This is a genomic window from Polaromonas sp. YR568 (genome assembly GCF_943369415.1).
Taxonomy (GTDB): domain Bacteria; phylum Pseudomonadota; class Gammaproteobacteria; order Burkholderiales; family Burkholderiaceae_C; genus Polaromonas.
This window is the reverse complement of the sequence record NZ_CALRNF020000017.1, coordinates 1-103,659: the sequence shown is the minus strand read 5'-3', so window position 1 is coordinate 103,659 and position 103,659 is coordinate 1. Positions and strand designations below refer to the sequence as shown.

Annotated in this window: 103 protein-coding genes and 13 tRNA genes; 53 read left to right on the top strand and 63 right to left on the bottom strand. The window is 63.7% G+C overall.

All coding sequences use genetic code 11. From position 1 onward, the window contains the following. The first annotated feature begins 776 nt into the window (after positions 1-776). Positions 777-1,397: a hypothetical protein gene (locus tag ACLV74_RS12800; protein ID WP_411879764.1), complete on the top strand. Its 621-nt coding sequence runs from the start codon at positions 777-779 to the stop codon at positions 1,395-1,397. Between the two features lie 71 nt (positions 1,398-1,468). Here the strand turns inward: ACLV74_RS12800 and ACLV74_RS12795 are convergent, their stop codons facing one another. The 4 genes from ACLV74_RS12795 to ACLV74_RS12780 form a co-directional block, all read right to left on the bottom strand. Further along, positions 1,469-2,530 (bottom strand): hypothetical protein, encoded by a 1,062-nt coding sequence (locus tag ACLV74_RS12795; protein ID WP_411879763.1) that lies wholly within the window; start codon positions 2,528-2,530, stop codon positions 1,469-1,471. A 581-nt stretch (positions 2,531-3,111) separates the two neighbouring features. After that, positions 3,112-4,308, bottom strand: a complete 1,197-nt coding sequence (locus ACLV74_RS12790) for a hypothetical protein (protein ID WP_411879762.1) — start codon at positions 4,306-4,308, stop codon at positions 3,112-3,114. Positions 4,309-4,338: 30 nt separating this feature from the next. Further along, positions 4,339-4,902, bottom strand: coding sequence for an ImmA/IrrE family metallo-endopeptidase (locus tag ACLV74_RS12785; RefSeq protein WP_411879761.1), 564 nt, complete (start codon positions 4,900-4,902; stop codon positions 4,339-4,341). Next, the gene (locus ACLV74_RS12780) at positions 4,880-5,284 is read right to left on the bottom strand and encodes a hypothetical protein (protein ID WP_411879760.1); all 405 of its coding nucleotides are present in this window, start codon (positions 5,282-5,284) and stop codon (positions 4,880-4,882) included. Before ACLV74_RS12780 ends, ACLV74_RS12785 begins: the two co-directional genes overlap by 23 nt. A gap of 113 nt (positions 5,285-5,397) precedes the next feature. On the opposite strand from ACLV74_RS12780, the gene ACLV74_RS12775 reads away from it, so the two are divergent. The 5 genes from ACLV74_RS12775 to ACLV74_RS12755 all read left to right on the top strand — a co-directional run bounded on the left by ACLV74_RS12775 (position 5,398) and on the right by ACLV74_RS12755 (position 7,958). Then, positions 5,398-5,577: a hypothetical protein gene (locus ACLV74_RS12775; RefSeq protein ID WP_411879759.1), complete on the top strand. Its 180-nt coding sequence runs from the start codon at positions 5,398-5,400 to the stop codon at positions 5,575-5,577. Next, positions 5,574-5,972, top strand: coding sequence for a hypothetical protein (locus ACLV74_RS12770; RefSeq protein ID WP_411879758.1), 399 nt, complete (start codon positions 5,574-5,576; stop codon positions 5,970-5,972). Before ACLV74_RS12775 ends, ACLV74_RS12770 begins: the two co-directional genes overlap by 4 nt. A gap of 35 nt (positions 5,973-6,007) precedes the next feature. Then, positions 6,008-6,328 (top strand): hypothetical protein, encoded by a 321-nt coding sequence (locus ACLV74_RS12765; protein ID WP_411879757.1) that lies wholly within the window; start codon positions 6,008-6,010, stop codon positions 6,326-6,328. A 116-nt stretch (positions 6,329-6,444) separates the two neighbouring features. Further along, positions 6,445-7,122: a hypothetical protein gene (locus ACLV74_RS12760; protein ID WP_411879756.1), complete on the top strand. Its 678-nt coding sequence runs from the start codon at positions 6,445-6,447 to the stop codon at positions 7,120-7,122. After that, entirely contained in the window at positions 7,119-7,958 is an 840-nt protein-coding gene (locus ACLV74_RS12755; RefSeq protein WP_411879755.1) for a ComEC/Rec2 family competence protein, read from the top strand. Before ACLV74_RS12760 ends, ACLV74_RS12755 begins: the two co-directional genes overlap by 4 nt. Positions 7,959-8,313: 355 nt before the next feature. Here the strand turns inward: ACLV74_RS12755 and ACLV74_RS12750 are convergent, their stop codons facing one another. From ACLV74_RS12750 to ACLV74_RS12705, 10 genes are all read right to left on the bottom strand, one after another. Then, the gene (locus tag ACLV74_RS12750) at positions 8,314-9,690 is read right to left on the bottom strand and encodes an MmgE/PrpD family protein (protein ID WP_411879754.1); all 1,377 of its coding nucleotides are present in this window, start codon (positions 9,688-9,690) and stop codon (positions 8,314-8,316) included. A 98-nt stretch (positions 9,691-9,788) separates the two neighbouring features. Continuing rightward, positions 9,789-10,760 carry a Bug family tripartite tricarboxylate transporter substrate binding protein gene (locus tag ACLV74_RS12745; RefSeq protein WP_411879753.1) on the bottom strand — a complete coding sequence of 324 codons (972 nt, stop codon included), beginning with the start codon at positions 10,758-10,760 and terminating at the stop codon, positions 9,789-9,791. A gap of 89 nt (positions 10,761-10,849) precedes the next feature. Next, positions 10,850-11,584 carry a GntR family transcriptional regulator gene (locus tag ACLV74_RS12740; RefSeq protein WP_411879752.1) on the bottom strand — a complete coding sequence of 245 codons (735 nt, stop codon included), beginning with the start codon at positions 11,582-11,584 and terminating at the stop codon, positions 10,850-10,852. A 156-nt stretch (positions 11,585-11,740) separates the two neighbouring features. Beyond that, a complete protein-coding gene (locus tag ACLV74_RS12735; RefSeq protein WP_411879751.1) occupies positions 11,741-12,034 on the bottom strand; it encodes a hypothetical protein in 294 nt (97 codons plus the stop codon). Positions 12,035-12,115: 81 nt separating this feature from the next. Further along, positions 12,116-12,598 carry a DUF962 domain-containing protein gene (locus ACLV74_RS12730; RefSeq protein WP_411879768.1) on the bottom strand — a complete coding sequence of 161 codons (483 nt, stop codon included), beginning with the start codon at positions 12,596-12,598 and terminating at the stop codon, positions 12,116-12,118. 130 nt (positions 12,599-12,728) lie between these two features. Then, a complete protein-coding gene (locus ACLV74_RS12725) occupies positions 12,729-13,703 on the bottom strand; it encodes a Bug family tripartite tricarboxylate transporter substrate binding protein (protein ID WP_411879750.1) in 975 nt (324 codons plus the stop codon). 41 nt (positions 13,704-13,744) lie between these two features. After that, positions 13,745-14,773: an Ldh family oxidoreductase gene (locus ACLV74_RS12720; RefSeq protein ID WP_411879749.1), complete on the bottom strand. Its 1,029-nt coding sequence runs from the start codon at positions 14,771-14,773 to the stop codon at positions 13,745-13,747. Further along, positions 14,773-15,699, bottom strand: coding sequence for a hydroxyacid dehydrogenase (locus tag ACLV74_RS12715; protein ID WP_411879748.1), 927 nt, complete (start codon positions 15,697-15,699; stop codon positions 14,773-14,775). Before ACLV74_RS12715 ends, ACLV74_RS12720 begins: the two co-directional genes overlap by 1 nt. Before the next feature lie 12 nt (positions 15,700-15,711). Next, entirely contained in the window at positions 15,712-16,887 is a 1,176-nt protein-coding gene (locus ACLV74_RS12710) for a UxaA family hydrolase (protein WP_411879747.1), read from the bottom strand. Positions 16,888-17,035: 148 nt separating this feature from the next. Continuing rightward, a complete protein-coding gene (locus tag ACLV74_RS12705; protein ID WP_007862870.1) occupies positions 17,036-17,317 on the bottom strand; it encodes a UxaA family hydrolase in 282 nt (93 codons plus the stop codon). A 113-nt stretch (positions 17,318-17,430) separates the two neighbouring features. Between ACLV74_RS12705 and ACLV74_RS12700 the strand changes: the two genes are divergently transcribed. From ACLV74_RS12700 to ACLV74_RS12690, 3 genes are read left to right on the top strand one after another with little or no spacing between them, the layout of a single operon-like run. Next, a complete protein-coding gene (locus ACLV74_RS12700) occupies positions 17,431-18,231 on the top strand; it encodes a GntR family transcriptional regulator (protein ID WP_411879767.1) in 801 nt (266 codons plus the stop codon). A gap of 2 nt (positions 18,232-18,233) precedes the next feature. Then, positions 18,234-19,013 carry an inositol monophosphatase family protein gene (locus tag ACLV74_RS12695; protein WP_411879746.1) on the top strand — a complete coding sequence of 260 codons (780 nt, stop codon included), beginning with the start codon at positions 18,234-18,236 and terminating at the stop codon, positions 19,011-19,013. Between the two features lie 51 nt (positions 19,014-19,064). Further along, entirely contained in the window at positions 19,065-20,078 is a 1,014-nt protein-coding gene (locus tag ACLV74_RS12690) for a YeiH family protein (protein WP_411879745.1), read from the top strand. 10 nt (positions 20,079-20,088) lie between these two features. Here the strand turns inward: ACLV74_RS12690 and ftsY are convergent, their stop codons facing one another. After that, complete coding sequence (gene ftsY / locus ACLV74_RS12685) at positions 20,089-21,177, bottom strand: signal recognition particle-docking protein FtsY (protein WP_411879744.1); 1,089 nt, start codon at positions 21,175-21,177, stop codon at positions 20,089-20,091. A gap of 73 nt (positions 21,178-21,250) precedes the next feature. Between ftsY and ACLV74_RS12680 the strand changes: the two genes are divergently transcribed. The 5 genes from ACLV74_RS12680 to ACLV74_RS12660 all read left to right on the top strand — a co-directional run bounded on the left by ACLV74_RS12680 (position 21,251) and on the right by ACLV74_RS12660 (position 25,669). Beyond that, the gene (locus tag ACLV74_RS12680) at positions 21,251-22,753 is read left to right on the top strand and encodes a M16 family metallopeptidase (protein WP_411879743.1); all 1,503 of its coding nucleotides are present in this window, start codon (positions 21,251-21,253) and stop codon (positions 22,751-22,753) included. 20 nt (positions 22,754-22,773) lie between these two features. Further along, the gene (locus ACLV74_RS12675) at positions 22,774-24,138 is read left to right on the top strand and encodes a M16 family metallopeptidase (protein ID WP_411879742.1); all 1,365 of its coding nucleotides are present in this window, start codon (positions 22,774-22,776) and stop codon (positions 24,136-24,138) included. Next, positions 24,135-24,788, top strand: coding sequence for a 16S rRNA (guanine(966)-N(2))-methyltransferase RsmD (gene rsmD, locus ACLV74_RS12670; RefSeq protein WP_411879741.1), 654 nt, complete (start codon positions 24,135-24,137; stop codon positions 24,786-24,788). The genes ACLV74_RS12675 and rsmD overlap by 4 nt, the downstream gene beginning before the upstream one ends. A gap of 91 nt (positions 24,789-24,879) precedes the next feature. Next, positions 24,880-25,398 (top strand): pantetheine-phosphate adenylyltransferase, encoded by a 519-nt coding sequence (gene coaD / locus ACLV74_RS12665; RefSeq protein WP_411879740.1) that lies wholly within the window; start codon positions 24,880-24,882, stop codon positions 25,396-25,398. A gap of 1 nt (position 25,399) precedes the next feature. Continuing rightward, positions 25,400-25,669 (top strand): YfhL family 4Fe-4S dicluster ferredoxin, encoded by a 270-nt coding sequence (locus tag ACLV74_RS12660; RefSeq protein ID WP_411879739.1) that lies wholly within the window; start codon positions 25,400-25,402, stop codon positions 25,667-25,669. Positions 25,670-25,673: 4 nt separating this feature from the next. On the opposite strand, the gene pth is transcribed toward ACLV74_RS12660, so the two are convergent. The 7 genes from pth to ACLV74_RS12625 all read right to left on the bottom strand — a co-directional run bounded on the left by pth (position 25,674) and on the right by ACLV74_RS12625 (position 31,884). Next, positions 25,674-26,318 (bottom strand): aminoacyl-tRNA hydrolase, encoded by a 645-nt coding sequence (gene pth, locus ACLV74_RS12655; protein ID WP_411879738.1) that lies wholly within the window; start codon positions 26,316-26,318, stop codon positions 25,674-25,676. A 118-nt stretch (positions 26,319-26,436) separates the two neighbouring features. Then, the gene (locus tag ACLV74_RS12650) at positions 26,437-27,132 is read right to left on the bottom strand and encodes a 50S ribosomal protein L25/general stress protein Ctc (protein ID WP_411879737.1); all 696 of its coding nucleotides are present in this window, start codon (positions 27,130-27,132) and stop codon (positions 26,437-26,439) included. Between the two features lie 113 nt (positions 27,133-27,245). Further along, complete coding sequence (locus ACLV74_RS12645) at positions 27,246-28,220, bottom strand: ribose-phosphate pyrophosphokinase (RefSeq protein ID WP_411879736.1); 975 nt, start codon at positions 28,218-28,220, stop codon at positions 27,246-27,248. A gap of 233 nt (positions 28,221-28,453) precedes the next feature. Continuing rightward, positions 28,454-28,530, bottom strand: a tRNA-Gln gene (locus ACLV74_RS12640). 86 nt (positions 28,531-28,616) lie between these two features. Next, the gene (gene ispE, locus ACLV74_RS12635) at positions 28,617-29,534 is read right to left on the bottom strand and encodes a 4-(cytidine 5'-diphospho)-2-C-methyl-D-erythritol kinase (RefSeq protein WP_411879735.1); all 918 of its coding nucleotides are present in this window, start codon (positions 29,532-29,534) and stop codon (positions 28,617-28,619) included. Between the two features lie 31 nt (positions 29,535-29,565). After that, positions 29,566-30,087, bottom strand: coding sequence for a lipoprotein insertase outer membrane protein LolB (locus ACLV74_RS12630; protein ID WP_411879734.1), 522 nt, complete (start codon positions 30,085-30,087; stop codon positions 29,566-29,568). A gap of 15 nt (positions 30,088-30,102) precedes the next feature. Further along, positions 30,103-31,884: a tetratricopeptide repeat protein gene (locus ACLV74_RS12625; RefSeq protein WP_411879733.1), complete on the bottom strand. Its 1,782-nt coding sequence runs from the start codon at positions 31,882-31,884 to the stop codon at positions 30,103-30,105. Positions 31,885-32,017: 133 nt separating this feature from the next. Here ACLV74_RS12625 and mutM point away from each other — a divergent pair, with 133 nt between their 5' ends. The 3 genes from mutM to mutY all read left to right on the top strand — a co-directional run bounded on the left by mutM (position 32,018) and on the right by mutY (position 36,043). Continuing rightward, on the top strand, positions 32,018-32,833 hold the full coding sequence (gene mutM / locus ACLV74_RS12620) for a bifunctional DNA-formamidopyrimidine glycosylase/DNA-(apurinic or apyrimidinic site) lyase (protein WP_411879732.1): 816 nt from the start codon (positions 32,018-32,020) through the stop codon (positions 32,831-32,833). 79 nt (positions 32,834-32,912) lie between these two features. Further along, positions 32,913-34,895 (top strand): dynamin family protein, encoded by a 1,983-nt coding sequence (locus ACLV74_RS12615; RefSeq protein WP_411879731.1) that lies wholly within the window; start codon positions 32,913-32,915, stop codon positions 34,893-34,895. A 68-nt stretch (positions 34,896-34,963) separates the two neighbouring features. Further along, positions 34,964-36,043, top strand: coding sequence for an A/G-specific adenine glycosylase (gene mutY / locus ACLV74_RS12610; protein ID WP_411879730.1), 1,080 nt, complete (start codon positions 34,964-34,966; stop codon positions 36,041-36,043). Positions 36,044-36,046: 3 nt separating this feature from the next. On the opposite strand, the gene rapZ is transcribed toward mutY, so the two are convergent. From rapZ to ACLV74_RS12595, 3 genes are read right to left on the bottom strand one after another with little or no spacing between them, the layout of a single operon-like run. Further along, entirely contained in the window at positions 36,047-36,913 is an 867-nt protein-coding gene (gene rapZ / locus ACLV74_RS12605; RefSeq protein ID WP_411879729.1) for an RNase adapter RapZ, read from the bottom strand. Next, positions 36,913-38,556 carry a DNA repair protein RecN gene (gene recN / locus ACLV74_RS12600; RefSeq protein WP_411879728.1) on the bottom strand — a complete coding sequence of 548 codons (1,644 nt, stop codon included), beginning with the start codon at positions 38,554-38,556 and terminating at the stop codon, positions 36,913-36,915. Before recN ends, rapZ begins: the two co-directional genes overlap by 1 nt. Before the next feature lie 18 nt (positions 38,557-38,574). Further along, positions 38,575-39,450, bottom strand: a complete 876-nt coding sequence (locus ACLV74_RS12595) for an NAD kinase (protein ID WP_411879727.1) — start codon at positions 39,448-39,450, stop codon at positions 38,575-38,577. A 48-nt stretch (positions 39,451-39,498) separates the two neighbouring features. Here ACLV74_RS12595 and hrcA point away from each other — a divergent pair, with 48 nt between their 5' ends. The 5 genes from hrcA to greB all read left to right on the top strand — a co-directional run bounded on the left by hrcA (position 39,499) and on the right by greB (position 41,784). After that, complete coding sequence (hrcA, locus tag ACLV74_RS12590; protein WP_411879726.1) at positions 39,499-40,518, top strand: heat-inducible transcriptional repressor HrcA; 1,020 nt, start codon at positions 39,499-39,501, stop codon at positions 40,516-40,518. Positions 40,519-40,569: 51 nt separating this feature from the next. After that, positions 40,570-40,646: transfer RNA gene (locus ACLV74_RS12585), tRNA-Ile, on the top strand. A gap of 27 nt (positions 40,647-40,673) precedes the next feature. After that, positions 40,674-40,750 (top strand) — tRNA-Arg (locus ACLV74_RS12580). A 170-nt stretch (positions 40,751-40,920) separates the two neighbouring features. Beyond that, entirely contained in the window at positions 40,921-41,175 is a 255-nt protein-coding gene (locus ACLV74_RS12575; protein ID WP_411879725.1) for a hypothetical protein, read from the top strand. A 42-nt stretch (positions 41,176-41,217) separates the two neighbouring features. Continuing rightward, the gene (greB, locus tag ACLV74_RS12570) at positions 41,218-41,784 is read left to right on the top strand and encodes a transcription elongation factor GreB (RefSeq protein ID WP_411879724.1); all 567 of its coding nucleotides are present in this window, start codon (positions 41,218-41,220) and stop codon (positions 41,782-41,784) included. 8 nt (positions 41,785-41,792) lie between these two features. Here the strand turns inward: greB and ACLV74_RS12565 are convergent, their stop codons facing one another. The 4 genes from ACLV74_RS12565 to ACLV74_RS12550 all read right to left on the bottom strand — a co-directional run bounded on the left by ACLV74_RS12565 (position 41,793) and on the right by ACLV74_RS12550 (position 46,004). Then, positions 41,793-44,039, bottom strand: a complete 2,247-nt coding sequence (locus ACLV74_RS12565) for a RelA/SpoT family protein (RefSeq protein WP_411879723.1) — start codon at positions 44,037-44,039, stop codon at positions 41,793-41,795. Between the two features lie 109 nt (positions 44,040-44,148). Beyond that, complete coding sequence (gene rpoZ / locus ACLV74_RS12560; protein ID WP_411879722.1) at positions 44,149-44,352, bottom strand: DNA-directed RNA polymerase subunit omega; 204 nt, start codon at positions 44,350-44,352, stop codon at positions 44,149-44,151. A 41-nt stretch (positions 44,353-44,393) separates the two neighbouring features. Beyond that, entirely contained in the window at positions 44,394-45,014 is a 621-nt protein-coding gene (gmk, locus tag ACLV74_RS12555; RefSeq protein WP_411879721.1) for a guanylate kinase, read from the bottom strand. Positions 45,015-45,086: 72 nt separating this feature from the next. Continuing rightward, the gene (locus tag ACLV74_RS12550) at positions 45,087-46,004 is read right to left on the bottom strand and encodes a YicC/YloC family endoribonuclease (RefSeq protein WP_411879720.1); all 918 of its coding nucleotides are present in this window, start codon (positions 46,002-46,004) and stop codon (positions 45,087-45,089) included. A 78-nt stretch (positions 46,005-46,082) separates the two neighbouring features. Here ACLV74_RS12550 and ACLV74_RS12545 point away from each other — a divergent pair, with 78 nt between their 5' ends. From ACLV74_RS12545 to ACLV74_RS12520, 6 genes are all read left to right on the top strand, one after another. Beyond that, positions 46,083-47,090, top strand: coding sequence for a serine/threonine-protein kinase (locus ACLV74_RS12545; RefSeq protein ID WP_348046394.1), 1,008 nt, complete (start codon positions 46,083-46,085; stop codon positions 47,088-47,090). After that, a complete protein-coding gene (locus tag ACLV74_RS12540; protein ID WP_411879719.1) occupies positions 47,087-47,989 on the top strand; it encodes a PP2C family protein-serine/threonine phosphatase in 903 nt (300 codons plus the stop codon). Before ACLV74_RS12545 ends, ACLV74_RS12540 begins: the two co-directional genes overlap by 4 nt. A gap of 110 nt (positions 47,990-48,099) precedes the next feature. Further along, positions 48,100-48,828: a ribonuclease PH gene (gene rph, locus ACLV74_RS12535; RefSeq protein ID WP_411879718.1), complete on the top strand. Its 729-nt coding sequence runs from the start codon at positions 48,100-48,102 to the stop codon at positions 48,826-48,828. A 13-nt stretch (positions 48,829-48,841) separates the two neighbouring features. Further along, the gene (gene rdgB / locus ACLV74_RS12530) at positions 48,842-49,462 is read left to right on the top strand and encodes an RdgB/HAM1 family non-canonical purine NTP pyrophosphatase (protein ID WP_411879717.1); all 621 of its coding nucleotides are present in this window, start codon (positions 48,842-48,844) and stop codon (positions 49,460-49,462) included. A 16-nt stretch (positions 49,463-49,478) separates the two neighbouring features. After that, positions 49,479-50,672 (top strand): radical SAM family heme chaperone HemW, encoded by a 1,194-nt coding sequence (gene hemW, locus ACLV74_RS12525; RefSeq protein WP_411879716.1) that lies wholly within the window; start codon positions 49,479-49,481, stop codon positions 50,670-50,672. Between the two features lie 20 nt (positions 50,673-50,692). Further along, positions 50,693-50,911, top strand: coding sequence for a hypothetical protein (locus ACLV74_RS12520; protein ID WP_411879715.1), 219 nt, complete (start codon positions 50,693-50,695; stop codon positions 50,909-50,911). Positions 50,912-50,936: 25 nt separating this feature from the next. Here the strand turns inward: ACLV74_RS12520 and ACLV74_RS12515 are convergent, their stop codons facing one another. Together ACLV74_RS12515 and ACLV74_RS12510 are read right to left on the bottom strand one after the other, a co-directional pair. Next, entirely contained in the window at positions 50,937-51,245 is a 309-nt protein-coding gene (locus ACLV74_RS12515) for an I78 family peptidase inhibitor (RefSeq protein ID WP_411879714.1), read from the bottom strand. Positions 51,246-51,447: 202 nt separating this feature from the next. Further along, complete coding sequence (locus ACLV74_RS12510) at positions 51,448-51,798, bottom strand: lysozyme inhibitor LprI family protein (RefSeq protein ID WP_411879713.1); 351 nt, start codon at positions 51,796-51,798, stop codon at positions 51,448-51,450. 268 nt (positions 51,799-52,066) lie between these two features. Between ACLV74_RS12510 and ACLV74_RS12505 the strand changes: the two genes are divergently transcribed. The 3 genes from ACLV74_RS12505 (at position 52,067) to ACLV74_RS12495 (ending at position 52,823) form a co-directional block, all read left to right on the top strand. Continuing rightward, positions 52,067-52,156, top strand: a tRNA-Ser gene (locus ACLV74_RS12505). Next, positions 52,129-52,350 carry a hypothetical protein gene (locus tag ACLV74_RS12500; protein ID WP_411879712.1) on the top strand — a complete coding sequence of 74 codons (222 nt, stop codon included), beginning with the start codon at positions 52,129-52,131 and terminating at the stop codon, positions 52,348-52,350. The genes ACLV74_RS12505 and ACLV74_RS12500 overlap by 28 nt, the downstream gene beginning before the upstream one ends. Positions 52,351-52,445: 95 nt before the next feature. Then, positions 52,446-52,823: a hypothetical protein gene (locus tag ACLV74_RS12495; protein WP_411879711.1), complete on the top strand. Its 378-nt coding sequence runs from the start codon at positions 52,446-52,448 to the stop codon at positions 52,821-52,823. A gap of 63 nt (positions 52,824-52,886) precedes the next feature. Here ACLV74_RS12495 and ureG read toward each other — a convergent pair whose 3' ends face one another. Genes ureG through ACLV74_RS12460 form a run of 7 tightly spaced genes read right to left on the bottom strand, consistent with a single transcriptional unit; the run spans position 52,887 to position 57,999 of the window. Next, positions 52,887-53,558, bottom strand: coding sequence for an urease accessory protein UreG (ureG, locus tag ACLV74_RS12490; protein ID WP_411879710.1), 672 nt, complete (start codon positions 53,556-53,558; stop codon positions 52,887-52,889). Between the two features lie 26 nt (positions 53,559-53,584). Continuing rightward, positions 53,585-54,286: an urease accessory protein UreF gene (locus ACLV74_RS12485; protein ID WP_411879709.1), complete on the bottom strand. Its 702-nt coding sequence runs from the start codon at positions 54,284-54,286 to the stop codon at positions 53,585-53,587. Positions 54,287-54,299: 13 nt separating this feature from the next. Then, positions 54,300-54,962, bottom strand: coding sequence for an urease accessory protein UreE (ureE, locus tag ACLV74_RS12480; protein WP_411879708.1), 663 nt, complete (start codon positions 54,960-54,962; stop codon positions 54,300-54,302). Between the two features lie 24 nt (positions 54,963-54,986). After that, positions 54,987-56,705, bottom strand: coding sequence for an urease subunit alpha (gene ureC, locus ACLV74_RS12475; RefSeq protein WP_411879707.1), 1,719 nt, complete (start codon positions 56,703-56,705; stop codon positions 54,987-54,989). Further along, positions 56,705-57,010 (bottom strand): urease subunit beta, encoded by a 306-nt coding sequence (locus ACLV74_RS12470; protein ID WP_411879706.1) that lies wholly within the window; start codon positions 57,008-57,010, stop codon positions 56,705-56,707. The genes ureC and ACLV74_RS12470 overlap by 1 nt, the downstream gene beginning before the upstream one ends. An 8-nt stretch (positions 57,011-57,018) precedes the next feature. Beyond that, complete coding sequence (locus ACLV74_RS12465) at positions 57,019-57,636, bottom strand: HupE/UreJ family protein (protein ID WP_411879705.1); 618 nt, start codon at positions 57,634-57,636, stop codon at positions 57,019-57,021. A gap of 60 nt (positions 57,637-57,696) precedes the next feature. Next, positions 57,697-57,999: an urease subunit gamma gene (locus ACLV74_RS12460; protein ID WP_007874763.1), complete on the bottom strand. Its 303-nt coding sequence runs from the start codon at positions 57,997-57,999 to the stop codon at positions 57,697-57,699. A 168-nt stretch (positions 58,000-58,167) separates the two neighbouring features. On the opposite strand from ACLV74_RS12460, the gene ACLV74_RS12455 reads away from it, so the two are divergent. The 4 genes from ACLV74_RS12455 to infA all read left to right on the top strand — a co-directional run bounded on the left by ACLV74_RS12455 (position 58,168) and on the right by infA (position 63,653). Next, on the top strand, positions 58,168-61,692 hold the full coding sequence (locus tag ACLV74_RS12455) for an ATP-binding protein (protein ID WP_411879704.1): 3,525 nt from the start codon (positions 58,168-58,170) through the stop codon (positions 61,690-61,692). Next, positions 61,676-62,731 carry a response regulator gene (locus ACLV74_RS12450; RefSeq protein ID WP_411879703.1) on the top strand — a complete coding sequence of 352 codons (1,056 nt, stop codon included), beginning with the start codon at positions 61,676-61,678 and terminating at the stop codon, positions 62,729-62,731. The genes ACLV74_RS12455 and ACLV74_RS12450 overlap by 17 nt, the downstream gene beginning before the upstream one ends. Positions 62,732-63,095: 364 nt before the next feature. After that, positions 63,096-63,332, top strand: coding sequence for a hypothetical protein (locus tag ACLV74_RS12445; RefSeq protein ID WP_411879702.1), 237 nt, complete (start codon positions 63,096-63,098; stop codon positions 63,330-63,332). A gap of 63 nt (positions 63,333-63,395) precedes the next feature. Next, complete coding sequence (gene infA, locus ACLV74_RS12440) at positions 63,396-63,653, top strand: translation initiation factor IF-1 (protein WP_011800392.1); 258 nt, start codon at positions 63,396-63,398, stop codon at positions 63,651-63,653. A 90-nt stretch (positions 63,654-63,743) separates the two neighbouring features. Here infA and ACLV74_RS12435 read toward each other — a convergent pair whose 3' ends face one another. Further along, positions 63,744-65,102 carry a dicarboxylate/amino acid:cation symporter gene (locus tag ACLV74_RS12435; protein WP_411879701.1) on the bottom strand — a complete coding sequence of 453 codons (1,359 nt, stop codon included), beginning with the start codon at positions 65,100-65,102 and terminating at the stop codon, positions 63,744-63,746. Between the two features lie 128 nt (positions 65,103-65,230). Then, positions 65,231-65,842 carry a DUF502 domain-containing protein gene (locus ACLV74_RS12430; RefSeq protein WP_411879700.1) on the bottom strand — a complete coding sequence of 204 codons (612 nt, stop codon included), beginning with the start codon at positions 65,840-65,842 and terminating at the stop codon, positions 65,231-65,233. A 421-nt stretch (positions 65,843-66,263) separates the two neighbouring features. Between ACLV74_RS12430 and ACLV74_RS12425 the strand changes: the two genes are divergently transcribed. From ACLV74_RS12425 to ACLV74_RS12410, 4 genes are all read left to right on the top strand, one after another. Continuing rightward, the gene (locus ACLV74_RS12425) at positions 66,264-66,626 is read left to right on the top strand and encodes a hypothetical protein (protein WP_411879699.1); all 363 of its coding nucleotides are present in this window, start codon (positions 66,264-66,266) and stop codon (positions 66,624-66,626) included. Beyond that, positions 66,623-66,799 carry a hypothetical protein gene (locus tag ACLV74_RS12420; RefSeq protein ID WP_411879698.1) on the top strand — a complete coding sequence of 59 codons (177 nt, stop codon included), beginning with the start codon at positions 66,623-66,625 and terminating at the stop codon, positions 66,797-66,799. The genes ACLV74_RS12425 and ACLV74_RS12420 overlap by 4 nt, the downstream gene beginning before the upstream one ends. A gap of 229 nt (positions 66,800-67,028) precedes the next feature. After that, positions 67,029-67,304 carry a hypothetical protein gene (locus ACLV74_RS12415; RefSeq protein WP_411879697.1) on the top strand — a complete coding sequence of 92 codons (276 nt, stop codon included), beginning with the start codon at positions 67,029-67,031 and terminating at the stop codon, positions 67,302-67,304. Between the two features lie 103 nt (positions 67,305-67,407). After that, complete coding sequence (locus ACLV74_RS12410) at positions 67,408-68,223, top strand: hypothetical protein (protein WP_411879696.1); 816 nt, start codon at positions 67,408-67,410, stop codon at positions 68,221-68,223. 86 nt (positions 68,224-68,309) lie between these two features. Here the strand turns inward: ACLV74_RS12410 and ACLV74_RS12405 are convergent, their stop codons facing one another. The 11 genes from ACLV74_RS12405 to ACLV74_RS12355 all read right to left on the bottom strand — a co-directional run bounded on the left by ACLV74_RS12405 (position 68,310) and on the right by ACLV74_RS12355 (position 70,302). Beyond that, the gene (locus tag ACLV74_RS12405) at positions 68,310-68,870 is read right to left on the bottom strand and encodes an HNH endonuclease (RefSeq protein WP_411879695.1); all 561 of its coding nucleotides are present in this window, start codon (positions 68,868-68,870) and stop codon (positions 68,310-68,312) included. A 34-nt stretch (positions 68,871-68,904) separates the two neighbouring features. Next, positions 68,905-68,980, bottom strand: a tRNA-His gene (locus ACLV74_RS12400). Between the two features lie 77 nt (positions 68,981-69,057). After that, on the bottom strand, positions 69,058-69,243 hold the full coding sequence (locus ACLV74_RS12395; protein WP_411879694.1) for a hypothetical protein: 186 nt from the start codon (positions 69,241-69,243) through the stop codon (positions 69,058-69,060). A 34-nt stretch (positions 69,244-69,277) separates the two neighbouring features. Then, positions 69,278-69,356, bottom strand: a tRNA-Arg gene (locus ACLV74_RS12390). 12 nt (positions 69,357-69,368) lie between these two features. Next, positions 69,369-69,454: transfer RNA gene (locus tag ACLV74_RS12385), tRNA-Cys, on the bottom strand. Positions 69,455-69,463: 9 nt separating this feature from the next. After that, a tRNA-Trp gene (locus ACLV74_RS12380) sits at positions 69,464-69,540 on the bottom strand. 10 nt (positions 69,541-69,550) lie between these two features. Further along, positions 69,551-69,626 (bottom strand) — tRNA-Asp (locus tag ACLV74_RS12375). A gap of 20 nt (positions 69,627-69,646) precedes the next feature. Next, positions 69,647-69,726, bottom strand: a tRNA-Arg gene (locus ACLV74_RS12370). A gap of 22 nt (positions 69,727-69,748) precedes the next feature. Next, a tRNA-Ile gene (locus ACLV74_RS12365) sits at positions 69,749-69,823 on the bottom strand. A 152-nt stretch (positions 69,824-69,975) separates the two neighbouring features. After that, positions 69,976-70,053 (bottom strand) — tRNA-Glu (locus ACLV74_RS12360). A 173-nt stretch (positions 70,054-70,226) separates the two neighbouring features. Next, positions 70,227-70,302 (bottom strand) — tRNA-Arg (locus tag ACLV74_RS12355). Positions 70,303-70,789: 487 nt separating this feature from the next. On the opposite strand from ACLV74_RS12355, the gene ACLV74_RS12350 reads away from it, so the two are divergent. Then, the gene (locus tag ACLV74_RS12350; protein ID WP_411879693.1) at positions 70,790-71,221 is read left to right on the top strand and encodes a hypothetical protein; all 432 of its coding nucleotides are present in this window, start codon (positions 70,790-70,792) and stop codon (positions 71,219-71,221) included. 388 nt (positions 71,222-71,609) lie between these two features. After that, positions 71,610-72,275 (top strand): hypothetical protein, encoded by a 666-nt coding sequence (locus ACLV74_RS12345; protein WP_411879692.1) that lies wholly within the window; start codon positions 71,610-71,612, stop codon positions 72,273-72,275. Between the two features lie 6 nt (positions 72,276-72,281). On the opposite strand, the gene ACLV74_RS12340 is transcribed toward ACLV74_RS12345, so the two are convergent. The 8 genes from ACLV74_RS12340 to ACLV74_RS12305 form a co-directional block, all read right to left on the bottom strand. Beyond that, positions 72,282-73,265 carry a Bug family tripartite tricarboxylate transporter substrate binding protein gene (locus ACLV74_RS12340; protein ID WP_411879691.1) on the bottom strand — a complete coding sequence of 328 codons (984 nt, stop codon included), beginning with the start codon at positions 73,263-73,265 and terminating at the stop codon, positions 72,282-72,284. Positions 73,266-73,305: 40 nt separating this feature from the next. Further along, on the bottom strand, positions 73,306-74,010 hold the full coding sequence (locus ACLV74_RS12335) for a class II aldolase/adducin family protein (protein WP_411879690.1): 705 nt from the start codon (positions 74,008-74,010) through the stop codon (positions 73,306-73,308). After that, a complete protein-coding gene (locus ACLV74_RS12330) occupies positions 74,007-74,399 on the bottom strand; it encodes a DUF4440 domain-containing protein (RefSeq protein WP_411879689.1) in 393 nt (130 codons plus the stop codon). The genes ACLV74_RS12335 and ACLV74_RS12330 overlap by 4 nt, the downstream gene beginning before the upstream one ends. A 1-nt stretch (position 74,400) precedes the next feature. After that, entirely contained in the window at positions 74,401-75,249 is an 849-nt protein-coding gene (locus ACLV74_RS12325) for a fumarylacetoacetate hydrolase family protein (RefSeq protein WP_411879688.1), read from the bottom strand. 61 nt (positions 75,250-75,310) lie between these two features. Then, positions 75,311-76,873, bottom strand: a complete 1,563-nt coding sequence (locus ACLV74_RS12320; RefSeq protein ID WP_411879766.1) for a bifunctional 3-(3-hydroxy-phenyl)propionate/3-hydroxycinnamic acid hydroxylase — start codon at positions 76,871-76,873, stop codon at positions 75,311-75,313. An 89-nt stretch (positions 76,874-76,962) separates the two neighbouring features. Continuing rightward, positions 76,963-77,745 carry an IclR family transcriptional regulator gene (locus tag ACLV74_RS12315; RefSeq protein WP_411879687.1) on the bottom strand — a complete coding sequence of 261 codons (783 nt, stop codon included), beginning with the start codon at positions 77,743-77,745 and terminating at the stop codon, positions 76,963-76,965. Between the two features lie 9 nt (positions 77,746-77,754). Continuing rightward, positions 77,755-78,576 carry a VOC family protein gene (locus ACLV74_RS12310; RefSeq protein ID WP_411879686.1) on the bottom strand — a complete coding sequence of 274 codons (822 nt, stop codon included), beginning with the start codon at positions 78,574-78,576 and terminating at the stop codon, positions 77,755-77,757. 421 nt (positions 78,577-78,997) lie between these two features. Next, positions 78,998-81,334, bottom strand: coding sequence for an ATP-dependent DNA helicase (locus tag ACLV74_RS12305; protein WP_411879685.1), 2,337 nt, complete (start codon positions 81,332-81,334; stop codon positions 78,998-79,000). Between the two features lie 210 nt (positions 81,335-81,544). Here ACLV74_RS12305 and ACLV74_RS12300 point away from each other — a divergent pair, with 210 nt between their 5' ends. The 3 genes from ACLV74_RS12300 (at position 81,545) to ACLV74_RS12290 (ending at position 89,942) form a co-directional block, all read left to right on the top strand. After that, entirely contained in the window at positions 81,545-82,492 is a 948-nt protein-coding gene (locus ACLV74_RS12300; protein WP_411879684.1) for a DedA family protein/thiosulfate sulfurtransferase GlpE, read from the top strand. A 316-nt stretch (positions 82,493-82,808) separates the two neighbouring features. Then, positions 82,809-87,947 (top strand): PAS domain S-box protein, encoded by a 5,139-nt coding sequence (locus ACLV74_RS12295; RefSeq protein WP_411879683.1) that lies wholly within the window; start codon positions 82,809-82,811, stop codon positions 87,945-87,947. Between the two features lie 444 nt (positions 87,948-88,391). Continuing rightward, positions 88,392-89,942 (top strand): ABC transporter substrate-binding protein, encoded by a 1,551-nt coding sequence (locus tag ACLV74_RS12290; protein ID WP_411879682.1) that lies wholly within the window; start codon positions 88,392-88,394, stop codon positions 89,940-89,942. An 85-nt stretch (positions 89,943-90,027) separates the two neighbouring features. Here the strand turns inward: ACLV74_RS12290 and ACLV74_RS12285 are convergent, their stop codons facing one another. Then, entirely contained in the window at positions 90,028-90,414 is a 387-nt protein-coding gene (locus tag ACLV74_RS12285) for a hypothetical protein (protein ID WP_411879681.1), read from the bottom strand. 410 nt (positions 90,415-90,824) lie between these two features. On the opposite strand from ACLV74_RS12285, the gene ACLV74_RS12280 reads away from it, so the two are divergent. Continuing rightward, a complete protein-coding gene (locus tag ACLV74_RS12280) occupies positions 90,825-91,202 on the top strand; it encodes a VOC family protein (RefSeq protein ID WP_411879680.1) in 378 nt (125 codons plus the stop codon). 40 nt (positions 91,203-91,242) lie between these two features. On the opposite strand, the gene ACLV74_RS12275 is transcribed toward ACLV74_RS12280, so the two are convergent. Further along, entirely contained in the window at positions 91,243-92,067 is an 825-nt protein-coding gene (locus ACLV74_RS12275; RefSeq protein ID WP_411879679.1) for a hypothetical protein, read from the bottom strand. Between the two features lie 276 nt (positions 92,068-92,343). Between ACLV74_RS12275 and ACLV74_RS12270 the strand changes: the two genes are divergently transcribed. Beyond that, entirely contained in the window at positions 92,344-93,789 is a 1,446-nt protein-coding gene (locus tag ACLV74_RS12270; RefSeq protein ID WP_411879678.1) for a DHA2 family efflux MFS transporter permease subunit, read from the top strand. 12 nt (positions 93,790-93,801) lie between these two features. On the opposite strand, the gene ACLV74_RS12265 is transcribed toward ACLV74_RS12270, so the two are convergent. Next, a complete protein-coding gene (locus ACLV74_RS12265; RefSeq protein WP_411879677.1) occupies positions 93,802-96,222 on the bottom strand; it encodes a catalase in 2,421 nt (806 codons plus the stop codon). A gap of 368 nt (positions 96,223-96,590) precedes the next feature. On the opposite strand from ACLV74_RS12265, the gene ACLV74_RS12260 reads away from it, so the two are divergent. Genes ACLV74_RS12260 through ACLV74_RS12245 form a run of 4 tightly spaced genes read left to right on the top strand, consistent with a single transcriptional unit; the run spans position 96,591 to position 98,234 of the window. Beyond that, positions 96,591-96,767 (top strand): DUF3606 domain-containing protein, encoded by a 177-nt coding sequence (locus ACLV74_RS12260; RefSeq protein ID WP_411879676.1) that lies wholly within the window; start codon positions 96,591-96,593, stop codon positions 96,765-96,767. A gap of 24 nt (positions 96,768-96,791) precedes the next feature. Then, positions 96,792-97,271, top strand: a complete 480-nt coding sequence (locus tag ACLV74_RS12255) for a DUF421 domain-containing protein (RefSeq protein WP_411879675.1) — start codon at positions 96,792-96,794, stop codon at positions 97,269-97,271. Then, positions 97,261-97,860 (top strand): cysteine hydrolase family protein, encoded by a 600-nt coding sequence (locus tag ACLV74_RS12250; RefSeq protein WP_411879674.1) that lies wholly within the window; start codon positions 97,261-97,263, stop codon positions 97,858-97,860. The genes ACLV74_RS12255 and ACLV74_RS12250 overlap by 11 nt, the downstream gene beginning before the upstream one ends. After that, complete coding sequence (locus ACLV74_RS12245) at positions 97,857-98,234, top strand: GFA family protein (protein ID WP_411879673.1); 378 nt, start codon at positions 97,857-97,859, stop codon at positions 98,232-98,234. The genes ACLV74_RS12250 and ACLV74_RS12245 overlap by 4 nt, the downstream gene beginning before the upstream one ends. 186 nt (positions 98,235-98,420) lie before the next feature. Here ACLV74_RS12245 and ACLV74_RS12240 read toward each other — a convergent pair whose 3' ends face one another. Then, entirely contained in the window at positions 98,421-98,684 is a 264-nt protein-coding gene (locus ACLV74_RS12240; protein ID WP_411879765.1) for a SlyX family protein, read from the bottom strand. 191 nt (positions 98,685-98,875) lie between these two features. Here ACLV74_RS12240 and ACLV74_RS12235 point away from each other — a divergent pair, with 191 nt between their 5' ends. The 3 genes from ACLV74_RS12235 (at position 98,876) to ACLV74_RS12225 (ending at position 103,403) form a co-directional block, all read left to right on the top strand. Beyond that, a complete protein-coding gene (locus ACLV74_RS12235) occupies positions 98,876-101,644 on the top strand; it encodes a hypothetical protein (protein ID WP_411879672.1) in 2,769 nt (922 codons plus the stop codon). Between the two features lie 46 nt (positions 101,645-101,690). After that, the gene (locus tag ACLV74_RS12230; RefSeq protein ID WP_411879671.1) at positions 101,691-102,545 is read left to right on the top strand and encodes a hypothetical protein; all 855 of its coding nucleotides are present in this window, start codon (positions 101,691-101,693) and stop codon (positions 102,543-102,545) included. A 138-nt stretch (positions 102,546-102,683) separates the two neighbouring features. Continuing rightward, on the top strand, positions 102,684-103,403 hold the full coding sequence (locus ACLV74_RS12225) for a glutathione binding-like protein (protein WP_411879670.1): 720 nt from the start codon (positions 102,684-102,686) through the stop codon (positions 103,401-103,403). Positions 103,404-103,659: the final 256 nt, after the last annotated feature.

Here is a 103,659-nt window from a genome sequence, read left to right as displayed (position 1 = left end):
TGCCCAACGTCTGATGACATTCAATGTCGCCACGTCTATCACTCCTAATTTCCCCCTGCTTTTAAAACAAGCAGGGTAGTGCCTACGTGGGTCAGTTTTGGATGGAAATTACTGCGATAAGTGGATCAGATTTCGACGGAATTCAACACGGGAGCGGTTTTCCATGAAAAATTGATCCACTGAAGGTAAAAGTTTTCGCCCGAATTGACCCAGGAAATTAAACAGCTCAACAGTGAAACGCGACCGCGTAGCTGGCCTTAGTTAGGTGGAAAACGTGGCTCAATTTTTGAGGAAATTTATGCGGCCACAATTTCTTTGTGACCGTTACCAATATTCAACCTTCATTGACTAACGGGCTGCGTAGTGAACGGGGCGCTATAGGAACGGCGCTTCCCGTGAGTCGATGAAAATGGAATCGCGCAACTACTCACTTCTCCCTCATTTGTAGGAGGCCTAACGATTGCATTACAGCTAAGCTGTGAAACCTTTCTGGAGGTTATATGGCTGACTACTATGTGAATCGTCAAGCTCAAGCAAATGGGGACCATGAAGTGCATGACAAAGCATCATGTCCGCCTCAATTTTTTCCCTCCGCGCAGAATGCCATCTATCTCGGCAACTTCAGTACTTGTACGCAAGCCGTGCAGACCGCACGTTCATATTTCAGCCAAGTAAATGGCTGTTTCTATTGCGCGCGTGCCTGTCATACGCAGTAACGCTTACTGGCCTGTGCGTGTTAACTGATTTATCGTTGGCGCTAGCCGTTAGGGGATTATTTGCTGGCTGCCCAGTTCGTTGAGAAGTCGAGGGATCCGGAAGCATGGCGGAAGCACGCGCGAGCACTTCGGCGCTCCGCAGATGTGCTCTGGAAAGAGTTCGAAAGGGCGCTTCTCGATGGGGCAGTAAGTTCATTTGAGAGTAAATCTGAGCGTAACTTAGACGAGGCGTTAGAACTTTTTGAAACCACAAAGCTTTTGTACGGTTTGACTCTTGAAACGGCTCTGAAAGCATGGATTGTTGAATACTTCCCGAGCAAAATTGAAATTCGTGTGGCAATGGATGGAAAAGGTGAGGCTACCCAAGCCGAATTAAGAGCCGTTGGCGTTCCAACATCAAGTGGACACAACTTGCTTGCCTTGGCTGAGGCCGCTGGTCTTTTCGGAGAGAAATTCGAATCCATCATGGGCTCCGAGGGCGATCGTCGGGCCATGCGCAATATATGTCGGGACTTAGGAGAGGTGGTTTTATGGCGAGGAAGATATCCAGTACCACTGGCCTCCTTTGAACCTCTCAAATTGGATTCAAATGTGCCTAACGTGGCAGTCGCTCATTACATACGCGACTGGCTTGATCCGGTGTTAGACGCTTTGCTCGAATGCCCGAGAAGTCAAGAGTAGTTGTTGTTATCTGCCGTGCATTGGAGATCCACCTAAGCAGGTGTTCTTCTCCCTTAACCTTCTATATTGCATTAGCGTAGTTTCAGTTTGGACAATATCCGATCCACTACCGACACTTCGAAGTCTTCCGAGAGCATGAGTGACGCTGAGGAGGGGTCAATGTCTACTATTTCTTTGTACTTTCGCTGAAACTCAAAGCCTTCTTCCTTGTATCGGTGCAGAGAGTCACGAAGTTGCGGGAGCTGCGAGGTATCGATAACCATTCTTACCGCCGTTCCATCAAGGCCGCATCCAAAGTATCGCTTGCCTTCCCCTTTCGTCAGAAGCATTCCAGCATCACCGCTAGCAATGAAAAAGTTTCCGCCATTTCTGCAAATTCTATTTGTCATATAGAGGCCAAAACCTGAGTTTGTCCAGTTTCCTCGGCGCCGAACCTTCGAGCCCTTGAATGCTTTTCCCGAAACAGCGGGCATTAAGGCAAAGTTGAGTGCCTTTTTGTCGTCGGAGACGTCGATGTGTGGGTTCCTGCTAAGAGTGTTTCGGATCCCAATTCCCCTATCAAGAATCGCAACCTCCACACGATGTTTGGATGGCCAATGCTGCGCACATATGCCAAACCGCTCAGCTCTACTATGCTCGACGGCGTTTCTCATAATTTCTCGGATAGAGTAGGTCAATGTGTCAAACAACGGGCCTTCCTCACTCCCACACAGCATTGCAGAAAGCCTCTGGCTTGTTGACTCAATTTGATTGCCAACTTCGATACCTTTAAGCGCAGCCTCTCGCTCAACATCTTCGATCTCAAAGACAGTAATAGGGAGGTATCTTGCGCTACCTGGTGCCTCGCCAGGAGCGTTGCCATGTTCGATGCCAAAGGACTTAAAAAAACCCATATGTGCCGCATAAGTCATGTGCTCGAAATTCGAGCAGACGAATGTAGGGGCGTTTTCTCTTCGAGCAAGCTTGCGAAACTCGCTCGATATCAGAAGCATGGGAAAGGGCTCAACCAGGCGGACATTGGAAAAGTCCAGCGCATATTCGTCGGCGTCTGGAGTACCGGCGATTTCGGCCGCAAAAGAGATAGCTGAAGGAAGATCGAATTGCCTTGGTGCAACAATTTTTATTGGTGTCACAAGTGTCCCCTGCATAATTGAATTTAGGTATCGCTATAGTGCGCCGTCGTGGGGCGTCTTGTTGGGACTATAAGTCTAAGCATTCTCTTAGTTACTTCCGGAGACCACCTGGAAAACAAGTATTTGAACACCGGGATCTTCTAATGAAGGTCGTACCGGGAACGAGTAATTTTGACCGCGCGAGATTAGTACGAGGCGCCAAGAGTTGATTCCGCCAGTACAAGCCCTGACATGCTTGACAAAGCCACTGACGACTTGCGAGTCATTGACGGTTATAGAAATGAGGGGATCTGTCCCAAGGTAAAGCTCGTCGTCTCGCTGATTCTGGTCGACTGGGCGAAGTTGCAATCGAAGAGTCGCGGTCTTTCCCGCAATTTCGAACTCAAATAATTCGGCGCCGATGTTATGCCCGGTGAGTTGGTGCTGAAAGTAAATGCTAGTGTGACCCTTCCGGAGGCTGCGATACATTCCAGTTCCTTGTTCGAGCGATTAATTTTGAAATGAGTCAGAGTTGGATGCTTGCTGCATGTGTCGAAGCGGGCGAGGCGTTGCTCTAAATCCAGTGATGCTCAGAGGGTGGGCTACGTATAGAAAGCAAACTGGTCGAGAGTCAAAAGAGCTTGTAGCGCTCTCGTCATCGTATAGCTTTCCTGAGCCGCGGCCCCATGGCCAACTGCATGCCGCGAACCCGCATTTCCCATCTGTGCCACTGGATCAAAATTGGCGAAGGTTTGCGCCGCCAGATAAATACCAAAGGCAGAGGGAAAGAGCAACGTATTTGTTCCTCCGGAACGCTGCTCTGCGGATGCTTGGGCAAAAGCTAGAAGCTCCTTTAACTTTGCGCCGTGCCCGTCATGAGCCGCGCGATAAGCATCGTTTAGAACACCCTCAATTTCAGTGAGAACAATCTTGATCACCGATGCTGGCTTCTTTTCCCCAAAAGCCTGAATGGCTTCCTTCAAGAGCGCACCCTTGTTAGCTAGATGCGGCTTGGAAATCCATCGCTCGAACATGTGCTCTAGTCGTTTTTGATCGAACTTTGCAATGATCGTCTCTTCTATTGCTGCAACTTCAAGTCCCGATTCGTAGTGACCAAGGAGGTCTTTGAATTCGGCTGTGATGATTTCGACGAATGGAAACCAGCCTCCCGCAAGCAGCTTGTCGAATAATTCTGAATTTTCGACGGCATCGTAAAGATGCCGATAGCGCAACTCTCTATGCAGAGTGCCAAGCGTGGTGATAAATGCATCGAGGTCTAATTTCCCCTCAGGATTCATGTCGAATGCAAAACCAAAGCGCCAAGCCTCCCTGAAAATGCATAAGACCTTGTCACGTTCGCCGAACTCTACGCAAGGAAAAGACATTCCTGTCACATCAGCAATATCACTTTCGAAGACCACTGTTCCCGCCGCGATGGCTCGTTTTACTGCGCATCGCAGGCTGACGGCTGCAGTGTCGAGCCATAGCTCGGCTGTGTGGTCAGGCTTCAATACCAGCAGCACCACGGATGCCGATCTCAGACTGACAGCGGTTCCCGCCTGCTGTGCCATATGAGCAACGACGGGCTCAAAGTTCTCAACCAGCCTGTGGAATAAAGGATCCTCGGAGGTGAGTGCTAGCCTGGTCCAGATCTTCGCCGTTGTCCCTTCGTTCGCTGATTCCGCTGCAAATCCCGCGAACTGTTCTACATTGGAAAATCGCAGCGGTTCGCCAAGATTGCTGATGTCGCCAACCCGGGGTGGCCGGCCACTTTCGGCGGGTTGCTGTTTTAAATTCAAGGATGGCTTTCCAGATGAAATAGCAATTTACTACCAGGAACCTGTTCTGGAAACGATTACTTTTGCCCCGCTTTGATTGAGTCGCATAGTCATCATCTGCATGCTGATATTGAAATCGGCTGCCGATTGCTCGGTGGATTTACCGCTCCTCAAAACCCACAGTGCTGCAGCTTGGGGCAATAGCAGCACACCAGACAAGCAGGCTGCTTCATCTTCAAGCTCCTTGTTGTAGTGCCGGCCGCCGGATTCTTGGGTCAATTCGCTCATTGAGTGGCCCAAAATGATGTGGGCAAGCTCGTGGGCCAAATCACTTTGCTGGCGAGTGGGTGCGTGTGAATCGTTGTAGACGATGTGTTTTGCGCTACCAAGGCATAGTGTGACTGCAGAAAACTCGGCGCTTGCCGATGTGGTCAGATGTTTATAAACGGCAGGTTTGAGGTCCTGCGCGAGATCGCGCAGACTGAGGACCGGCACGGCTAGGTGCCTAGCCAGTAGGAACATATCTAGAGGCTGATGCGCACGCAATCCCAGCTTCTCACGGAAGCCGCATGCATAAGCTTCGGCTTCCGCCTTAAAGCCGCGGCGAAGCTTCACGCCCAAGATTTGCTTCCTCCAAAGCGAGTTTCCCGAATCTTTTGTACGCCACGGCCAACACTTCTTGTATGGCTTCTATGGAATCTGGCGACAAGTTCGGGTCGGCGCGCAACAGCGCCATCATCTTGGGCAATGATTCGGCCTCTTTGGCCTTCAAGTCCTCATCAGTGACAAAGTCTGCGGGATTGAGTTGCGCCCAAGCGGACAGCATGGTCAGGCTGTCGGCATCGGGGTGTTTGCCTTGACCCATTCGGGTTAGGGTAGATGCACTTACTTTGCTTTGGTCCGCTACCTTTTTCCAAGATAGCGTCTTGGCTTTTCTGATTTCGTCGAGTGCAATGTAGTAAGCCTCACAGTCGAAATGACCTCGGTTGGCTGCCATCAATAGCTCTCCTGAAGTTGCTAAATAGCAACGATATTGTACCATTGAAACGTTGCTATATAGCAATTAATGCTCTACATTTCGTCTTATCAGCAATTTTCAAGGAGCTCAAAATGGCCAAAAACGATCCCATCGGCGACAACGCTCGCCGCGGAGCAGTCAAAGACCGCTCGCAAGTGCAGAACCCTTTAAACGACAACTGGACCAAGCGAAACTCGGACACCGGGCGCTTCATGGACCAGAAGCAAGACGGCACCCCCTTCAAAGGCGTACGCAGGGAGAAGGGCAAGTGAGCAAACCACAACTTAGTTCGTCCGATGTTCCACGCGGGCGCCTGGCACGCATCTCGCGCCCCAAGCTGCTCGGCTTCGTCAGGCACGAAGGGGTACTTATGCCTGACGGCCGTGTTGTGCACACAAGCCCCGACGGCGGGACCCGCATTTGTTCGTATGCGGAGTTCAGGGCAGGACTTGAAGTCAACGTCGAATACGAATTGCCGATTCATCGCCACGCAGACGCGCTTGCGGTTCTGAATCGTCTGCTCGCGGCCAATGCGCCATACGACCTGATTGCAAACAACTGCGAAATCTTCGCGCGGAAGGTCATGCTTGAGAAGCCAGTCAGCCCTCAGCTTGGTTTCTGGGCGGTTGCCGGGCTTTGCGCTGCGGCTTGGTGCATGACTCGGTAAACCTTGGCAAGTTACTCACACCCATAAATCAGATCATGATTAATTTCATTCCCCTTTTTCTCTTGAACCCGCCGTCTCGTCTCAAGTCCTTGGGTCAAATGCTGGCATGGGTAAGTTCAACATGGATCGTTGTTGGTCTGTCCTTGCGCATTGGCCCGATCATGATAAATGCCTTTTCGAAGACGAATGGCGTCGATGTGGTGCCGGTGACTTTGGCGGCGATGTACCCATCTTTCCCGACCTGGCTTGTGCCGGAAAGCCCGCTCGCTTTCATCTTACTGATATGTATGTGGGCACTGGCCGTCTCGATAGTTGTGTCCGCCAAGAAATTCGAGCGCATGTTCTTGGCGGTTTAGTTTCGGAGCGGGTCAACCCCGGAATATTGACCCTAGTTTCCAATCGAAACTCCGCGACTTAGATAGTCGACCAAGCTAGAGCGCGCAATAGGTACATTTTGTTAAGGGGACAAGAGGTGGAAAAACTGCCCTTCACTAGCTTCGACTTCTGGGGCTACTTGGCCTCAGGCTTCTTGCTACTGTGTGCCATCGACAGCGCGGCCGGTTACGGTTTGCTCGCGCGGAAGGACTGGAGTGTTATCGAGGGCATTCTCGCGGTATCTGTGGCATACGTCGTCGGACACGTGATCGCCGGTTTCTCGTCCCTCATTCTTGAGCGAGGCTTGGTTGGCAAGGTGTTAGGGTGGCCAAGCGCTGGGCTTTTCGGAGCAAGCACGGCTCCGAAATGGATGCAGAAGCTCCTCAGTTACTACTATGGAGAGTTGCCAACTGAAACCCAGAAGGCGATTCTCGACAAGGCTAGTGTGGCCGGGGTATCCGGCCCAGGCGAGGCAATGTTCTGGCTGGCATTTGCCAAGGCGCACGGCTCAGAGAGGACGATGGCGCGGTTGAGTGACTTTCTAAACCAGTACTCTTTTTGCCGAAATGTGGCGTTAGTTTCTCTCGTCGACGCCAGTGTTTTGTGGTGGGCGCACTGGCAGCCAACAGGAACTCTGCAACAGTTGCTGTTCGCGCGCATTGCACTGGTGGTCGGCATTGCTCTGGCAGCGCGGTATTTGAAGTTCCTGCGGCACTACAGCCTTGAACTGTTCACCACCTTCGCTCACGCAGAAGAGAAAGATAAGACATCGTGACAGAACATCACCTCACCATCTTTGACGTTCAGCACGGCGGCTGCGCGTTGCTGAAGACAACGTACAACGGTGTGCTCTGGACGGTGATGATTGACTGCGGACACAAGAACAACGACCGCGGACAGTGGTTCCCGGGTGACTACCTGCGGTCCCAGGGTATCTATACCATCGACCTGCTCATCATTACGAACCTAGATGAGGACCATGTGTCCGGGCTGCCGAATATCCTGAAGCACAACATCAATGTTACGCACATCTTCAGCAACCCCACAGTCCAGCCTTGGGCCATCCGGCTGCTGAAGGCCCAGCACGGCATGGGCTACGGCATCGATGCCGTAGTGAATGAGCTAACCCGACGTGGCGTTGCGCAGCAAATCCCTTGGATTCCTGAGGTGGAGATCAATTGCTTCTGGAACCCCTACCCACATGCGTTCGAGGATGAAAATAACCTGAGCGTCATCACTAGCCTGACGTTCGGCGACGGGCGGGTGATGTTCACGGGGGATATGGAGTGCGCCGGTTTCGACCATCTCCTGCGTACCAATGCGGCCATCCGCAGTGAGGTGAAGGCGGTAGATTTCTTCGTCGCTCCACATCATGGCCGTGCTAATGGCCTCTGCCCAGATTTGTTCGACGTTTACGGCTGTTCACCCAAGCTGACCATCATCAGCGATGACTACAAGCAGTACGACAGCCAAGAAACCGATGACTGGTACCGTGCGCGAACGAGTGGCTACCCTTTTAAGTCTGCCGGCGATCGCCGATGGGTGTTGACCACTCGGACAGACGGAAATATCGATTTGATACCGAGCTATCCTAGTATGTTCGTGTTCTGAACGTGTAAGGGTCGACGCCTTGACTTGCGCACGGCAATGAATATCAACGCATTCAACTGTTCAGGGCTCACTCGTGCACGGAGAATTCAGAGTTAAATGAATTAGATACTGGAAAATTCAGAGTTAAGTGAAACAACAATTCAAAGCCGTGTGAGTTAGTTTGTCCTAAGCTGTTGATCTATATGAACCATGAATACGAAGTTAAATGGAAATCGACACGGGAACACTGGCGTTGAGCCTGCGAAATACCGATTCGCCATCAAAAAACGGGCAATCCGCTATCTTTTGGATAGCAAAGTTGCCCGTCGATGTTGGGCCGAAGCCCAATTTAGCCACCCAAGCAGGGTGGCGGCGTTCAAGCCTTGGGTGTTGCCAGCGCGGTGATGGCCGACACGTTGGCCGCATTACCCACAGCCCAGCAGGCCTTGATCAGCTCGCTGGTTTGCCCGGCACCCAGGATGGCATCGGACAGTCCGTGGAACTTGCCCTCCAGCATGGCGTCGGTCATGGGGTTTTGCAGCGAGCCGATGGCGTGCTCGACGAACACGTGCACGCGGCGGCCGTCTTTCAGGACCGCCGTCACGTCGGCACTGGCCTCGTCGATGGAATCGTCCACCGTGGCGACGACCTTGCGGCGCAGCGCGACCATGTCGGCGCGGTTGACGATCTCGTCGGAGAACTCTTCCTCTGCGGCGCGGCCGAACGTGAGGCCGGCTGCGCAGCCGTGGTAGACGCTGAACTTGGCCTGCAGGCCGTCGGCGGGTTCTTTCTTGCCGGTCAGTTCCAGCACCAGCGAATGCACTTTCAGTTCAATGCGCTCGATCTGTTCCGGCGTCACGCCCTGGCCGCGCAGCTGCGCGCAGGCGTCGATGCTGGGGTGGATCACGATGCCGCAGGCAAAGGGCTTGTAGCTGTTGAAGGAGATCTCGAAACGCTGGCCCAGTTCGCCGGTGATTTCATTCCAGTCATTCTTGGTCGAGACCGTCTGCATCATGCCGCGCGGCGCTTCCAGCGCTTTCGGGCTGGCGGTGTAGCCCTGGCTGGCCAGCAGCGCGGACATCATGCCGGCGCGCGCGGCGCCGCCCGGATGGAAAGGCTTGGTCATGGTGCCGAACTGCTCGCGCATGCCGACCGGCTGCGAAGCGGCAATGCCCAGCGCCATGGCGGTTTTCTGCACGTCGAGCTTGAGCAGGCGCGCGCAGGCCGCGGCCGCGCCCAGCGTGCCGGTGGAGCCGGTGATGTGCCAGCCGCGGTCGTAATGCTCGGGGTACATGGCGTTGCCGACGCGGCATGCTACGTCGATGCCGATCACCAGCGCGTCGATCGCGTCGCGCCCGGACGAGCCGGTGTGCTCGGCCAGCGCCAGCACGGCGGAGGCCACGGGGCCGGCCGGGTGGATGATGGTCTTGAGGTGGGTGTCGTCGAAGTCGAAGGTGTGGGAGGTGATGCCGTTGACCAGCGCCGCGCTCGCCATGTCGACTTTTTCGCGCCGGCCCAGCACGCTGGCCTGGGCGGCGGGCTGCAGCATGTTGACGGCGGCCAGCGCCATGTCGGCCGCCTCATGCTTTGCCGCGCCTACGGCGCAGCCCAGCCAGTTCATGAAGGTGCGATGCGCCTCGTGGTCGACCGCGTCGCTCCAGCCGCGCGACGGATGCGTGGCGACGAACTTCGCGAGGATTTGCGTGACGGGAGGGGCGTTGTGGTCGGCGGCGACCTGGGTATTGCGGGCCATAGAGTTCTTAAGTGGCAGGAGTCCTGCGGATGGGATGAGAGCCGGGATAGTCGGCCCACGCGGCCGGAAGGCAGCGCGGGCGCGGGAAGAATGAGGCGTTAGCTGTCGAGCTGGATGTTCCTTTCCTTGGCGAGTTTGGTCCAGCGGGCGATGTCGATCTGCATGAAGGTGCCGAAAAATTCGGGCGACATCTGCACCAGCTCGATGGCTTCGGTGGAGAGCTTGGTTTTCATGTCGGGTTGCGCCAGCACCTGGGTCAGTGATGCGCTGAGGGTTTTCACGACGGCTTCCGGCATCTTGGCCGGGCCGACCACGCCGTACCACTGGATGGCGTCAAAGCCCTTGAAGCCGGATTCCTCCATGGTGGGAACGTCCTTGAGCAGCGGGTGGCGCTTGCGCCCGGTCACGGCCAGCGCCCGCATGCGGTCGCCCTTGAGGTAGGGCAGCGCGGCGGCCAGCCCCGGGAACATCACCTGCGTCTGCCCGCCCATGAGGTCGGTGAGCGCCGGTGCGATTCCGCGGTAGGGGATGTGCACCATGAAGGAATCGGTGGCCTGCTTGAACAGCTCGGCCGTCAGGTGGGTCAACGATCCGGGCCCGGCCGAGCCGTAGCTCACCTTGCCGGTATTCTTCTTGAGGTAGTCGATGAGTTCCTTGACGTTCCTGGCCGGCACGCTGGAATTGACCACCAGCACGTTGGGCGTGGCGCCTATCATGCCGATGGGCGTGAAGTCCTTGATCGGGTCGTAAGGCAGCTTGCGTGTGGCCGGGCTGGTGCCGTGCGTCGCGACGTAGCCCTGCATCAATGTGTAGCCGTCCGGCGCCGCGCGCGCTGTGGCCTGACAGGCGATCACGCCGCCGCCGCCGCCCTGGTTGTCGACCACGAAAGGCTGGTTGAGTATCTTGCCCCAGCGCTCGGTCACGGTGCGCCCCACCAGGTCGCTGCCGCCGCCGGCCGCGACCGGCACGATGTAGCGGATGGGCTTGCTGGGATAGGCCGGCTGGGCCAGGGCCAGCCCGGGGGCGTAAATAAGGGCAGGTGCTGCTTGGAGCAGGATACGTCGTTTCATGGTTTTGTCTCCAGGGTTGATAAGAAGGGGCATGAAGGCTGTTTGCCGGCTGGGCCGGTCTTGGCGCCTTCGTGTCCGCTATTCGGGTGTCACGGATTCGGTGCCGCTGCCGCGGCGGGTTGGGGAAGGCCGGCTTTGTGCAGGCGCTGGTAGGCGTCGCCCACGTGGTGCGACATCAGGGCTTCGCAGCGTTCGGCGTCGGCATCCCGCAGCGCCTGCACGATTTCCACGTGCTCGGCGATGGAGGCTTTCATGCCGACGTCCTGCGACAGGTTTTTCAGGCGCGACAGATGCAGCTTCTGCACGATGCCTCGGTAGGTCTCGGAGAGCTGCTGGTTGCCCGCGGCTTCGACGATCGCCCAGTGAAAACGCAGGTTCTCCGAGTAATAGCGCTGCACCTCGTGCTGCGCGGCGGCCTGCAGCATGGTGTTGACTGAAGCATCGAGCAGTGTGAGCAGCGTTTCGCGCCGGGCATCCGGCAGGCGTGCCGCGCAGCGCCCGGCAAAACCGTCCAGCAGGCCGCGCATCTGGTAGAGGTCGCGCACTTCCGCGGCGTCCAGCTGGCGCACGAACACGCCCGAGTGCTTGCGCGAGATCACGAGGCCCGAGCTCTCCAGCTCGCGCAGCGCTTCGCGCACCGGCACACGGGAAACCTGCAGGCGGCTGGCCACGTCCGGCTCATTGATGCGCTGGCCCGGCACCAGAACGCCCTTCAGGATCAGCGCCAGCATGTCGTCACGGACCAGCTTGGACAGCGGGACATCGCGCACGGTGTCGAAGTGCCCGGCGGGGGATTCCGTCAGCCAGGGGAGCATGGGGGTCATGGGTGGCATCCGTTATTTCGTATACGAAAACGGATTTTGCCAGCAAAGCGCGCCAAAAACCATGGGCGGCAGGCTTTTGTTCGGGATTTAACCGATCAGCTATTCGGGTTTGGAACCAAGAAGCGCAGGTGGCCAGAACCGGCACCCGCGCGCCGCTCAGGGCAGGCGCTTGTCGTCCCGCACTTCGCGCACTTCAACATCCACAACGTCGGCAACGCGCGCCGCATTGCCGGTGTCACGGCCGGCGCCGCCCGGCCACATGCCTTGGGGGGAATAGCGCTGGAAGCGGCCGAACACCATGGCGGGCGCCGGCTTGCGGCCGGTAACCAGGGACTTCAGCAGGCTCAGCAGTACAACGATCAGCGCCGCGGCCAGCAGGCTGACGGCAAACACCGCCGCAAACAGGCCCAGCACCAGTTTGAGGAAAAAACGCAGAATTTTGCTGATCAAGCGGAGTACCTGTGAGAAGGTTTAAACCTCGCAGGTGGAGGCGGGAGCTGCTTTTTCAAGCTGGCAGCCGGACTGGATGGATTACCAGCGTATGCCCAGTTTGGCAAACGGTTTGCTCAGCACAAACAGCGGGCCGACCCAGAGGTATTGGATGTCTTCAAAAAAGGAAGGCTTCTTGCCTTCTATCTTGTGGCCGATGAATTGCAGGACCCAGGCGCCGACAAAAATGCCCGCGCAGACCGGCAGCACCAGCGGGCCCATGGCGAACACGATGCCCAGAAACAGCACCGACCACAGCGCCATGCTCACAAAAAACACCGCGGACAGGCGGGCGTAATAGACCATGCTGGCTGCGATGAAGGCATAGGCCACAAACGGGTGCAGGGCGAACATCATGCCGACCAGGCTCAGCATGATGAGCGGGATCGCGATGAAGTGGATCACCTCATTGCGCGGGTTCTGGTGGCTTTCGCCGTAGTGCGCCAGCAACTGGTCGACCTTGCGGGGGCTTGCCGCTGCGCCGGAAGCGTCGAGGTGGTCGGGATGGTCTGGGTTGTGCGCCATGTTGTCCATGTCTGTCTCCTGTGGGGGAGGGCGCGGCCAGCGCCTTCTTTGGAAGACTTTAATACAGGCAGGGCATTTTAAAAAGAGGGCTTTCCGCCGGCCCGCCGCCGGTGTGGCGGGCCGGGCGGGTTCAGGTGGCCGTGATCTTCGCGGTCTTGATGATGCGGCTCCAGCGATCGATCTCGTTCTTCAGGAAACGGCCGAACTCGTCGGATCCCTTTTGCGTGACGCGAAAGCCCTGCTGTTTGGCGCGCTCTTCCACGTCGGCGCTGTACATGATCTTGATCATTTCGCGCGAGTATTTTTCGACGATGGCGTCCGGCGTCTTGGCCTGGATCATGGCGGCCGTCCAGTTCTCGACGAACAGTCCCGGCATGCCGGCTTCAAACGCGGTGGGCACGTCCGGCACCGCAGGGTGGCGGCTCAGGCTGCAGATCGCGATGGGGCGCAGCTTGCCGCCCTTGACGTGGGCGATGGATTCCGGGAAGTTGGAAAAGATCACATCCAGCTGCCCGCCTATCAGGTCCGTCATCGACGGCGCGCCACCGCGGTAGGGGATGTGCGTCATCTGCGTCTTGTTCAGGTCGTTGAACAGCGCCATGGTCAGGTGCGGCGGCGTGCCGTTGCCGCTGGAGCCGGCGTTGAGCTGCCGCGTTTTGGACACCGCGATCAGGTCCTTGAAGTCCTTGATGGGGCTGTTGATCGGCACCACCACCAGCATGGGCGAGCCGGCCAGCAGGGCTACCGGGCGCAGGTCTCTGGTCAGGCTGTAAGGCGCGTTCGGGAACAGCGCCACGTTCGCCGCATGTGTCAGCGTGATGGCCAGGATGCTGCTGCCGTCGGGTGTCGACTTGGCCACCTGCTCGGCGCCTATCTGCGCATTGCCGCCGGCCTTGTTCTCCACGATCACCGACACCTTCCAGGCCTCGGTGAGCTTTTGCGCGACGGTGCGCGCCATGATGTCGGTCAGCCCGCCCGGCGCAAAGGGCACGACGTATTTGATGGTGCTTCCCGGCTTGGGGAAGTCCTGCTGGGCCTGGCCCAGCTCCGGGATGCCCGCCAGCGCGGCGCCCGCGGATGCCAACACGATGTCACGACGTTTCATGCTTTGTCTCCTTGTGTTTTTAACCAACCGACTGACTTCAACTAATTCACGACTGATCCTTCTTGTGCTAACTTATCGAGTTGCGATTTGAGTGTATCGGGGATGGTGATCCCTGCCTGTTGTGCCATGGCCTCCAGTGCGATGCGCCGCGCGCCGGCCAGGCGCACGCCGTCATCCTGCAGCATTTCGTCGATCAGCGTTTCCATGCGCTCGAAGTAGACGTCGGCGCCGGCCAGTGCGCCGGGGTCGATCAGGATGAAAGCCTGGCCTATGCGCGGCTGGTTGCCTTCATCGACAAAAAACGTGGTGGCTTCAAAGGAAAAGCGCGCGCCTATCACCGCCGTGACCAGCAGTTCCACCATCAGCGCCAGCATGGAGCCCTTGGGGCTGCTCACCGCGCCCAGCGGCAGCATGGAGCCTTCAAGCGCCGCCTGCGCATTGGTGGTGGGCTGGCCTGCCGTGTCCAGCGCCCAGCCAAGGGGAATCGGCTTGCCTTCCTTGGCCGCCAGCATGACTTTGCCGCGCGCGACTTCACTGAGCGAGAGGTCGATCATCAGCGGGTCGGCGTTTTTGCGCGGAAAAATCGCGGCCAGCGGGTTGGTGCCGAACACCGGGTGCTTGCCGCCGGCGGCCGCCATGGCGGCCGGCGCGTTGGCAAAACCCAGGCCCACCAGGCCGGCATCGGCCGCGGCGCGCAGGTGGTCGATCAGCACGCCGCAATGGTGGCTGTTGGTGATGCCCACAAAACACACGCCCATCTCGCGCGCGGTCGCAATCGCCGTGGCAATCGCCAGCTCGCAGGCCGGGAAGGCCAGGCCTTGCCCGGCATCGACCAGCACCGTCGCGCCTTTGCTGCGTGTGATCACCGGCACGGCCTCGCCGTCGGCGCGGCCGTTGCCCAGGTGCGTGGCATATTGCGGCACGCGGCTCAGGCCGTGCGAGGCGATGCCTTGCGCATCGGCGCGCACCAGGGCCTTCGCGGTGCTCAGCGCCATGGCTTCGGAGGCACCCGCGGCGCGCAAGGCCTGCGCGCCCAGGCGGGTCGCTTCTTCAAGGGATAAATGGGCCATCAGCTCAGACTCTCCAGTATTTTGTCGGCGATCATGAACGATACACGTTCATTCGACTGCGCGCTGACGCCCGAAATATGCGGCGTCAGCAGCAGGTTCGGGCAGTCCCGCAGCGAAGCGCTTGCGGGCAGCGGCTCCACGTCGAACACATCGACGGCCGCGCCGCCCAGCCGTCCGGCCTTGAGCGCGGCGGCCGCGGCCTCGATGTCGACGATGTGGCCGCGCGAGGTGTTGATCAGCACGGCGCCTTTTTTCATTTGCGCGATACGCGCGGTATTGAACAGGCCGCGCGTGCTGTCGACCAGCGGCACATGCAGCGTGATGGCGTCCGCGCCGGCGATGAGTTCATCAAGCCCGGATTGCCGAACGCCGGTTTGCGCGAAGACGGCGGCGCCGGGCGGCAACATGGCGTCGTAAGCGATCACTTGCATGCCCAGGCCTTGCGCCAGGCGCGCCGTCATCTGGCCTATGGAGCCGAAGCCGATGATGCCCAGCACCTGCCCGGCGGTTTCGCGCCCGTTGCCCAGGGCGGCCCGCGGCCATTCACCGCTGGCAACCGCCGCGCTGGAGGCGAAGGCGCCGCGCAGCAGCAGCATGGTGCTGGCGATCACGTATTCGGCCACGCTGAGCGCGTTGGCCCCGGTGGCCGGGATCACCTTCATGCCTTTGGCCTCGCAGGCCGGCACGTCGATGTTGTCCAGCCCCACACCCAGCCGGCCCACCACCTTGCAGCGGGTAAGCGCGGCGAGCAACTCGCCGCGCACCTGCGTCAGGTTGCGCACCACCAGCGCGTCGGCCGTCGCCGCCTCGGCCCGCAGGCGGGCGGCATCGCCGACCAGCTTGGGGTCGTAGAGTACGTCGTGTGCCGCCTCAAGCTGCGCCACGGCGCGCTCGTCCATGAACTCGCTGATGACAATGCGCGCCATGCCTGTGCTGCCTCAGGCCGATTCGAAGAGACGCGTCAGCACGAACTCGCGATGGCCCAAGGCTTCGGCTGCCGTAAGCCGGCCGTTGGCCGTGCGCAGCATGTTCTCCAGCAGCTTGTCGCCGGCTTGGTCCAGCGTGATCTCGCGCTGCAGCAGGCCCGAGGTGTCCACGTCGATGTGTTCGCTCATCAGGCGCACGGTGCGCGGGTTGGAACAAATCTTGATCACCGGGACAATCGCGTTGCCGATCACATTGCCCTGGCCCGTGGGGAAGAAGTGCACGGCGTAACCCGAGGCCGCGCACAGCGTCACCATTTCAGCCGCGGCGCTGGACGAGTCCATGAACCACAGGCCCGGGTGTGTGGGCTTCTCGGCCTTGTCGATCACGCCGTCCACCGTGCAGACCTTGCCGATCTTCTGGATGTTGCCCAGGGCTTTTTCCTCGATGGTCGTGAGGCCGCCGGCGATGTTGCCCTTGGTCGGCTGCGAGTCGGAGAGGTCGCTGGTCTTGTGGCGGTTGATCATGTCCTGGTAGCGGTTGAACATGAACATGAACTGGTCGCGCACCGCATCGTTGGCGCAGCGGTCGGCCACGATTTTTTCGCCGCCGGTGATTTCAGAGGTCTCGCCGAAGCACAGGTAGTTGCCGAGCGGGTGCAGCTTGTCGAAGGCGTTGCCCACCGTGGGGTTGGCGCCGCAGCCCGACGTGGTGTCGGACTCGCCGCACTTGGTGGACACCCAGAGTTCGGAGATGCCGCAGACCTCGCGCTGCTTTTCGCTGGCCCACTGCACGTATTCGCGCGCCGCCTTTGAGGCCTTCATGATGGTCTCGTGGTCGCCGTGGCCTTCGATGCCGAAGCCGACCACCGGCTTGCCGGTGGTCGCGATGCCGTCGACCACTTTTTTGGTCCAGCTGTCTTCAATGCCTATCACCACCACGGCCGCGACGTTGGGGTTGCAGCCCGCGCCTATCAGCGTACGGAAGTGCAAATCCAGGTCGGCGCCGAACTGCAGGCGGCCGTAAGGGTGCGGAATCGCCATGCAGCCCTTGATGTTGTGGGCCACGGCTTCGGCCGCCGCGTTGGACAGGTCGTCCAGCGGCAGGATGATGACGTGGTTGCGCACGCCGACGCGGCCGTTCTCGCGGCGATAGCCCAGGAATGTGGTGTCTTTGTTAATGACTGACATGAGGAATCCTTTTAAAGTTCTTTGAGTTGATGGTTTGGATGGCGTAGCGAGCGGGCGGCAGGCAAGGCGCAAACCGCAGACGGGCTTCTGCCCGGCGAGGATTTGCAACGCAGCATCCCGCCCGCGCAGTAGCCAGACAGGCCATCAACTACCAGCGTTTGGTTTTGATGTTATGTACATGCGCGTGCTGGCCGGCCTTGATGTTGGCGACGACCTTGCCCATGTCGATGCCGTACTTCAGCACGGTGTCGCCGACGGCCATGTCCTTGAGCGCCACCTTGTGGCCGATGGGAATGTCCTGCTGCGCCTGCACGTTGATCATGCGGTCCTCGTCCATGATCCAGCCGGTCATGGCGGTTCCCGCCTTCACACCTTCCACCACCACAACGGCCACGGTGTCTTTGGCGTCATGCAATACAAAATGAATCATGGGGTCTCCATCAAGGGGCCTGAGTTAAATCGAGCCGCCAGTTTTATGGAGGGCCGGAACCTTGTCAACGCACTCATATATATGACTTGTACGACCCGGCCATCGGTGTTTCAATGGCGGCCGTGAACGCGAAAAACACATCCACACCCTTGCGCCCGCTGGCGGGCGGGGACGCCTTGCCGCTGTACCGCCAGGTCAAGCGCGAACTGCAAAAACTCATAGAAGCCGGGCACTACGGTCCGGGTAAACCCCTGCCCAGCGAAGCCGACATCGCCGGGGTTTTGGAAGTGAGCGTGGGAACCTTGCGCCATGCGGTGGACGAGCTGGTGCATGAGCACGTGCTGGTGCGCCGCCAGGGCAAGGGCACCTTCGTGGCGCCGCACACCAACGCGCGTTTCATGTTCCAGTTTTTCCACGTGGAGCCGCGCTGGAATTTCGGCGACGACGACGCGGCGCGCGACCGCGACTACCCCGAGATCGATTGCATCGCCTTCGCGCGCGAACGCGCGACCGAGGTCGAAGCCGCCGCCTTGCGCATCAAGGCCGGCGAGTACGTGTTCAGGATGGAAAACCGGCTCGCCTTGCGCGGCCGCGTGGTGATGCACGACAGGATTTCCATCTCGGCGGCGCTGTTTCGCAACCTCACCGAAAAGCGCTTCGTCGAAAGGCCCAGCACGATTTACGCGCTCTACCAGACCGACTTCGGCATCACCGTGTTGCGCGCGCAGGAGCGCGCCCGCGCCGCGCCGGCCGACAAGGCCACGGCCCGCGTGCTGGGCGTGGCGGCGGGCGTGCCGGTGATGGAAGTGCACCGGCTGGCGCTGACCTTTGGCGACAAGCCGGTGGAATACCGTGTGTCGACCATCAACACCCAGGCGCACGACTACGTCAGTGTGCTGTCCAAGAAGGCGTGAACATGGACCTTGCCCTTTTGCTCGAGAAAGCCCGGCTTGCCGGCGTGGAGGCCGCCGCCCACATCCGGCACGCGCAGGCTGCGCTGCAACCGGCGGATGCCGGCCAGAAAGCGCCCGGCGACTGGGTCACGCGCTTCGACCGCGAAGTGGAAGAAGATTTGCGGGAAGCATTGCGGCATGGCCTGCCGGAGGGCCGTTTTGTCGGCGAGGAAAGCGGCGGTGAGTTGACGGATGAGCCCACCTGGCTGGTCGACCCGATCGACGGCACGGCGAACTTTGCGCGCGGCTATCCGCAGTACGCGGTGTCGATTGCGTTGTGCGTGGGCCGCAAGCCGGTGCTGGGCGTCATCGTTGATGCGTCGCGCGATGAAGTCTTCACCGCGGCGGCGGGTCTGGGCGCCTGGCTGAACGGGCGGCGCATCAGCTGTGCCGGCGCGCGCCTTCCGGTGCAATGCCTGGTGGCCACGGTGTTTCCCAAACCGGACGCGCCCTTCATGGACGACTACCTCGCCGAGTTCGGCCGGGTGCTCAAGACATTCGGCCAGGTCCGCAGAAGCGGCGCGATGGCGCTGGAGCTGGCCTACGTCGCGGCCGGCAGGGTTGACGCCTTCTGGGAGCGCGGCATGGGCGCCTGGGACGCGGCGGCCGGCATCGTGCTGCTGCGCGAGGCGGGCGCCGTGATGCACGCGATGGACGGCCTGCCCCTGCTCGAAAGCCGCATGCTGGTGGCCGGCAGCCCGGCCGGCGCCGCCTTGCTGGAAGGCCTGCTCAAACGCGGCTGAAGCATCACACCTGGCCGTCACATTGTTTCCCTGATTTTTTGCTGGATCCCGATGATTCTCAAATGGCGCTTGCAACTGGCTTCGTATTTCCCGGGTGTGCTGGTGTGCATGGTGATTGCACTGGCGGCCACCTTTGTATCCGAGCATTACGGCGGGCCGCAGCTGCTGTATGCGCTGCTGTTCGGCCTGGCCTTTCATTTCCTGAACAGCCATCCGAAAACGGCCAAGGGCATAGGCTTTTGCGGCCGCGTGGTGCTGCGTGTCGGCGTGGCGCTGCTGGGCGCACGCATCACCTTTTCACAGGTGGCCCATCTGGGCCTGCAGACTGCGCTTGTCATCATGCTGGCGGTGTTGCTGACGATAGGCTTGGGCGTGCTGCTGGCGCGATGGCTGGGTTGCTCGCGCGACGAAGGCCTGCTCTCGGGCGGCGCGGTGGCCATCTGCGGCGCATCGGCGGCGCTGGCGATTTCTTCCGTGCTACCGCAAACCAAAGAGAACGAGCGATTCACCTTGCTGGCTGTTGTCGGCGTCACGGTGCTGTCGACGCTGGCCATGGTGGTCTATCCCTTCAGCCTGCAGGCCATAGGCTTGCTGCCGGGGCAGGCCGGCATCGTGCTGGGCGGCTCCATCCACGACGTGGCGCAGGTGGTGGCGGCCGGCATGATGCTGGGCCCGCAGGCCGGCGACACGGCGACGGTGGTCAAGCTGTTCCGCGTGATGATGCTGATGCCCGTGGTGCTGGTGATTGCCGTGATGTACCGCAAGCATCCGGCCGTGAAGGTGCCTGAAACCGAGGTGCCGCTGGTACCGGGTTTCCTGCTGGCCTTTGTCGTGCTCGTGATGCTGGCCAGCGTGGGCCTGATCAGCCCGCCGATGGTGCAACTGGCCGGCGATGCGTCGCGCTGGATGCTGGTGACGGCGATCGCCGCTGCCGGCGTCAAGACCAGCTTCGAGGACCTGCTCAAGCTGGGCTGGAAGCCGGTGGCGATGCTGGTCACCGAGACCGTGTTTATCGTCGCCTTTGTGGTGGCCGCGGTGCTGCTGCTGCGCCTGGGCGCGGGCTGAGGAATCCGCTTTAGCCGAGCAGGGCCTGCGCGAATTCGCGCGCGTTAAAGGTTTCCAGGTCTTCGAGCTGCTCGCCCACGCCGATGAAATACACGGACACCGGGCGCAGCGCCGGCGAGGCCAGCGCGCGTTCGCGGGCCCACAGCGCGATGGCGGCCAGCACGCCGCCCTTGGCCGTGCCGTCCAGCTTGGTCACGATGAGGCCGGTCAGTTGCAGCGTGTCGTCAAAAGCCTTGACCTGGGCCAGGGCGTTCTGGCCGGTGTTGCCGTCAATCACCAGCAGTATTTCATGAGGAGCGCTTGCGTCGGCCTTTTGCACCACGCGCCTGATCTTGCGCAGCTCTTCCATCAGGTGCAACTGCGTGGGCAGGCGGCCGGCCGTGTCGACCAGCACCACGTCCTTGCCGCGCGCCTTGCCGGCGGTGACGGCGTCAAAACTCACGGCGGCCGGGTCGCCGCCTTCCTGGCTGACGATCTCGACCGTGTTGCGGTCGGCCCAGACGCTGAGCTGCTCGCGCGCCGCCGCGCGAAAGGTGTCGGCCGCCGCCAACAGCACCGAGGCGCCTTCGTTGGCGAGGTGTCGCGTCAGCTTGCCGATGGAGGTGGTCTTGCCGGCGCCGTTCACGCCGGTCACCATGATCACGGTGGGCTGGTACTGGCCTATTACCAGCGGCTGCTCCAGCGGCTTGAGCAGCTGCGCAATCGAGTCGACCAGCGCGTTCTTGACGGCGACCGGGTGTGTCATGCCGCCTTCGCGCACGCGGCGCTTGACGTCCGCCAGCAGGTGTTCGGTGGCCTTGCTGCCGGCATCGGCCATCAGCAACGCGGTTTCAAGGTCTTCGTACAGCGCATCGTCGATGCGGCTGCCGGTGAACACGGTGGAGATGCTGGAGCCGGTCTTGCGCAGGCCGGCCTGCAGCTTGCTGAGCCAGCGCTCGCGCTCCGGCGCGGTCGCGCCCGGAACCGGGATGGCGATGGGGGTGACCAGCGCGCTGCCTATCAATCCACCCCCGGTGGGCGCCGGCGCGGCCGGGGCCAGGGGGGCCGGGGAGGGCGCGGCAGCGGGGGGAGGGGATTTTTTCTTGAAAAAACTGAACATTGGGTATGCTTGTGGAGTCCTAGTGAGCTGTTGCACCGTTGCGGGGCAACGTGCGGCGCCACACAGCTATTCTATGAAACACCCCAGACAAGCCCCTTTGACCTACCCAGTACCCCTTCCCCGCCCCGTTTTTCGCCTTGCCCGCGCCCCTGCCGCCTTGCTGGCCCTGTGCCTGGCCGGCGCCGCCTTTGCGCAGGCAACCGCCCCCGCACCGGTGGTGGAGCAGTTCACGCTGGCCAACGGCCTGACGGTCATCGTCAAACCCGACCACCGCGCGCCCACGGTGGCGCACATGCTGTGGATACGCGTCGGCTCCATGGACGAGGTGGACGGCACCTCGGGCGTGGCCCATGCGCTGGAGCACATGATGTTCAAGGGCACGCCGACGGTCAAACCCGGCGACTTTTCCAAGCGCGTCGCCGCGCTGGGCGGCCAGGACAACGCCTTCACCAGCCGCGACAACACCGGTTTTCACCAGCAGGTGCCCGCCGGCAAGCTTGAGGACGTGATGCGGCTGGAAGCAGACCGCTTTGCCAACATGCAGTGGCCCGACGCGGAGTTCACCCGCGAGATCGAGGTCGTCAAGGAGGAGCGGCGCCTGCGCACCGAAGACTCGCCGCGCGCCATGCTCTACGAGAACGCCACGGCCATGACCTTCATGGCCTCGCCGTACCGGCGTCCCGTCGTCGGCTGGATGAGCGACCTTGACGCCATGACGGCGGCCGACGTGCGCGATTTTTACCGACGCTGGTATGTGCCGGCCAATGCGGCCGTGGTGGTGGCGGGCGATGTGGAAGTCGCCCAGGTCAGGAAACTGGCCGAAAAATACTACGGCGGCATCCCCGCCCGTGCGGTGCCCAGCCGCAAGCCCCGCACCGAGCCCGAACAGGACGGCATGCGCCGCCTGGACTACAAGGCCCCGGCCAGCCAGGCCTACGTAGGCATGTCTTTCAAGATTCCCAAACTGGAGCCGGCCGACCTGCTGGATCCTGTTGCCGGCGCGCCGGCCTCGCCGACGGCCGCGGCCAGCCGTGATGCGCTGGCCCTGACCGTGCTGGCCGCGGTGCTGGACGGCTACAGCGGCGCGCGCCTGGAGCGGGCGCTGGTGCAGGGCGAAGGGCGCCTGGCCGACGGCGCCGGGGCGTCCAGCAGCCTGGTCGGGCGCGGCCCTACGCTGTTCATCCTGGACGGCGTGCCGGCCGAGGGCAAAACCACGCAGCAAGTCGCCGACGCGCTGCGCCGGCAGGTTGCCATCGTGGCGCAAAGCGGCGTCAGCGAGGCCGAGCTCAACCGCGTCAAAACCCAGTGGGTGGCCAGCGAAACCTACAAGCTCGACTCGGTGTTCAGCCAGGCGCGCGAGCTGGGCTCCAACTGGATACAGGGCTTGCCGCTGGACGGCAGCGCACGCGTGATCGCCCGGCTGCGCACCATCACCGCCGCTGAAGTGCAGGCCGTTGCCGCCAGATATTTCGGTGACGACCAGATGACCCAGGCCACGCTGCTGCCGCAACCCGTGGATCCCAAGCGCAAGCCGCGCAAGCCGGCTGCCACCTTGCGCCACGACGCCGGCTCTTGAAACCCATTACCCGAACTCCCATGAAAATCGCTACGAAACACGGGGCCGGGCGCTCCATCCCCACCTGGGCTGCCGGCCTTTTGTGCCTATGCCTGCAGACCACGGCAAGCGCGGCCATCCCGATCCAGCAGTGGACGCAAGCCAGCGGTGCCCAGGTCTACCTGGTCGAGAGCCCGGCCATCGCTATGGTGGACGTGCAGATTGATTTTGATGCCGGCGCGCGCCGCGACCCGGCGGCCCAGGCCGGCCTGGCGAGCGTGACGACCGGCATGCTGGACAAAGGCGTGCTGGCCAGGGACGGTGCGCCCGCGATGGATGAAAACGCCCTCAGCGAAGCCTGGGCCGACCTGGGCGCGCAGTTCGGCGCCGGCGCCACGTCGGACCGCATGGGCTTTTCGCTGCGCTCCCTGACCGAGCCCGACCTGCTGGACAAGGCCGTGGCCCTGGCCGCGCGTGAAATGGCCGAGCCGTCTTTCCCCGACGCCATCTGGCAGCGCGAACGCCAGCGCATCCAGGCCGCGTTGAAAGAGTCCTACACGCGGCCCGCGAGCATCATCGGCCGCGCCTATGCGCAGGCGGTGTACGGCACGCATCCCTACGGCTACGAGACGACCGAAGCCACGCTGGCGCGCATCAGCGTGGCCGACATGCGCGCCCTGCACGCGGCCAGCGTGGTGGCCTGCCGCGCGCGCATCAGCATGGTGGGCGCCGTGACGCGCGCGCAGGCCGATGCCATCGCCGCGCGTTTGCTGTCGCGCTTGCCGCAGCAGCCCTGCGCCAGCCTGCCGCCCTTGCCTGAGGTGGCCGAAGTGGCGCCGCTGGCCCAGGCCGAGGAAAAACGCATTGCCTTTGATTCGGCTCAGGCCCATGTGCTGATCGGCCAGCCCGGTTACAAGCGCGCCGACCCGGACTATTTCCCGTTGACCGTGGGAAATTACATCCTGGGCGGCGGTGGATTTGTGTCGCGCCTGACGCGTGAAGTGCGTGAAAAGCGGGGGCTGACCTACGGCGTCTCCAGCTATTTCTCGCCGGGCCTGCACGCCGGCGCCTTCACCGTCGGCCTGCAGACGCGGCCCGACCAGGCCCCCCAGGCCGTGGCGCTGGTGCGCGATGTGCTGAAAGAGTTTGTGGCCAACGGCCCGACCGAGGCCGAGCTGAAAGCCGCCAAGGACAACCTGATTGGCGGCTTCGCGCTGCGCATGGACAGCAACCGCAAGCTGCTCGACAACGTGTCGAATATCGCCTGGAACCGCCTGCCGCTCGATTACCTCGACACCTGGACGCAGCAGGTCGACAAGGTGACGGCCGCCGACATCAAGGCCGCCTTTGCGCGCAAGCTGCAGCCTGGGAAAATGGTCACTGTCATACTCGGCGCCGCACCATGAAATACACACCCGCATCCACAGAAACCACCGCCGGCAAAAAACCGCGTCCCAAGGCCGGCAAGGTGGTGGGCCGCAAGACCGTGCCGCCCGGTGAAATCCGCATCATCGGCGGGCTGTACAAGCGCACCAAACTACCGGTTCCCAGCAAGCCCGGCCTGCGCCCCACGCCCGACCGCGTGCGCGAGACGCTGTTCAACTGGCTGGGCCAGGACCTGACCGGCTGGCGCTGCATCGACGTGTTCGCCGGCACGGGCGCGTTGGGCTTTGAGGCCGCTTCACGCGGCGCCGCCGACGTCGTGCTGTGCGAGCAGGACCCGGCCTTGGTGGTGCAGCTCAAGGCGGTGCAGGCCAGGCTCAAGGCCGACATGTGCCGCATTGAGCGCGGTGACGGGCTCAGCGTCCTCAAGCGCACCGCGCCCGCCAGCCTGCAGCTGGTGCTGCTGGACCCGCCGTTTGAGTCCACCGCGTTCGAATCCACGCTGCAAGCCGCGGCCAAGGCCATAGGCCCGACCGGCGTGGTCTACCTGGAAGCCCCCAAACCCTGGAGCGACGAGGACTTGCTGCCCTTGGGCCTCAAGGTGCACCGCAGCGGCAAGGCCGGTGCGGTGCATTTCCACCTGCTGGCGGGGCTGCACGCGCCGGTGGCCTGATACCCGTTCACGAGGCCGGCAGCCTTGCCTGCCTCGTGGTTACAAAGGCCGGCCGGCGGGCCCCGGGGGCCGGGCGGGCATAATTCCAGCCATGGCCACCCCGCGCATCGCTGTCTATTCCGGCACTTTTGACCCCTTCACACTGGGCCATGAGGACGTGGTGCGCCGCGCGGCGGGCCTGTTTGACCAGCTCGTCATTGCGGTGGCAGCAGCCCACCACAAGAAAACACTGTTCTCGCTGGAAGCCCGCGTGGCGCAGGTGCGGGCCGAAACGCAGGGCATAAGCGGCGTGACCGTGCTGCCTTTTGATGGCCTGATCATGGATTTCTGCGCGGCGCAAAAGGCTTCGGCCGTAGTGCGCGGCATCCGCAACCTGACCGACTTTGATTACGAAGCGCAAATGGCGGCCATGAACCGCAAGCTGCGTCCGCAGGTGGAAACCGTGTTCCTGCTGCCCGACGCGCCGCTGCAATGCATCAGCAGCACGCTGGTGCGCGAAATCAGCAAGCTGGGCGGCGACGTCGCCCAGATGGTGAGCCCGGCGGTGGCTTCAGCCCTGGCGGGCGCGCACCAGGCTGCCAAAGCGGATAAAACTGGAAGAGGGGGCTGACATGGCCCTGATGATCACCGACGAATGCATCAACTGCGACGTCTGCGAACCTGAATGCCCCAACCAGGCGATTTACCTGGGCCAGGAAATCTACGAGATCGACCCGCACAAGTGCACCGAATGCGCGGGCCATTTCGACGAGCCGCAGTGCGTGCAGGTCTGCCCCGTGGCCTGCATTCCGCTGAACCCGCAGCACATCGAAACGCGGGACACCCTGTGGGAAAAGTACCAGCGCCTGCAGGCCGTCATTCCCATCATTGCTGCCCGCTGAGGGTTTAATCCTCGGTCTTTGGATCCGGTGGCCCGGATTCCGGTTCGATCACCTTGCGCGGCGGCTTGGGCCGCGGCGGCGTGCTGGTGTGAATCATCATCGTAGCCTTTTCCATCTCGCCCTTGAGCAGCTCCGGCACCGCCTTGAGGCAACGCGCGATGCAGTCTTCAATGGCGATGCGGTGCTCGGCCGAAGGCTTTTTCAGCACCCAGTTGACGACTTCGGCCTTGACGCCCGGGTGGCCCACGCCTATGCGCAGGCGCCAGTAGTCGGGCGTGCCCAGTTGGGCATGGATGTCGCGCAGGCCGTTGTGGCCGGCGTGGCTGCCGCCGAACTTGAGCTTGACCTGGCCCGGCACGATGTCCATCTCGTCGTGCGCCACCAGCACTTCCTCAGGCGCGACCTTGAAAAACCGTGCCAGCGCCGCGACTGATTTTCCCGACACGTTCATGAAGGTCAGCGGCTTGAGCAGCCAGACGTTCTGGCCGTTCACCGTGATTCGGGCAACCTGGCCGTGGTAGCTTTTTTCCAGGCTGAGCGGGGCCTTGAGTTCGCGTGACAGCGCGTCTATCCACCAGAAGCCGGCGTTGTGGCGCGTGGCTTCGTATTCAGGGCCTGGATTGCCCAGGCCGACAAATAATTTGATCATTCGGAAATTTCCATCGCCCAATTCTAGGGGGCGCGCCTGCGGCGCCCCAAGAAAAAAGGCCCTTGTCCCGCAAGAGGACAAGGGCCGTGGGCCTTTTCAGGCGCGCGCCTGAAGTGGATTACTTCTTGGCGGCAGGCTTGGCGGCGTCAGCCTTGGCGCCGGCTTTGGCTTCCTTGGCGGCGGCGGCTTTGGCTGCTTTCGGGTCCACCGGAGCGGCTGCTGCAGCGGCTGCTGCGGCATCGGCCTCGGCTTCTTCGGACACGGCGGACACGGACACCAGCACAGGATTTTCCTGGCCCTTGGCGACAAACTTCACGCCCTTTGGCAGCGTGATGTCCTTGACGTGCAGCGGCGAGCCCTTCTTCAGGCCGGTCAGGTCGACGGCGATGAATTCAGGGATGTCGGCCGGGAAGCAGGAGACGGTCAGCTCGGTGATCACGTGGTTGACCAGGCAGTTTTCGGTCTTGACGGCCGGCGACTCTTCTTCACCGCTGTAGTGCAAAGGCACCTTGACGGTCATCTTGGTCTTGGCTTCGACGCGCTGGAAGTCGATGTGCAGGATCTGTTGCTTGTACGGGTGCATCTGCAGATCGCGCAGCAAAACTTTTTGTTCCTTGCCGCCGAGTTCCATCTCAAGGATGGAGGCGTGGAAGGCTTCTTTCTTGATGGCGTGCCACAACGCGTTGTGATCGAGTTCGATCAGCGTGGGTTCACCGGTGCCACCGTAGACGATACCGGGCGTGCGGCCCGTGATGCGGAGACGGCGGCTCGCACCCGTGCCCTGCTTTGCGCGCTCAAAAGCGACGAATTTCATAATTTTCTCCAAAAAGGGCAGGCCGCGACCAGCTCGCCCCGACTTTAAAAAGCTGCCCATATCCCGTGAGGCCGTTTGGCGTCGCGGGCAGTGCAGCCGCTTTTTGTTTCAGATCAGAACAGGTTGTCCTGGTCCGAAAACAAACTCATGACCGACTCTCCCTTGGCGATGCGCTGAATCGTCTCAGCGATCAGCGGCGCCACAGAGAGCTGGCGAATCTTCTTGCAGCCTTCTGCATTGGGGCTAAGCGGGATGGTGTTCGTGATCACCACTTCATCGAGCGCATCGCCCTGGGCGATGCGGTCTATGGCCGGGCCCGAAAAAATCGGGTGCGTGCAATACGCGTAAACCTTCTTGGCGCCGCGCTCCTTGAGCACTTCAGCCGCTTTCACCAGCGTGCCGGCCGTGTCGATCATGTCGTCCATGATCACGCAGTTGCGGCCTTCGATGTCGCCGATCACGTGCATCACTTCCGACACGTTGGCCTTGGGGCGGCGCTTGTCGATGATGGCCATGTCGCAGCCCAGCTGCTTGGCCAGCGCCCGGGCGCGCACCACGCCGCCCACATCGGGCGAGACGACCATCAGGTCGGCGTAATTCTTCTGGCGCAGGTCGCCCAGCAGCACCGGCGACGCGTAAATGTTGTCGACCGGAATGTCGAAAAACCCCTGGATCTGGTCGGCATGCAAATCCATCGTTAAGACACGCGACACGCCCACGGCCTGCAGCATGTTGGCCACCACCTTGGCCGTGATCGGCACACGCGCCGAACGCGGGCGGCGGTCTTGCCGGGCATAACCGAAATACGGGATCACCGCCGCGATGCGCTCGGCCGAAGCGCGCTTCAGCGCATCGACCATGATCAGCAGTTCCATCAGGTTGTCGTTGGTCGGCGCGCAGGTCGACTGCACCACGAACACGTCGCGAGCCCGAACGTTCTGCTGGATCTCGACGGTGACTTCACCATCCGAAAAACGTCCCACATGGGCCGCTCCCAGCGAAATGCCCAGGTGCTGGGAGATTTCAAGGGCCATGCTCGGATTGGCATTGCCGGTAAAAACCATGAAGTCGGGGTGGTGCGTTTGCATGTGGGGCCCAGCTGCTACAAGGACTTGAACGTGGCTGAAATTTTTGGTCGAAGCAAGATACGCACGGGAGTCAACATGCTGCAAGGGGCTTGGCAGTGAGCGCCGCTTGGCCTGTCGTGTTCCCAAAAACACACAGACCCGCTGATACACATCACGCGGGTCTGTCAGGAGTCACGCGGGCCCGCTCCGGGCGGGTCCGCAACACCGGGGGCTGTGGCCCTCAGTCTGAAATTTGGCAGGGGTGGAAGGATTCGAACCTGCGAATGCCGGAATCAAAATCCGGTGCCTTAACCAGCTTGGCGACACCCCTACACAGGACAGTTGTTGTTGCCAACAACAGACCTATAACTTATTCATTTATGGTCGCTTGGAAACTCATTTCGAGAGCGGGTCATTTTACCAACCCGCCAGCGGATGCGCCTCCAAATTACCGCATTTGCGGATTTTCCAGCCCTCAGGCAATCCTGAGACGTCGGGCAAATCTGCTTCATGCAACATTTGCGCAAATACAGCACTTCCGGAGCCGGTCATGCGCCCTTCAAGATGTCTGCTTTTCAGCCAATCGAGCGATTGGCCGATCTGCGGGCACATCTCCTGCGCTACCGGCTGCAAGTCGTTGCGGCCAAATTGGAAATCAACTGATTTCGGCTGGCCTTCAGCATTTGCAGCAAAGCCTTGGATTGTAGCAGTTTCTGTATCGCGTTTGAGGCCGGGCGCGCTGAAAATACCTTGCGTGGGGAGGCCGGCGGCCGGCTTGAGCACCACAAAACGGGCCGGAGGCAGGGCCAGGGGCGTGATTTTCTCGCCTATGCCTTCCACCCAGGCATGGCCGCCCGACAGGAAAAAAGGCACGTCGGCGCCCAGCGACAGGGCGAGGGCGTTCAATTCCTGCGGCGGCAGGCGCACGCCCCAGAGCCGCTGCAGCGCCAGCAGGCAACTGGCCGCATCCGACGAGCCGCCGCCCATGCCGGCCTGCGAGGGAATGCGTTTTTCCAGGCCGATATGCACGCCCAGCAGGGTGCCGCAAGCGGCCTGCAGCGCTTTTGCCGCCCGCACGGCGAGGTCTTCGGCAGGCAGCGGCTCCGCTGCTTCATCCGCCTGCAGGTCCTCCCTGGTGATCCGGCCGTCGGTGCGTAGCTCGAAGTGCAGTGTGTCGCACCAGTCGATCAGCATGAACACGGACTGCAGCAGGTGGTAGCCGTCGGGCCGGCGGCCGGTGATGTGCAGGAACAGGTTGAGTTTGGCGGGCGCCGGTACGTCGTACAAGGCCTTGAGCGGCCGCGCGGAGTGCGAAGCGGAAACGGATGAAGTCATAAACGATTGAACGGCGGCGCGCAGCCGGGATTTACCGGTCGAGCACGACACGCAGGTCGGCCTGCGGCGCGGGCTCTGTTCTCCTGGCTGAAATGCGGCCTTCCTTCTGGCGCGAGAGGTCCGCAGACCAGCCGCTGGCGGCGGCGTTGTCGCCCTGCAGCCAGGCAAACAGCGCGTCCAGCGGCACGGCGGCGCCCGTGGCTTGCGCCATCAGTTCGTCGACGGAAGCAAAGCGCTGGACCTTGCCGTTGCCGGAATCCAGCACCGCTTCGCCGGGCGACCAGCGCAGCACGCCCAGCACATTGCCCAAAGGGCTGATCAGCGAGAGTTCGCCGCGTTCGGCCCGGCCCTTGAGTTCAAAGCTGGCGGAAAAAGACTGCGGCGGCTCGCTTTGCACCTGCAGGCTGATGCGGCCCGTCCAGAGTTCGCTGTTCAGGCCTTCCTGGGCCGCGGCCCTGGGCAACTGCGCGCAGCCTGCGATGAAAAAAGCGGCAAAAAAAGAGGCAAAAACAACGGCCAGCCGGGACAGGCGCGTACGGAAGAAGAGCGGCAAGATGGACGTCCCGAGTTAGAGCTTCACGCGCAGCCGCTTGAGCGTTTCGAGCAGCGTTTCGTTCTCCGGGTTCAGCAGCCGGCCCTCTTTCCAGATGACGATGGCGCGGTCGCGCTGCCCCATGGCCCACAGCACTTCGCCGAAATGCGCCGCGATTTCCGCGTCGGGCTTGGCCTTGTAGGCCGCCTCGAAGATCTGCGCGGCTTCGGCGTTGTTGCCCATGCGAAATTCCACCCAGCCCAGGCTGTCGCGGATAAAAGGGTCGGAAGGGGCGAATTCCAGTGCTTTCTGGATCAGCCCGCGTGCCTCCGGCAGCCGCACGTTGCGCTCGGCCAGCGAGTAGCCCAGCGCGTTGTAAGCGTGGTGGTAGTCGGGCTTGAGCTGGATGACCTTGCGCAGCAGGCTTTCCATCTCATCGAGCTTGCCCAGCTTCTCGGCCATCATGGCCTGGTCGTAGAGCAACTCGGTCTCGTCGGGCGACTTGACCAGGGCCTGCGCCAGCACGTCATGGGCCAGCTGGTATTGCTTGAATTCGCGCAGCAGGGCCACTTCCGCGTTGAGCTTGACCCTGGCATCCGCCGGATTGCGCTCGGGCAGTTTGCGGATCAGCTGGCGGCCTTCTTCCAGCTTGCCCTGGCTGGCCAGGATGGACGCGCGCCGGGTTTGCGCCAGCGCCAGGTCGGAGGAGTTTTCGATCTTGGCCAGCCAGCTTTCCGCAGCGGCGTAGTCCTTGCGTTTTTCCGCCAGTTGCGAGAGCGACAAATAGGCCTGGGCCAGGCCCCGGTTGCGCTCGCCCTCGGAGGCCTGCTGCTGCGCCAGGCCGACGTAGCGCTCCAGCGAGGCTTGCGCCTGTGCCAGCTGGTTGTCCTGCAACTGCAGGGAGCCCAGCACCAGCCAGCCTTCGGGCAGGTCGGGCTTGTCGCGCGTCACGACCTGCAGCTGGGCCGCCGCTTCGTTGTAGCGCTGGGCATCCAGCAGGGCCCGGGCATAGGCCATCCTGATCTCAGGCATGGCCTTGGCGTTGCCTTCGAAGTACTTGCGGACCACGCTTTCGGCTTCGGGCAGCTTGGGATCCATCAGTTCGAGCGCGACGAGCGCCGGGCCTTCGGCGAAGGGGGCGGCGGCCTGGGCGCGCGTGGCGGCTGCCAGCGCGCCATTGGCGTCGCCCGCTGCCAGGCGCATGCGCCCGACGGTGGTCCAGGCGGCGCCGGCGGTGGCGGGGTTGCCGAGGTAGTCGGCCAGCGCCTCTTCAACCGCGGTGGCGGCCAGTTTTTTGTCCGTCACGCGGGCGTAGACACGGGGAATGGTCGCCAGGACGGCCGGCCGCTCCACGTCCGGCGCCAGCTTGATCTCGGTTTGCAGGGGTTCGGCCGTCTCGGCGATGCGGTTGAGCGCCACCAGTATTTGCAGGACGTAGCGATTGGCTTCGCGCGATGTGGGCTGGTCCTGCTTCCAGGCCTTGGCCGCCTGCAGGGCCGCATCGCCCGAACGCGACTGCAGGGCGATGTCGGTCGCGCGCTGGTAGAGCTGGGCATCGCTGGTTTTCCGGGCGGCGTCCAGCATGAGCGCGAAGCCGGCGGCGGGCTCGCCGTCCTGCAAGGTCATTTCGCCGACCAGCAACTGGTAGAACAGGGCGCTGTCCAGGAGGGAAGAGGGGGCGGCTTCCTGTGCCGCCTTGGCCTCGACCAGCGTGGCGGGCGCCGCGGAAACAGGCTCCGGGGTCTGCGCCAGGGCCAGGGGTGTGACAAACCACAAGCCGCTAAGGGCGAGGCCGGCAAGGCCAGATTTTTTCTTCATCGAACCATGATAATTGAAGCTCCCGGGCCGCGCTCCCGCTTTACCCTGCGGTAACCGAAGCCTTTATGGTCGGCATGACGCAGCAAGGCAAGGCCCTTGCGCCGACAGACCGGCGCCCCTACCTGTCATACCTATGCCTGAACTGCCCGAAGTCGAAGTCACCCGCCTGAGTTTTGCGGACCGCATCGCGGGCGCCCGCATCGAGAGCGTCGAAATGGGCAAGCCGCTGCGCTGGCCGCTGGGCTGCCCGCCGCGCCAGCTGGTCGGCCGGCAGGTGCTGGCGGTGCGCCGGCGCGGCAAATACCTGCTGGTGGACCTGAACGACGGCTTGTTGCTGATCCACCTGGGGATGTCCGGCAGCGTCACCTTTGGGTCAGGTTTCCCCGCGCCGGGCAAGCATGACCACTTTGAGATGGTCACCAGCCTGGGAACCCTGCGCCTGAACGACCCGCGCCGTTTTGGTGCGGTGGTGTATGCCGGGGATGAAAGCTCCGCTGCCGCGCAAAAGCTGCTCGGCCGCCTGGGTGTGGAGCCGCTCGGCGACGACTTTGACGCGGCGGGCTTTCACCAGGCGCTCAAATTGCGGCAAACGCCCATCAAGCAGGTCTTGCTGGGCGGCGAGGCCGTGGTCGGCGTCGGCAATATTTACGCATCCGAGGCGCTGTTCCTGGCGGGCATACGGCCCACGACCCGGGCCAGCCGCATCAGCAAGCCGCGCGCGGCGCTGCTTCACGCGGCGATCCGGCAGGTGCTGGCACAGGCTGTTACAAAAGGGGGCAGCACCCTGCGGGATTTCTCGAATGCCTGGGGGGAGTCGGGATACTTCCAGCTGGAGGCCATGGTCTACGACCGGGCCGGGCATCCCTGCCGGGTGTGCGCCACCCCCGTCAAAAGCATTCGCCAGGGCCAGCGCTCCACCTTTTATTGCGCGATTTGCCAGAAACCGTGAGGCCGGGGTCCGTACACCCGCCGATGGTTCTTTCGGGGCTGCGATGCTATATTGACCGACCACACTTAACGGAAGACCGATGTCTTTTAACGAACAATTTGACCAGCATGGCGCTTGGCGGCGTGAATTTGCACTGCGCCTGAAGCTGCTCGCTGAGTGGATGAAAGACCATGACCTGCTCGACGCGGCCGTCGAGGAGCGTCTTCAGCGGCTTGAATCCCAGGTGCGTTCCGACAAGGTCATGGTGGCTTTTGTGGCGGAATTCTCACGCGGCAAGTCCGAGTTGATCAATGCGATTTTCTTTGCCGGCTACGGCCGCCGCATCATGCCGGCCAGCGCCGGCCGCACCACCATGTGCCCGACCGAGCTCGGCTACGACGCGGACGTGCCGCCCTGCCTGCGCCTGCTGCCCATCGAGACGCGCCTGCAGAAGCAGGCGTTGATGGAGTGGCGCTCGGCGCCCGAAAAGTGGACGCGGCTGGACCTGGACGTCAACGATCCGGCGCAACTTGCCCAGGCACTCGAAAAAGTCGCCGAAGTGCGCCACGTCACCAAGGACGAAGCCCGCGCGCTCGGCTTCTGGCACGACGCGAATCCCGACGACAACCCGCTGGCCGGCGCCGACGGCCTGATCGAAGTGCCCAAATGGCGCCACGCGCTCATCAACATCGCCCACCCGTTGCTCAAGCAGGGCCTGGTGATCCTGGACACGCCCGGCCTGAACGCCATAGGCGCGGAGCCCGAACTGACGGTGAGCCTGATTCCGCAGGCGCACGCCGTGGTCTTCATCCTGGCGGCCGATACCGGCGTCACCAAGTCCGACCTGGCGATCTGGCGCGAACACCTGATCACTGAGGGCGACGGCACCGATGCGCGCCTGGTGGTGCTCAACAAGATAGACACGCTCTGGGATGCGCTGAGCACGCCCGAGCAGGTGAAAGCCCAGATAGACCGGCAACGCGCGACCTCGGCCGAAATCCTCGGCCTGCCGGAGTCGCAAGTCATCCCCGTTTCCGCCCAGAAGGGGCTGGTGGCCAAGGTCACCCGCGACAAGGCATTGCTGGAGTCCAGCAACCTGCCGGCGCTTGAATTGGCATTGGGCCAGGGCGTGATGGGGCAGCGCCAGAAAATCCTGCGGACGGCGGTGGCGGCGGGCATCGGCGAACTCAGGACGGAAGCCGGGCGTGCCATGCACATACGCCGGCGCGACCTGGCCGAGCAGATGATCGAACTTCGCGGCCTGCGCGGCAAAAACGTGTCGGTCATCAAGCACATGCGCACACGCATCGAGCAGGAACAGGCCGAGTTCGACACCAGCGGCTCCAAGATCCACGCGGTGCGGTCGGTCCATCTCAAGATGCTGCGCGACCTGTTCAACCTGCTCAGCACGCCGACCCTCAAGGCCGAACTGGCCGAGCTCACGCATGCACTGAAGCAGCCGGGCATCAAGCTGGGCGTCAAAAAAGCCTATGGGCAGACTTTCTCGCGCCTGCGCGAGGGCCTGCAGAAGTCGCAAATCCTGAGCGGTGAAATCCAGTCCATGCTGACGGCGTCCTTCCGCCAACTCAATTCCGAATTCAGTTTTTCGCTGCAGGCGCCCAAAGAGCCCGAACTGATTCGCTACGAGCACGACCTCGAACTGATAGAGCGAAGCCACCTGCAGTACCTCGGGCTGGGCAACGTCATCAAGCTCTCGCAGGCGGATTTTTCCGAGCGCCTGGTGCGCGCGCTGGCCACGCGCCTGCGCGTGGTCTACGAGACCGCGCTGGGCGAGGTGGAACTCTGGAACAAGTCCGCCGCTTCGCAGCTGGACGCCCAGTTGCGCGAGCGGCGCCGCAATTTCGGCCGGAGGCTGGAGGCTATTGAGCGCATCCAGCAGGCCGCGTCAGGCCTGGATGAGCGCATCGCCGAGATCGACGAGCAGGAGGGCGTGCTCAACGAGCTGGACAACAAGCTCACCGAGCTGACCGCGCACCTGATGGGCGGCCCTTCGGCGCAGGACAAGGCGCAGGGCGCCGGCAAGGCCGCCGCCGAAGCCGCAGCCATGCCCGAGGCAGCCTGAGCCTTGCCGGCAGGTCTCCCAGCCTTCCTGCGCGTTTGCCTATCCGAGGCCGAGGCGCGAAGCCGGCGATGAAGCAGGCCGCACCCCCAACCCTGTCCGGTTTCTCCGCGGAGATAGTCCGTTGGCAAGGCACGCACGGGCGCAACAGCCTGCCCTGGCAGAACACGCGTGACCCTTACCGCGTGTGGCTGTCCGAGATCATGCTGCAGCAGACCCAGGTTGCCACCGTCCTCGACTACTACACCCGCTTCCTTGCGCGCTTTCCCACGGTCGCCGAACTGGCCGCCGCGAGCGAAGATGAGGTGCTCGGTTTGTGGAGCGGACTGGGTTACTACAGCCGCGCGCGCAACATGCACCGCTGCGCGAAAGATGTCATGGCCCTGCATGGTGGGCGTTTTCCGGCCACGGCAGAGCAGTTGCAGACCCTGCCCGGCATAGGCCGCTCAACCGCTGCCGCCATCGCCTCTTTCTGCTTCGGCGAGCGCGTGGCCATCCTGGACGGCAACGTCAAGCGGGTGCTCACGCGGGTGCTGGCGTTTTCCGCCGACCTCGCGCAAAGCGCCAATGAAAAAGCGCTGTGGAACCAGGCGACGGAGCTGCTTCCGAAGAAAGATTTGCCGGACGCCATGCCGCGCTACACCCAGGGCTTGATGGACCTGGGCGCTACGATTTGCGCGGGCCGCCAGCCGCAGTGCCTGCTGTGCCCGGTGCAGAAGCTGTGCCGTGGTTTTGCCGAGGGCGATCCCGGGAAATACCCCGTGAAGACTCGCAAGCTCAAGCGCAGCGCCCAGGGCCTGAGCCTGCTGTGGGCGCAGCGCCCCGATGGCTCGGTCTGGCTGGAAAGGCGTCCCGGCCGCGGCGTCTGGGGCGGCTTGTATTGCCTGCCCGTGTTTGACAGCGACGACGAGTTGAAGGCGGTGCTGCCGGCTTCGTTGCAATCGCGGCTTGATCCCTTGCCGCAGTTTGTGCACGTGTTGACTCACAAGGACTTGTACCTGTCGCCGTGGGTCGCGGGTTTTGGCGCCGGCCAGTCCTTGCCCAAGGCGGTGGTGTCAGAGGAGCGGCCGGGTGCGTGGTTCAGCCCGGATGCATGGCCTGCCTTGGGCCTGCCTGCGCCCATACGCAAGCTGCTTGCCGTACAGCGCTAGGGTTTAGCCCGCATCCAGTTCACGGTGCCGCTTCAGCGTGCGCCAATGCGGGCTGAACGTTGCGGCTAGTTCCTCGACCAGGTATACCGAGCGGTGCTGGCCGCCTGTGCAGCCGATGGCGACCGTCACATAGCTGCGATGGTCGCGCACCAGGGCGCCCAGCCAGTGTTTGATGAATTGCTCGATGTGACCGAACATCTCGCCGACCTCGGAATGCCCCTTGAGGTAGTCCACCACGGGCTGGTCGCGTCCCGTCAAATGGCGCAGGCCGGATTCGTAATGCGGGTTGGGCAGCATGCGCACGTCGAAGACGTAGTCGGCATCCAGCGGCACACCGCGCTTGAATGCGAAAGATTCGAACACCAGCGTCAGTTGCGTGATCGGCGAGGAAATCAGCGACTTCACATAACCTTGCAGCTGCGAAGACCGGATCATGCTGGTGTCGAGCACGTGGGCCTGCTCGCGCATTTCACCGAGCAGTTCGCGCTCCAGCTCGATGGCGTCCACCAGCGCGCGGTGCTGGTCGGAGGCATCGATGCGTGAGAGCGGATGCAGCCGGCGTGTCTCGGAGAAACGTCGCACCAGGGTTTCCGTGTTGGCGTCCAGGAACAGCGACTGCACCACCACGCCGGACTCGCGCAGCTGGCGCAACTGCTGGGGAACCAGCGGCAGCGAGGTCGCACTGCGCACGTCCATGGCGATCGCCACCTTCTGCGCGCCGTGCCGCTGCTCCAGCGCGACGAAGGGCGTGAGCAGCTCGGGCGGCAGGTTGTCGACGCAGTAATAGCCGGCATCTTCCAGCGCATGCAGGGCCACGGATTTGCCGGAGCCCGACATGCCGGTGATGAGGACCATTTCCAGCGCCGCCATCACTGACCCAGCATTTCCTTGGCATGGGCCAGCGTGGTGCCCGAGAGGCGTTCGCCACCCAGCATGCGGGCGATTTCAGCCACGCGCTGCTCGCCGTTCACATGGTCGACGGTGCTGATGGTGCTGCCGTTTTCGGAGCGCTTGGCGACCACCAGGTGCTGGTCGGCGCAGGCCGCCACCTGGGGCAGGTGGGTGACGGCCATGACCTGGCGGTCCTTGCCCAGTTGCTTCATGAGGCGGCCCACGGTTTCGGCGACAGCGCCGCCCACACCTGAATCCACCTCATCAAAAATCAATGTTTCAGCCTGCCCGAGCTGGCTGGTGGTGACGGCAATGGCCAGCGCAATGCGCGAGAGTTCGCCGCCCGAGGCCACCTTGCCGACCGGGCGCGGCGTGCTGCCGGCGTGGCCGGCCACCAGGAATTCGGCCTGTTCCAGCCCGTGCTGGGCCGGTTGATCGAGTTTGCCGAGCGCCACGTCGAACTTGCCGCCCTGCATGCCCAGGCCCTGCATGGCCAGGGTGATGGCCTTGGCCAGCTTGGGCGCGGCCTTGCCTCGGGCCTTGGAAACCTGGCCGGCTTCCTCGAGGTAGGCGGCCTTGGCCTGGCTCTCGTTCTTTTCAAGCTGGGCCAGGTCGGCCGCGGCATTGAGTTTTTGCAATTCGGCCTGCCAGGACGCCAGCAGTTCCGGCAATTCGGCCGGCGTGCGCTTGTAGCGGCGCGCCAGGCTGACCCATTGCGACAGGCGCTCGTCCAGTTCGGCGAGCCGCTGCGGCTCCAGCTCGGCATGGCGGGCATAGCCATTGAGCGAGTGCACGGTGTCTTCCATCTGCGCCAGCGCGCCGTTCAGGACCTCCACCATGGCCTTGAACTCGGGCTCTATGTGTTCCTGGCCTTGCAGCGTCGCAATCGCGCGGCCCAGCAGGGCGTTGGCGTTCTCGTCGGACTCCTGCAAGGCATCGACGGCGGTTTGCACCGCGTCGCGCAGCGCCTGGGCGTTCGACAGGCGACCGTGCTGGGCATTGAGGTCTTCCCACTCGTCGGCGCCGGGCGCGAGCTTGTCGACTTCGCCGATCTGCCAGGCCAGGCGCTCGCGTTCGCGCTGCAGGCTGTCCTGGGCGTCGCGCGCTTCGGCCAGTGTTTTCTGTGCCACACGCCATTGCTGCCAGCGGCGCGAGAGTTCGTCGGTGGAAACGTCGGCATAGGAGTCCAGCAGGCCGCGCACCGCGTCGGGCCGCGTCAGGCTTTGCCAGGCGTGCTGGCCGTGGATGTCTACCAGCTGGTCGGCGATTTCCTTGAGCTGCGTGGCGGTGGCCGCGCTGCCGTTGATCCAGGCCCTGCTTTTGCCCTGCACGTCTATCGTGCGGCGCAGCAGCAGGCTGTCGCCGCCGTCGAAGCCGGCCTGCTCCAGCCAGGGGGACAGGCTTTCGGGGCTGTCGAACTCGACGCTGATCTCGCAGCGCGCCGCGCCTTCGCGGATCACGCCGGCGTCGGCGCGCGCGCCCAGGGCCAGTTGCAGCGCGTCGATCAGGATGGATTTGCCGGCGCCGGTTTCACCGGTCAGCACGGTGAACCCGGCGGACAGGTCCAGTTCGAGTTCGTGGACGATGACGAAGTCGCGAAGCGAGATGCTTTTGAGGCTCATGGCTTTATTCCGGGCCGTTCAGGCCACGCCTTCATTCCAGTGAAGTTTCTTGCGCAGGGTGTCAAAGTAGCTCCAGCCCTTAGGGTGCAGGAAGCGCATCTGGTGTTCCGAACGCCTGACGGTGATGCGGTCGCCGTGCAGCAGGCTGGCCAGCGACTGCATGTCGAAATTGGCGCTGGCGTCGCGGCCCGCGACGATCTCGATCGTGATCTCGCCCGAATCGGACAGCACGATGGGCCGGTTCGACAGCGTGTGCGGCGCAATCGGCGCCAGCACCCAGCCGGCAATCGATGGATGCAGCAGGGGGCCGCCGGCGGAAAGGGCATAGGCCGTGGAGCCGGTCGGCGAGGCGATGATCAGGCCGTCCGCGCGCTGGTTGGCCACGAAGCGGCCGTCGACCTCGACGCGAAGCTCCACCATGCCGGCCGTCGCGCCGCGGTTGACCACGACGTCGTTCATCGCAGTGGCGCTGAAGACACAGCGTCCGTCGCGCACGACCTTGGCCTGCATCATCCAGCGGCGGTCTTCCTCGTATTCGCCGCGCAGCATGGGAATCAGCGTGCTCTGGTAGTCCTCGAAGGCGATGTCGGTGATGAAGCCGAGGCGGCCCTGGTTGATGCCGACCAGGGGAATGCCGAACTGCGCCAGCAGCCGGCCTATGCCCAGCATGGTGCCGTCGCCGCCCACCACCAGGGCCAGGTCGCACTGAGCGCCTATGCCGGCGGCATCCAGCGTGGGGAATTGTGTCAGGCCCGTGTTGCTGGCGGTATCCTGCTCGATGGCGACCTCGCAGCCCTGGGTGCCCAGAAAATGCGCGATCTCCTCCAGCGCGGACCGGGAACCTTGTGCGTGGTACTTGCCGATCAGTGCGACATGGCGGAATTGCGACTTCATCGGCAAATTACATCACAACATCCGGTCCAAGCTTCGTAGAATGTCCCCATGCTTGATGATCGTGCGCGGTTGCTACTCAAAGCGCTGGTAGAGCGCTACATTGCCGACGGGCAGCCGGTGGGCTCACGCACGCTGTCCAAGGCCTCCGGCCTCGAGCTGTCGCCCGCCACCATACGCAACGTGATGAGCGACCTCGAGGAGCTCGGCCTCATCGTCAGCCCGCACACCTCGGCCGGCCGCATTCCCACGGCGCGCGGCTACCGCCTCTTCGTCGACACCATGCTGACCACGCAGCGCGACGCGTTTCCCGCCTCCGGCCAGATAGGCGCACCCCGCCTGGCGCCCGACCAGCCGCAGAAGGTGCTCAGCAATGCGGCGCACATGCTGTCCAGCCTTTCCCAATTCGTCGGCGTGGTCATGGCGCCGCGCCGCACCTCGGTGTTCCGCCACATCGAATTTTTGCGCCTGTCGGAAAAACGCTTCCTGGTCATCATCGTCTCGCCCGACGGCGACGTGCAGAACCGGGTCATCTTCACCGAGGCCGACTACACCCAGTCGCAACTGGTGGAGGCCGCCAATTTCCTCAACTCGCACTACGCCGGCATGGCCATCGAGGAAGTGCGCGAGCGCCTGAAAAACGAGGTCGACGCGCTCAGGGGCGAAATCGCCACGCTGATGCAGGCGGCGGTCAAGGTCAGCACCGAAGCCATCGAGTCGCGCGATGAGGTCGTGATCTCGGGCGAGCGCAACCTGCTGGCCGTCAGCGACTTCTCCGGCGACATGGGCAACCTGCGCAAGCTGTTCGACCTGTTCGAACAAAAGGCGCAGCTGATGCGCCTGCTCGACGTGTCCAGCCGCGCCGAAGGCGTTCGCATCTACATAGGCGGCGAAAGCCAGGTCATTCCCTACCAGGAGCTCTCGGTGGTCACCGCGCCCTACGAGGTCGACGGCCAGGTCGTGGGTACGCTGGGCGTCATCGGCCCCATGCGCATGCCCTACGAAAAAATGATCCAGATTGTCGACATCACCTCCAAACTGGTCAGCACGGCGCTCAGCCACAGCAAGTAGGCCCCGGAACCAGACAGGTTCCCGGAGGCCCTTACAATCCCTGTCTTGTGTGGGGCGTTAGCTCAGTTGGTTAGAGCAGAGGACTCATAATCCTTTGGTCGAGTGTTCAAGTCACTCACGCCCTACCATTTAAATAAGCTATAATTTGAGGCTTAGCGGCTGTAGCTCAGTTGGATAGAGTACTTGGCTACGAACCAAGGGGTCGTGGGTTCAATTCCTGCCAGCCGCACCACTTTTATTAGTGATTTCAATAGCCTAGAGGCTCACGCCTCTAGGCTATTTTTCTTTCTGCGGGCGGTTCGCGGGTGGTTTTAGTGGTTTTCCTGGGGCTGTACGGCGCCCGATGGGCTGTACGTCCGGCGGGAGCTCCGTTATTCTGGAAGCTTATTCCGGAGGAGAGACATGGGATCACTGAACGTCGAGGACCACGGCGACTGGCTGAGTTTTGGCCTGTCGCACGCAGGCAGCACCATTCCCGTCAGGATTTCGCGCGAGGCGATGGAGGAGTTTTTCGGTGCCGTCCCGGAGCCGGATTCCCTTAAAAAAGCCTACGAGCGCGATGCTGAAATGATTCACGCCCGGGCCGCCGACATGGTCGTGGCGGGTATGGCCTACACACCCGACAATCCCCTGGTGCTGGGAATGGAAGATTTCTAGGCGTTCGCGGCCGCCGGCCGTGAATGCTATGGTGGCCGGAGCATGAACAAAGCCTTTACCAAAGAAACCGAAGCCGAGGACGACGAGCCGGCACTCGCGCCCCTGCCTGCGGGCGGCAAAAACTACATCACGCCTCAGGGCTACGAGCGCCTGCGCAGCGAGTTGCTGGACCTGATCGACAACGAGCGCCCCAAAATGGTGGAAATCGTCCACTGGGCGGCCAGCAACGGCGACCGCTCGGAAAACGGCGACTACCACTATGGCAAAAAGCGCTTGCGCGAAATCGACAGGCGCATACGCTTCCTGACGCAGCGGCTGGAAATCGCCGAAATCAGCAATCCCTCCCTCCATCACGGCAGCGACCAGGCTTTCTTCGGTGCCACGGTAACCTATGCCGACGACAGCGGCGCCGAGCGCGTTGTGACCATCCTGGGCATAGACGAAGCCAACAGCGCCCTGGGGCAAATCAGCTGGATATCGCCGGTTGCGCGCGCGCTGCTCAAATCACGGGTGGGGGACGAGGTAAGCCTGGTGACGCCGCAGGGCGTGCAGACGCTGGAAGTGCTGAAGGTCGACTACCCGGCGCCCGACGAACGCACGGCCGGCTGACCAGCGGGCTAGGCGGTCGACTTGGCGCGCTGCACCCGCAGCACGGAAGGCGTGCGCTTGACGCTGCGCAGAGCCGAGGCCAGGTGCACACGGTCGCGCACCGCCACGCCAAAGCGCAGGTCCGTCGCGTCATGCGAAGGCTCATGCTCCATGTCGACATGCGTGATGTCGGCCTCGGCGCTGGCCAGCGCGGCCGCCACCCTTGCCAGCACACCCTTCCCATTGGAGACCGTGACCAGCAGGTTGGTCTCAAAGGTGCGCACCGGTTCGTCCGACCAGTCGACGGCGATGAAGCGCTCACTGTCGCGGTGCTGCAGGCGCTTGGCGACGGCGCAGTCGTCGGTATGGATGACCAGGCCTTCGCCGCGGCCCAGGTAGCCCACGATGCCGTCACCCGGGATGGGCCTGCAACAGGGCGCGAACTGCACCGAAGCGCCTTCGCTGCCGTCTATCACCAGCCCGCCTTGCGACACCGATTCATGGGCGGTGTAGCGCTCACGGCTCATCAGCAGCGCATTGGGTTTTTCGCCGGTCTCGGCCAGCAGCGCCACGATGCGCTTGGCCACCATGCTGGCGATGCGTTTGCCCAAGCCGATGTCGGTCAGCAAGTCGGCACGCGTGCGATTGCCGGTAAAACGCAGGATTTTTTCCCAGGTCGCGTGGTGGGCCTCATCGTCCTCGGGCAGGCGCTCGCGCTCTATGCCTTCGGCGCGCAGCGCCTGGGCCAGCATTTTTTCGCCCAGGTCCTGCGATTCCGACAGCGCCATGGTCTTGAGGTGGTGGCGTATCTTGGAGCGCGCCTTGCCGGTGCGCACAAAGCCCAGCCAGCCCGGGTTGGGGCTGGAGACCGAGGCCGTGATGATTTCAATCACGTCGCCGTTGTGCAGTTCGGAGCGCAGCGGAACCTGCTCGCCGTTGACCTTGGCGGCCACGGCGCGGTGGCCCACGTCGCTGTGGATGGCGTAAGCAAAGTCCACGATGGTGGCGCCGCGCGGCATGGCCATGATCTGGCTCTTCGGCGTGAACACGTAAACCGCTTCGGGGAACAGGTCGATCTTGACGTGGTCCCAGAACTCGGCGGCATCGCGTGTTTCCTGCTGGATGTCCAGCAGCGACTGCAGCCACTGCGTGCCCAGGCGCTGCGAGGCATCGCTGTCGGGATCCGTGGCCTTGTAAAGCCAGTGGGCCGCCACGCCGGACTCGGCCACCACGTGCATGGCGTCGGTGCGCATCTGGAATTCGATGTTGGTGCCGAAGGGGCCGACCAGCGTGGTGTGCAGCGACTGGTAGCCGTTGATCTTGGGGATCGCGATGTAGTCCTTGAACTTGCCGGGCAGCGGCTTGTAGAGCTGGTGCAGCACGCCCATGGCCGTGTAGCAGGCGGTCAGGTCTTTGACGATCACCCGGAAGCCATAAAGGTCGGTGACCTGGGCGAAAGACAGGTGCTTTTCCTCCATCTTGCGGTAGATGGAGTACAGCGTCTTCTCGCGCCCCGAGATGACCACCGGCACCTGCGCGTTGACGAAGGCCGACTCGACTTCGCCCTGCACGCGTTTTATCACGTCGCGCCTGCGGCCGCGCGCCCGCTGCAGCGCCTTGGTCAGCGTGGCGTAGCGCCAGGGGTGCAGGTGCTGGAAGGACAGGTCCTGCAGCTCGCGGTAGGTGGTGTTCAGGCCCAGGCGGTGGGCGATGGGCGCGTAGATGTCCAGGGTTTCGCGCGAAATCCGTGTCCACTTGGCGCGCGGCACGTCGCCCAGCGTGCGCATGTTGTGGGTGCGGTCGGCCAGCTTGATCAGGATGACCCGCACGTCGCGCGCCATGGCCAGCAGCATCTTGCGGAAGGACTCGGCCTGGTTTTCCTCGCGGGTGTTGAATTCGAGTTTCTCGAGCTTGGTCAGCCCGTCCACCAGTTCTGCCACCGGCGCGCCGAAGCGTTCAATCAATTCCGGCTTGGTGACGCCGCAGTCTTCGATCGCGTCATGCAGCAGGGCGGCCATGAGCGCCTGCGCGTCCAGCTTCCATTCAGCGCACTGCTGCGCGACGGCGATCGGGTGGGTGATGTAGGGCTCGCCGCTGTTGCGCAACTGGCCCAGGTGGGCCTCATCGGCAAAACGGTAGGCGCGGCGGACATTGTCGATGTCGGCGGCGCTCAGGTAGTCCAGCTTTGCAGTGAGCGCGGCAAAACTCGCGGCCGCTGCATTGGCGGCGGCCGGGGTCGATTTGCTGGCAACTACGGGCGAAAGCATGGCGCTCATGCCTCAAATGTATCGCGGTGCGAAAAAAATTTGAGAAAAATGGCCTTTATAGGTTTGGAAATGAAAAAAGCACCGAATTTCGGTGCTTTTTGCGAAGCAGAGAAGGCTCTCAGCTTGGGACTTTTTTCAGCATTTCGAGGCCGATTTTGCCTTCGGCGATTTCGCGCAAGGCGGTCACGGCGGGCTTGTTCTTGCTTTCGATCTTGGGGGCATGGCCCTGGCTCAGCATGCGCGCGCGGTAGGTGGCGGCCAGAACCAGCTGAAAGCGGTTCGGGATTTTCTCGAGGCAGTCTTCAACGGTAATGCGGGCCATGGTGATCTCCGGTGTGATCGATAAGGTGAAAAGCGGTGAAATCAGGGAATTTGAAGGGCCTGGAAGGTCTCGGCACGGGCACGCCGCTGGGCCGAAAACTTGAGCCGTTGGGCATGCACAATGGTTTTCAGGTCGAAAACTGCCCTCTCAAACAACTCGTTGATTATAACGAAGTCGAATTCCCGGGCCTGGGCCATCTCGGTGGCCGCGTTCTTGAGCCGCAATTCGATGACTTCGGCGCTGTCCTCGCCGCGCCGCTGCAGGCGCGAGCGCAACTCTTCCCAGCTCGGCGGCAGGATGAAAATCAGCACCGCGTTGGCAAAAATCCGTTTGATGTTGATGGCGCCCTGGAAGTCGATCTCCAGGATCACGTCGGCGCCGGTGGCGATGCGCTCCTCGATCGTCTGGCGCGAAGTGCCGTAGCGGTGGCCGTGCACATGGGCCCATTCCAGGAAGGAATCGCGCAGCACCATGCCGTCGAAATCCTCGGGCGACGAGAAAAAGTACTCCCTGCCGTGCTTTTCCTGCCCGCGCGGTGGGCGGGTGGTGTGCGACACCGCCGGCTGGATGCGGGAGTCCAGCTCCATCAGGGCCTTCACCAGGCTGGATTTGCCCGCCCCGCTGGGGGCGGCCACGACAAAAAGATTTCCGGGATAGTCCATGCGTACGGGCGTTGGGTAGGGGGTGGCTGATATTAATTAGAGGGACTCAGGAAGACTGGGAGGGCTTGGGCACTATTCGATGTTCTGGACCTGCTCGCGGATCTGCTCGATCAGCACCTTCATGTCCACGGAAATGCGGGTGAGTTCCAGCGACGCGGATTTGGAACCCAGTGTATTGGCTTCGCGGTGCAGCTCCTGGATCAGGAAATCCAGGCGCTTGCCCAGTTCCCCGCCGCTGGCCAGCAGACGGTCGATTTCGTCGAGATGCGAGGACAGCCGGGTGATTTCCTCCGCCACGTCGATGCGGATGGCAAACGCCGTGGCTTCGGTCAGGGCCCGGTCCTGGGCGATTTCCGGCAGCGTGGCGCTCTCGGAAAGCGCCATGGCCTCTTTCCAGCGTTCGAGGAAGCGGCTTTTCTGCTGTTCCACCAGTTTGGGGACCATGGGCACCGCCAGCGCCGCCAGCGCGCGCAGCTGCGCCGTGCGGTCCAGCAGCATTTCCGCCAGACGCGCGCCTTCCCGCTCGCGGGCCGCCATCAGCTCCTTGAGGGCCTTTTTGGCCAGCTTGAGCAGCTCTTCGCTGTAGTCGTGTGGTTTTTTGTCTTCATTCGTCGCAATTCTGAGAATATCTGCGACGCTCAGTGCCGCGGCCTGCGGCAACCATGATTTGATGCTGTCTTCCAGGGAGCCCAGGCGCTGCAGCGTGGCCGAGGAGGGCGCGCGCAGGTTGCCTGAGCTTGCGCTTTCGAGCGACACCCGGACTTCGACCTTGCCCCGCTTGAGTTTGCCGGTGAGCAGTTCACGCAGCGCCGGTTCGGCCTGGCGCAGCTCGTCGGGCAGGCGGAAGGCCAGGTCCAGGAAGCGGCTGTTGACGGAGCGTATTTCGACCCCCAGGCGCGCGCTGGCGTCCGGGCCCGATTCAGTTTCCGGGCCGGATTGCGCCATGCTCGATTGCACGGTCGCATAACCCGTCATGCTGTAAACTGACATTTGTAGATACGCTTTACTAGACTAGAGAGAGAACCAAAGACCAAGCTGGCCATTGTCATGCTTGGGTAACCCCAAATTATGTCAAAGGTCAAGCCTGCACCATTGCCGCCCGACACCGTCATTGGTGGCTATCGTGTTGTGCGAAAGCTTTCGGCCGGAGGCTTCGGGGTAGTTTACTTGGCTGTCGACAACGAGGGCCAGCAGGTCGCCATCAAGGAATACCTGCCGTCCTCCCTGGCCAGCCGCTCACCCGGCGAGCTGCTTCCCCAGGTCCAGGCGGAAAAACTCTCGCTGTACCGCCTCGGGCTCAAGAGCTTTTTCGAAGAAGGCCGCTCCCTCGCCCAGATTTCCCACGGTTCCGTCGTCAGCGTGCTGAATTTCTTCCGCGAGAACGAAACCGTCTACATGGTGATGAACTACCTGGAAGGCGGCACCCTCCAGGACTTCATCATCACGGCCCGCGAGCTCAAAAAGCAGAAGGTCTTCCGCGAATCCACCATCCGCTCGCTGTTCGACGAAATCCTGCGCGGCCTGCGCATCGTGCACCAGCACAAGATGCTGCACCTGGACATCAAGCCCGCCAACATCTTCATCACCGACGACAACCGCGCGGTCATGATCGACTTCGGCGCCGCCCGCGAAGTGCTGAGCAAGGAAGGCAACTTCATCCGCCCCATGTACACGCCCGGCTTTGCCGCGCCCGAGATGTACCGCCGCGATTCATCCATGGGCCCGTGGACCGATATTTACGCGATAGGCGCCTGCATTTACGCCACCATGCAGGGCTACCCGCCCAACGACGCGCCGCAACGCCTCGAAAAAGACCGTCTGTCGCTGGCCCTGTCGCGCCTGCGCGGCGTCTATTCCGACAACCTGATCGAGGTTGTAGAGTGGTGCATGTCGCTCGATCCCCTGTCGCGCCCCCAGTCGGTGTTCGCCCTGCAAAAAGAGCTGAGCCGGGAGGGCGAGCGCCGCTACACCAAGCTCACCGTCAGCGAAAAGGTTCGCCTGCAGTTTGACAACATGGTGTCCGACACCAAAAAAACCGCGCGCAAGGCCACCGGCTATGCGACGAAATTCAAATGAAATTCTCAGTCTTTCAGGTAAGCCGTAAAGGCGGGCGCGAGAAGAACGAAGACCGCATGGGCTATTGCTACACGCGCGAATCGGGCCTTTTTGTGCTGGCCGACGGCATGGGCGGCCATCCTGAAGGCGAAGTGGCGGCCCAGCTCGCCCTGCAGACCATCTCGGCGCTCTACCAGAAGGAGGCGCGCCCCGTCATTGAAGACACGACCGAATTCCTGTCCACCGCCCTGATGGCGGCGCACCACCAGATCATCCGCTACGCCAGCGAAAAGGGCATGCTTGACACGCCCCGCACCACGCTGGTGGCCGCCATTTTGCAAGGCACTGGCGCGACCTGGGTGCACTGCGGCGATTCGCGCCTGTACGTCGTGCGCGACGGCGAGATGCTCACCCGCACCCGCGACCACTCCTACCTTGAGCAGCAAAGCGCAGGCGTCATCAAGCTCGAGCGCATCAACCGCAACATCCTGTTCACCTGCCTGGGTTCACCCACCAAACCCGTCTTTGACGTCACCGGCCCCGTCACCCTGCAGCAGGGCGACAAGCTGCTGCTGTGCTCCGACGGCCTCTGGGGCAGCCTCAGCGACGCCGAAATCGTGCGCCAGCTGGCCAGCAAGGGTGTTTCCGACGCCGTGCCCGACCTGGTCGAGAACGCCCTGCGCACCGGCGGCGAGCACAGCGACAACGTCACCGTGCTGGCCATGGAGTGGGAAACCCCCGACGCCTTCGAATCCACCCGCGGCGTCTCCACCGACAGCATCATGGACGGCGTCTTCGCCTCCACCATCCAGGCCGGCGTGCTCGACTCGGTGGTCGATGACCTCGACGAAGCCACCATAGAGCGCTCGATCGCCGAGATCAACGAAGCCATACGCCGCTCGGCCGCCAGAAAAGCCTGATCCGGAGGCCGGCGCCGCAAGCGCCTCGTCCTCCTTTCTCCTTTTCCCTGTACTTTTTCACCCGCCACATCCGTCTTTTCCTCCGGCGTTTTTGCCAGAAAGCCATTCCCATGAGCCAGTTTGAACGAAGCGGCGCGCGCGCCGCCGACGCCCTGCGCGGCGTGCGCATCACCCGCCACTACACCGCTTACGCCGAAGGCTCCGTGCTGATCGAGTTCGGCGGCACCAAGGTGCTGTGCACCGCCTCGGTCGAGGAAAAAGTCCCCGGCCACAAAAAAGGCAGCGGCGAAGGCTGGGTCACCGCCGAATACGGCATGCTGCCCCGCGCCACCCACACCCGCAGCGACCGCGAAGCCGCGCGCGGCAAACAAAGCGGCCGCACGCAGGAAATCCAGCGCCTGATAGGCCGCTCCATGCGCTCCGTGTTTGACCTCAAGAAGCTCGGCGAGCGCACCATACACCTCGACTGTGACGTCATCCAGGCCGACGGCGGCACCCGCACCGCCAGCATCACCGGCGCCTTCGTCGCCGCGCAGGACGCCGTCAACACCCTGATCGCCAGCGGCAAGCTCACGCAAAGCCCCATCATCGACCACGTCGCCGCCATCTCCGTCGGCATCGTGCAAGGCACGCCCCTGCTGGACCTCGAATACACCGAAGACTCCGCCTGCGACACCGACATGAACGTCGTCATGACCGGGGCCGGCAATTACGTCGAAGTGCAGGGCACGGCCGAAGGCGCGGCCTTCTCGCGCAAGGAAATGGACGCGCTGCTGGTGCTCGCCGAAAAAGGCATTACCGAACTGGTCGGCCTGCAGAAGCAGGCGCTGGCCGGCTGACCTCCCGCCGCCCATGAAAAAAATCGTTTTAGCCTCCAACAACCAGGGCAAGCTCGCCGAGCTCAAGGCCATGTTCGCGCCCCTGGGGCTGGAGCTCGTGAGCCAGGCCGAACTCGGCCTGCCCGAGGCTGAGGAGCCTTTTCGCACCTTTGTCGAAAACGCCCTCACCAAAGCCCGCCAGGCCTCGCGCCTGAGCGGCCTTCCCGCGCTGGCCGACGATGCGGGCCTGTGCGTCGATGCTTTCGGCGGCCTGCCCGGCGTCGACACCGCCTTCTACGCCACGCGCTTTGGCTACACCAAGGGGGACGACAACAACGTCAAGGCCCTGCTCGAACAGATGGCCCACCTGGCCGATCCCGCCCAGCGCCGCGCCGCACTTGTCAGTACGCTGGTGGCCGTGCGTTCCGACAAGGATCCCGAGCCGCTGATCGCCTCAGGCCGCGTCGCCGGGCAGATCGCGGCTCAGCCCGTGGGCGACAAGGGCTTTGGCTTCGACCCTGTGATGTTCATCCCCGAGTTCGGAAAAACCTTTGCGCAGTTGCCCGTTGAAATCAAGAATGCCAACAGCCATCGCGGCAAGGCCGCGCGCCGGATGATCGAGCTCATGCGCGAACAATGGCTGCCCGCAGCCTGACACCCTGACACCCGCCATGGCCCCGCGGCAAGACATCCAGCACTACATGCGCAGCGGCACGCTGCAACTGGCCGCGCTGCCGCCGCTGTCGCTCTATGTGCACCTGCCTTGGTGCATACGCAAATGCCCATACTGCGACTTCAACTCGCACGAAGCCGTCGGCGAGATGCCCGAGCAACGCTACATCGACGCGCTCATCGCCGACCTGGAAGCCGCGTTGCCCCTGGTCTGGGGCCGCACCGTGCACAGCATCTTCATAGGCGGCGGCACGCCCAGCCTGTTTTCGCCGCAGGCCATAGACCGCCTGCTTGCCGACATACGCGCGCGCCTGAGGCTGGAAGCCGATTGCGAGATCACCCTCGAAGCCAACCCCGGCACCTTTGAAAAAGACCGCTTCAAGGCCTTTCGCAGCGCTGGCGTTACCCGCCTGTCTGTCGGCGTGCAAAGCTTTGACGACAAACACCTCAAGTCCCTGGGCCGCGTGCACGACCGCGCCCAGGCCATCGCCGCGGTCGAAGAGGCCGCGCAAGCGTTTGACACCTTCAACCTCGACATCATGTATGCGCTGCCCGGCCAGACCATGGAAAACCTCGAGCAGGACATGCGCCAGGCCCTCGCGCTGCAGCCGCCTCACATCTCGATTTACCACCTGACCATAGAGCCCAACACCTACTTCGCGAAATTCCCGCCCGTGGTGCCCGAGGAAGACACGGCCTACGCCATGCTGGACACCATCACCGAAATGACCGAGGCCGCCGGACTGCGGCGCTATGAAGTCTCGGCCTACGCCAAAGCCGGCCACCAATGTTTTCATAACCTCAACTACTGGCAGTTCGGCGATTACCTGGGCATAGGCGCCGGCGCCCACAGCAAGCTCAGCTTCGCGCACCGTGTGGTGCGCCAGGTCCGCTACCGCGAACCCAAGCTCTACATGGAAAAAGCGCTGGCCGGCGAAGCCGTCACGCAGGAAACCGAAGTCAGCCGCGCCGACCTGCCGTTTGAATTCATGCTCAATGCCTTGCGCCTGCGCGACGGTTTTAAACTGCAGGACTTCACCGAAAAAACCGGCCTGCCTTTCACCGCCATCCAGCAAGGCCTGGACGAAGCCGAACGCAAGGGTTTGATAGAACGCGATTTCGTGCGCGTCAAACCGACCGAGCGCGGCTTTGATTTTTTGAACGACCTGCAGTCATTGTTCCTGGCCGGCTGAACAAGGAAGGCCCGAATCGCATGGAAACTCCCGCCATTATTTTTCTCGTTGTCAGCTGCGCCATCAGCTTCGGCCTGGGGCGCATCTTTGTGCACTTCCGCGACAAGAAACGCAAAAAAGCCGCTGAAGAGCGCGAGGCCCAAGTGTTGCGCAACCGCCCGGCCGAGCCCGAGTCGCTCAACAAGGCCAAACGCAAGCGGCAGCTTCAGCAACAAGCCGCCAAAAACGGCAAGCGCTGATTCGCAGCGCTCGCTTTACCGGCTGTCAGCCGCAGGCGACCCGCGTCACGCGGCCCGTATCGTCGACCGAGAGGTTGAGCCGCTCTGCATTGAACTCCATGGTCACGATCTGGTTGGGCTTCAGCACCCGAACGGTCTTCGCACCGGCGCGCGTGCGAGCTTCATTTTCCAGCGCGGAATCCGCATTGCGGCCTACGGCGAACTGGGCCGGTGCAGCGCTACAGCGGCCTGATACGGGCGCGGGCTCGGGCGCCTGGCCGGTGGCGGGGGTGCCGCAGGCGGACATCAGCAGGGAAGTCGTTGTGGCAATGGCTGCCAGTGTTGGTAAACGCATGGTGGGCTCCTTTGAAGGGCGGTTGCCGGTTCAGCATCAATTGATCGCTCAGAGCTTAGCGCGCGCCGGTACCATGAACTGGCGCGGCTAACGACACTTGCTGTAGGCGCAGGCCTTGGTGCGGCAATCGTCGACGTGGCCGGCGCGCTGAAGACAGCCGGCAGGAGGGCGTCTGCGAGACGTTAACCGACTTGCCAGATGGTTACTTCACGGGATCAAGGTTTGACATAGGCCACATCACGGGTTCGCCGTCCAGGCCCGCGCGCAAGTTCTTGAGTTGCCCAAGCCTCTGAACGACGTAAGCTGACACGCAGTAATCGAACACTGCATTCGAATTGCCCGCGCCAGCGGCGTCGAGCCAGCAGGTACTGTCAACATGCCGCTTCCATTTGATTTGGGAGTCGGCAAGGTCCTTTGCCTTGAATGCTGTGTGCCCTGACTGGGCTTTCTGTTCGATGGCTTTCACAACGGTGGTCATCTGAGTATTCAACGCGGCCAATTCCCGTGCGAAGCATGCCCGTGCCTCAATAGACCCCGGAGTTCCGAAGAGCATATCTGTGCATGTCTCCACGCCCGCCTGCACAGCCGAACATACACATAAAACAAGCACAGCGACAGAATTTGAGCGCACGGCCATGCGAGCCTTTATGCAGTTAAACATTTTTCGTCCGATGAGGTTATTTGCCAGGGGCTCGACATCAGGATCTGACGCGCCTGAGTGTATGCCGGGACATCGAACGGACGAGCAGCCCGCGATTCATAGCCGAGCGGTGGATCTGACCCATCGTCTGCGCAAACGATGCGGTTAAACTACCCGACTCGGAAGCGTGGCAGAGCGGTTGAATGCAGCAGTCTTGAAAACTGCCGAGGATGCAAGTCCTCCGTGAGTTCGAATCTCACCGCTTCCGCCACTTACTCAAGTGGCACTGGCTTTAACGCCGCTCACACCGCACCCCTCCGCTTCAGCCTCCAGCGCTGCAACCGCATCGGGCCGCCAAAAGCCGGCTTCTTCACCTATCCCATTTCAGTCAATTTCACGCTGCTTCAGCGCGCCAACTGGCAATTACCGTCAAAACCCCCAGTCAAGTTCCATTTCGGCCGCTAAAAGCCCCGAAAACATCAAGCGGTGAACAGACGCCCAAAACCGGAATTATTTCCTGGAACTATTTCCGCTCCTTTCTGAAAACTTATTTCAGACTCGTGACGAAAAGCGCGGGGGAAGCCATCATTGAAACATTCCGTTACAGCGATAAGGCGCCCTCCAAAACCATGACGATTCCTGCTTTTCATCCCGAAGTGGCCGAACAAGTGGCCACTGCCTTTGTCAAGGCAACCGCCGCCCGTTGGTCATTTCCGCGGGTCGATCTCCAGGACAGTGGCACCTTCATGCTGATCAGCGTGGAAGCCCTGGCGCCCGAGGTACGGGAGGTGGAGATGCCGCTGAAGAAGTCGATTGCACAGGCGCTCAGCGAGGTCATCCCCACGCATCCCACGCAGAAATTCGGCAACTGGATGGTGGTCTTCTTCCACGAAGGCAAGATGTTCGAGACCGTGCATCCCAGCGAATTCCAGGGGTAAGCACTCCCTGACTTTCTGCCGGCTGGCCTTTGCGGGCCCGCCCGCCACCGGCCTCAGGCGAAGTTAAGCGGCCTGCGCCTCGGGCTGCAGCAGCATGCCCCGGGTCTCGATAAAGGCAATCACCTCGGCGAGGCCGTCCCTGGTTTTCAGGTTGGTCATCACAAACGGTTTCAAACCCTTGGCCGTGGTGCGCATGCGTATGGTGTCTTCTTTCATGACGTTCAAGTCGGCGCCCACATAAGGCGCCAGGTCGGTCTTGTTGATCACGAACAGATCGCTTTTGGTGATGCCCGGCCCGCCCTTGCGCGGAATTTTCTCGCCGGCTGCAACGTCAATCACATAAATCGTCAGGTCGCTCAGTTCGGGGCTGAAGGTGGCGGCCAGGTTGTCGCCACCGGATTCGACGAACACGACGTCCGCATCAGGGAAATCCACCAGCATGCGGTCAATTGCTTCCAGGTTGATGGAGGCGTCTTCGCGGATCGCCGTGTGCGGGCAGCCGCCGGTTTCCACACCCATGATGCGTTCGGCGTCGAGCGCGCCGCTCACGGTCAGCAGGCGCTGGTCTTCCTTGGTGTAGATGTCGTTGGTGATGGCGACCAGGTCGTACTTCGCTTTCATGCCCTTGCACAGCATTTCAAGCAGCGTGGTCTTGCCGGAGCCGACCGGGCCGCCTATGCCCACGCGCAGCGGTGGGAGTTTTTTGGTGCGATTGGCGATGTGGTGCAGGCTCATGGGGTACCTAAAAGCGATTGGATGGATCAGGAGCGGAACAGCCGCGAATACTGGGTCTCATGCTGCGACGACAGAATCGCCAGCATGGGGGAAAAAGCCTGGCGCTCAGCGTCGGGCAGTTGCATCGCCGTCTCGACGGCGCCGGGGATGTCGCGGCTCAGCTGGGCCAGTATGCGCTGGCCGGCGCTTTGGCCCAGGGGCACGGATTTGAGCGCGGCCTGCATCATGTTTTCGGCCCAGCCGAAGGCATAGGCCAGCAGGCAGTCGCGCACGCCGGCGGCGGTTTGCGAGGCCGCGAGCGCATAGGCCACGGGATAAGTCGGCTGCAGCGCGGCGCAGGCCGCGATGTGCGTTGCGCTGGCGCCTTCATGGTTGCGCAGCCATTCCAGCAGCGATCGGCCCATCTGCTCGGCCTGCGCGCGCAACTCGCTGGTCTCGCGCGTTTGCAGCACCCACGCGTTCAGTTCGGCGATGCGGTCCAGCTCGCCCGTGCGCCAGGCCGGAATGGCCTGCGCGATCACGGCCAGGTCGCCGCGCGTGAGGGCCAGTTGCAACTGGTCGCTGAGCCAGCGCGCGGCCAGTGCTTCGCTCGTGACCTCGCCGCAGTCGACGGCGGCCTCCAGGCCTTCCGAGTACGAAAAACCGCCCACGGGCAAGGCCGGCGAGGCCAGCCAGATCAGCTGGAGCAGGCTGGACGCCGGAAGCTGTCCTGCGGGCGGTGCGGACATGTCCATGGCCGGCCTAGTGGCTGTGCGGCTTGTGTTTGTGGATCTGGATGGCCACGGGCTTGGCTTCATGCGCGTGGTCATGGTGTTCGTGGTCATGGCCGTGGTTGCAGTCGGGGCCGTGCACGTGCGGTGCCGGTGCTGCAGCGACCTCAGTAGCAGGCGCATCGCTGTGTTCATGGTTCCCGTGATCGTGATCATGGTTGTGGCCATGCCCATGCCCGCCCGAACTGTAGGCACCGCCTTCAGGCTCAAACGCCTCCTCGACTGCGTTGACGATCAGGTGCATGGATCGCAGCATGTCGGCCAGCACGTGGTCGGGTTCGATTTTTAAATGATCGGGCTTGAGCTCAATCGGCACATGGCGGTTGCCCAGGTGGTAGGCCGCACGCGTCAGGTCAAAGGGCGAGCCGTGCGACGTGCAGGCGGTGATGCGCAGCACCGCCTGCGGCGCGGCAATCACCTTGACCATGGAGCCGTCTTCAGCCACCAGTACGTCGCCGCCGCGCACCAGCGTGCCGCGCGGCAGGAAGACGCCCAGTTGACGGCCTAGCGAGTCGGTCGCGTCAAAGCGGCTTTTCTGGCGCACGTCCCAGTCGAGCTCGACGGTGGCGGCGCGTTTGACGAGGACGGGGGCCAGGCCCGCGCCCAGCGAAATGACTTTGGAAACCTGGAGCATGAGGCCTTAAAAACTGAAGCAGGACTAGAACAGGAAATAACGCTGCGTCATCGGCAGGCTGGTCGCCGGCTCGCAGGTCAGCAGCTGCCCGTCGGCGCGCACCGCGTAGGTCTGGGCGTCGACTTCCATTTTGGGCAGGTAGGCATTGTGGACCATGTGCTGCTTGCGCACGCCGCGTATGTTTTTCACGGCGCTCAGGGTCTTGGCCAGGCCGAAGCGTTCCTTGACGCCGGCGTTCAGGCCGGCCTGCGAGACAAAGGTCAGCGAGCCCCTGGCGATCGCGCCGCCGAAGCCGCCGAACATGGGCCGGTAGTGCACGGGCTGCGGCGTGGGGATGGAGGCGTTCGGGTCGCCCATGGCGGCCATCGCGATGAAGCCGCCCTTGAGGATGACCGAGGGCTTGATGCCGAAGAAGGCCGGCTTCCAGACCACCAGGTCGGCCCACTTGCCGGGCTCGACCGAGCCGACCTCGTGCGAGATGCCGTGGGCGATCGCCGGGTTGATGGTGTATTTGCTGATGTAGCGTTTGGCGCGGAAGTTGTCGTGGCGCTCGCTGTCGCCGGGCAGTTTGCCGCGCTGCAGCTTCATCTTGTGCGCGGTCTGCCAGGTGCGGATGATGACCTCGCCGACGCGGCCCATGGCCTGGCTGTCGGAGCTGAACATGCTGATCGCGCCCAGGTCGTGCAGCACGTCTTCGGCCGCGATGGTTTCCTTGCGGATGCGGCTTTCGGCAAAGGCCAGGTCTTCGGCGATGCCGGCGTCCAGGTGGTGGCACACCATCAGCATGTCGACGTGCTCGTCCAGCGTGTTGACGGTGTAGGGCATGGTCGGGTTGGTGGAGGAGGGCAGGAAGTTTTCCTCGCCCACCACGCGCAGGATGTCGGGCGCATGGCCGCCGCCCGCGCCTTCGGTGTGAAAGGCGCAGAGGCTGCGGCCTTTGGTGGCGGCAATCGTGTTCTCGACGAATCCGGATTCATTGAGCGTGTCGCTGTGGATGGCGACCTGGGTGTCGGTTTCCTCCGCCACGTCCAGGCAGTTGCTGATGGCGGCGGGCGTGGTGCCCCAGTCTTCGTGCAGCTTCAGGCCTATGACGCCGGCGTTGATCTGCTCGTGCAGCGCCGCGGGCAGGCTGGCATTGCCCTTGCCGAGGAAGCCCAGGTTCATGGGAAACGCGTCGGCCGCTTGCAGCATGCGCTCGATGTTCCAGGGGCCGGGCGTGCAGGTGGTCGCGAAGGTGCCGGTGGCAGGGCCCGTGCCGCCGCCCAGCATGGTGGTGATGCCTGAGGTCAGCGCTTCCTCGATCTGCTGCGGGCAGATGAAGTGGATGTGCGAGTCGATGCCGCCGGCCGTGACGATCATGCCTTCGCAGCTGATGATTTCGGTGCCGGGGCCGATGATCATGTCCACGCCGGGCTGGGTGTCGGGGTTGCCGGCCTTGCCGATGGCGGCGATGCGCCCGCCCTTGAGGCCGATGTCGGCCTTGACGATGCCCCAGTGGTCGATGATGAGCGCATTCGTCATCACGCAATCCATGGCGCCTTCGGCCCGGGTTTTCTGCGATTGGGCCATGCCGTCGCGTATCGTCTTGCCGCCGCCGAACTTGACTTCCTCGCCGTAGCTGCCGGCGCGCAAAGTGTAGTCGGCTTCGACCTCGACCACCAGGTCGGTATCGGCCAGGCGCAGGCGGTCACCGGCCGTGGGGCCGAACATTTCCGCGTAGGCGCGGCGTCCAATCGTTGCCATCAGAGTTTTCCTTGCACGAGTCCGCGAAAACCGTAAACCATGCGGTCCCCGGCGAAATCCACCAGCTCGACGGTGCGCTGTTGCCCCGGCTCAAAGCGCACGGCCGTGCCCGACGCGATGTTCAGCCGCATGCCGCGCGCCGCGTCGCGGTCAAAGCCGAGCGCGCCGTTGGTTTCGGCGAAGTGGTAGTGCGAGCCGACCTGGATGGGCCGGTCGGCCGTGTTCTGCACAACGACGGTCAGCGTGCGCCGGCCCGCGTTGAGCACGTGGTCGGGTCCGTCGGTGATGAGTTCGCCCGGAATCATGGCGCGCCTCAAGCCAGCCTGGCCAGCAGGGCCACGCCGAAAAGGGCAACACCCGCGCCGGCCGCGCGCGGCAACCATACATTGGCGCTGCGCAGCGCCCAGCCGGCGCCCAGGCCCGCCAGGTGCAGCAGCACGGTGGCGGCCAGCATGCCCGACAGGGTCGCCCAGGCGCTGGGCGCTTCAGCGAGTTCATAACCATGGGCCAGGCCGTGGAAGACGGCGAACACGCCGACGATCAACGCGGCCGCGATGCCAGTCACACGCCAGCGCGACACCACCAGCAAGCCCGTGACCAGCAGCGAGGCCGCGATCATGGGCTCGACCGCGGGAATCTGCACACCCTGCAGTCCCAGCAAGGCGCCCGCCAGCAGCATGCCGGCAAAACCCAGCGGGCCCCACAGCAGTTCAGGCCCGGCGCGGCGCGCGGCCAGTGCGCTCCACAGGCCTACGGCCACCATGGCCGCGAGGTGGTCCATGCCGGTCAGCGGGTGCAAAAAGCCGGTCATGAAATTCAGGTGTGCATGGCCGTCCACGCCGGTGTGCGCAAAGGCGGCCGCGGGCAACAAGGCCGCGAGGGCTATCAAGGTACGCAGGCTGCGGGATGAAGGCAGGGTGGAAAAACTCACGGCGATCTCCTGTTGGGCGATGTTGTAGTTTGAGACGAAAAAGGCGCGGCGCTGAACCGCTTAGACGATGGGCTGGTGCACGGTGACCAGCTTGGTGCCGTCGGGAAAGGTCGCTTCGACCTGGATGTCGGGGATCAGCTCGGGGATGCCGTCCATCACGTCGGCGCGGGTCAGCACGGTGCGGCCCTCGCTCATGAGCTGGGCGACGGACTTGCCGTCGCGCGCGCCTTCCATGACGGCGGCGCTGATCAGCGCCACGGACTCGGGGTAGTTGAGCTTGAGGCCGCGGGCGCGGCGCCTTTCGGCCAGCAGGGCAGCCGTAAAAATAAGCAGCTTGTCTTTTTCGCGGGGCGTCAATTCCATGGGGCTCTCTCAGGGCAGGCTGCCGGCTTGGGGATGCTTGCCGGGGTGCAAGAATGGTGCCATAAGAAGCGGGCCCCACCAAGGCTGCGGGGCGGCCGGGGGCGCATGGCACAGAACATGCACCTGAAAGGGGTCAATCACTCCGCGCCCGGCGCATCTGCCCACCCCATGGACGCCCCGCTCACGCCCCTGCCGCCGCCACTGCCGCCCGACGCGGCCGTGGCCGCGCCTTTGGCGGGCGAGGCGCCGCCGGTGCAACGCATCATCAAGGTCAGGCGCGACTACAACAGCTGGGTCGCCAGCGAGACCATGGAAGACTACGCGCTGCGCTTCACGCCGCAGCGCTTTCGCAAGTGGTCGGAATGGCGGGTCGCCAACACCGCCTTCGGCGCGGCATCCTTCCTGATCCTGGAGGCGGTGGGCGCCACGCTGCTGGTCAAGTACGGCTTCACCAATGCCTTCTGGGCCATCGTCGCCACAGGCCTGATCATCTTCCTGGCCGGCCTGCCCATCAGCATCTACGCGGCGCGCTATGGCGTCGACATGGATTTGCTGACGCGCGGCGCGGGCTTCGGCTACATAGGCTCCACGCTGACCTCGCTGATCTACGCCTCCTTCACCTTCATCTTTTTTGCGCTGGAGGCGGCCGTCATGGCCTATGCGCTGGAACTGGCGCTGGGCATTCCGCCGAGCTGGGGCTACCTGATCTGCGCATTGCTGGTGATCCCGCTGGTCACCCACGGCGTGTCCGCCATCTCGCGGCTGCAGGTCTGGACGCAGCCTTTGTGGCTGGTCATGCTGGTCGTGCCCTTTGTGTTTGTGCTGCTGCGCGATCCTGGTGCCTTTTCCGGCGTTCTGCACTACGGCGGGGAGAAAGGCACGGGCGGCGAGTTCAATTTGCACCTATTTGGTGCTGCGCTCACGGTGGGCATCGCGCTGATCACCCAGATGGGCGAGCAGGCCGACTACCTGCGCTTCATGCCGGTGCAGACGCCGGCCAACCGATGGCGCTGGTGGGGCGGGGTGCTGGTGGGCGGGCCGGGCTGGGTGTTTCTGGGTGTGGTCAAGATGCTGGGCGGCGCTTGCCTGGCCTACCTGGCGATTTCCAACATGGTGCCGCTGGACCGCGCGGTGGACCCCAACCAGATGTACCTCGCCGCTTATGAATACGTGTTCCCGCACTACGGCATGGCCGTGGCGGCCACCGCGCTCTTCGTCGTGGTGTCGCAGCTCAAGATCAACGTGACCAATGCCTATGCCGGTTCGCTGGCCTGGTCGAATTTTTTCTCGCGCATCACGCACAGCCACCCGGGCCGTGTGGTGTGGGTGGTGTTCAACACCCTGATCGCCTTCATGCTGATGGAGATGAACGTCTTCCAGGCGCTGGGCGACGTGCTGGGCCTGTATTCCAACATCGCGATCGCCTGGGTGATGGCGGTGGTGGCCGACCTGGTCATCAACAAGCCGCTGGGCCTGAGCCCGCCGGGCATCGAATTCAAGCGCGCGCATCTGTACGACATCAACCCGGTCGGCGTGGGCGCCATGGCGCTGGCCTCGCTGCTGTCCATCACCGCGCACCTGGGGCTTTACGGCGAAATGGCGCAAGCCTTCTCGGCTGTGATCGCCATGGGCACGGCCTTTGTGGCCGCGCCGCTGATCGCCTGGGCCACCAAGGGCAAGTACTACATCGCGCGCAGTTCGGTTCCGGCGGCCGGCGAGGGCGCCTACAAACGTTATGCCACCCAGCAATGCGTGATCTGCGAGCGCGCCTATGAGGGCCCCGACATGGCGCACTGCCCGGCCTACCAGGGGCCCATCTGCTCGCTGTGCTGCACGCTGGACGCGCGCTGCGGCGACCTGTGCAAGCCGCATGCGAGCCTGTCGGCGCAGTGGTCTGCCACCTTGCGCTGGCTGCTGCCGCGCCGCGCCTGGCCCTACCTTGATACGGGCCTGGGCCACTTCCTGCTGCTGATGCTGATCATCGTGCCGCTGCTGGCCAGCGTGTTCGGCCTGCTCTACCACCAGGAGCTCAGCGCGCTGACGGACCTGGCGCCGTCCGAGCCGGCCCTGAAGTCGGGTTTCCTCAAAGCCTATATGGCGCTGCTGGTGATTGCCGGCCTGGTCGCCTGGTGGCTGGTGCTGGCGCACAAGAGCCGGCAGGTCGCGCAGGAGGAGTCCAACCGCCAGACGCACCTGCTGATGCGCGAGATCGAATCGCACCGCCAGACCGACGAGGCGCTGCAGCAGGCCAAGCTCGTGGCCGAAGAGGCGCGCCACCACGCCGACCAGGCCAACCAGGCCAAGAGCCGCTACATCAGCGCCATCAGCCACGAACTGCGCACGCCGCTCAACAGCATCCTGGGCTATGCGCAGCTCATGGGCGAAGACAGCGCGATCCCGCCGCACCGAAAGCAGGCCGTCAGCGTCATCAAGCGCGGCGGCGAACATCTGCTGTCGCTGATCGAAGGCACGCTGGACATCGCGCGCATCGAGGCCGGCAAGCTCACGCTCAACGTCAAGCCCATGCACTTCGCCGATTGTGTGCATGAGATGGCCGGCATGTTCGAGCTGCAGGCCGCGGCCAAGGGCCTGGCTTTCCACTTCGAGGCCAGCGGCAACCTGCCCGAGCTCGTGCGCGCCGACGAAAAGCGCGTGCGGCAAATCCTCATCAACCTGCTGGGCAATGCCATCAAGTTCACGGTGCAGGGGCAAGTGACTTTCCGGTTGCGCCATGCGCGCGAGATGGCCTACATCGACATCGAAGACACCGGCCCCGGCATGCGCGAGGCCGAACTTGCGCGCATCTTCGAGCCCTTCGCGCGCGGCGCCGCGGCGGGCCAGAGCGCCGCGGGCACGCCGGGCGCCGGCCTGGGCCTGACGATCGCCAAGATGCTGACCGACCTCATGGGCGGCGAGATGACGGTGGTCAGCACGCCGGGCGAGGGCTCGATCTTCCGCATCCGCCTGTTTTTGCCCGAGGTGCATCTGCCGGCGGGCGCCGCCAAGGAAGCGATCACGCAGCCGGCGCGGCGCCGGCCGCGCGGCTACGAAGGCCCGCGCCGCAAGCTGCTGGTGGTCGACAACGAAGAGCCCGACCGCGAACTGCTGGTGCAATTGCTGCAACCCATGGGCTTTGAGTTGCGCACCGCCGCCAGCGGCCACGACTGCCTGGACCTGCTGGCCGCCGGCTACCAGCCCGACGTGATCTTCATGGACCTGGCCATGCCGGGCATAGATGGCTGGGAGACGCTGCGCCGCGTGCGCGGCTCCGGCCATGAGGCAATCCACCTGGCCATCGTCTCGGCCAATGCCTTTGACAAGGGCATGGAGAACGACGCCGGCATCCTGCCCGAGGACTTCATCCTCAAGCCCGTGCGCCACACCGAACTGATCGCCTGGCTGGAGCGCCGCCTGGCGCTCACCTGGCGCTATGACGAGGCGGCCGAGGCCTCGCCCGCGCCGGCGCCCGCGCTGCGCGTGTTGCCGGACGCCGCGCAGCTGGCCGCGCTGCAGGAGGTGGTGACGCTGGGCTTTTACCGCGGCATCATGAACACGCTGGCCGACATCGAACGGCACCAGCCCGACACCGCCGCATTCGTCGATGACATGCGCGTGCTGGCGCGGCAGTTCCAGTTCGAGGCCATGGGCCGCCAGCTCGCCAACCAGGAGGGCCGCCATGAGCAGCGTGCTTGAAGATTCCCCCGCCACACTGAATCCGCCAAACCGCAGCCTGGACCACACGCTGGACCGGGCCAACAGCGACGTCGTGCTCATCGTCGACGACGTGCCCGACAACCTCTCGGTGCTGCATGACGCGCTCGATGAATCGGGCTACACCGTGCTGGTGGCCACAAATGGTGAGGCGGCGCTGCAGCGCGCCTTGCAGGCCAGGCCCGACATCGTGCTGCTGGACGCCATGATGCCCGGCATGGACGGCTTTGAAGTCGCCAAGCGCCTGAAAGCCATGGCCGAGACCACCCACATTCCCATCATCTTCATGACCGGCCTCACGGAAACCGAGCACCTTGTGGCCGCCCTGGAGGCCGGCGGCGTCGACTACGTCACCAAACCGATCAAGCCCAAGGAAGTGATGGCGCGCATGGGCGTGCACCTGCAAGGCGCCCGCCGTGCCCGCCAGGAGGCGCGCCAGGCCGGCCAGGCGCGCAATGCGCTGGACGCGTTTGGCTATGCCAGCATCACGGTGCGCATGGGCGGGGCGGCCGACGGCCGGCTGGTCTGGCAGACGCCGCTGGCGCGCGACCTGCTGATGCGCTACTACGGCACCTCCGCGCCGCAGACGCCTGAGCCCGTGCTGGCCTGGCTGCGCCGCCACATGGCGGACGCCGAACGCCAGATCGAGCCGCCGCGCCTGGCGGTGGAGCAGGGGCCGCGCCGGCTGACCTTCCGGCTGCACCAGCAGACCGGTGATGCCGAGGGCGGGGCCGGCGGCAGCGGCGACTGGCTGATCGTGATGCGCGAGATTTCCGACGATGCGGTGGTCGAGGCCATGAGCCTGAGCTTCAAGCTCACGGCCCGCGAGGCCGAGGTGCTCTACTGGGTCGTCAAAGGCAAGACCAACCGCGACATCGGCGACATCCTGGGCTCCAGCCCGGCCACCGTGAAGAAGCACCTGGAGCGCGTCTACGCCAAGCTGGGCGTGGAAACCCGCACCGCTGCTGCGGGTATGGCGATGAACCGGATCCGCCAGCTCCATCCCCAGTTTGAGGGGTGAGCGCCCCCCAGAATCCAGTCCAACCGGGGAAAAGGCGCGGTTTGCGCCGGGCGGTTACAATAGCAGCTTCGGTAAAGCATCAGCTTTTTACATCGAAGCCTTTTCCCAACAGGTTTCCTTCTCAATTGCGGCGCTTCCCAGAGCCCGAATCCACAGTGTTTTCAGTGCCCATACAGCGCTGAACCTCTCAACACTGTTCCGTTTTCCCGGCGAGCACTATTCCCGACAGTGCCCACGCATGGCTCAACCAGCCCAGCCCCTGACAAAGGCCAGGCGGGTGGACACCGAACACCCGCCGGCTTGCTCGCAAGCCGATTACTCCTTATTTATCAAGCCGGGACACATAACCCGGCACGGACTTTTTATGAACGTAGATCACACCAAAATCGCGGTGGGCAAGTACCTTGTCTCACCACTGGCCAAGCAGCAAGGCGAACGCTACGCTGCATCGGTCTCCATCCGCTCCGGACGCGGCAGCGCCACGCACGACCGCGTGATGCGCTTCAGCGGCCTCTTTGACAGCGCGGCCGCGGCCGTGCATTACGCGACGGAACACGCCCTGGGCTGGATCCACGAGCGTTCGACGCCGGCCTGCGCATAAAGCCTTGCCAGCCCTTACAACAGACATCACGGACAATTTTTTCAATTCCCTAGGAGTTACATCATGGCCAAAGAAGAACTGATTGAAATGCATGGGCTGGTCGACGAAGTGTTGCCTGATTCGCGCTTTCGCGTCACGCTCGACAACGGCCACAAGCTTGTGGCTTACACCTCGGGCAAGATGCGCAAGAACCACATCCGCATTCTTGCGGGCGACCAGGTGTCGCTGGAGCTCTCGCCTTACGACCTGAGCAAAGGCCGCATCACCTTCCGCCACATCGCAGGCCGCGGCCCGGGCCCGGCGCCGCGCCAGTCCCGCTAAAACCGGCGTTCGCCGGCGAAAAACACAAAGCCCGGCAGGTGGAGTTTTCTCCGCCTGCCGGGCTTTTTTATTGGCGGCTTGTGATGTGTTTCAGTGGCGGCCGGTTGCCATGTGCTCGGTCTTCTGGTTGACCAGCACCTCGGGTTCCTGGGCCTCCACCCAGGTCTCGTTGTTGAGCCCGGCCTTGAGCCTGTCCGTGTCTAGCTCATCCGTCCATTTGGCGACCACGATGGTGGCCACGCCGTTGCCGATCAGGTTGGTCAGCGCCCGCGCTTCCGACATGAAACGGTCTATGCCCAGGATCAGCGCCAGCCCGGCCACGGGCACCGTGCCCACGGCCGACAGCGTGGCGGCCAGCACGATAAAGCCGCTGCCGGTGATGCCGGCCGCACCCTTGGAGGTGAGCAGCAGCACCGCCAGCAGCGTGATTTCCTGCATCAGCGTCATCGGCGTGTTGGTGGCCTGCGCGATGAACACCGCCGCCATCGTGAGGTAGATCGAGGTGCCGTCCAGGTTGAAGGAGTAACCGGTCGGGATCACCAGGCCCACGGTGGTTTTCTTCGCGCCCAGGTTCTCCATCTTTTCCATCATGCGCGGCAGCACCGACTCGGACGAGGACGTGCCCAGCACGATCAGCAGCTCTTCCTTGATGTACTTGATGAACTTCCAGATGCTGAAGCCGTGCACGCGCGCGATGGTGCCCAGCACCACGAAGATGAAGATCAGGCAGGTCGCGTAAAAAGCCGCCATCAGCTTGCCCAGCGACACCAGGCTGTCCACGCCGTAAGCGCCTATGGTGAAGGCCATCGCGCCGAAAGCGCCTATGGGCGCCACCCGCATGATGAAGCCGACGATGGTGAACAGCACGTGCGAGGTTTTCTCGACGAAGTCGAACACCAGCGTGCCGCGCCCGCCGAAGCGGTGCAGCGCGAAGCCGAACATCACGGCGATCAGCAGCACCTGCAGGATCTCGCCCTTGGCGAAGGCATCGACCACGGTGGTCGGGATGATGTTCATGATGAAGTCGGTGGTGCCAACCATCTTGCCGGGGCCGGTATAGGCCGCGATGGCCTTGGTGTCCAGCGTGGAGACGTCGACGTTCATGCCCTGGCCCGGCTTGAACACGTTGACGAGGACCAGCCCGATGATCAGCGCGAAGGTGCTGACGACTTCAAAGTACAGCAGCGCCAGGCCGCCGGTCTTGCCGACCTTCTTCATGTCCTCCATGCCGGCGATGCCGATCACGACGGTGCAGAAGATGATGGGCGCGATCATCATCTTGATCAGCTTGATGAAGCCGTCGCCCAGCGGCTTCATGAGCTTGCCGGCCTCGGGGTAGAAGTGCCCCAGCAGCACGCCGGCTATCACGGCGCAGATCACCTGGAAGTAGAGCGACCTGTAAAGGGGCGGCTTGCGGCGTGTTGTCTCTGTTGTCGTTGTATTTGTCATGGCCGGGTCGCATCCGCGGATGCGCGTTTGTGAATGACGGCTTCAATATAGCCCTGCCGCACAATTTGTCCATGTGGGAAACCACAGATCACAAACCTTTACGTACCCCGCCGGGGGGGTGAAAAGCCTCAGGAGTGGTTGCCGCCGGCGCCCTGGGCGGGCGGGCGCGCCATCCAGGCGATCAGCGAGGAACGCATGGCTTCCTCCACCGACATGTCTATGGGCTGCACCCAGTCGGCCGGCACGAACACCGTGTAGCCGCCTATCATGTAACCCATGGGCAAATACACCGCTACGCGCTCGCCGGGCAGGAAACCCGCCGGCAGGTCGGCAAAGCTGCGGCGCGTGATCAGGCCGACGATTTCCATGGCATTGCCCGGCATGCGCAGGATCACCACGCTTTGCTCACCCTGCTTGCCCGAAGGGGAAAAGTAGTCGGCAAAACTCTTGAGCGAGGAGTAGATGCTTTTGACGACCGGCAGGTTGGTGAAGGGCAGCTCGGCGAAAGACAGCAGCTTGCGCACGCTTTGTTTGGAGACCAGGTAGCCGATCACCAGGATGCTCAGCACGCCGAACACCAGGCCCAGGCCCGGAATGTAAAAGCTGCCGATGAGCGGCCGCAGTACCCACAGCGCCGCAGTTTCCATCCACGCCAGGAAGATGTAGAGCAGGTAGACCGTCAGCGCCACGGGCAGGATGGTGATGAGGCCGCGAAAGAAGTATTTGTAGAGGCTTTTCATGGGGTTCTTGGGTCGGGCCGCCGCTGTGCACGATGCAAGGCTGGCCATGCCTGCAATATAACCATTTCAGTTGACGGCATTACCCCGGGCACCGCAGCGCCTGTCGGCGTTCTCCTACATTTTTCCGGTACTAATCACCGCAAGTTGTCATATTTCCGTGCGTAAACTGGCGTGACCAAAAAGACCGATATGGAACCCGACGCCCCCGCAAAGATGAAACCGGACACCGGCCCGAGCGGCTCTGTCGACACCGGCTTTTCATGCGTGCCGCCTTTTTCCCCATGCTCTCCGCCGCGACCGGCCGCGTCGCCGAAAGTTACGTTTCACTCCCTTGATATTTTTTGCCGCGCTCAAGCTGCGCTGCAATGCCCACACCCGTCACCACACCCGGCGCGGCCGGATTTTTTGAGGAATTTTTTCCATGACCCAATCCACCCTGGTCAATGCACAACTCAGTGCACCCCTGCGCTCTTTGGCCCTGACCGTCGAGGAAACCGCGCCCGGCGAATTCGTCTGGCGCATTCTTGAAAGCCGCGGCAAGCCTACGGAATTCGAATCGGTGTCCTGCTCCGACATCAGCTTCGCCGCGTACGACACGGCGCTGGCCACGGGTTACGGTGAATTGCAACGCCTGGTCGGCCCCGACCTGCAGTACGGCCCGCGCAGCGTGGATGACCCGCAGGTCGACCTTTTCACCGCCGCGCCCAAGACCGCGGCGGGCAACAGCCCCGACAGGCGCGCGGCGATCAACACCAGCCTCAAGCCCGGCGCGGTGCCTGCATGAAGGCCGCCCGCCTGGAAGCCGATTACGCGCGCCTGCGCGCGCAGCTGGAAGCCCTGCAGGCCGCGCCCGAGAAGGACTTCGCGAAGATAGATGCGCTCATCGACGAGCTTGAAAAACTCCAGCTCGCCATCAAGGCGGCGCATGGCATCAAGGGCAACAACCCCAACGAATGAGCGCCGTGCCCCTTGCGGCGCACCGCCCGATTCACGCGCGTGCGCGCGGCCTTCATGCGTCAACCTGTGTCGCTCGTAGCATTTCGTGACCTCGCTTGTCCTACATGGCGCGCTGTAGGAGGCCGACGAAACGCCACCACTCCTTTTCGTAAATTGAACTTAGCTGGCAATACCGCCAGCGATTTACCAACCCGATTGCCTGTGATGGGCATGACCCAAGGAGTTAAACATGAAAGCATCCAAGACCCTGGCATCCGCCTTCGCCGCAGCAGCTGTTGTAGGCGCCATCGGTATGGCTTACGCCCAGACCCCTGACCCCGCCACCCAGTCCACCACGGCGACCGGCACGAGCGCCCTGCCATCGCAAAACCAGGTCACGAACTCCGACGCCTCCTCACCTGCGACCTCGCCAAGCACGCCCAGCACCATGAGCAACTCGGCCGGCACCACCACGGACACCACGGGCTTCCAGGCCGAGCGTCCCGCCCAGGCTGACCGCAACTAAGCCAGGGACGTCATGCACCTTTGTGTGATCCCGCCCCGGGCGGCCACCGCGTTTCACCATGCGGCGGTTCCCGGGGCGTTTTCATTCTGACGGCGTCCGCGCCATGCAAAGCTTTTTTCACCGCTTCCAGAACCTGTTTCATTTTTCCAGGCGGCCCGCGCGCGAAGGCGCGCCGTCGGAGGACACACGCGCGGACATCCTCGACGGCCTCAAGCAGGGCGTGCTGTGGGGCGCCGCCGTGGCGGTACTGTTCCTGCCGATTTTTCGCGCGCACCAGGTCAGGCCTGTTTACAGCGCGCAAGCCGCACAGGCTGCGATGCAGCAAACGCCGCGCGTCGCCGATTTCGGCGGCGAAAGCGCCTCCGAGGACGCGCGCCAGGTGGCCAACTGGGTCGTCACTTCGGGCGACAACCGCAAACTCTTTTTTGTGATTCTCGACAAGGCCAACACCAAGGTGTTTGTCTTTGAGCCCTCCGGCAAGCTGCGCAGTGCCACGCCGGTGCTGATAGGCGCCGCGCGCGGCGACGACTCGGTGGACGGCATAGGCGGGCGGCCCATCGCCCAGGTGCTGCCCGAGGAGCGCACCACGCCCGCCGGCCGCTTCCTGGGCGAGCCCGGGCGCAACGCCACAGGCGAGGACGTGGTCTGGGTCGATTACGACGCGGCCGTCTCCATGCACCGCGTGCGCACGCTGGAGCCCAAGGAGCGCCGCCTGGAACGCCTGGCCTCGCCCACCACCGAAGACAACCGCATTTCCTACGGCTGCATCAACATGCCCGTCGCATTTTTTGAAAACGTGCTCAAGCCGGCCTTCAACGCCAGCTACGGCGTGGTCTATGTGCTGCCGGAGGTCAAGCCGCTGGCCGAGGTGTTTCCGGCGGCGCATGCGCTGGCGCTCAGGCAGGGCGGCTCCGCGTAATTGGCCCCCTGGTTTTCTGCGTGCTACCGCTTCCAGAATAAAAAAACGGCGCACTGCTTTCGCAATGCGCCGCTTTGGCAGATGGATCAATTCAGCCTGGAGCCCTTCGGCAGCCTTGCGGACAGCCATTCGTGCACGTCGGCTCGAACATTGCGCCCGCGCAGCAGGAAGTCTTCGTAGCGGCTCGGCACATAGGGCAGGTACACCAGCGGCATTCCGGCTTGCTCGGGAGTGCGGTCTTTCTTCCTGCCGTTGCAATGGCGGCAGGCGCTGACCAGGTTGGTCCATGAGTACCGCCCGCCTTTGCTTTGCGGAAGGATGTGCTCGGCTTCGAGATCCTTTTCCAGGAAAACCTGGGCGCAATAGGCGCAGGTACAGCGGTCACGGCGCAGCAGCTTGGGCTTGGTGACAGCAGGTATCACGTTGTGGAGATTGCGGCGGGGCGCGCCGCGCAGCGCGATGATGGGGTGAATCACCGGCGTGGACTGGCGGCCGCGCGCGACATTCCAGCCGCCCCGCAGCGTCACGAGCGGCGTGCCGCCTTGCTCCCAGGCGACGCTGCCGGTGGCGTAGTGCAGGGCCGCCTCTTCAGCCGTGATCCAGGCCTGGGGCGTTCCCTGGATGTCGAGCTGAAGAACGTGGTGCATCAAAGCCTCCTGAGTTGAATTGTTGAATGATGGATGGGGTGCAAGACCGGACTCGAACCGGTGACCCGCGGGGTCACATCCCGCTGCGCTGCCAACTGCGCCACTTGCACCGGAAACGGAAAAACGTGAACGAGGTGATGAACGGCCTTGCGCGACCGGCTGAGCTTGCGCCAGGGAAAGAAACCGCTTACCACTCCCCGCATTCGCGGACGCGCTGATCCAGGTCGCGATCGTCGCGTGCCTGCCTGCGTTTATGCAGGGCGTGGCTGTGCCGCCCGGCGCCGGCGGCAATAATGCCGCCCAGCAAGGCGCGAACAATGCGGTTGCGGGGCTTCACAGACCTCTTGGAGGCCGCTGTGGTTTTGGCTGTCATGACAATCTCCTTGAGGTGGTTGATGTGGGGAAAGTGGCGCGCCTGGGCCGATTCGAACGGCCGACAAGCCGGGGTAGAAATCCGGTGCTCTGTCCGGGCTGAGCTACAGGCGCCGATGAGCTGGCTGGAGGCGGTGGTCAGATTCGAACTGACGTGTGCAGACGCACGCGGATTTGCAATCCGCTCCCTTCGGCCACTTGGGTACACCGCCGGAAAATACTGGCAGGCGCGGGAAGAATCGAGCTTCCAGCCTTCGGTTTTGGAGACCGCTGCTCTGCCTGCTTGAGCTACGCACCCATGAAAATACTGGCGGCCTGTGCGGGAATCGAACCCGCGACCACATCCTCGACAGGGAAGTGCTCTACCAGCTGAGCTAACAGACCCGCAAAATGAAAAAATCAAATGGCCTCGCGTGAAAGATTTGAACTTCCGACCCTCTGCTTCGTAGGCAGATGCTCTGATTCCGGACTGAGCTAACGCGAGAAAAAATGTGCACCTGGTGCTTTGGTGGTTGCAGTTGGGATTGAGCCAACGACCGGCGGGTTATGAGCCCGTTGCTCTGCCACTGAGCTATGCAACCGAAATAATCTGCAGGCCGTGAGCAGGTCTAGAGCTCTCGGCCAATCTTCCAAAAAATCTCCGGTTACGAGTTCCGGTGCCACCCTATCTTTGAGGCCGGTTTCCGCACTACGCCCTTTCGGGCACTGCGCTCCTTTTATTCACAACTGGAATTGGCGTCACGTAGGGGATTCGAACCCCTGTCTACAAGAATGAAAATCTTGTGTCCTGAGCCAGCTAGACGAACGTGACAAAAAATAAAATCCATTTCGGCTGTACCCGCATGCGGGCGGACGGCATGAAAGCCGGCCGGGATCTCCCGCTGCACCGCATCTCCGGGGCCATGAACCCCGGTTGCCGGCACACACGCCACCAAACCGTCTCCCCGGTTTCGCGCAGGTGATGTGAAACAGGCACACCCGAAATGGAGCGGACAGACGGCTTCGAACCGACGACATTGAGCCTCGAAGGCTCACGCTCTGCCTCCTGAGCCATGTCCGCTTTTTCTTGCGGGACTCGCCGCCATCCAGTAGTTGGCTGCTGTCCCGCTGCTGATTTTTAAAGGGCCCCGCGCTTGCAGCGCACAGACGGCACGATCACCGTCAGGGGAAAACAAAAAGGCCCGGTTCCTTGCGGATACCGGGCCTCTGGGTGTCAGAGATTCAGAAGGTACGCTCAGGCGCTGCCTTCTCCCGGTGGTGTGCAATCCTCATCGCGCTCCTGCATGGGCAGGGCTGTCCGCAAAATCGAGGATGCGAATGGACTCTGCCCATCACATGGACCCGCATGAACGTCAAGGCGGCGCACGCCAACACCGCCCCAAGCGGGGGTGTTGTGTCTTGCGATGGCGGCTATCGGTTTCATGATGGGTGCGTGGAAGGCGTTAAAGGGTTGATGTCAAAGTAGCAATGGAAGGTAATGTAAAATCTTTTTACGTCTTCGTCAACGCACCGCCGAAAAATAAACCGGGCTGTTGCAATCAGGTCACATGAATTCACTGGACATCAACCGCACCCGCCGCAACAACCTGCTGATCATCATTCGTGAATACAGCGAAAGGGAACTGGCTGCCGGTGGATCACCGGTCGGCATGCTGGGCAGGCTTGCGATAGAACTCGGCCTGAGCGCCGGCGGCCTGAGCCAGTTCAAGGGAGACGCCCAGGGTTCAGGCCGGAACATCGGCGACGCCGCGGCCGCCCAGATCGAAAGCAAGTCGGGAAAGCCAAAGGGCTGGATGGACGAGGACCATGGCGGCGATGCCATCAACCCGGCCGAGAATGCATTCATCGAACTGGCTCGCGCGGCATGGCGCACGACGGATGCCAAGGGCCGGCGGCAACTGATGCAGCTTGCGAAGCGGGGCTTTGATGTGCAGGCTGGAGGCGTCGCCACGCAAAAGCTCAAACCTGGCGAGAAGTGACGGGACTCCTCTCCCGGGACGTGTAACTTGTAACGGGCGCTGCCGCAGTGTTCGCCGGGTGTTGCGCGCCCGCATCTTTTTACGGGAATAAGTCCGACGAATGCGACTGTTACATGCTTGCCGGCGGCACGCCGTGACGGCCTGAAATACGAGAACCCCTTTGCAGTGAAAGAAGTCGTTGCTATCCAAATGCTAGCGAGCTTCCGAGCGGGTTCAGGGTTTTTCCGTTGAGCACAATTGCTTGCATCGTTAACATGGTGCAACTAACGACCGGGCGCGTTAAGAGATGGCACCCCCGGTTTTTTCATGTGCGTTCGCGCACTCAACGGCGCAAAGGCACAGGATCCGAATGTTGTTCAAAGGCAAGAAGCAAGCACGCACGGCATGCATGGCACTTATCGCGCTTTTTGCCGCCGGCCCGTTGCTCTCCTTCGCCGCGCCGCTCGCACCTTACGCCGATACCGCAGCCCCCGTCACCGCGAATTCCCATGCCGGCATGTCCCAGGTGTCCGTCTCTGTGGATGCAAGCCAGGCCTTGCGCTGGGTCTTGGACGCGCACGACAACCAGGGCCTGCCTTTTGTCATCGTCGATAAAAAAGGCGGGCGTATTTTTGTGTTCGAGGCCGATGGGCAACTGCGCGGCGCATCGCCTGCATTGACGGGCCTGGCGACCGGCGATGAGACCGTGCCCGGCATGGCCCAGCGCAGCGTGGCCAGCCTGCGCGACTTTGAGCGCACCACGCCCGCGGGCCGCTTTGTCTCCGAACCCGGCCACAACCTGCAGGGCGAAGCGATCGTGTGGATAGACTACGCGTCCAAGCTCGCCATCCACCGCCTGCGCCCTGCGCCGGCAGCCGAACGCCGCGCGGAGCGGCTGGCCTCCGACACACCTGACGACAACCGCATTTCCATGGGCTGCGTGGTGGTGCCGGTCAGCTTTTACGAGAACGTCGTCGGCCCCGCTTTGGGCAAAAGCCGCGGCATTGTTTACGTGCTGCCCGAAACCCAGCCGCTGCAGCGCATGCTGGGTGCGCTGCAGCTAAGCCAACGCTAAAGGCGCTTATTCAGGCTTGATGTTGGCTGCCTTGGCCAGCTGTTCGTAGCGGATTTTGTCGGAACGGATCAGCTTCACCACCGCCGCGCCATTGCCCGCATAGGGCTCCACCCCCGCATTCGACAGCCGCGACTGCACGGCAGGGTCGGCCAGCACCTTCTGCACGTCGGCGACGATCTTGCTGACGACGGCCGGCGGCATTTTGGCCGGTCCCATCAGCGCAAACCAGGTGGAAAAATCCAGCGGCTTGAGGCCTTGCTCTTCAAAAGTGAGGGTGTCGGGCAGCAGCGAATAACGCTTCTGGCTGGCCACGCCGATCACGTTGAGCCGGCCCGATTTGGCGTAGGGGGCGGCCAGGTTGGCGCTCAGGATGGCCAGCGGGATCTGGCCGCCCACCACGTCGGGCACCACGGGCGCGCAGCCTTTGTAGCCGGCGTGCACCGCGTCCAGCGCGGTCTTCTGCTTGATGAGCTCCATCACGAAATGCATGGGCGTGCCCACGCCGCAGGAGCCGTAGCTGAGCTTGCCGGGGTTGGCCTTGGCGTAGTCCTGCAGCTCCTTGAGGTTCTTGACGTTGAGGCTGGGGTGGGCCACCAGTGCGATGGGCGTGATGCCCAGCAGCATGATGGGCGTCAGGTCTTTTTCCGGGTCGTAATTGAGTTTCATGCCCAGGCCCATGTTGACCACCATGGTGCTGTTCTGCAGCAGCAGGGTGTAGCCGTCGGCCGGCGAATTCACCACGACTTCGGAGCCTATGTTGCCGGATGCGCCGGTGCGGTTTTCCACCGCCACGCCCTGGCCCCAGGCCTGCTGCAGGCTGGCGCCCAGCTGGCGCGCCAGGATGTCGGCGCCGCCGCCCGTGCCGTAAGGCACGATGATGCGCACCGATTTGGCCGGCCAGGCTTGGGCCAGCGCCGCGGGCGTTGCCAGCGCATGGCAGGCCAGTGCGAGGGCGCAGGTCTTCAGGAGGGATGTCAGCTTCAGTTTCATGCGTTGCTCTCCAGGGGTTGGGTCAAAAAACAGGATTCAATCAAAGTTCATGCTGCCACAGCGCCCAGGCGCGCGGGATCTGCGCGTCATTGGCGGCGGCGGCCAGGCCGGCTTCAGTGTCGGTCAGGTAGGTGACAGTGCCCAGGGCCATGGCGGCGGCCTGCAGGCCCGCGTTGACCTCGGTATACACGGCGCGGTAAACGGCATGCTCCAGCGAGCCGCCCACCACCGTGCTGCCGTGGCCGCGCATCAGCACACAGGCGCAATCGCCCAGCGATGCGGCGAGCGCCTTGCCCAGGGCAGGGCTGCGTATCAGCAGGTCGCTGTCGCCCGCCGTGTCGCGTATCTCGAAATGCGCCGAGCCGCTGCCGAGGAAGCCCGACATGTGGAACACCGGCCGCAAGCGCTGGCCGGTGATGCCGAAGGGAATCACGCGCGGCGAGTGGCTGTGCACCACGGCCATCACCTCGGGTCTCGCGCGGTAGATCTCGCTGTGGATGAAACGCTCCAGGTAAGGCTTGCCGGTAATGGCGCCCAGCGGCTCACCATCCAGGCCGTAGCAGCCGATGTCGGCTTCTTCGACCAGCGCCGGCGCGCGGCTGCGGGACAGCAGAAAAACCGCTTCATTGCCGGGCTGGCGCACACTGACGTGGCCGAAGCCGTCCACCACGCCGCGCGCATACAGGATGCGGTTGGCCAGCACCAGTTGCCGGGCCAGGGCCGGGGCGGGTGTTGTGGCGCTCATGGTGTTTTGGCGGGCAAGGCGGTGGCCTGCACGGCTTGCAGCACCCAGCCTGACGCCGTGTGCTCCCACACCGCCAGGTAGCTGCTGGCAATCTCGCGGCGGACGTCGCCCTTGAGGATCGTGGCCCGCATCACCGCAGTGACCAGGCCCGTTGTTCCCGTCCCCAGCAGCCGCGCTTGCGGCGCCGCGAACTCCAGCGTTTCGTAGCGCAGCGCGCCGCCGGCCAGCAGTTGCAGGTAGCTGGCTTTGCCGTCCGTCACGCCGGTCGAATGCGTGTAGGCCAGCGCATCCGACAGCAACGCATCCAGCGCAGCCGTGTCCGCGGCCAGCATCGCCAGCCGCCTTGCCTCTTCGGCGGCCAGCAGGCTCAGTTCAAGGGCGGCCGCCATCTCAGAAGCGCGTGGCGTCGGCCGCGATGGTGTTGAAAAGCACGCCCACCTTGCTGACCTCGATCTCCACCTCGTCGCCCGGTTTCATCCACACCGGCGGCGTGCGCTTGACGCCGACGCCGCCCGGCGTGCCGGTCACGATCACGTCGCCCGGTTGCAGCGAAGTGAAGCTGGAGATGTATTCGATCAGCACCGGGATGCTGAAGATCATCGACGCCGTGGTGGTGTGCTGCATGACCTGGCCGTTCAGACGGGTTTCCAGCGTGAGTTCCTCGCCGTCGGCGATCTCGCCGCGCGTGACCATCCAGGGGCCGAAGCTGCCGGTGCCGCTGAAGTTTTTGCCGGCGGTGAACTGCAGCGTGTGTTTTTGCCAGTCGCGCACCGAGCCGTCGTTGTAGGCGCTGTAGCCGGCCACGTAATTCCAGGCGTCGGCTTCGCGGATGCGCCGGCCGGCCTTGCCGATGACGACGGCGATCTCGCCTTCGTAGTCCAGCTGCGTCGATTCGGCCGGCATCAGGATGGGCTGGCGGTGCGCCGTCTGCGATTCGGCCACGCGCATGAAGAGCAGCGGGTGCTGGGTCGGGTCGCGCTGGGTCTCGATGCGGTGCGCCTCGTAGTTGTGGCCCACGCAAAAAATCTTGCCAGGCACCGGTATCACCGGCAGGAATTCGATGGCGTCCAGCGGCACGGCGTTTGTTGACACGGGCGTGGCGGCGATCTCGTCAAGCTTGCCGGCCTGCAGCGCGCTGAGCAGCGTCGGGTACTGCGCCGACTGCAGGGGCAGGACGCCGGCCTCGCTGGCCACGCCCCAGCCGGGCTGGCCCTGGTAAAGGTAACTGGTGATTTTCACGGTGTGCTTTCTAAGGTAAGTTGAAGGAAAGAGCGTCCAGAAGCAGCGGTGTAGACGCGGCCTATGCCGCTTGCGGGATGGGTGTCGAATGGGCTCGCAACAGCTGCAGCAGTTGCGCGGTGCTGCGCGGATCGTCGCGATGCAGATAGGCCAGCACATAGCGGTCGGGCCGCAGCAGCACGGCCTGCGCGCCGGCGCTGCGGATGATGGCCTCCAGCGTGCCGCCACAGTCGCGCAGCGTGCTGCCCGTCCCGGCCGGCTTCAGGAAGTCGTCGCGCTGCGCCACCACCCGGATGTGGCGGCAGGCGAGGCCCGTGCCGGCCAGCGCCGCGAGCGCGGCGGCCACATTGCCGTCATCCGCATCGGCCAAAGACAGGAGGGCAAAGCCGCTGCCGATCACGTCGTCGAGCCCAAGCTGCGCGCCGCCCGGCAGTTCCACCCTGGGCTGCGGCAGCAACTGCCCGGCGGGCACCATCGCGGCGGCCGCATGGCCCGGCACGAAGAAGCCTTCAAAAAAGCGCGGCTTGGGCTTGAACTTGAGCTGCAGCACATAGTCGCGCACCGGCGGGAAGATGCTGAAGAGCTTGAGCGCGCCCTGCGTCAGCATGGCGGCCGGCACCGACTTGGGCTGCATGAAAGTGCCTATGCGCACCGCCATCTGGATCAGCGACCAGGCGTGGGGTTTGCGCTCGACTTCGTAGCTGTCCAGCAGCGAGGCGGGCAGGCGGCCCTGCACCACGGCGGCCAGCTTCCAGGCCAGGTTGGCGGCGTCGCGCACGCCGCTGTTCATGCCCTGGCCCGCGAAGGGCGGCGTCAGGTGGGCGGCGTCGCCGGCCAGCAGCACGCGGCCGGCCTTCCAGCGCTGGGCCACGCGCGCATGGAAGGCATACACCACCTTGCGCGTGATGGGCAGCTGCGCGTCCGCCGGCTCGCGCGCATGGATCCAGCTGCGCACGCGGGCTTCGTCCAGCATCTCCTCCGGGTCTTCGCCTTCGTGCAGCATGAACTCGTAGCGCAGCGTGCCGTCGGGGCCGGGCAGGCGTATGGCGGGTCGCACCGGGTCGCAGTAGGTGCGGGTGTGCCGAAAGGCCGAGTTGCGCTCCAGCAGGTCGACGATCAGCCATTTTTCGTCGTAGCTGCTGCCGGTCAGCTGTATGCCGAGCTGCTCGCGCACGCTGCTCCGGCCGCCGTCGCAAGCCACCAGCCAGTCGCAGCGTACGTGTTTTGTCTCGCCATCGTGGCGCAGTTCGAGCCGCACGTCTTCACCATCGTCATGGAACTTCACAAGCTCATGGCCGAACCAGATCGCCGAGCCGGAAAAGCGCCGCATCCCGTCGCGCAGCTGGCCCACCAGCAGCTGCTGGCGAAAGGCGTTGCGCTTGGGAAAGCCGTGGTCCATCGCGCTGGGCTCTATGCGCGCGAACACCTTGTTGCGCCACGAGTAGTAGTGCACGCCGTAACCCTGCACCACGTGCGGCAGCACGTTGGCGATCAGGCCTGTGGCCTGCACTGTGCGCAGGCTTTCATCGTCGATGGTGACGGCGCGCGGCTCGCCCACGGTGCTGGTGTTGCGCTCCACCACCAGGCTATCTATGCCCTGCATGCCCAGCAGGTTGGCCAGCATCAGGCCGGTGGGGCCGGCGCCGATGATCACGACGGGAAAATGCTGGTCGCGCGACAGGGGCGGCACGGATATCAGGGGGAGTGGGGCGTTCATGGGGCTTCCGTTTTTTTGGTGGCGCGGGCTTTTTCGCGCTGGTCCTGCAGCCGGCCTTCCATACGGCCGGCCGCGCTTTGCAGCCGCGCGAGCGTGGCCTTGCGCGAGGCGACAGTGAGCGAGGCCGCCGGCATCACCACGCTGAGGCTGCCCAGCAGGTGCTCGCCGTCGCGCAGCGCCACGGCAAAGCCCACGGCGTCGGGATCGACCTCGCCCTCGGTGATGCAGTGGCCGGTTTCGCGTATGCCGCGCAGCACCTTGCCCAGCTGCGCATAGTCGTCGGGCAGGCCGGCGGCCGCTAGGGTCTTGCGTTCGGAGGCCCAGAGCTGCTTGAGCTGCGCGGCCGGCAGGTAGGCCAGGATGATCTTCGACGTCGCGCCGCGGTACAGCGGCATGGCGCGGCCGCGTTCATAGCTCACCGACAGGGCCGGGTTCTTCCCCTTCACCTGGTGTATGCACATCACCTTGCTGCCGTGAAAGCGGCACAGCAGTACCGTGCCGCCGGTCTGCTCGGCCAGCTTGCCGGGCAGCTCGCCGGCGGCCTCCAGCAAAGGGTCGGCCAGGCGTATCTGCCGGTCCAGCTCCACCACCATGGGGCCCAGCACATAGCCGCGGTCGGCCACGCGTTCCAGCATGCCCGCGGCGGCCAGCTGGCCCAGGTCGCGGTAGACGCTGGCGCGCGAGACGCCCAGCTCCTGCATCAGCCACTCGGGCGTGATGACGGGCCGCTCGAGCCTGAACAGGCCGAGGATGCGCAGCATGCGGTTGGTGCTTGCCATGGCGTTGTTCTAGCTGCGCAGGATGGCCTTGCCCCAGAGGTTGAGCGTGCGCTCCTCGTGCGGCCAGGTGCCGGCGGGTCGGCCGGGCGCGCAATGCTCGATCTCCGAGGAAATTTCGGCCAGGTTGCCGTCGGGGTCGCGCACCATGAAGAACACGTCATTGCCCGGGCCGTGGCGGCCTATGCCCCAGACGATGGGCACCTTGAGCGCCGCCATGTGGTCGCCCCATTCCTTCATGCTGGCCCAGTCGGGCGTTTCAAACGATTGGTGGTCGAAGCAGGCGGCGGGCGCGAAGAACAGGGCCAGCGCGTGGTGCAGCGCGTCGGTGCGCAGGAAGCAGGCGCGCAGCGTGCCTTCCGGGTCTTTCACCGCATCCGACAGCACGAAGCCCAGTTGCTCCGTGTAAAAGGCCAGCATCGCCGGCAGGTTGGGCGTGCGCAGCGCGAAATGCTGCAGCGTGGCGGGCGGCAGCGCCGTGGTCTGTGTGGCGGCCACAGCCTTGGGCGGCGTGAAGACGATGAGGTTGCCGTCGGGGTCCTTGAGCGCGATGGCCTCGCCGCTGAAGCCGGCAGGCACCGCTTGCTGCGGCAAACCCTGCACGCGCGCCGCGAAGGTTTGCCAGGCGCCGGCATCGGCCAGTGCGTAGTGGGCGTAGCGCAGCTGGTTGGCCGGGCCTTCGGACAGGCGCAGTTCACGCCCGGGGCCGCGGCACACGTAGCCGCCCGCCACGGGCGCCATCGCCATGCCGTAAGTGGCGCTGTAAAAGCGCGCGGCCTGCAGCGGGTCGGGCGAATAAAGGTGAAGGCATTGCAGCGCGGCTTGCGGTTCCATGGTGGCGGCTCTCGGTGTAAATCGGTGCCTCCACTGTCGCCGGGGCTTCATGCCCTGTCAAACCTGAATCTCAATATATGAGATTCAGCCGTCATATCCAAAACAGGGATCCGGGCCCCATCCGTGCGGCGCAGGCCTGCAAGCGGCCGCCTTTGCAACTACACGCGCGTCAGCCATCCCCTACTTGCAGCAGGCCTTCAGGCTGGCATCCCGGGGCCAACGTGGGACCTACATTGAAGTTGTGTCTTAACTCACCACCTACCTAGGAGAAAACAAATGCCCATCATTGCCTGGCTACTCGGCGTCCCCCTCAGCGTTGTACTTATCCTGATGCTGTTGGGCGTTTTTTAAGCCCCCGCATTGACGGTCTTCAGGCCGCTCAAGCAAAAAGCCCGCGAATGCGGGCTTTTTTATGGACGGCTCACAGTGCGGCGGCGGGTTCCTTGCGCCGGGCACGCAGGCGTTGCACCTTCCACCAGCCGGGTAGCAGGCTTTGTATTTCAGGCCGGGTGAAGCGATCGTCAATCAGGTAGACCACGCCGCGGTCGGACGTGGTGCGTATCACCCGCCCGGCCGCCTGCACCACCTTCTGCAGGCCGGGGTAGAGGTAGGTGTAGTCATAACTCTGGCCCGCGCCGAAGTTGGCGCCCATGCGCTCGCGGATCTGCTCGTTCACCGCGTTGACCTGCGGCAGGCCCAGCGTGGCAATGAAAGCGCCTATCAGCCGGTCGCCGGGCAGGTCTATGCCTTCGGCAAACGAGCCGCCCAGCACGGCAAAGCCTATGCCTTTGGACTCCGGCGTGAAGCGCGCCAGGAAGGCGTCGCGCGCGGCTTCTTCCATGCCGCGCGTCTGCTCCCATACCGGGATGTTCGGATAACGCTGGCGGAACAGCGTGACCAGCTTTTGCAGGTAGTCGTAGCTGCTTAAAAACGCCAGGTAGTTGCCGGGCTTGCCTTCATACTGCCGCGCCATCAGGTCGACGATGGGTGACAGCGAATCGTCCCGGTGCTGGAAACGCGTGGAGACGTCGCTGACCACCGACACCTGCAACTGCTCGGCCAGGAAGGGCGACTCGACTTCCGTCCACACCGTGCCGGCCGGCAGGCCCAGCGTATCGGCGTAGTAGTTCTGCGGGCTCAGCGTGGCCGAGAACAGCGCCGCCGACTGCGCGGCCGCAAAGCGCGGCGCCAGGAAGGGCGCGGGCACCACGTTGCGGATATTGAGCACGGCGAGCGGCTGGCCCAGCGCCTGGCCGAAGGCGCTCGGGCCGGTGTCACCTTGCAGCGTCACGTCAAACAATGAATGCTCGCCAAAGGCCTCGGCCATGCGCGAAAAATGCAGGGCCTCGAAATAAAAGTCCTGCAGTTCGCCGTCCACGCGCGTTGGGTTGGCCAGCAGGAAGTCGGTGATCTGGGTCAGCGCCTGGCCCAGGGTCTTGAGGAAAGGCGCGGGCAGTTCGGGATGGACCTCGTAAGGCTCGCTCTGCGCCTGGTGCAGTTCCTGCAGGCTGCGGTTGAGCCGTTCCAGCGCGCCGCGCACGGCACGCGGCGCGCCGGCGTGCACCTGCTGCAACTGCGCCTGGCTCAGCGTGGCCGAATACATCTTGCGTGCACGCTCCACCAGGTTGTGCGCCTCGTCCACCAGCACGCCGACGCGCCACTGGTTGCCGACGGCCTGGCCGTGCAGCAGCGCGCTGGTGTCGAAGTAATAGTTGTAGTCGCCCACCACCACGTCCGACCAGGTGACCAGTTCCTGGCTCAGGTAGTAGGGGCACACATGGTGGACCAGCGCCAGCTCGCGCAGCGCGGCTTTGTCGAGCGGACCCTGGGCCGCGGCGTGCTGCACGGCGGCGCTGCGCGCCTGGGGCAGGCGGTCGTAAAAGCCCTTGGCCAGCGGGCAGGCGTCGCCATGGCAGGCCTTGCCCGGGTGCTCGCAGGCCTTGTCGCGCGCCACCAGTTCCAGCACGCGCAGCGGCAGGGCCTGGGTGCTGCCCTTGATGCGGTCCAGCGCGTCCAGCGCCAGCCTGCGGCCCGGTGTTTTTGCGGCCAGAAAGAAGAGTTTGTCGAGCTGCTTTTTGGGCACCGCCTTGAGCAGCGGAAACACCGTGCCAATCGTCTTGCCTATGCCCGTGGGTGCCTGCGCCATCAGGCAAGCACCGGCCTGGGCGGTTTTGTAGACGGCCTCGGCCAGTTCGCGCTGGCCCGGCCGGAATGCGGGGTGGGGAAATTCGAGTGCCGTCAGCGCCGCGTCGCGCGCCTGGCGATGGGCGAGCTCCTGCGTGGCCCAGGCCAGGAAGCGTTCGCACTGCGCCTCGAAATATTCCTTGAGCGCGGCGGCGCTGAAGTGCTCGGTCAGCGGCGTTTCCTGCGTGCTGGCCACGTCGAAGTACACGAGGGTAAGGTTGATGTCCGGCAGGTTACGCTCGGCGCACAGCAGCCAGCCGTAGATCTTCAGCTGCGCCCAGTGCAGGTGGCGGCGGTTGTCGGCCATGGCGTGCAGGTCGCCGCGGTAGGTCTTCACTTCCTCCAACCGGTTCTCGTCGGGGTCGTATCCGTCGGCGCGGCCGCGCACCGTCAGTGTCTTGTAGTCGCCCTCCAGGCCGACTTCCGATTGATAGGATTCCCCGCGGCGCGACGCCACCAGCGCATGGCCGGCCATGCCTTCCTGGGCGGAAGGCGAGGGCGTGAAGCGCAGGTCCAGGTCGCCATGCTTGGCCGTGAACTCGCACAGGGCGCGGACGGCTACGAGGTATTTCAATCGGGGGTCGCTCTCTGGGTAGCGGGAAGGTGGGGTAGGGGTTCATGGTAGCGCAGGCGCCGCCGGCCCCATCCCAGCCTTCCCCCAGCGGGGGAAGGAGCAAGATACTGAAACAGAGCATTAGCTCGCCCGCCATTTACCGACAGGCCCCAGCCGTCTATATTTAAAGCTTGGGCAAAACGCCCCTGGCGAACAGCTAAACGGACCCCCATGGACCAAATCATTGTGTGGCTGGAGCATTACGGGCTGGCCGCCGTGTTCCTCAACATCGTGCTGGAGCAGCTCGGCCTGCCGATTCCCGCCTACCCGGTGCTGATACTCACCGGCGCCTTGAGCTACAACGGCCAGTATTCGCCGGGCGGCCTGCTGGCCACGGCGGTGGCGGCCTGCCTGATCGCCGACAGTGTCTGGTACTGGGCCGGCCACCGCTACGGCAGCCGCGTGCTCAAGACCCTGTGCCGCATCTCGCTGTCGCCCGATTCCTGCGTGCGGCAGACCGAGTCCATTTTCACGCGCTGGGGCGCCAGGTCGCTGGTGCTGGCCAAGTTCATCCCGGGCTTTGCCTCGCTGGCCACCGCGCTGGCCGGCCGCACCGGCGTGCCCTTCGGCCGTTTCCTGCTGTTTGACGCGATAGGCGCGGCGCTTTACGCCGGCGTGGGCCTGGCCATCGGCATGGTGTTCCATGGCGCCGTGGCCGACGTGCTGGCGGTCTTCGAGCAGATGGGCCGCATAGGCCTGATGGTGCTGCTGGCGGGCTTCACGCTTTTCATCGCGCACAAATGGTGGCAGCGCCAGCGCTTTTACCGCCAGTTGCGCATGGCGCGCATCACGCCGCATGAGCTGGTGCAGCTCACCCAGGGCGGCCAGCCGGCGGTGATCCTGGACGTGCGCACCGAACTCGGCCGCGGCGACGGCGGCATCATCCCGGGCGCGCTGCTGTGGTCGGACCCGGACCGCAAGATGGCCACGCTGGACCTGCCACATGACGTGGCCGTGGTGGTTTATTGCGCCTGTCCCAACGATGCCTCGGCCGCCCAGGTGGCCAGGCGCCTGATGGCGGCGGGCTTCAGGAACGTGCGGCCGCTGCATGGCGGCATAGATGCCTGGCAGGCGGCCGGCCTGGCACTGGAATACCCGCGCCCGCTTGAGGCCGGCTGAGCCGCAGCGCAAAACACGCCCGCCGCGGGCGGGTTTTTCAATAGTCCTTTAGTATGCAAATAACAGGCATGATGCGAGAGGCCGCACCCAAAAGAGAACAGGGTGTTGTCCTATGGCGCATTTTCTTGGGGCGCAACACACTGCAGGGGCGGAGCGCCATGCAAAATACGACAAGGCGTCTCGCCTTTTGCCAAGAAAGTTATCCGCAGCGCATGAAGTCCCGTTCGCCAGGCGCGTTGACCGCAGCCCACCGCCAGCATGGTTTGCCGGGATTCCCCGCCGCCGTGACCTTCTTCCCGTGCCCAGTGCGGGGGCTATGGTGAAACGGGACGAAACCCTGGCCCAGGCCAACGAACGCCTGCAGGCGGAGGCGCTGGCGCTGGCCGCGGCCAACGAGGGCCTGGCGGGCGAACTCGCGCAGCAGCGCCATCTCATCGCGGAACTCAGGGACGACGCGCACAGCCTGCGCAGCCTGGCGTCGATTTCGGCGGACTGGTACTGGGAGCAGGATGCCGAGTTCCGCTTCATCGACTTCAGCGCCGAACGCAGCGCGGGCGCCCGCCCCGACCCCGACCTCAACAGCGCCATCGGCAAGCGCCGCTGGGAACTGACCGGCGCCTACCCGCTGAGCATGTCCTGGGACCACCACCGCGCCGTGCTGGAGGCGCGCCAGGCGTTCCGTGATTTCGAATACATCCGCGTGCTGGGCGACGGCGTGGCGCATTATTTTTCCGCCAGCGGCGTGCCGGTCTTCGACAAGCACAACCAGTTCACCGGCTACCGCGGCACGACGCGCGACACCACGGCGGCCAGGCGCATCGAGGAAAAGGAGCGCAAGGCCGCGCGCTTTCTCGACGACGTCGTCGACAACATGCCGTTTGCCGTGCACCTGAAATCGGTGCGCGACGGCCTGCGCGTGGTGGCCTGGAACAAGGAGGCCGAAAGCCTGTACGGGATACGCCGCGAAGACGCCATGGGCCGCACCGTGCACGACCTCTGGCCGCAGGAGCATGCGGACCACATCAACGTCTCCGACGTGGAAGTGGCGAACACCGGCGTCATGCAGGATTTCCCCGACCGGGTCATCATGACGCGCGACCGCGGCACGATACGCGTGCACATGCGCAAGCTCCCGCTGAAAGACAGCGGCGGCAGGGTCACCCACATCCTCATCACGACCGAGGACATCACCGCGCGCCTGGCCGCGGAGGACAGCCTGCGCAGCAGCCAGGAGCGCTTCCGCAGCCTGACCCAGCTGTCCTCGGACTGGTACTGGGAGCTCGACGAGGCGTTCCGCTTCACCCGGCTTTCCGGCGGCGCGACCGAGAAGGCCGACGCCCCCGTGGAAAGCTACCTCGGCAAGGCCCGCTGGGAGACCGACGACACGCCGCGCAACCGGGGCCTGTGGATGGCGCACCGCGCCCAGCTCGAGCGGCACGAGACCTTCCGCAATTTCGAGTATGAGCACGTGCGCGCGGACGGCCGGGTGCTGGTGTTCAGCGTCAGCGGCGAGCCCGTCTTTGACGCCGGCGGCCGCTTTGCCGGCTACCGCGGCGTGGGCACCGACATCACCGAGCGCAAGCAGACCGAAATCGCGCTGCGCGCCAGCGAGGCGCGCTTTCGCACGGTGGTCGAGGCGCTGGCCGAAGGCGTGGTGCTGCGCGATGCCGACGGAAAGATCATCGACTGCAACGCCAGCGCCGAGCGCATCTTCGGCAAGAGCCTGGCGCAGGTGAAAGGCCTGCCGTCGGCGGCGTACGACTGGGAGCGGCTGCGCGAAGACGGCACGCTGATGCCCGAAGCCGAGTGGCCCAGCGTGATCGCCCGGCAAAGCGGCCAGGCGCAAAGCAACGTGGTCCAGCGCTACCGCAGGCCCGACGGCAGCACCTTCTGGGGGCTCATCAACGTGCAGCCGCTGTTCGAAGGCGGCAGCGACATTCCCTCGGGCTTCGTCACCTCGGTCGCCGACATCACCAAGCGCAAGCAGGCCGAGGTGGAGATCGTGCGGCTCAACGTCGACCTGGAAAACCGCGTCCTGCGCAGGACGGCGCAGCTGGAGGCGGCCAACAAGGAAATCGAGGCTTTCTCGTACTCGGTGGCGCACGACCTGCGCACGCCCCTGAGCACCATAGACGGTTTTTGCGCGCTGCTCGAAAAACACATGCCGCCCGGCGCCGGCGAGCGCGCGCTGCACTTCCTGGACCGCATACGCAGCAGCGTGCGGCGCATGGGCGAACTCACCGACGGTTTGCTGGCCCTGGCGCGCCTGTCGCGCACCAGCCTGGTGTGGGAACCGGTGGACGTCAGCGCCGAGGCGCTGCGCGCGGTGCGCCGGCTCAAGGACGCCGACGCCGCGCGCGACGCCCACTTCACGGTCGAGCCCGGGATGGCGGCGCGCGGCGACCAGGCCCTGATCAGGCAGGTGCTGGGGAACCTGATCGCCAACGCCTGGAAGTTCAGCGCCAAGAAGCCGCACACCGAGATCGAGGTCGGCCGGCTGCCCGGCGAGGACGCCCACCCCGTGTTCTTCGTGCGCGACAACGGCGCCGGTTTCGACATGGCTTATGTCAACAAACTCTTCGGCAACTTCGAGCGCCTGCATTCGCCCGACGAATTCGCCGGCAGCGGCATAGGCCTGGCCACGGCCAAGCGAATCATCGACCGGCACGGCGGAAAAATCTGGGCACAGTCCGCCGTCGGCGAAGGCAGCACTTTTTATTTCTCGCTCGGGGGCGACCAGTCCGGCACGGGGGAGGGCGCCCCTTTCGACGACGTGTCGAATTTCGCGCCGCTGGAGGGCACCGCAAGCACCCCCTTCAGCAGCGACAACGACGCCTTCATGCTGGACGACTCGCAGTTCAGCAACGCGTTCGAGCATGCGGCCATCGGGATGACGCTGATCGGCATCGACTCGCGCCGGCTCAAGGTCAACAACGCTTTCTGCCAGATGCTGGGCTACTCGGAAGCGGAAATGCTGTCGCGCACCATCCACGACCTCACCCATCCCGACGACATCGAATGGGACCTGCAGCAGCGCCAGCGCGCGCTGGCCGGCGAGATCGAATCCTTCCACATGGAAAAGCGCTACATCCACAAGGACGGCCACGTCGTGTGGGGCTACATGAGCTGCTCCCTGGTACGCGACGCGGACCGCAAGCCGCTGCGTTTCATCGCGCAGATCCAGGACATCACCGAGCGCAAGGAAACCGAGCAGGTGCTGCGCGAAAGCGAGGAACGCTTTCGCGCGCTCACCGCGCTGTCCTCCGACTGGTTCTGGGAGCAGGACGAGAACTTCCGCTTCGTCGCGGTGTCCGGCGAAACCACGAACGCATCGAGCATCACCAGCGCGGCCTACGGCAAGACGCCCTGGGAGCTGGACCACGTGGGCATGAGCGACGCCGTCTGGGCGGAGCACAGGGCCTTGCTGGAGCGGCACGAGGTTTTTCGCGACTTTGAAAGCATACGGCGCGACGCCCACGGGCGGGTCCGCTACCTCAGCATCAGCGGCGTGCCCATCTTCGACACCTCCGGCAAGTTCACCGGCTACCGCGGCACGGGCCGCGACACCACGGAAATGCGCCGCGTCACCGAGGCGCTGCGCTCCAGCGAATCGCAGCTGCGCGAAATCACCGACACCGTGCCGGCCTGGATCACTTTCGTCGATTTCGACCAGCGCCTGCGTTTCCACAACCGCGCTTACCAGGAGGCTTTCGGCCTGAGGCAGGAAGAGATGAACGGCAAGCACCTGCGCGAGATCCTGGGCGGCGAAGTCTATGAGACCGTTCGCCCGCGCGTGGAAGAGGTGCTGCGCGGTTACCCGGTGGTCTACGAGCGCGCGCAGAAAACCGCCCGCAGCGGCACGCGCGATTACATGATCCATTACTTCCCGCGCTACGGAGAAGGCGCCGACGAAGGCAAGGTGGTCGGCTTCTATTCGCTGGCCAACGACATCACCGAACTCAAGCGCATAGACCGCATGAAGAGCGAATTCGTCTCGACCGTCAGCCATGAGCTGCGCACGCCGCTCACCTCGATACGCGGCTCGTTGGGGCTGATCTCCGGCGGCGTCGCCGGCCAGCTGCCCGAGGCCGTCAAGACCTTGGTGGGCATCGCCAAGAGCAATTGCGAACGCCTGATCCGCCTCATCAACGACATCCTGGACATCGAGAAGATCGAGTCCGGCAAGATGACCCTGGACCTGCAGGTGCTGGAGCTCAAGCCCCTGCTGGAGCAGGCGCTGGCCGCCAACGAGGGCTACGGCACCGCGAAGGACGTGAGCCTGAACCTGCACTGCACCGAGGAAGACCTGCTGGTCAGGGCCGACAACGACCGCCTGACGCAGGTCGTGACCAACCTGCTGTCCAACGCGGTGAAGTTTTCGCCGGCCGGCGGCATCGTGGACATCATCGTGGAGCGCGTCGAGTCCGGCGTTCGCGTCGAGGTGCGCGACAGCGGGCCGGGCATTCCCGAGGAATTCCGCAAGCGCATCTTCCAGAAATTCTCCCAGGCCGATTCCTCCGACACGCGCCAGAAAGGCGGCACCGGGCTGGGGCTGAACATCTCGCGCGCCATCATCGAGCGCCTGGGCGGCAGCATAGGCTTTGAGACCCGCACCGGCGCCGGCACCACCTTCTACTTCGAGCTGCCCGAATGGGTGGAGCCGCCGCCCACGCGTCCGGTCGAGATGAGCGGGGAGCGCGCGCGCGTGCTCGTCTGCGAAGACGACCGCGACATCGCCCGCCTGATAGGCATGATGCTGGACAAGGGCGGCTTCGACGCCGACCTGGTCTTCAGCGCCGAAGAGGCCATGGCCCGGATGGAGCAGCAGTACTACGCCGCCGTCACGGTCGACCTGACGCTGCCCGGCCAGGACGGCATCGCGCTGATACGCCAGCTGCGCGAGCGGCTGCTCACGCGCGACGTGCCCGTCGTCGTCATCTCGGCCTGGGCCGCCGAGGGCAAGATCCAGTTCAACGACCAGGCGCTGACCGTCTCGGACTGGCTGGAAAAGCCCATCGATGAAAACCAGCTGGTGCTGGGCGTGCGGCGCGCCATCGAGGGCGCGGTGGAAAACCGGCCCGTCATCCTGCACGTCGAGGACGACCCCGACATCCAGCGCATCGCCGCCACCATCGCGCAGGACTTCGCGACCTTCGTCTTCGCGTCCACGCTGCAGGAGGCGCGCGCCAGGCTGGCAAGCCAGCCTTTCAGCCTGGTCCTGCTGGACCTCAACCTCGGGGAAGACTCGGGCTGGGATCTGCTGGACGACATCGAGGCCCTGCAATCGCCGCCGCCCGTGGTGATTTTTTCCGCGATGGAAGTCAGCCGCTCCCAGGCCGCGCGGGCCGCCGCCGTGCTGGTCAAGGCCAAGACCTCCAACCACGAGCTGCTCGACACCCTCAGGCGCGTGCTGGGGCTGGCGCTTCCGCCGGAGTCGGTGCCCCCGTTCTCCTGAACGCGGCGTTTATCCGCGAAGAGAAATTTATCCGCAGATTACGCAGATTTGCGCAGATTTGAAGAGAGAGGACCTTGCATTCAAGGTTTCCTTTCTTGCCTCCATGCGTCGCTGCATGGCTTCACATCTGCTGGACTTCATCTGCGTAAATCTGCGTAATCTGCGGATTGAAATTCTTCGCTTATCTGCGGATCACGCAGATAAAAGGCGAGGCATCGGGACTCACCCCGCTGGTTTCAAAAATCCATCCACGTTCATGTAATTCGGCCGTGCAATGCGGCGGCCCGAACCCGTGCCATTTCCGGATTTGTAGTGCAATTACCCGACAAAAGGAAATTTAATTTCAAACTAAAGTCACACACGTCAGGGTAATCACTTACATAATCTCACATCTACCAAAATACGCTACACATTCTGAAAATTACTTTCACACAGGAGCGCTTCATGGCTTATCGCATCCACACGCGCCGGCTGCTTCCGGCACTGGTTCTGGGTCTTGTGACCGCGTTGGGCGCCGTCCCGGCGCTGGCGCAGACCAACCCCTCCGCGGCCAATCTCGCCATGGTCGGTGAGCCGCCCTCGCTGGATCCGATGCAGGCCACGACCGACCTGGTCGGGACCATCATGCAGCACGTGTATGAGCCGCTCTACACCTTCGACGCCAAATGGAACGTGGTGCCCATGCTGGCCGAGGGCATGCCGCGCTTTTCCGCCGACGGCAAGGTCGTCACCATCACGCTGCGCAAGGGCGTGAAGCTGCACTCGGGCCGCACGCTCGACGCCGAAGACGTGGTTGTCAGCCTCAAGCGCTGGATCAAGGAAGCGCCGCGCGGCAAGGCCGTGGGCAAGGAAATCATCGAGCTCAAGGCGCTCAACGACATCACCGTCGAACTCACCCTGAAGTCGGCTTACGCGCCGCTGCTCGCGCAGCTGGCTCTGCCCAGCGGCATGGCCGCCATCATGGCCAAGGAAGCCGTGCAGATCCCGCTGCGCGACTTCGTCGGCACCGGCCCCTACAAGTTCAAGGAACGCCGCACCGACCAGTATGTGGTGCTGACCCGCTTTGACGGCTACACCTCGCGCAAGGAACCGGCCAACGGCTACGGCGGCAAGCGCGAGGCCTTCATCGAAGAGCTGCGCTTCATCCCCGTGCCCACGCCCAACACGCGCGTCGAAGGCGCCATGTCCGGCCAGTTCCACTTCGCCGACCTGCTGCCCATAGACGCGCTGCCCCGCCTGGAAAAAGCCGGCGGCCGCGCCACCGCGGTGATCACGCCGGCCTTCGGTTTCCCTTACCTGGTGTTCAACACGCGTGAGGGCATCAACGCCAACAAGGGCATGCGCCAGGCCATCCAGACCGCCATCGGCCCCGGCGAGATGATGGCCGCCGGCTTCGGCGACACGCGCTTCTTCACGGCCGAGGCCAACCACTTTCCGCAAGGCTCGCCTTACTACTCTGTCGCCGGCGCCGAGAGCTACAACCAGCGCGACCCGGCCAAGGCCAAGGCCCTGGCCGAAACCGCCGGCTACAAGGGCGAGACGGTGCGCATCCTGACCAGCCGCCAGTACGACTTCCACTACAACATGGCCGTGGTCATGGCCGAGCAGCTCAAGCGCGCCGGCATCAAGGCCGAACTCAACGTGGTCGACTGGGCCACGCTGGTGCAGCGCCGCAACGACTCCGCCGCGTGGGACATCTACGTGACGCATTCGGGCCTGCTGCCCGAACCCATGCTGTCGCCGCCGCAGCTCGGCGACGGCGCGCCCGGCTGGTGGAACACCCCGGGCAAGCAGGCCGCGCTGCTCGAGTTCAACCACACGCCGGTGCCCGCCAAGCGTGGGCCGATCTGGGGCAAGGTGCAGCAGCTCGTGTATGACGAAGTGCCTTACATCGACATCGGAAAATTCAACAGCCTGTCGGCCAAGTCCACCAAACTGGAAAACTACCAGCCCGCGCTATGGCCCTTCTTCTGGAACGTGAAACTGAAGAACTGAAGCTGATCAGCGTTCGGAAAGCAAAAAGCCGTGCGGCCACAAGCCGCACGGCTTTTTTATTGCGCCTGGGTACGCCTGGGCCGTGTCAGGGCTGCCGGCTGCGATTCATGGCGTTGTTGAATTCCTCGGGTGAGAGGAAGTTGTCCTTGTTGACGTCGGCTTCGTCGAAATGTTTGGAGACACCGCGAAAGTTCGAGGCTTCGTCGCGGCTGACCTTGCCGTCGCCGGTCTTGTCCATGAACTTGAAGGCGCGTTCCAGGTCTTTCGCGTCGTAGGCGGCTACTGGTTGTGCCGGCGCGGCGGTGGGCGTCGCGGCAGGCGCGGCGGCTTCCGGGGTCTGCGCGTGCGCCTGCGTGGCCAGCAAGGCGGCCGCAGTGGCCAAGGCCAGCAAGGAGCCCAGCATCAACATGCGGGGACGGTTCAGGCGGGAAAGTGTTTTGGCGGAAGTGGTCGTTGTCGTGGGCTGTTTCATGGGCTTCCTGCGTAAGTAAGTCATAGCGACCATTGGATGCTACTCCCGCCCCCAATGCCAGTGTTTTTGCAGGGTGTTGCGCCGGTTTACACCAAGGCTGGCGCTGGACACACTTCTTTGCGCGATAGGCCTGTGCCAGGGCTTGAATTGGAGGAAAACGGCGCAATGGGCTGAGGCCATTTTTGCCCCTTCCCCCTTTGGGGAAAGGTTGGGATTGGGGCCGGCGGCGCTTGATTGCATGACCAGCTTTGGATGTGCCGGCCGCAGAGCCCCCATCCCTGCCTTCCCCCAGCGGGGGAAGGGGAAAGATGTGGACAGGCCTCGCGACAACACAAAAGAACATCTTCCCGCCCTTGTCCGATTGACAAGCCCGGCCGCCGCCAGAAACATAGGCGTGAAAGGAGACACTCATGCTCGCCAACCGGAACGCCATGGCCACCATCGCCGTCAAGGACCTTGCCGCCGCGAAGAAATTCTATGAAGGCACGCTGGGCCTGACGCCGCAGCAAGCCACCGAAGAGGGCGTGCTCACCTACCAGAGCGGCACCGCCACCGTCGTCGTCTACGTCTCGCAATTCGCCGGCACCAACCAGGCCACCTCCTGCACCTGGGGCGTCGGCGACGAATTCGACAAGATCATGCAGGCGCTCAAAGCCAGGGGCGTGGTGTTTGAGCATTACGACATGCCCGGCATGGCGCTGCAGGGCGACGCGCACGTCGCGGGCGACTTCAAGGGCGCCTGGTTCAAGGACCCCAGCGGCAACATCCTGCATATCCTCAACCAGTGACGGCGCCAATGGACCGCTTCGCTGGTTTTGTGATTAGCTGCTAGAAACGGACCTTCAGGAAGGCAGAAGGCCCCTTGAGCTTCACGCGAAAGCGGGCATTGCTGTCGTCGCGGTGAATGTCGATGTCGGTCAGGCCGTAGTCCAGCACCACGCCGACGTTCTTCGCCGGGAACCACTCCACGCCCACGGCGGCGTTGTAGATTTCGCCGCGCGCCCGGCCGCCGGTTTTCTTCACGCCCGAGGCGTCGGCAAAGAGGCGCAGGTCCGGCGAAATCGCGTGCCTGAGGCCGACTTCCAGCAGCGGCGCCACCGCGTCGTCGCTGTCGCCCTGGCTGATGCTGCCGGTGCTGCCGCCCACGGCCGCGGTCGCGTTGAGGTCCAGGCCCACGCGGTAGTAGGCCGCGCCCAGGCCCAGGCCCAGCACGGTGTTGCCCGAGCCCAGCCACCATTTGTAGGCCAGCTTGGCGAAGTCCACCTTCACGTCCAGGTTGGCGGTGCCCGTGGTGGTCACCGTGCCGCCGCCGGTGTTGAAGTTGCTGGCCAGCGAATCCGAGTAGCCGCGCTTGAACTGGTAGTAGTCGAAGGACAGGCCCTGGCTGTCGAACAGCAGCACGTCGGCCTTGACGCGCGGCATGGTCACGCTGCTGCGGTTCACGTCGCCCGAGTCGAGCCGGCCGAAGTTGGTGTTCACCGACGCGTTGAAGGTCGGGTCGGCGTGGAAAGCGCCTAGGGAAAAGCTCGCGCGGTCCAGCGCGGGCGAGGGCTCGGCCATCGCTGGCAGGGCGGCGCCGCCCAGAACGGCCAGGGCGAAAAATCCAGCCAGCGTGGAGAGCCGTCCGGGGCGGGGCGAATGAATCATCGGCATGAAATGGATCCCAATGGAAAAAGTGCGCGGCGTGCTTCAAAGGCGTGGTTTTAAAAATGCCGCAAGACTCCCGTTTTCTGCCCCATAAATTAGCCAGCCGCATGCGGCCTGGCTATCCGCGGAAAACCGAGGGGCGTGTAGGACAAGACGCGGCGGCCGCCCGGCGCCCATGGCGTAATATCCGCGGCCATGGCTTTGTTTTCGCGCAGGGGCCGACCAGAATCCGCCCTGATTTGACCGGCAACATTCATCGATGAAACAGAGGAGAGACCGCAGATGAAACAACACATGGACAGCCGCAAGCGCTGGTGGGCCCTGATGGTGCTGTGCCTCGGGGTGCTGATGATCGTGCTCGACACCACCATCGTCAACGTGGCCCTGCCTTCCATACGCACCGACCTGCATTTCACCGAGACCTCGCTGGTCTGGGTGGTCAACGCCTACATGCTGACCTTCGGCGGCTTCCTGCTGCTGGGCGGCCGGCTCGGCGACCTGTACGGCCACAGGCGGCTCTTCCTCGCGGGGCTCACGCTGTTCACCGTCGCCTCGCTGGCCTGCGGCATCGCCAACTCGCAGGCGCTGCTCATCGTGGCGCGCGCGGTGCAGGGCCTGGGCGGTGCGGTGGTCTCGGCGATCTCGCTCTCGCTCATCATGAACCTCTTCACCGAGCCGGCCGAACGCGCCAGGGCCATGGGCGTCTACGGTTTTGTCTGCGCCGGCGGCGGCAGCATAGGCGTGCTGCTGGGCGGCGTGCTGACCGACTCGCTGAGCTGGCACTGGATCTTCCTCGTCAACCTGCCTATAGGCGCCGCGGTCTTCGCGCTGTGCCTCATGCTGCTGCCCGGCGGCAAGGGCCAGACCACGGGCGCGAAGCTGGACGTGGGGGGCGCCGTCACCGTCACCACCTCGCTGATGCTGGCCGTCTACGGCATCGTCAACGGCAACGAGGCCGGCTGGCTTTCAGGCCAGACCCTGGGCCTGCTGGGCGCGGCCGCGGTGCTGATGGCCGTCTTCCTGGCGATTGAAGCGAAGGTGAAAACCCCGCTGGTGCCGCTGGGCCTGTTCCGCCTGCGCAACGTCGCCACCGCCAACGTGGTGGGCGTGCTGTGGGCGGCCGCCATGTTTGCCTGGTTCTTTATCTCGGCGCTCTACATGCAACTGGTGCTGGGCTACAGCGCCATGCAGGTCGGCCTCGGTTTTCTGCCCGCCAACCTCATCATGGCCGCCTTCTCGCTGGGCCTGTCCGCCAAGATCGTGATGCGCTTCGGCATACGCGGGCCGCTGGCCGCCGGCCTGCTGCTGGCCACCGTGGGCCTGGCGCTGTTCGCGCGCGCGCCCGTGGCCGGCAGTTTTGCGGCCGACGTGCTGCCCGGCATGCTGCTGCTGGGCCTGGGCGCGGGCATGGCCTTCAACCCGGTGCTGCTGGCCGCCATGAGCGACGTGGACCCGAGTGAGTCGGGCATCGCTTCCGGCGTGGTCAACACCGCGTTCATGATGGGCGGGGCGCTGGGCCTGGCCGTGCTGGCCAGCCTGGCGGCGGCGCGCACCACCTCGCTGGCCGCTTCGGGTGCCGACGCGCTGGCGGCGCTCAACGGCGGCTACCAGCTGGCCTTTGTGATCGGCGCCGTCTTCGCGGCCGTGGCCGCCGTGCTGGGCGCGCTGCTGCTCAGGCCGGGTGGCGTGGCGGCAGCCGGCACCAAGCCCGCCGCCGCCACGCACTAGGCCCGCTTCAGCTTACAGTGCAGGCGGGTCCGTCTCGCGCTCAAAGTGGCGGTGCCGCCCCATCGCCTGGATAAAGCGATTCAGCGCGCCGGCCGTGTCACCCGAGGCCTGCACGATCAGGCCGGCGTCATCCGCCGCGCCCTTTTTGCCCTTGGCCGTGTCGACGGACGCGGGCGCGATGCCGGCCTTTTCCAGCAGGCGGGCCGAGGCGCCCAGCGCCAGGATGGTCTTGCAGTGCCGGTACTGGTCCTTGATGAACTCCATGGTGTGGCCGTCGCCCGCCAGCGCCGTCACCGCGTCCTCGCCGTCCGGCAACACCAGCGCGTCAAACAAAAAGCCCGGCTCGTTTTCCAGCGAGGCATCGGCGTCCAGCGGTTTGCCTTCGGCCGTGGCCAGCGCGCCAATGTGCGGGCCCACCAGCCGCGGCACGGCGCCCGCATCCGCGAGCGCCGCTTGCACCTGGTCAATCGCCGCGCCGGCCACGCCGGGGGCGACCAGTACCGCGATCTTGCGCCCGCGTATGCCGCCGTCGCCGGGCCGTGCCAGCAATGACAGCGCCGGCGACACCGTGACCTCGGGCTTGGCGGGCCTGGCCATGGCCAGCGGCATGGGCGCGGGCAGGTCCATGCCCAGGCCTTGCGCCACCTTGCGCGCCAGCGGCTCCGACGCATTGCGCAGCGACGCCAGCATGCGTTCCCGGATCGCCGGCACCGTCAGCTTGCTGAGTTCAAAACGGAAGGCCGCCGCGATGTGCGCCTGTTCCACCGGCGACTGGCTGTTGTAGAACAGCGCCGCCTGCGTGTAGTGGTCGGCGAACTTCTCGGGCTTGGCCCGCACCTTGGATTGCTCTTCCTTGGCCTCCGTGCGTGCCGCCACGCTGACAAAACCTTGCGCCGCGCCCGCCTGGAAAGGGCAGCCGCCGGCCAGCGAGTTCGGCTCATAGGCCACGCGCCCGCGCGGAATCGCCTGGCGGTGCATGCCGTCGCGCTGGTTGTTGTGCACGGGGGCCAGCGGCGCATTGATCGGGATCTCGTGAAAGTTGGGCCCGCCCAGGCGCGAGATCTGCGTGTCCACGTAGGAATGGATGCGGCCCGCCAGCAAGGGGTCGTTGGAAAAATCAATGCCCGGCACCACGTGCGCGGTGCAGAAGGCCACTTGCTCGGTCTCCGCGAAAAAGTTGTCCGGGTTGCGGTTCAGCACCATGCGGCCCAGCGGCTGCAGCGGGACCAGTTCTTCCGGGATCAGCTTGGTGGCGTCCAGGATGTCGAAGCTGAAGCGCTCGGCCTGCTCTTCGGTGAACACCTGCACGGCCAGTTCCCATTCGGGGTAGACACCGGCCTCGATGCGTTCCCACAGGTCGCGGCGGTGGAAGTCCGGGTCCGCGCCCGAGATCTTCACGGCCTCGTCCCACACCAGCGAATGCGTGCCGAACTTCGGGTTCCAGTGGAATTTCACGAACACCGATGTGCCCTCGGCATTGACGAAGCGGTAGCTGTGCACGCCGAAGCCCTGCATGGTCGCGTAGCTGCGCGGAATCGCGCGGTCGCTCATCACCCACATCAGCATGTGGGTGGATTCGGGCATCAGCGAGACGAAATCCCAGAAGGTGTCGTGCGCGCTCGCGGCCTGCGGCATCTGGTGGTGCGGCTCGGGCTTGACCGCGTGGACCAGGTCGGGGAACTTCATCGCGTCCTGGATGAAGAACACCGGCATGTTGTTGCCCACCAGGTCCCAGTTGCCCTCGTCGGTGTAGAACTTCACGGCAAAGCCGCGCACGTCGCGCGCCGTGTCCTTGGAGCCGCGCTCGCCCTGCACCGTGGAAAAGCGCACAAACACCGGCGTGATCTTGCCTTCCTCCTGGAAGGGCGCCGCCTTGGTGTGTTGCGTGAAGGGCTTGTAGCACTCGAAGAAGCCGTGCGCGCCGGAGCCGCGCGCGTGCACGATGCGCTCGGGAATGCGCTCATGGTCGAAATGCGTGAGCTTCTCGCGCAGCACGAAGTCTTCCAGTAGCGCCGGCCCGCGCACGCCCGCCTTGAGCGAGTTCTGGTTGTCGGCGATCGCCACGCCCTGGTTGGTCGTGAGCCAGCGCCCGCCCGAATCCACGCGCACGCGGTCCAGCGGCTCTATGGTCGCGTTGACGCCCTCGGGCGCCATGCTGCCGGTTTTTTCCGAGCCGTTGTCCTCGCTCAGCGTGCTGCCCGTCGCCAGCCTGGACGCCGGCTCGGCCGTGGCGCCGGGCTGCGGCGACACGCCGTTGGCAAAGCCGTGCTCGCCGGCCTTGTTCGGGTTGTAGGGCATGGCCGCCGCCAGCTCCTGGACCTGCGCCGCCTTTTCAGCGGCCGCATCCGCGTTCGCGTCGCGTTTGATGCCGGCAGGCGCGCTGTCGGTGTTTTTGGGTGCGGCTTTCGACGAAATTCCTGTGGGTTTTGGCATGGGGTTCATTCAAAAAAAGGGTTGATGAAGAAAGCGGCTTCTCCGCGTGCGGGTCGCTGCACGCGTCCCGCGTCGCGGACGTTCGATGCTATTTTTGGGTGTTGCACCGCGGTGTAGGACGCTGCGCCGTGGGCATCCCAGCTTTTTCTTCGTGCGCGCGGGCATGCAAGGCGGCGCGCGCGGTGTTGCCTTTCGGGGAGCTGCGCGCCTCGCGGTGAAGCCGTCGCGAGGCCAAAAGACCTCAGCCGCAGCGTCGCCGCGCGCAGGACCCGGACACGGGACACAGCCTGCCCGCACAGTGGCTGCCGTCCTACAGCGGGGGCGAATGCACGCGGCCTACGATTTGCTTTTTCACCAGGAGACACCCCATGTCCGACGACAAAAGCAAGACAGGCGCAGACCGCAAACTGATCGCCCTCGAGCAGGCCCACGAGCTGCGCGACTGGATGAAATCCCTGGGCTGCACCGAGGAGGAATTGCGCGATGCCGTCAAGGCGGTGGGCCATTCGGCCGACGCCGTGCGCCGCTACCTCGGCAAAAAATAAACAGCCGGACGCCGCGCACCAACGATGTTCGAATTGCACGCCGCATGGTGGGAACTGCCTGTGCGCGCCGCCATCATCTATGGCGCGCTGCTGGTCATGGTCCGCGTGTCGGGCCGGCGCACCGTCGGGCAGTTCACGCCCTTCGACCTGCTGGTGGTGATGCTGCTCAGTGAATCCGTCTCCAGCGGACTCAATGGCGGCGAAGACTCCGTGACCGGCGGCCTGCTGGCCGCCGCGACGCTGGTCGCCCTGAACGTCCTGGTGGCCTTCGCCACCTCGCGCAGCGCGCGCCTGCAAACGCTGATGGAAGGCCGGCCCCTGCTGGTCGGGCGCGACGGCGAAATTTTCAGCGAGGTCCTCAAGAAACATCGCATCCCCGTCTGCGACGTCGAGCAGGCCCTGCGCGAAGCCGATTGCGACCAGGCCGACATGAAATTCGCCTGCCTGGAAGCCGACGGGCAGATCAGCATTCTCAAAGAGGCGCGGGCACCCCATGAACACTGAAGACCTTCCGCGCAGCCGCAGCGTGCTGCTGCTGATCGACTTCATCAACCCCATGGATTTCCCGGGCGCGCAAGACCTGGCCGAATGCGCGGTGCAAGCCGCGCGCGCCACCTCGGCACTGAAGGCCGCACTGCGCAAGGCCGGCGTGCCGGCCATCTATGCCAACGACAACTACGGCGGCTGGCAGTCCGACTTCCAGACCTTGGTGGAGCGTTGCGCCCGCGGCGGCGGCGCGTCCGGCGAGATGGCAAGGCTGTTGCGCCCCCAGCACGGCGACCTGACCCTCCTCAAGCCCCGGCATTCGGCGTTTTTGGGCTCGCCGCTGGACCTGCTGCTGTCGCGCATGGAGGCCAAGGAAATCATCATCACCGGCGTGGCAACCGACATCTGCGTGCAGCTCACCGCCATGGACGGTTTCCTGCGCGGCTACACGCTGCGCGTGCCGGCCGACTGCACGGCCGCCGAATCGGCCGATTTCCGGAAGCAGTCGATTGCCTATATGGAGCGGGTGCTCAAGTGCGATGTGGCGCCATCGGCCTTTATTCCGGGTGCTGCCACCTCGGCACCCCCACACAGGAGACGCGCATGACAATCCTCACAGCAAGCTGCCATTGCGGCAAGAACGCCTTTCGCATTGACGGGGACATGCCCGCGCAGCTCACGCGCTGCACCTGCTCTTTCTGCAGCAAGCGCGGTGCCTTGCTCGCTTATTACACGCCTGAACAATTCCACGTGACCACGCCCGCGGCTGCCGACGCCATTTACCGCTGGCAGACCAAGCTGGTGGACCACCACTTCTGCCCCGAGTGCGGCGTGTCCACTTTCTCCGACAGCCCGGCCTTCGAGATGGACGGCAGCTGGGACGGCAGCACGCGCCGCATAGGCATCAACGCGCGGCTGCTGGACGGCTTCGACGCGGCCGCGGCGCCCGTGGCCGTGATAGACGGCAAACACCTCTGGTAGGCCTCTGGCAGCCCGTTCCGCGAAATCTGCGGGTACAAATTTATCCGCAGATTTCGCAGATTTCGCAGATTTGCGCAGATTAAAAACAAGAAGGTTTCATCGAAACTCCACTCCCCGCGACTTCGCACCTGCGGGTATTTCATCCGTGGGAATCTGCGTCATCTGCGGATAAAAATTCCCCGCATTTCAGAAGTGCGGCGGCAACTCGTCGCGCAGGCTGCGGCTGGTGGTGATGTCGCCGTCGCGCACCGGCGCGGCCTTGAGGTCGGCGACCTCGCGCAGCAGGGCGTCGATCTGTTGCTGCTGGCGCACGATGACCTTGTCGAGCTGGTCCAGCAGGTCCTCGGCAAAGCTCGCCTTGATCTCCAGTTCCGTCAGGCGCTGGTCGGTATCGTTGCCGGCGGCGGCTGCGGCGCCGCGCGCGGCTTGCGGGGTGTTCGGGTTTTCCATGCCTGTATTGGACATGAAGCCCGGGCCCCTGCCTGCCCGGCGCTGCAAATTTGGGGAAATAAGCACATTGTTTTTTCACTGGGCCGTGCCTAAGCTGACGCCAATCTTTCCGCAAGGAGGCCGGCGATTCAGCCACTTCATGGCATCGCCCCGGCACATTCGCGGCAACGGTGCGTGTGAAGGAGAAAAACATGGTGGACCCAACCACTCGACAACCGGAGGCTTCAGGCGAAGACCTGGAGGCGGAGCGCAAGGCCATTGCGTCACGCAGGAAGTTTGTCTATGCCGATGGAACAGGCCCCAGGGAAACCTGGGGCCTGGCCCTGTCCGGCGGCGGCATCCGCAGCGCAACTTTTTGCCTGGGCGTTCTGCAGGCGCTGGCAAAAGCCCCTTTTAATTTACCGAAAGAAAACGGCTCCCTGCCCAAGGCGCCGGAGGCCCCAGACCCGCCCTGGCCCTTGCTGGCCCGTTTTGATTTCCTGTCCACCGTCAGCGGAGGCGGGTACATCGGGGGATTCTTTTCCGCGCTGTTCCGCACCAGGGATGCGCAGAGGCCGGTCCCGGATGAGGTCGCCACCGCGGCGGCACGCGAAGCATACGCCGCGCTCGCCACCGACCCGCCCGGCAGGCTGAGCAAGGACCCGGAGTCACGCGACAAGCCTGACCACCCCTTGCGCTGGCTGCGCGAGAACGGGCGTTACCTGGCGCCCAACAACACCGGCGACCTGTTCTACGACGTCGCCATCGCCATCCGCAACCTGTGCGCCGTGCACTATGTCATCGGTGTCACGCTGCTCACCGTGTTCCTGCTGATGTTTGCCGTGCGGTTTGGCAGCCTGCAGGTGACGTTTTTAGGGATAGACACGCTGGCAATCGCGCTCGAAACCATGATGCAGCCGCAGTTGCCGATGGAGGGCCTCAGGATCTGGTACAGCCCGTGGTTCGGCGTGCTGGGAATCTGGCTCCTGGTCGCGGTCATACCTTGTGGCGTGGCGTACTGGCTCGACCAGGACAAGTCCAATGCCGAGCCCGGAAAAGGGTGGCAGCCGATTACCGTGCCGGCTCGTGTGGCGCTGGGTTTGTTGCTTGTGGGCGTCGCCCTTGCCGCGCTCATCTGGTGCCAGGTCGCGGAATCGATAAACGACGTCGACGAATTGTTCCTGAATGTTCCCGTACCGGCCTTTTTGCTGGTGCTGTTGGACGTCGCGCTGTTTTTTTCATTGGCTGCATTTAATTTCGCCAAATACCGTCCGCCGCAGGTAGCCCGGCTGTTTCGCAACCGGATCACGCGATGGCTTTCCAACGTGCTGACTATTTCATGGATCATCGGCCTGCTGGCGCTGGTTGAAACCGCGGGCCAAACGCTCTATCTCTGGCTGACGGCCAGCGGGGCGGAGGCGGGTGCGATTTTCAGTGTGGCCGGCGTCGTCACCGCCTTGGTGGCGGCGGTCCGGAAATTCGCACCCGTGCTGGCCCAGCCCGGCAAAGACGGCTGGCTCAGCAAGCTCCCGCTGAACGCCATTCTTGGCGTCGTCGGCGTGGCACTGGTCCTGCTGCTGGCAGTGATCTGGAGTTGTGTGGCCGCAGCCTTGCTGTTTGGAATGCAGATGCCGGCGCCGGACTGCGGGCAACTCCTGATCGAAGCGATGTTTACCCAGGCCGGTTCCGGCCCGGGCTTCCCAGAACTGTGGCCATACCTTTATCCGGTGATCCTGGTGGTTTTCTGCCTGTTCGCCACGGCGGCGGCGGGCTGGTTTCTGGGCTTCATCAATCTCTCCAGCCTGCAGGTGATGTACGGCGCGCGCCTCACGCGCGCCTACCTGGGTGCCTCGAACAAAAAACGGTTTGAGGGCAAGGCCAACATGGACGTGACCGAGGCCGACGAGAGCGACGACTTTTCGCGCAAGGACTACTACGGGAAGAATCATCTTGGTCCGGCGCACATCGTCAACGTGACCATCAACGCCACCACCGGCACCGGCGACCAGCTGACCCAGCGCGACAGGCAGGGCCTGCCGCTGGCGGTCACGCCCGAAGGGATCATGGTGGAGGGCAAACTCTGGGATTCCAGCACCGGTAATTTCGCCGATGTCCAGACCGAAACTGACGCCGGTGCCAACGGCAGCCTCAAAGCGAAAGTCCTGGCCAAAGCAAAAAACCTGGCCAAAGTTCTCAAACCCCCGCCGCCCGAGCTGTCCATGGGCCAATGGATGGGCGTGTCTGGCGCGGCATTCTCAACGGGCCTGGGCCGGGGCACCTCGCTGGGGCAGGCCATGCTCTTTACCATCACCAACATACGCCTGGGCTGGTGGTGGGATTCCGGCAAAAAAGATGCCAACACACCTTTTCTGCCGTGGCGCAACCAGACCTACTTGCAGCGCGAACTGCGCGCCCGCTTCCTCGGCACGGACGGCTCGCACTGGTACCTCAGCGACGGCGGGCATTTCGAGAACACCGGCGTCTTCGAACTGCTGCGCCGGCGCGTGGGCTTTATCGTGTGCTGCGACTGCGGCGCCGACCCCCACTACACCTACGAAGACCTGTCCAACCTCATGCGCCTGGCGCGCATTGATTTCCGGGCGGAATTCGAGTGTGTCGGGCCGGCCGCCTTCCCCGGGTTTTCCGCCGATGTGGGGGACTACTTCGCCACCGACGAAGCCCAGCTGTGCCCGCCGGCCGACCCCCAGGGCCAACTTCCGGTCGCGCCCGACAACAAGTGCGCCTTGCTCTACCGCGTGAGCTATGCGGGCAGCAAGGATGAAACCTTTTTGCTGGTGCTCAAACCCCGCCTGATCCAGAGCGCCCCGCTCGACCTGTTCGAGTACCAGGTCAAAAACCCCTCGTTCCCGCAGCAGACCACGTTTGACCAGTTCTTCGACGAAGCCCAGTGGGAAAGCTACCGCAAGCTGGGTGTGCTGATCGGCTCTCGGATCTTTCGCGAGCCCGGCCCTGCCCCTTGATTCCTCCTTTCACGTCTTCTTCACTTCAACCCCAAAGGATTCCGCCATGCAAAGCCTTGTGATGTACAGCAACGAGTTTTCGGGACACCTGAACAACGGCCTTGCGCCCGAGCAATTCAAGTACCGCATCCTGGTGGAAGGCGATTCCTGGATGGACCGCAGCGCCATGGTGCACACCTCGCTGCTGCAAAGCCTGGCCCCTGAAATGGATGCCGGCGGCGAGGCCGTGCTGTTCATCAACCTCGCCATCTTCGGCGACACCATGCGGCGCATGGGCCAGAACAAGCGCGACTTCGTGCAGTGGGTCAGGACGGCCTTTGGCTGGAAGTTCGACGCCATTTTGCTCAGCGCCGGCGGCAACGATTTCATCGACGCGGCGCGTGATGAGAAGCCCGGTGAAGGGCTTCTCAAAAATCTGGCGGTGCAAGCCCCGCCGGCCCAGGGCCGCGACTGCCTGCGGCCCGAAGGCGTGAGCGACCTGGTCAAGAAGTGGCTGGACCCCAATTTCAGCGTGCTGTACGACGCGGTCCAGGCCAGCCGGCACCGCGATGTGCCGATTTTTCTCAATAGCTACGACACCCCTACAGCGCGCAACGCCCCTGCATTCCAGAACGGGCGCCCATGGCTTTACACGTCCTATGTCAAAAACAGCATTCCCCCCGCGCTGTGGCCCGACCTGACGGAGGCGCTGTTCGGCGAAGTCCAGGCCGCCGTGGGCGGCTGGGCCACCGGCCGGCCCAACGTGCACATTGTTCCCACCAACGGGACATTGATCCCCGCCACACCGGGCACGACCGGAAACGACCATGACTGGCAGAACGAAATCCATCCCAACAAGGGCGGCTGGGAAAAACTGGCCAAAGTCTGGCGCACCAGCCTCAAGACGGTGCTGGTGCCCTGAGCCCCCGGGGCCGGCTCCGCGCCTGGGCAGGGCAGAAGGGGTCGCGGCCTTGATGGGGCCGCAATACCCGTTTTCTCCATCCGGAATACAGTGGACGCTGCGCCGCGCACCGGCCTTTCATTCCACAATCCGCCCACCATGACCCAACCCCAACAAAACTTCCCCGCCGACTTCCCCATCACCCAAAAATGGCCCGCCCAGCACCCGGAGCGCATCCAGCTGTATTCGCTGCCCACGCCCAACGGCGTCAAGGTTTCCATCCTGCTCGAAGAGGCCGGCCTGGCGTATGAACCCCACCTCGTGAGCTTCGAGACCAACGACCAGATGTCGGAGGCCTTTCTCTCGCTGAATCCCAACAACAAGATCCCCGCCATCATCGACCCGAACGGCCCCGGCGGAAAACCGCTGGCCCTGTTCGAATCCGGCGCCATCCTGCTGTACCTCGCCGAGAAGACCGGCAAGTTCATCCCCCAGGACGCGGCAGGCCGCTATGAAACCCTCCAGTGGGTGATGTTCCAGATGGGCGGCATAGGCCCCATGTTCGGCCAGCTCGGCTTCTTCCACAAATTCGCCGGCAAGGAATTTGAAGACAAGCGCCCGCGCGACCGATACGTGGCTGAGTCCAGGCGGCTGCTTGGAGTGCTCGAGAAGCGGCTCGAAGGCCGCGACTGGATCATGGGGGATCAGTACACCATTGCTGATATTGCGATCTTCCCGTGGGTTCGGAATCTTGTTGGCTTTTATGAAGCCGGTGAGCTTGTGGAGTTTGTTAACTTCCCTAATGTGAAGCGGGTGTTGGAGAGTTTTGTGGCGCGGCCGGCTGTGGTGAAGGGTTTGCTGATTCCAAAGCGGGGCTGAAACCTTATTGAGGCCGGGTCTTGCCGGCTTGCGTGTCCTCTGCATGGAGTTGCTGGCCGGGGTCGCCCGGCATGCGACTCACTTTTACCGAAACCCGCAAAGCGGGTTTTCTTTGTTCGCCAAAGGCGCGCTACGCGCGCGGGGTTTGCTCACTTCGCGCAGCGAAGTTACGCAAACACCAAAAGTAAGCAAAAGAAAAGGCGACCCTGGTTGCTGCGTCCCTTCGCTTCGCTACGGGCAACCTGCGGTGCTCGGT

Excerpts from the sequence above, each read along its gene's own strand:
- ACLV74_RS12720 (WP_411879749.1), bottom strand. The coding sequence starts at position 14,773 with ATGGCCCATTTATCCCTTGAAGAAGCGACCCGCCTGGGCGCGCAGGCC.
- ACLV74_RS12510 (WP_411879713.1), bottom strand. The coding sequence starts at position 51,798 with ATGCTCTTCGGAACTCCGGGGTCTATTGAGGCACGGGCATGCTTCGCA.
- ACLV74_RS12260 (WP_411879676.1), top strand. The coding sequence starts at position 96,591 with ATGTCCGACGACAAAAGCAAGACAGGCGCAGACCGCAAACTGATCGCC.
- infA (WP_011800392.1), top strand. The coding sequence starts at position 63,396 with ATGGCCAAAGAAGAACTGATTGAAATGCATGGGCTGGTCGACGAAGTG.
- ACLV74_RS12765 (WP_411879757.1), top strand. The coding sequence starts at position 6,008 with ATGATTAATTTCATTCCCCTTTTTCTCTTGAACCCGCCGTCTCGTCTC.
- ACLV74_RS12680 (WP_411879743.1), top strand. The coding sequence starts at position 21,251 with ATGAAACACCCCAGACAAGCCCCTTTGACCTACCCAGTACCCCTTCCC.
- ACLV74_RS12690 (WP_411879745.1), top strand. The coding sequence starts at position 19,065 with ATGATTCTCAAATGGCGCTTGCAACTGGCTTCGTATTTCCCGGGTGTG.
- ACLV74_RS12725 (WP_411879750.1), bottom strand. The coding sequence starts at position 13,703 with ATGAAACGTCGTGACATCGTGTTGGCATCCGCGGGCGCCGCGCTGGCG.
- ACLV74_RS12550 (WP_411879720.1), bottom strand. The coding sequence starts at position 46,004 with ATGTCAGTTTACAGCATGACGGGTTATGCGACCGTGCAATCGAGCATG.
- ACLV74_RS12745 (WP_411879753.1), bottom strand. The coding sequence starts at position 10,760 with ATGAAACGACGTATCCTGCTCCAAGCAGCACCTGCCCTTATTTACGCC.
- ACLV74_RS12430 (WP_411879700.1), bottom strand. The coding sequence starts at position 65,842 with ATGAAAAGCCTCTACAAATACTTCTTTCGCGGCCTCATCACCATCCTG.
- ACLV74_RS12280 (WP_411879680.1), top strand. The coding sequence starts at position 90,825 with ATGCTCGCCAACCGGAACGCCATGGCCACCATCGCCGTCAAGGACCTT.
- hemW (WP_411879716.1), top strand. The coding sequence starts at position 49,479 with ATGGCCCCGCGGCAAGACATCCAGCACTACATGCGCAGCGGCACGCTG.
- ACLV74_RS12455 (WP_411879704.1), top strand. The coding sequence starts at position 58,168 with ATGGACGCCCCGCTCACGCCCCTGCCGCCGCCACTGCCGCCCGACGCG.
- ispE (WP_411879735.1), bottom strand. The coding sequence starts at position 29,534 with ATGACTTCATCCGTTTCCGCTTCGCACTCCGCGCGGCCGCTCAAGGCC.
- recN (WP_411879728.1), bottom strand. The coding sequence starts at position 38,556 with ATGAGCCTCAAAAGCATCTCGCTTCGCGACTTCGTCATCGTCCACGAA.
- ACLV74_RS12715 (WP_411879748.1), bottom strand. The coding sequence starts at position 15,699 with ATGGCGCGCATTGTCATCAGCGAGTTCATGGACGAGCGCGCCGTGGCG.
- ACLV74_RS12310 (WP_411879686.1), bottom strand. The coding sequence starts at position 78,576 with ATGGAACCGCAAGCCGCGCTGCAATGCCTTCACCTTTATTCGCCCGAC.
- ACLV74_RS12395 (WP_411879694.1), bottom strand. The coding sequence starts at position 69,243 with ATGACAGCCAAAACCACAGCGGCCTCCAAGAGGTCTGTGAAGCCCCGC.
- ACLV74_RS12615 (WP_411879731.1), top strand. The coding sequence starts at position 32,913 with ATGTCTTTTAACGAACAATTTGACCAGCATGGCGCTTGGCGGCGTGAA.
- pth (WP_411879738.1), bottom strand. The coding sequence starts at position 26,318 with ATGATCAAATTATTTGTCGGCCTGGGCAATCCAGGCCCTGAATACGAA.
- ACLV74_RS12540 (WP_411879719.1), top strand. The coding sequence starts at position 47,087 with ATGAAATTCTCAGTCTTTCAGGTAAGCCGTAAAGGCGGGCGCGAGAAG.
- ACLV74_RS12265 (WP_411879677.1), bottom strand. The coding sequence starts at position 96,222 with ATGCCAAAACCCACAGGAATTTCGTCGAAAGCCGCACCCAAAAACACC.
- ACLV74_RS12750 (WP_411879754.1), bottom strand. The coding sequence starts at position 9,690 with ATGGCCCGCAATACCCAGGTCGCCGCCGACCACAACGCCCCTCCCGTC.
- ACLV74_RS12775 (WP_411879759.1), top strand. The coding sequence starts at position 5,398 with ATGGCCAAAAACGATCCCATCGGCGACAACGCTCGCCGCGGAGCAGTC.
- ACLV74_RS12520 (WP_411879715.1), top strand. The coding sequence starts at position 50,693 with ATGGAAACTCCCGCCATTATTTTTCTCGTTGTCAGCTGCGCCATCAGC.
- rdgB (WP_411879717.1), top strand. The coding sequence starts at position 48,842 with ATGAAAAAAATCGTTTTAGCCTCCAACAACCAGGGCAAGCTCGCCGAG.
- ACLV74_RS12330 (WP_411879689.1), bottom strand. The coding sequence starts at position 74,399 with ATGGCGGCCGCCCTTGAACTGAGCCTGCTGGCCGCCGAAGAGGCAAGG.
- ureC (WP_411879707.1), bottom strand. The coding sequence starts at position 56,705 with ATGGCAACGATTGGACGCCGCGCCTACGCGGAAATGTTCGGCCCCACG.
- ACLV74_RS12625 (WP_411879733.1), bottom strand. The coding sequence starts at position 31,884 with ATGAAGAAAAAATCTGGCCTTGCCGGCCTCGCCCTTAGCGGCTTGTGG.
- ACLV74_RS12575 (WP_411879725.1), top strand. The coding sequence starts at position 40,921 with ATGGGATCACTGAACGTCGAGGACCACGGCGACTGGCTGAGTTTTGGC.
- ACLV74_RS12275 (WP_411879679.1), bottom strand. The coding sequence starts at position 92,067 with ATGCCGATGATTCATTCGCCCCGCCCCGGACGGCTCTCCACGCTGGCT.
- ACLV74_RS12410 (WP_411879696.1), top strand. The coding sequence starts at position 67,408 with ATGCAAAGCTTTTTTCACCGCTTCCAGAACCTGTTTCATTTTTCCAGG.
- ACLV74_RS12450 (WP_411879703.1), top strand. The coding sequence starts at position 61,676 with ATGAGCAGCGTGCTTGAAGATTCCCCCGCCACACTGAATCCGCCAAAC.
- ACLV74_RS12405 (WP_411879695.1), bottom strand. The coding sequence starts at position 68,870 with ATGCACCACGTTCTTCAGCTCGACATCCAGGGAACGCCCCAGGCCTGG.
- ACLV74_RS12660 (WP_411879739.1), top strand. The coding sequence starts at position 25,400 with ATGGCCCTGATGATCACCGACGAATGCATCAACTGCGACGTCTGCGAA.
- greB (WP_411879724.1), top strand. The coding sequence starts at position 41,218 with ATGAACAAAGCCTTTACCAAAGAAACCGAAGCCGAGGACGACGAGCCG.
- ACLV74_RS12290 (WP_411879682.1), top strand. The coding sequence starts at position 88,392 with ATGGCTTATCGCATCCACACGCGCCGGCTGCTTCCGGCACTGGTTCTG.
- ACLV74_RS12675 (WP_411879742.1), top strand. The coding sequence starts at position 22,774 with ATGAAAATCGCTACGAAACACGGGGCCGGGCGCTCCATCCCCACCTGG.
- ACLV74_RS12315 (WP_411879687.1), bottom strand. The coding sequence starts at position 77,745 with ATGGCAAGCACCAACCGCATGCTGCGCATCCTCGGCCTGTTCAGGCTC.
- hrcA (WP_411879726.1), top strand. The coding sequence starts at position 39,499 with ATGCTTGATGATCGTGCGCGGTTGCTACTCAAAGCGCTGGTAGAGCGC.
- ACLV74_RS12565 (WP_411879723.1), bottom strand. The coding sequence starts at position 44,039 with ATGAGCGCCATGCTTTCGCCCGTAGTTGCCAGCAAATCGACCCCGGCC.
- ACLV74_RS12270 (WP_411879678.1), top strand. The coding sequence starts at position 92,344 with ATGAAACAACACATGGACAGCCGCAAGCGCTGGTGGGCCCTGATGGTG.
- ACLV74_RS12700 (WP_411879767.1), top strand. The coding sequence starts at position 17,431 with ATGGCGGCCGTGAACGCGAAAAACACATCCACACCCTTGCGCCCGCTG.
- ACLV74_RS12695 (WP_411879746.1), top strand. The coding sequence starts at position 18,234 with ATGGACCTTGCCCTTTTGCTCGAGAAAGCCCGGCTTGCCGGCGTGGAG.
- mutY (WP_411879730.1), top strand. The coding sequence starts at position 34,964 with ATGAAGCAGGCCGCACCCCCAACCCTGTCCGGTTTCTCCGCGGAGATA.
- coaD (WP_411879740.1), top strand. The coding sequence starts at position 24,880 with ATGGCCACCCCGCGCATCGCTGTCTATTCCGGCACTTTTGACCCCTTC.
- ACLV74_RS12420 (WP_411879698.1), top strand. The coding sequence starts at position 66,623 with ATGAAGGCCGCCCGCCTGGAAGCCGATTACGCGCGCCTGCGCGCGCAG.
- rsmD (WP_411879741.1), top strand. The coding sequence starts at position 24,135 with ATGAAATACACACCCGCATCCACAGAAACCACCGCCGGCAAAAAACCG.
- ACLV74_RS12460 (WP_007874763.1), bottom strand. The coding sequence starts at position 57,999 with ATGGAATTGACGCCCCGCGAAAAAGACAAGCTGCTTATTTTTACGGCT.
- ACLV74_RS12645 (WP_411879736.1), bottom strand. The coding sequence starts at position 28,220 with ATGCAAACGCACCACCCCGACTTCATGGTTTTTACCGGCAATGCCAAT.
- ACLV74_RS12545 (WP_348046394.1), top strand. The coding sequence starts at position 46,083 with ATGTCAAAGGTCAAGCCTGCACCATTGCCGCCCGACACCGTCATTGGT.
- ACLV74_RS12470 (WP_411879706.1), bottom strand. The coding sequence starts at position 57,010 with ATGATTCCGGGCGAACTCATCACCGACGGACCCGACCACGTGCTCAAC.
- ureG (WP_411879710.1), bottom strand. The coding sequence starts at position 53,558 with ATGAGCCTGCACCACATCGCCAATCGCACCAAAAAACTCCCACCGCTG.
- ACLV74_RS12705 (WP_007862870.1), bottom strand. The coding sequence starts at position 17,317 with ATGATTCATTTTGTATTGCATGACGCCAAAGACACCGTGGCCGTTGTG.
- rapZ (WP_411879729.1), bottom strand. The coding sequence starts at position 36,913 with ATGGCGGCGCTGGAAATGGTCCTCATCACCGGCATGTCGGGCTCCGGC.
- ACLV74_RS12320 (WP_411879766.1), bottom strand. The coding sequence starts at position 76,873 with ATGCTGGCCAACCTGCTGGGCATGCAGGGCATAGATAGCCTGGTGGTG.
- ACLV74_RS12780 (WP_411879760.1), bottom strand. The coding sequence starts at position 5,284 with ATGGCAGCCAACCGAGGTCATTTCGACTGTGAGGCTTACTACATTGCA.
- ACLV74_RS12230 (WP_411879671.1), top strand. The coding sequence starts at position 101,691 with ATGCAAAGCCTTGTGATGTACAGCAACGAGTTTTCGGGACACCTGAAC.
- mutM (WP_411879732.1), top strand. The coding sequence starts at position 32,018 with ATGCCTGAACTGCCCGAAGTCGAAGTCACCCGCCTGAGTTTTGCGGAC.
- ACLV74_RS12335 (WP_411879690.1), bottom strand. The coding sequence starts at position 74,010 with ATGAGCGCCACAACACCCGCCCCGGCCCTGGCCCGGCAACTGGTGCTG.
- ACLV74_RS12345 (WP_411879692.1), top strand. The coding sequence starts at position 71,610 with ATGGCACTTATCGCGCTTTTTGCCGCCGGCCCGTTGCTCTCCTTCGCC.
- ACLV74_RS12415 (WP_411879697.1), top strand. The coding sequence starts at position 67,029 with ATGAAAGCATCCAAGACCCTGGCATCCGCCTTCGCCGCAGCAGCTGTT.
- ACLV74_RS12235 (WP_411879672.1), top strand. The coding sequence starts at position 98,876 with ATGGTGGACCCAACCACTCGACAACCGGAGGCTTCAGGCGAAGACCTG.
- ACLV74_RS12710 (WP_411879747.1), bottom strand. The coding sequence starts at position 16,887 with ATGTCAGTCATTAACAAAGACACCACATTCCTGGGCTATCGCCGCGAG.
- ACLV74_RS12595 (WP_411879727.1), bottom strand. The coding sequence starts at position 39,450 with ATGAAGTCGCAATTCCGCCATGTCGCACTGATCGGCAAGTACCACGCA.
- ureE (WP_411879708.1), bottom strand. The coding sequence starts at position 54,962 with ATGCTCCAGGTTTCCAAAGTCATTTCGCTGGGCGCGGGCCTGGCCCCC.
- ACLV74_RS12300 (WP_411879684.1), top strand. The coding sequence starts at position 81,545 with ATGGACCAAATCATTGTGTGGCTGGAGCATTACGGGCTGGCCGCCGTG.
- ACLV74_RS12425 (WP_411879699.1), top strand. The coding sequence starts at position 66,264 with ATGACCCAATCCACCCTGGTCAATGCACAACTCAGTGCACCCCTGCGC.
- rpoZ (WP_411879722.1), bottom strand. The coding sequence starts at position 44,352 with ATGGCCCGCATTACCGTTGAAGACTGCCTCGAGAAAATCCCGAACCGC.
- ACLV74_RS12650 (WP_411879737.1), bottom strand. The coding sequence starts at position 27,132 with ATGAAATTCGTCGCTTTTGAGCGCGCAAAGCAGGGCACGGGTGCGAGC.
- ACLV74_RS12245 (WP_411879673.1), top strand. The coding sequence starts at position 97,857 with ATGACAATCCTCACAGCAAGCTGCCATTGCGGCAAGAACGCCTTTCGC.
- ACLV74_RS12350 (WP_411879693.1), top strand. The coding sequence starts at position 70,790 with ATGAATTCACTGGACATCAACCGCACCCGCCGCAACAACCTGCTGATC.
- ACLV74_RS12250 (WP_411879674.1), top strand. The coding sequence starts at position 97,261 with ATGAACACTGAAGACCTTCCGCGCAGCCGCAGCGTGCTGCTGCTGATC.
- ACLV74_RS12445 (WP_411879702.1), top strand. The coding sequence starts at position 63,096 with ATGAACGTAGATCACACCAAAATCGCGGTGGGCAAGTACCTTGTCTCA.
- gmk (WP_411879721.1), bottom strand. The coding sequence starts at position 45,014 with ATGGACTATCCCGGAAATCTTTTTGTCGTGGCCGCCCCCAGCGGGGCG.
- rph (WP_411879718.1), top strand. The coding sequence starts at position 48,100 with ATGAGCCAGTTTGAACGAAGCGGCGCGCGCGCCGCCGACGCCCTGCGC.
- ACLV74_RS12740 (WP_411879752.1), bottom strand. The coding sequence starts at position 11,584 with ATGACCCCCATGCTCCCCTGGCTGACGGAATCCCCCGCCGGGCACTTC.
- ACLV74_RS12515 (WP_411879714.1), bottom strand. The coding sequence starts at position 51,245 with ATGCGTTTACCAACACTGGCAGCCATTGCCACAACGACTTCCCTGCTG.
- ftsY (WP_411879744.1), bottom strand. The coding sequence starts at position 21,177 with ATGTTCAGTTTTTTCAAGAAAAAATCCCCTCCCCCCGCTGCCGCGCCC.
- ACLV74_RS12240 (WP_411879765.1), bottom strand. The coding sequence starts at position 98,684 with ATGGAAAACCCGAACACCCCGCAAGCCGCGCGCGGCGCCGCAGCCGCC.
- ACLV74_RS12295 (WP_411879683.1), top strand. The coding sequence starts at position 82,809 with ATGGTGAAACGGGACGAAACCCTGGCCCAGGCCAACGAACGCCTGCAG.
- ACLV74_RS12285 (WP_411879681.1), bottom strand. The coding sequence starts at position 90,414 with ATGAAACAGCCCACGACAACGACCACTTCCGCCAAAACACTTTCCCGC.
- ACLV74_RS12255 (WP_411879675.1), top strand. The coding sequence starts at position 96,792 with ATGTTCGAATTGCACGCCGCATGGTGGGAACTGCCTGTGCGCGCCGCC.
- ACLV74_RS12730 (WP_411879768.1), bottom strand. The coding sequence starts at position 12,598 with ATGGCGCACAACCCAGACCATCCCGACCACCTCGACGCTTCCGGCGCA.
- ACLV74_RS12340 (WP_411879691.1), bottom strand. The coding sequence starts at position 73,265 with ATGAAACTGAAGCTGACATCCCTCCTGAAGACCTGCGCCCTCGCACTG.
- ACLV74_RS12225 (WP_411879670.1), top strand. The coding sequence starts at position 102,684 with ATGACCCAACCCCAACAAAACTTCCCCGCCGACTTCCCCATCACCCAA.
- ACLV74_RS12485 (WP_411879709.1), bottom strand. The coding sequence starts at position 54,286 with ATGTCCGCACCGCCCGCAGGACAGCTTCCGGCGTCCAGCCTGCTCCAG.
- ACLV74_RS12435 (WP_411879701.1), bottom strand. The coding sequence starts at position 65,102 with ATGACAAATACAACGACAACAGAGACAACACGCCGCAAGCCGCCCCTT.